Origin of the sequence: Acetobacterium paludosum (genome assembly GCF_008086595.1) — a bacterium.
Lineage (GTDB): Bacteria > Bacillota > Clostridia > Eubacteriales > Eubacteriaceae > Acetobacterium > Acetobacterium paludosum.
The window spans coordinates 57672-173014 of sequence record NZ_RXYA01000002.1 but is presented as its reverse complement, the minus strand read 5'-3'; the positions used below and the strand labels follow the sequence as shown (position 1 = coordinate 173014).

Here is a 115343-nt window from a genome sequence, read left to right as displayed (position 1 = left end):
TAAACCTCGATGTCCGGGGCGTTGGTGTATTCATAGCCTGAAGTCGGAAGCCATTCAGTGACAATCCGCTGTTCCAATTCTTGAATAGACAGGCTTGTTCCACTGCCAGAGAAAATTGCCCAGGTAGAAGCCGAAACAGTGTATTCCTCTAAAATATCGTCGAGGCCTTTGGTACTGGCAACAGCTATAAATACTTACAGTCCGCGGTGTTGTTGCAGGTACTGACGCCCAGCAGACTCATTAGGCAAACATTCGCTGAAAAAGATACGTTGAGCAACAGGCAACGGCAGCAATTTGATTATAATCGACCTCTTCGTTAAGGTGTTCTTCAATATAATTTATTGCATTATTTAATCTTTTAATCCACTCCATTTATTCAGCTCATTGTTACAATTATACTATTCTAAAATAATAGGTCCTCTCTTTTCATGCACAAATTAGCGAGTTGCCTGTTAATGCAAAGCACATAATTATTCGATGATATAAGCACTGATGATCTCCCTGTAAATAATTGGTATAGTCCAATACGTCAGTTTCTCTTTTCAGACTTAGCCTCCTAGAGTAGTTTTTGTTTATATAATATGATAAAATATACAACTAAGCAAGTAGGGCACTGCACGACTTTATTTATGAATCCAATCAGGGTGAAAATCTGTATTTTGTAACAGATGTGAAAGAAGCACAGATAAAACTCGGCTAAAATCAAATCAATGTAAAAATCGATCAGAGTTACGCTTGCAAATAACATCTAATATGTTTATGAGGAGAGCTGAAAGTAATAGAAAGATCATTAGAAAATGCATTCAGGATGAAAAAATGATTAAACAAGACTTGAAAATAAAGGGAATTCCTGCTATTTTATGGGGAGAAAATTCTAGGAACATATTTATTGCGGTACATGGAAATATGTCAAACAAAGCGGATGAGGTAATTGTAATTCTGGCAGAGAAACTAACAAAAGCCGGTTACCAGGTACTTAGCTTTGATTTGCCAGAGCATGGAGAACGGAAAAAAGATCCAACCCCATGCAAGGTTCAAAATTGCGTCAAAGACCTTTCAAGTATAATGGCATATGCAAAAACAAATTGGAACAATATCAGTTTGTTTGCATGTAGCATGGGTGCATATTTTAGCTTGCTGACCTACAAAGATGAGGATTTAAAGCAGAGTATATTCCTTTCGCCGGTTGTTGATATGGAAAGAATGATAAGTAACATGATGACGTGGTTTAATGTAAGTGAGGAGCAGTTAGAAACAAAAAAGGAAATCACCACACCGATTGGACAGATATTATATTGGGATTATTATTGCTATGTGAAAGAACATCCGATTAGGTCATGGCCTAAATCGACCGTAATTCTTTACGGTTCGGATGATGAATTGTGCGAATTTGACTTCGTTTCTAACTTTGCACACAAATTTAATTGCGATCTGACGGTAATGGAGCATGGAGAACATTATTTTTATACTGAAGAACAATTAAATTTCTTCAGTCAATGGATAGAAAAGCGGATAAGTGTTTAAGTCAAATGCTGTTTTAATAAAATAGTGCAGGGGTTAGATATAGAAAAAATGCAAATCCAAGCTTTGATAGTAACTTTGAAAGTTATTTATAATCGGCTTTTGATGAATAGATCAAATCGGTAGGGATGCCTTGATAATGTCAAACGGATGAGTGAGAAGAACTTGGCTTTAATACGAAAAGTTAGTGCAAATTCAATTGCTTTTATGTATAATTAACATTAAGACTGTTCGGATACAAAAAAATAGTTTGATTCTTCAATGAGCCGCTGGCTGATGATTAGCCAGAGGCTTTTTTTGACGATTCACCAGATAGAAAATTGCAAGGTGAGTTTTATTATAAAGAAAATTCTGTTGAGATAAAACCTAACATGTAAATGATTACACATAAGATTGTTAAACGTCAATTAAGAGCGAAGCTTAGGTCAGCATCGCAATTACCTATTTTAGTATTTTAAGGAGAGAGAAATGAAAAGAAAATTAAAAGTGGCGTGTCTGGTGTTGAGTATGTTTATTTTGCTGACGGGTTGTTCGACAGCGTCAAAGTCGGTGCTGGATCCGAAAAATCCGGTGTCAATAACCCTTTGGCATTATTATGTCGGTGACAATAAGATTGCTTTGGAAACGGCTGTGGATCAGTTCAACAAAGGTGAGGGTTCCGAAAAAGGGGTTGTCGTTACGGCAGTGGCTAAAGGCAGTATTTTAGAATTGGAGAAAGCAGTAACCGATTCGGCCAAGGGTATTATCAATGCTGAACCCATGCCAGATATGTTCTCAACCTATCCGGATAAAGGACTTGAGATTGATCAGCTGGGCAAGCTTTGTGATTTAAATGATTATTTTTCGAAAGATGAACAGAAACTCTACATTACAGCTTTCCTGAATGATGGCAAGTATGACGGCGATCGTTTGTTGAGCATTCCCATTGTGAAAAGTACCGAGCTGCTTTATGTCAATGCAACAGCCTGGAATGAATTTGCCGCAGCTACCGGTGTTAATGAAAAAAACCTGACCACCTGGGAAGGGGTCTACGCAGCCGCACGTGCCTACTACCAATGGACCGATGCACAAACCCCGGATACAGCCTGGGATGGTAAAAGCTTAATGGGTATTGATTCGGTTGCTAATTATATTATCATTGGTAATAAACAATTGGGGGTTGAGGTCATTGATGGAAAGAATGAAAAGGCGGTGTTAAATCATGCCGACTTGAGAAAGCTATTTGATATCTATTATGGCGGAATGAGCCTTGGCTATTTAAATGCAGTTGGTAAGTTTCGTTCAGATGATATTAAAGCCAGCGATTTAATTGCCTATGTGGGTTCGTCATCAGGCGCCGCATATTTTCCCACCTGGATTGAAAAAGATAATACCCAATCTCCTATTGAATTTACGGCTCTGGCATATCCTTGTTTTGCTGGTGGCACCCCCACCGCTATTGTTCAGGGAGCAGGTATGAGTGTGACCAAGTCCACACCTGAGAAGCAGGAGGGTGCGGCGCTCTTTCTAAAATGGTTTACCGCCGAGGAACAGAACATTCCCTTTGCCATGACAACCGGCTATTTACCGGTAGAAACAGGAGCTTACGGGAATGCGGACTATAACGCATCATTGAAGTCTCTAAGTTCCGGTGACCAGGCAGAAAAAAATGTGGCGGCAGTTTATGATATTGCTTTAAATCAGATTATGGATTCCAATACTTATGCATCCACACCGTTTAACGGCAGTTATAATGTTCGGTCAATCTTAGAAACATCTCTCACAACGATGGCAGAATCTGGACGTCAAAGTGCCGTAGCATTAAAGGAACAAGGTATGACCGAAGATGAAATAGTGACAGCCTTGGATATGAATGCTCGTTTTGATGAGTGGCTTTCCAGTATTCGCAGTCAGCTTGATACATTAGGAATTTCATATTCTGAGGAATAATCTACGATGTTAGGAAAAATGTATGAAAAAAACATGGACACTTCGAAGACAGTTAAATATTTTATTGGCATTGATTGTCATTTTTCAAAGTATCGCATTAATTTTTGCTTTGTGGTTTTCCCAGGTGTATTTTATGTTGGATGCGGAAGCGGTTCGTTTGCTTAGCAATACAACGGAAACCCGGGCCCAGACCTTCGATTTATCTGTTGGTGCAATGATTGGCAACATGGCAAATGAGACCGAAAACTTGAATTCAGAATTGGTTCAATTAGCACAGCAGAACCAGAAATCGCCAGAAGATCTATATCTCGACGACGATAGTTACAATCAGGCTGCTTTGGTGGCAAGTGCTACACTGGTATCAATTTTGAAGCAAAATCATGTCACTGGGGCATACTTTATTTTGAATGGATCAAATGCCAACAAAGCCGATACAGTTGCGCATTCCGCAGTTTACATAAGAAATTCGACTCCGGATGTGAGTGCGTCTACAAATTATTCGCTGGAAATCGGCCCGACTGCCGTATCCAAAGAATATCATATGCCAACCAGCATTCGCTGGAATCTGGATATGCGCTCCGATAAAGAAGAAAATTACTTTGATTTTTATGAAAAGCCAATCTGGGCGAGTACCCAGTTTAAGGGCTCAGAAATGGAGCGTTTTGGTTATTGGTCCACACCAAAGGATATATTAAATGACAATCAGCAGGTTGTTTGTTATACCATGCCGGTTTTAGATGAGAATGGTAACGGATACGGTGTCATCGGTATCGAAATTGCCATGCCTTATTTTTCTCAGCATTATTTGCCAGATTCGGATTTGCTTTATCACAACAGTTTTTATGTGATTTCCGAAATGCATGACAATGCCCTGGACTTAGGCTGGTTTATTCCCAGTGGTGTCCTGGCAAAAACCTATTTAAAAAGTGGTGAGCCATTGCAATTGAAGGCGGTAAAAGAGGGCGGAATATTTGAAACCACATTGGATGAATTGGGAACCATGTACAGTTCGGTGCAAAAGCTGAAGGTTTACAGCGAGAATTCACCTTTTGTGGATGAAAACTGGACATTGTCCTGTTTCGTACCCAGTGATGTTTTGACAGAAAACTCGGTGTCTGTGCGAGAGAAAGTGTTTTACAGTATTGCTCTTACCACGGTGCTGGCATTTACTGCTGTTTTTGTATTAGTCTATTTTTTCACCCGCAAGATTTCCAGATTGTCAAAATATGTTCGAAATCTTTCACCCTATGATGAAATTCATTTTTTGCCAACAGGTATGCGTGAGATTGATGATTTAACGTCTGCGGTTCAATTGCTGAATCAGAGCCTGATGAATGTTTCCAAGACCACGTCGAAAATATTGGAATTGAGTTTGTTACCCATTGGCGGATATGAGGTTCTTGATAACAACAAACATGTCATTCTGACGGATTTTTTATACAAGCTGCTTCATATTGATCAGGGAAGTCTGATTTCTAAGGATGACTGGGTTCTGTTTTATAATAAACTGACTCAATATCCGATAGATGATCACGATGATATTTATGAGTATTATGATGAATACGCTGGAAAACAGCTATGGCTGCGTATCTTGGAGGCTAAACAGCCAACCGGTTCGGTTGGTGTTATTTTGGATGTCACCGCTGATATTGAAGAAAATCGTCGCTTGGCCAATGAATTGGATTATGATGCATTAACGCATTTATTCAGTAACACGGCTTTAAAACGTGAGGCAAATCGAAAAATAAAAGAGGAACCGGATAAAATCGGGGCCATGATTTTTATAGATTTGGATAATTTGAAATACATCAACGATAATTTTGGACACGATATGGGGGATCGCCTCATCATCCGGGCCAGTGAAATATTTCGCTATTTTGAACAATTTAAAGGAATTGTTTCGCGAATTTCAGGAGATGAATTTGCCGTTTATTTACATGGCTATGAGGATCAGGATGAGCTTCGAAAAATTATTGAAAAGCTCTATCCTTATAGTAAATCCTTTAGTTTCATTAGACCGAATGGTACCAGTAACCGCATCCGCTTTTCGTCTGGAGTCGCATGGTATCCCGAGGATGCAGACAACGTCATCGATCTATTAAAGCTTTCCGATTTTGCAATGTATGAGGCAAAGAATAAGGAAAAAGGACGATTGTTTGAATTTAATCGGGATTATTATCAACAGATGTCGTATCTGTTGGAAAATCGTGAAGTCATCAATCGTTTATTGGATGAACAGTTGATTCGTTTTGCTTTTCAGCCGATTGTGGATTTGAAAACTGGTGAAATCATTGCCTATGAAGCATTAATGCGTTCGTTACTGAATGACTTTAAAAATCCCATGGAAATTTTAACGGTTGCTGCTGCCCAGTCAAAATCTGCACAGTTGGAACGAATGATTATTTTAATGGCATATCAGACTGTTGAAGAAAATTCCCAGGAGATTGGTGATCGCAAAATATTTATAAATAGTATCCCCAGCCAAAGACTGAGTGAAGAAGATCATTTGATGCTTGAAAGACATTACCGTCACATTTTTAAAAATATTGTGATTGAGGTTACCGAAGAAGAAAATAATAATTCAAATAATATGAATGAAAAAATCAAATTTATTCGGAAAAGTGGCATCCAAATTGCAGTAGATGATTTTGGCAGCGGTTATTCCAATGAACTGCGGATTCTTTCATTGCTGCCGGATATTATTAAAATTGATATGGAACTGATTCAAGGGATTCACAGCAATAGTGACAAACAAAATATAGTCGCCAATTTGGTTGAATTCTGTCATAATAAAGGCATTAAAGTCGTGGCGGAAGGCATTGAAGAGACAATGGATTTGGTCAAAATCATCGAGATGGATATTGATTATGCACAAGGTTATTACCTTGGACGTCCAACTTTTTCATTTGCAAAAGAGGATGAACGATTAAAAAAAGAAATTCTCGATTTGCACAAAAAATAGAAGACCGTTTATTTGTTGTAGAAGGCAATTTATGAGAAAGAGCATTAGCAGTTGCTCCTTCTCATTTTTTTGGTGGAATAAATTATAATTGATAGATTATCTGAAAATATATTTTGGAGAAGGTTGGAAATTGAAGGGTTATGGGTATAAAATTAACAAAGTCGTTTAATAATGATGATTATGGATATTAAATGGAACAATCAAATAATCCTGTTTATGGTTTTGGCGTCGTATTTTTTGTTCTGATACTTCATCCCTTTTTTGATAAGAACTGGTATATAATTTTAATTTTAAGCATGGTTGTTGGCGGTGGATTTGAGTTCCTAAGCAGTTGTTTTCAGCAGTATGCAACCGGAACGGTTTCCTGGCAATATCAGCAGATGCCATTAAATTTATATGGCAGAACCAGCCTGGTGCTTTCATTTTATTGGGGCGTTTTAGGGCTTTCCTGGGTAAAAATAATTGATCCATTGGTATCAACGGCGATAAAAAAAACCCCTCTAAAAATCGAAGTGATCGTCACTTCGATTCTCAGCATTTTTATGATTTTTGATATGATAATTTCCTTTCTGGCAGTGAAACGCTGGGATGAACGAATAAACAATATCCCGGCAAATAGTAGGGTAGAAGAATTTTTAGACAATACCTATCCGAATAGTGTTTTAGAAAAAATCTATCCAGATATTACTCTTGTATCCCATTCATAGAGAGACGATACGATGCTCAGAAAAATGTTTCGGTGATTATCAGAGATAATAACACAGAGATTATTTTAGACAACCACCGGTTCCGTTGAAAAAAGGAGGCAGATGATGTCCGAATTAACTGGCATTAATAATCAAATTAGGAGGGATCTCGAATGAAACTGAAATTATGGCAGAAAAACTTATTGTCCATGCTTATAATTGTTGTCGGTGGCTTGACACTCTTTTTAGTAGCATTTTTATTCGCAGCCCTCGTCATGCGGGTTTGGGATATGATCATTTTTTCATTGGTGAATAAGGATAGTGATAATTTTGGCAGAATTCTTTCGATCAATGATATAATCTATTTAATTATTATTCTTTTGGTTTCATGGTTGGTTTTCAAATCGAAGTTGAATGATTTGGTTAAAGCAACTTTTTTAACCATGCCCTTGATGGTTGTTCTTATGGAGGTTGGGATTTTGTTTAACCAGCAGTCTGAGTGGGTGGTTTTGTTAATCGGCTCTGTGATTGTTGCTGCCAGTCTTTATTATTTATATAAAACAAAACGACCATGGCTGTATTATTGCGCAATTTTATTTGTTACAGCTGTTGTGCTTTTCATCAGTCTTTCAGGGATGGAAATATAGTAATGCTAAAAAAAGGAGACTTACGTATGAATGAAATAACAAAGAAATCAACGCCTTCTGTTGACGAATGGTTAAAAGAAGCAAAAAATGATTCGGCTGCTTTACAGGAAGGAATGTATTTGGTTCACAATGGTACTGTCCGCCAAACGCCAAAGGCCAAGGTTCGTCAAGGCTTGGATGACGGTTCCAGCGTAACAGGAATGGAATTTTTTTATGATGCCCTAAAGGTTGATGTCGCCATTGCTGAAACAAAAAAAATGGACGGCATTTTCCATGTCAGGGTTTGGCTTAACGAAGGGTATCTGAAGGTAGGTGAAGATATTATGTATGTTCTCATTGGTGGTGATATCCGACCGCATGTCATCGATGCGTTACAATTCCTGGTTGAAACGATTAAAACAACATGTGTAACTGAAATCGAAAAAAAGTAACATTAACCCGATATTTTAAAGCTACATCAGACAAAAGATGGAAGACTTGAAGTCGAAGCGGTCAAAATGATTACTTATATTTAAAATACCTAGTTTATACGAATCGGGGAGTAAGGATAACAAATTCTTCAGTCCTGATTACTGCGTCTTAATAATCGCATAAAAACGGCAATGTTAGCGTAATCAAAGAATAAATATTAACCGGTAAAGTAAAGCTTGAAATTATTGAAAACTGGTGATATAATTGATTTTACAATAATTATACGCATATAAATTGTATGGCGGTATAATATCTTATAGGAGGAAATGTTTATGCTAACTAAAAGACAGAATTTATTGGAAACGATTAAAGGCGGCAATCCTGACCGCTTTGTCAATCAGTATGAGGCTTTTGTGTGTACTGATGCAATTTACGGTATGATAATGGGAGATCCGATTTCAGGCCAGGGTGAGTTCCCGATGCCTGGTGGCCAGCCGGCAAAAAATGGTTGGGGAATTACCTTTGCGTGGCCGGAAGGAACTCCTGGAGCATTTCCATTGCATGATGCCGAACACAAAGTGCTTAAGGATATCACAAAATGGCGAGAATTTGTAAAAGCGCCCAAGACAGATTTTCCGCCGGAAGCATGGGCACCATTTATGCCGGCAATTGAAGCAATCGATCGTAACGAAGTTTTTGCAACCGCATTTGTTGCCCCTGGTGTCTTTGAACAATGCCATCATTTAATGGGCATGGAAGATTGTCTGATGGGCTTCTATGAAGAACCGGAAGAAATGCATGCGCTTATCGACTATATCGTCGAATATGAATTGCGATATGCAGCAGAACTGGTCAAATATTATAAACCTGACTGTATCTTCCATCATGACGATTGGGGCAGCTCTTTGAATTCGTTCATGGCACCAGAGATGTTTGAAGAATTTATTGTCCCTGCTTACAAAAAAATATATGGTTTCTATAAAGCCAACGGCGTCGAGCTGATTGTTCATCATAGCGATTCTTACGCTGCGAATTTGGTACCGCTGATGATTGAAATGGGAATCGATATCTGGCAAGGCTGTATTTCGTCAAATAATGTTCCGGAACTCATTAAAAAGTTTGGCGGACAGATTTCTTTTATGGGAGATATCGATAACTCACTGATTGATAACGAGGCTTGGACTCAAGAAAGTGTTGGCGCAGAAGTGCGAAAGGCTGTAAAACGATGCGGAAAACATTATTATATTCCGTGTATTACACAAGGCGGACCAGGCAGCGTATACCCTGGTGTTTACGAAGCGATTACAACAGAACTTAATCAAATAAACAAGGAATTGCTTTAATTATCCAATGTTGAAAAACGTTGGTCTAAAGAAATAACTCATTCATATGAACGTATAGCCGGAGTAAAATCTCCGGCTATTTTAACGAACAGGCACCGTTTCAACCGTCATGTTTTAACTGGACATCTCCAAATTCCAAAAATTCTGTGAAATATTTTAGCGCATAAAAGTGTAAGTGTTGAACATATCATTAGTGTTATCACAGTTGCATTTATTTTTTTGTGCATTAAATCCTGTTCCTGGTGGCAATCAAATGATACAATATTTCATAAAGTGATGGATATAGGGACATTTCGGGATCAGTGAAAAGGCCAGTCTCACTTTGATAATTTTTATAAAAGAAAAAAAGGCTGTGCAAAGCCATTGGAAACAGAGGAGTTTAATGGGAGTATTATTTTTTGTAAGCATTGGAATCATCGGGATGATTGTTTTTAGTCTGGTCTCCAGCAGAAGAGCCAGAATCATCTTTCGGCAACGTTTAATGAATGAATTTGGAAAAGCACCAACCAGTTTTAATCCCGATATTTGGGGAAGCGTTTCCGATTATTGGGATCGAAAACTCAAATACGAAAAGATCGATGTCGCCATCGATGAACTGACTTGGAGCGATTTGGATATGGACGATGTCTTTAAACGTCTGGACACCTGTTTAACCTCGGTTGGTGATGAGGTGTTGTATGCAACGCTTCATGAGCCAAAATGGCGGGATGAACCACTTAAAGAACGCGAAAAGCTCATCAATTTTTTCGCTGAGAATCCCAAAGAACGGCTGGAAATTCAAATGATTCTGTCAAAATTGGGCAAAGCAAGTTACAATGATGTTTCGTCACTTATTTTCGAAAGTCAAATAAAAGCCCTTAAGAATCCGAGCGCCTATACGATCCTGGCCATTATTCCTTTTCTTTGCCTTGGAATCTGTCTGTTTAATCTATCAATTGGTCTGCTGTGTCTGATTCTTTCAGTCATTGTTAATGGGGTGGTCTATTACTATTTTAAAAAGGAAATAGCCAAAAACCTCTTGACCATTCATTATTTATCAGCCATGCTCCGATGCTGCAACAGACTTTTGCCGTATCAGACAACGGATGGACTCAGTGGTTTAATTGAGAAAATTCGAGAAGATAATATACACTTTAAAGCCCTTGCCGGTAAACTCTCAGGAGTCATGATGGGAGGCACATCTGATATTGATATACTGCTGGACTATTTAAAAATTATAACCCTCTACGACTTCAGAACTTATAATAAAGCCATTGCCCTGGTGTCAAAAAACAAAGAAGCTTTTCATCGTATCTATCAGAATATCGGAGAACTGGATCTTTCGATCACTTTGGCATCATTTCGAAAAAGTCTTCCCGGTACGGTTAATCCGTCTTTTACCGCGGAATTTGAAGTGGTTGTTGCCGATCTATATCACCCCTTATTGAAAACACCCATAGCGAATGATATTGAACTTCTGAAGAACAGCCTTGTTACCGGGTCAAACGCTTCTGGAAAATCAACCTTTGTCAAGGCCTTGGCAGTCAACAGTATTTTTGCCCAAACCATTTACACCTGTACAGCCAGCAGTTTTTCGCTTTCCCATTGTCTGCCGATTACCGCTATGGCAGTGAAGGATGACATTCTTGCCGGGGACAGTTATTTTATGGCTGAAATTAAATCTTTAAAACGAACCATCGATCAGGTAAGCAGCGTTCCCTGTCTTTGTTTTATTGACGAAATATTAAAAGGTACTAATACCATCGAGCGAATTGCCGCTTCCGCTGCGATTCTGGATTATTTAGACCGGGAAAATTGTCTTTGTCTGATAGCCACACACGATATTGAGCTCACCAGTATTTTGGCAAAAAGTTATGATAATTATCATTTCCAGGAGACGATTACGGATGAAACGATTCTGTTTGATTACAAGTTACATACTGGCCCGGCTCATACAAAAAATGCCATTGCGTTATTAAACTATTTAGAATTTGATCCGGAAATCATTGAGAACGCCAATACCCTGGTGGATACATTTATAGAAACCGAAAAATGGCCGTTGATTTCATAAGGAAGCTTCTTAATCGCAAAACGACCGGCCAGATTGCAGTTGAGGATTGGCACGGTCATTTAAGTAAGTAAATAAACGGACCTTCTTTTTAACGATTGAAAAATTGCTCGGCTTTTTCCACCCATTCTTCAGGATGATAAGCGCTGATTTCTGAATGACGATAACCCGGCAATTCGATTAATTGACATTTTTCAACATAGCTTTCGAATAGCAACCCGGACTGTTTAATGCACTTCATTTCCTTGCTGCCGTACCAGTAGATGGTATCGGCCTGGCTGTCTTTTAAGCTGTCTTTCAGTTGATAACGATAGTAGGTTTCAAAAACTCGATTCATGGTCGCAATTTTAACAGCCGGGAGATCCCTCAAATATAACGCTGTAATTTCATCGGGTAAATGCATTTGTTTGGGAAGCTTCGTTAGCGCCCACTGATTGAATTTTTTTGAAAACAGCCATTTGCCAAAATGTTTATAGACAAAGAGACTGTATCTCAAAAGACCGGGTTGGGGAATGCACAGGCCGCTTTCGATAATTGCCTTCTCGGCAAGGTCCGCTCGTCTGGATAAGAGCTCAATGGCAATCTGTCCGCCTAGAGAAACCCCACTGAGGGCAAAAAGTTTGCCACCACAGTTATGATCAATATAATCCAGTAACCGATCCGCAGCTTTTTCGGTCGAGATATAGGGGACCTCGGATTCTTCACCGTGTCCGTCTATTACCGGTAAGATCACATGGTATTTATTTTGCAATAATCTGGCTTCTTGTAAATAAAGCCAATAGGACCAACCCGCACCGTGAATGAGCATGATCGATGGTAATTTTTTATCCCCATATTCGTAGAATTTCATAATAGTCATTCCTCTCTGTCTTTTTTAAATAAAAAGTTCATCCAGCATATTTTCGATCATCCGAAGGATCATTTTCGCAACCCCGGCTGCCACCAGGATGTCTTTATTTTGGATCGTAAGATTCATGATCTGAATCCAGTTAATGACTGCATCCAGATCATAATTCTCTTTTTTTTCACGCGCGTGGAGTAAATTTAGCTCCATTTCCGCTTTGACATCTGTCATTCTACGAAAACAATCATGGGGAAGTCTTGTATATAAGTTCTGTAGATCTTCTCTGGTGATGAAACGATAGACATTATCCTCATCTTTCAAAAACATACGACTGTATAATGTGCCTAAATCATTTCGTTCAAGATATCCCTTTGATTGAATGATTTTTTCAAGCTGCTGATTTGTTCTTTTCTGGTATGCGTCAGCAAGTTCATAAACGAGCATTTCCTTTGAGCTGAAAAAATTGTAAAAGGTACCTTGGGCAATTCCCACTTTTTTTGTAAGTTCTTGAATACTCATTCGTTTTAAACCATTCTGTTTGATCAGTTCCAATCCAACCAGCATCAGTTGATTTCTTATTTCTTGTCGCTTTTCGTTTGAATATATTTTTGGCACGCATCTACCTCCGAATAATATGAATATATTTATTATATATTCATATTATTTAGTATAGTCCAGAAGTTTCCTTTTGTCAAGCCAGCCTATAGATCGACTTTGAGCCAGTTATGCAACTACCTGGGCTTGGATACAAATGGTATCACTTGGTGTTCTAAATTTAATCGGCTCTGCTTAGAAACAGATTAAATAGCTAGAATTTTTTTCATATGGATAACCTTGGAAAAACCTGAATTAGAAGTGAATAAGCTGGTATCTTCAACGTCTACAACAGCGAAACCAACTCTTTCATATAGCTTTTGTGCGTTAGGATTTGTATCAACGACCTCAAGGAAAACACATTTTCGATTAATTGATCTTGCAAAATCAATCGTGGCATTTAATAGCTGTGTTCCAACCCCCATACCACGGGCGTTGCTTGATACAACGATGGGATCAATGTGTACTTCGTGCTCGATTCGATTGTTGTGGAGCAGACGATAAATACCATAGGCAAGAAAACGCCAGGTAGCACCAAAAAGACCGAAAACTTTTGAAAGTGAAGAGAATTTGAAATTGACAAAAAGGCCATCGCCGGTTTCAAGACCAATAAATCCAAAAAGGCTGTTCTCACTCAATGCATAGAGTCCTTTTTTATAATTAATACACTCCCGTAGTACCGCCACCGCCTGGGTTTCGTTTTTAGCAAACAACCATAATGTGCTGAACTTTTTTTCAAAAGCGCTATAAAAGAGTTTTGCCACCTCGGTTTTTTGATCTTCGTTAATTGATTTTGTGATTTCAATATTAAATTTTGCCATAAGAAAATACTCCTTTTAATTTAATAGCATATCAGATGATTGCGAAACGGACTGCAAAGTGAATAACCCTTTGATAAGTGCCGATCACATCGCTTCCCGATAAAAGACAAGATATTATTTTATTTCTGAAAACCCGGATAAAACGGTATTTAACAATAAATCAGTCGCATCATTTTTGGCTAGATTTCCAGCTTGAATATCCTGCCATGTCATAAATAATAAGCTGTAGATTACGTTTAGTATCCATCTACTAGGGTAATCCTTTTTAAGACAACCATTATGTTGCCAAGTTTCAATGGCATCTAGAATCGGACGTTTCAGATGGGTTTCACCAGCTATGATGGTCGGGTTTTCATCAATAGAAGCTGCCGTGCCGAGAAAATAGATTTTATTGCCAAGTGGTATGAGGGCATCAAAGAGTCGTTTAAGAGAAGCCTTCATGTCATCGGGATCAATGATGAGCGAAGCAAAAGTTTCCTCGACTAGATGAATGGCATTTAGTGCTAGTTCATCCAGAAGGGCTTCCCGGGAGACAAAGTGACGATGCAATGTGGCAATGCCGATTTTCGAATAATCGGCAATCGCTTGCAACGTTGCTGTTGGTTTTAAAGCTAACAATTCAGTAGCCGAATTTAAAATGGCTTGGTGTTTGATGTCTTTCATGGTTAAAGTTGTATTCATAAGGCCTCCAAAGATATACTCATATCAAATGATAGAATATACTATCATTTGATATGAGTATATCTTTTTTATGTCGGATAGTCAATAGTCTTAAGAAAAAATGGGGGAAATAAAGGTGCCAGGGAAACCTTGCCGATATTAAAGCCGAGAATATTGATACCATTGGCGGCTGGATTTTATGTTCAGCTTGAGGGATATCCGCAAATTAATGATCAATTTATTTTTGAAGACTATGAATTTACGGTTTTGAATTGCGACCAGAGAAGAGTCATAAAAGTACGGATTAAGAAAATAAAAAAAATATTGACAGGCTAGTGAACACTAGCTATACTATAGCTAGTGTTCACTAGCCTGTTTTTGTTAAGGAGATAAGATGACAAAACGAAATACCAGAGAAATAATTTTAGAAGAAGCACTGAATCTATTTTCTGTAAAAGGATATGAAAGTGTAACAGTCAAAGAAATTGCCCATGCAGTGGGAATTAAAGACAGTTCACTTTATAAACATTTTGGGAGCAAGCAGGCAATTTATGATACATTGCTGGAGTGGATGAATCAGAAATTTGAAGAAACAGTGACATTCTACCGATTGCCCCAGGGAGAAATAGAGAATGTCGCCCGTGAGTATGGCCGGAATGATCTAATCTGGCTTAAAAAAGCCTGTGAGGCAGTGTTCTTATTTTTTTTGAAAGATCCCCAGGCATCAAATTTTCGCAAAATGTTAACCATTGAGCAGTACAAAAATGATGATGCAGCCAAAACCTTAGGCAATTGGTTTTTCGATGATGCGATCAAGTTTCAGACCGATTTGTTTAGTGAAATGATACGACAGGGAACTTTCAGGGAAGGGCCGCCAAGTATTATTGCCTTACAGTTTTATGGCCCTTTCTATACACTGTTATGTCAATATGATAATATGCCGGAAAAAGAAGCTGAAGCACTCGGAATTCTTAAGGCCCATATTGAGCAATTTGCTTCAATTTATCAAATTAGAAAAGAGGAAAACTAATGAATTTAAATATAATGATGGATCAGGGAATGACCCAGATCATGAAAACAGCCGGCCGATTCTATATGAGCAACGCCAAGGGACGGGCATTTTTGAAGTGCATATTGCCGGAGATGGCAAAAAGCACGGCGATCCGAAAACAGCAGGAGAAAAAAGGCCTGCATGTGCCGCCGTTTCTGATCGCCAGTATTGCCTCACAATGCAATTTGCGCTGTGCCGGATGCTATGCCCGGGCCGGCGGAGGATGTGGCAGCACCATTGGCAAAGCTGATCTGGACACCCTCCAATGGGGGAAAATATTTGATCAGGCTTCCGAGCTGGGGACCGCCTTCATTCTGCTGGCCGGAGGAGAACCCTTTTTACGCAGAGATATTTTAGAACTGGCCGGTGAGTACCCGAACCTGATTTTTCCGGTTTTTACCAATGGCACCATGCTGAACGATGATGCGGTTGAATTTCTCGATCAGCATCGCAACCTCATTCCCATTCTCAGTATTGAAGGCAATGCTGAAGAAACAGATTCCCGCCGCGGGAGTGGTACCTATGATCAGATTGAATCGGCAATGGCAGCTTTAAAAAAGCGTCATATTTTGTTTGGGGTATCCATCACGGTTACAAAAGAGAATTTGAAACTGGTGACGGAGTATAAGTTTTTATCATCGCTTGAAAACAAAGGTTGTGGCGTGGCCCTGTATGTGGAGTATGTACCGGCTGAAGCAGGAACTGAACATCTGGTACTGGATATCGGGGAGATTAAGCTACTTCAGAAAATTTGTTGTGAACGCAAAAAATCCTTTCGACGAATGGTGATTTTGTCATTTCCCGGTGACGAGGAGGAAATGGGCGGATGTCTAGCATCTGGACGGGGATTTTTTCATATTAATCCTTACGGCGATGCCGAGCCCTGCCCCTTTTCACCTCATGCCAAACAGAATCTGACAAGTGATTCCATTGAAGATGTTCTGCGGTCCCAGTATTTTGCCGATCTCAGGGAGATTGCCGCCATCGCCGGAAACCATGGGGGGTGCACCTTGTTTGATCAGAAAGAGCAAGTGGAAAGACTGATGGCTTAATACCTGTTGCTTGATGTGTGCAGAACCAGAAACTTACCGTGAATAGAGAAAAAATGGAAGTGATGAAAATAAGTGAAGCTGTTGTATGCTGGCGCTGGAAGAAAAGTTTGACGAAAAAAACATCGAATTTGGCGCCGACCTGGAAGAAGTCGCAATTACCACAGATGAAAGTCTCATGGAAATTGTCTGGAACAATCTGTTGACCAATGCCATCAAGTTTACAAAAAAAGATGGTTTGGTAAAGATAGAGTTGAGAAAAGAGGAGGGCCAGGCCATTGTCAAAGTCAGCGATACCGGATGTGGCATGAGTGAAGAAACCTGCCATCGCATCTTCGACCGCTTCTATCAGGGCGATACTTTCCATGCAGAAGAAGGAAACGGCCTGGGACTGGTGCAGGTTAAACGGGTGGTTGATCTGGTGGATGGAACCATATCAGCCGAAAGTGATCCTGAGAAGGGCACGACATTTACGGTGATTTTAAAATTATAAAAGAATAACAACGCCCTGATAAATCTCTCGCATGAACGATGTGGGGGATTACCTTATATTCTTTATAAAAAAATATCCGGAAAAGCACGGAGCAGGTGAATCCGATGATTGAAAGCAATTACGATGCGATTTATGAAGCCTGTGAAAAGGCCTGTCAGCTAGCAGATACGATGAAAATGCTTTAATTCTATCCACAGAAGGTTCATGGTCTGCAAAAAATTAACTTACCATAATAGTTTTCCCGATTGAATGTATCCGGTAACCGAAGGTTATGGCATTACCGTGATGCAGACGGCTCATGTTTAAAAATCAGCTATAATAATGGTGGCAATTCTGCCACTTATTTCAGCTGGTTTTGTTTAATGAATTGAAGATACCATAACCAGCGATTACACACCAAAATATTTGGTGCTTTTTTGCGAAAAATTATGAAAAATTTCACTTTAACACAATATTAATGTATTAAAATTATAGCATTTATTCGTTTTTGATGTTAAACTTAAGTGGTCAAAATTTCAAACGAATTACAGGAGAAAAACGGATGGATCAGAATAAAAGCCTTTTTAAAAAGAAACTTGCACTATTCATTTCAATAGCGGTATCCTTTTTTCTCCTGACGGTTTTTTTGCTGATCATTGGGATGTTCTTGAATAACATAAAACAGCAGGAAACATTGAAAACCACCGATAATTTCATGGATTTTAAAAGTCAGGTGGAACAGTTGATTTTCACAAACAAAACGCTGGTTCAAGGTTTTGAGGCTTATATCCAAGTGAATCCAGGACTGGATGAAGAGCAGGCCTATACATATCTTAATAATCTCTTATCTCAAAACGAAAATCAAATCAGGAACATTGGGGTATGTCAGGATACGACCATCATCTGGAATTATCCAAAGGAAGGAAATACAGCAGCAATCGGAGTTGACTTATCCAAGTCTGAGAGTCAGAAAGATTTGGTCCTTAAGGTTAAAAATGAACTGGTACCGATCGTCCAGGGACCGGTTGATCTGATTCAGGGGGGAACTGGTTTTATTATCCGTCTTCCCATCGTCAGAAAGGATACCGGTTATTGGGGACAGATCAGTATCGTGCTGAAAGGGGATAAAATCATTGAAGACATTAATGCCTATGCAGAAGATGCCGGATTAAATGTCGCTATCTTTAATGATCAAAATAAAACGGTGCCATTTTATGGCTCCATGAGTGCGGTTGGAGAATCACCGCTAACCTTTGATATCGATCCGACCTTTGTTGACTGGAAGGTTGCCGTATCACCCAGAGATGGGTGGGAAAATAATCAGTTCATTTTTTGGAGTGCCATTTTGCTATCAGTGTTAATCGCCGCCGGGGCGGGTCTATTAACACATAGAGCTGTAAAAACAAATGATCAATTGCGCATTCTGTCCAGCCATGATTCCCTGACCGGTCTTTTCAACCGGCATTATTTAAATGAATATCAGACCATGGTTTTGGCAGCAGCCAAGAGAAATAATCGGCAGGTCGGGTTTATTAGTATGGACTTAAATCATTTCAAAAAAATCAATGACACCTATGGCCACAACGTTGGTGATCTGGTTCTTGTTGAAACAGCCCGGGTTTTAATCGAAAGCACTCGGATAGAAGAGGCCGTTTTTCGACTGGGCGGCGATGAATTTCTCATTATCATGCCGGATATAGAAGACAGAACTGTACTCCAGCATGCTCGGGAACGACTTTCAAACAGTTTTGAAAATGAATTTCACCTAGCCAATTACCCGGTCAAAATAGCTGTAAGCATCGGCACGGCATTATTCCCGGAAGATGGTGATAATATTGATGCATTGCTTCAAATTGCTGATGAACAGATGTATACAGATAAAAAGGAACAGAAAATGGAACAAGCAAGAAATCAATCAGATAATACCGGTTGAAAGACTGCGTATAGCTCAGTATGTAATTATCTCAATATGAAGCGGGCATCCCAGACGATTACTGAAATCTTAGAAGTAGTCCGCTATTATCCAGTTCTCAATTTCACACCGAATTTTCGGTGTTTTTTTTTGCAAAAAAAATAAAAGTGTTCACTTTAACACAATCTTAACAAAATATTAACGTTGCGGAATAGTTGAAGCGTAATATGTGGTTATCAAAAGAAATAAAAAAAAAGACAAGAAGGTCATTAAACTATAATTTACAAATTAAAGGAGAGCATGATGAAAGTACAAGGAAAAAATATTGTCGTTACCGGAGGCGGAAATGGTGTTGGAAGAGAGTTGGTTTTACAGCTGCTGAACAAGGGCGCGATGGTAGTGGCAGTAGATATTAACCCGGATGCTCTGGAGGAAACGGTAGGAATTGCCGGAAAAAATCCAAAACTGTTTACCGAAGTGGTCGATATTTCGAATAAAGAGGCGGTTTTTGCTTTTGTTAAGAATGCCATAGAAAAGTACGGAATAATCGACGGCATTATTAACAATGCCGGTATCATTCAGCCTTTTGTTCATCTGAATGAATTGGAAATGGATCGCATTGAACGCGTAATGAATATTAATTTCTACGGAACCTTATATATGGTCAAAGCATTTTTGCCCTATTTGCTGAAACGACCGGAGGCACATATTGTCAATGTTTCAAGTATGGGCGGGTTCTTACCAGTACCGGGGCAAAGTGTCTACGGAGCATCCAAAGCGGCGGTAAAATTACTGACCGAAGGATTGTCTTCAGAATTAAGAGACACAAATGTCAACGTATCGGTGGTCATTCCCGGTGGTATTGCGACGGATATTAAGAAGAACTCAAATATCTCAAATAAAGTGTCAGCCGAGAACAGCAATACTAATATGTTACTAACACCTGAAAAAGCGGCAGAACTGATCATCAAATCGATGGAAAAGAAAAAACTCCGTGCTTATATTGGAAAAGATTGCAATGTCATGAATATATTATACAAAATCAGTTCAGTTTTTGCCATGGGTATGATCAATAAGGTCATGGCAGCCAATGAACATTAATAATCAAATGATGATAAAAAAATCAGATATAATTTAACAAAATAAAGCTTTAGCTAAAAGAAAGGTATAAAATGAAAAATATATGTGTAATTACCGGCGGCGGCAGTGGTATGGGACTTGCCACTGCCAGGTTAATGGGAAAAGATCACGACATTATCATATGTGGAAGAACGGTAAAGAAATTAGATACTGCCGTTTTGGAGTTACAGCAACAAGGTTTTAGACAGGTGGATGAAATTGCGAGTTTATTTGCCTACTGCGCCAGTGCCAGAGCGGGCTATCTGACTGGTGTTGACATCTTGTGTGATGGCGGACTTGTCGCATCCGGTGTTAATCCAATGAAAAAATATAACTGGAATTGTCAATATTAGTTTTAAATATTCATGGCTTTTTCAATCTGATCCAGCTCAATTTGTGTTACTCTCGCTTGTTACATCCTAAGAAGTTCCCTGCAATTGTGGTGGAGGTGGCAGCACGTTAAGAGCGAGTCAAACCGACAAGCGCTTCAAAGTGGTTGTTATTTTGAGTGCGTTTATATGAATATTATGGTAAAATGCATAGTCATCCAAACTCTACATTCAAATATACTTTAAGCAGTCTTCTTGCTATCTGATATGTCGGTGGTTTGTTAATATGACACTTAAAATGTAGACACTTTATATAATAATTTGAAAGGTGGTAAAGCTTATTCGTCATAAATAGCGAAAAGCTTATTTTTATAGCGTATGACAGCAAAAAAGATGTTAAGAAAAGCCCGTATTATGATGTGGGCATCAAAGATTCTATTTCGATTAAAGCCCTTAAAGCGAACATCGGAACGAAGTTTTCGCAAAGTGAAAACTTCTCAGGGCGTGGTCAAGGTGATCGAATACGGATTTCAGGATAAAACACCTGCTCCACTGTATGTAGATATGCACGGCGGCGGATTTGTCCTGATGATTGCCCAAGTGGACGATGATATGAACCTATATTTTCGCGAAAAAACCGGGGTTAAAATAATAAGTATCGACTATCCTAAAGCACCTGACTTCCCATATCCCGCCGCGGTTGAAGCGGTGCATGAAGTTGTTCAATATTATTTTAATCACGCTGAAGCGTTTGGCATCGACTCAACCCGGATTGGAATCGGAGGACATAGCGCCGGTGCAAATCTGGCAACGGTTGAATGTATGATAGCAAAGGAACGAAGCGATATGACGTATATTTTCCAGATGCTGGATTATCCGCCATTGGATTTAGACGTATCTGCTTATGCTAAACCTCAGCCTGAAAAATGTATCCCACCAGAACAAGCTACAATCTTTGATACCTCCTATGCAAAGCCGGAGCAAAGAGCGCATCCACATGTTTCTCCGGTGTATGCAACTCAGGAACAGCTTATTGGACTTCCGCCGGCATTACTGATTGTAGCGGGATTTGATTCCCTACATGACGAGGGAGTAAAATATGCGACACTTTTAGAACAAGCTGGTGTTTCAGTGGAAAAGGTTGAGTTCGAAAATATGGCGCATGGTTTTACCTATAACAAAGGAGAAGATACAGTTAGAGCCCTTGCTATCATTGCTGATTTTATAAACAGGCATATTGTAAACGAGTCAATCAGCTGAAAATGTCTGTCTGAAATCAAAGTATCATGTGGATCGGTTATAATAAACTAGCCATTTTTTTCTAAAACACTAAAAAAGATATTTAAGTATAGGTTAGTTTAATCTTTTCATTATGTAAAAAATAAACAGTACTGGTCGCTGATAAGCGCTAGTGCTGTTTATTTTTTGTGACATCCTAAAATTGACAATTTATCATATAAAAAATATATGCTTTCTTCTACTTGCTTTTATCACCGTTGATTTATTACAGAGTTTTGAAACAGAAATCTATATTCAGGCTTTAATTAAAGTTTTGGCGGAAGTTGAACTTGAATTTAATGTGTCAAAGAAGATTAGCTTTAAGACCCCAAGAGATTCTTTGTTAAATGAATAATGGTCTAGACGGACATAAAATCCTACAAATCTTTATTATAAAGGCAGTGTTACGGTAAAGACACTTCCGGAACCGGGTGAGCTTTCAACATGGAGGGATCCGTTGCATAGAGTAATGATACGTTTAACAATGCAAAGGCCAAGGCCCAGACCTTTTGTCGCATAAGTCGGATTGGATTGGTAATATTTGTTGAAAATCTGATCCATTTCCGATTGGGTTATCCCGATTCCGGTATCGCAAATACTTACATGAACATACCCCTTTTCAACTTTGGAACTAATGGAGATTTCACCATGATCTGGTGTGTATTTGATGGCATTGCTTAAAAGATTAAGCCAAAGATGCTGCAATAAAGCAGTATCGCCGGTGTAGGTAATGGGCGTCAGTTCAAGAGAAAGATCCAATTGCTTTGCTTCCCATTTTGAAGTGAGAATGATCACACATTGCCGAATTTGTTCATCAAGGGAATAAGGCGTTTTATTGACGATGATCTGCTGCGATTCGATCTTTGAAAGTAGCAACTGGCTTTGGGTCAGGTCGGCTAGTCGGGCACTTTCTTTGGCGATGATCGTTAAATATTGTTGCTCACGTTCGGGAGTGAGATTGTCTTCAAGCAGGAGGTTGGCAAATCCATTGATGGACGATAAAGGTGTCTTGAATTCATGCGAAAAGTCATTGATAAAGTCGTTGCGTAAAGTTTGAACCCCCATAAGTTCTTTGCTCATTAGATTGAAATTCTGATAGACTTCCTTTAAAGGACCGCCTCGATTTTCAGATAGCATGACATTAAATTCTCCATTTGCAATTTTTGCAATGGCATTGGCCAGATTAGCAGTATAGCGGTAAAACAGTTTTGAAAAGAGAAAATAGAGACTGCCCATCAGAATTTCCATGGGAACAATCATGCCAAGGGCTGTAATGGGATGATAGTTTGGATTGTGATAAACCCAAACATTGGCAATATAGTCCACGAAGGCAGCAATGCAAACTGAGCCGGCGATAATCAACAGGCATGGAATGACTAACCAAAGGGTGATATGCTGAGAAGTGTTCCTTTTTGTTTTGGATTCATTATTCATAAATAACTCCTTTGTAGCCCAGCCCTTTAATGGTAATAATCTGGAATTCATTAAATTCGGTAACTTGATTTCGTAGGCGGCTGATATGGGTTTTAACAGTATCTTCACTGCTTTCTGAGTCAAAACCCCAGATATCATCCAGAAGCTGATTCTTTGTAAAGATCACTCCGGGATAAGAAAGAAATTTAAAAAGCAATTCAAATTCTTTTTTGTTAAGTTCTATTTGTCGGTCTCCTTTAAAAAAGGTATAGCCGGATTGGTCGATAACGATATCGGCAATTCGGATTATTTTTTCATTGGCGATATTGGCTCGGCGCAGCAACGCGTCAATGCGCCAGCGGAGCTCATCATAATTAACCGGTTTTGTTAGATAATCATCAGTACCAAATGAAAAACCAGTTTGTTTATCTTCGATGGATTGTTTCGCAGTAAGAATCAGCACGGGAAGTCGATAGTTGTCTTGTCGCAGCGTTTTCAAGAGTTCAAATCCGTCCATCGCAGGCATCATAATATCGGTAATCAACAAATCAATCGGTTGAGTTTCAATAATGGTTAGGGCTTCTTCGCCGTTATTGGCGCAAAGAATAGTATAAAATGGGGTAAGTCGTTCAGTCATCAGTAATTGAATATTCATATCGTCTTCTGTAATAAGAATAGTTGCCATAAAATCTCCTGAAAAATGCATTCTTATTGAAGTGCATTCATTTTCTCCTGTGGATAAATTTAGATTTTTACATTATACCTTATTAAAGTAACACTTATGTAAACTGTTTAAGCAAAAGTACTTTATAATAGCAATATTTTGAAAGATAAAAACAAGATTTTAAACGTATTCAAAAAAAGTGAATTTTACATTGATGTTACCTATCGAGGTTATACTATGCTCTGTGAAGGGGCAGATGAAAATAGTCCGGATTAGACAAACCAAAAAGTTGAACACTGAATAAGGAGGCATAGAAAGAAAGGTCGAACCCGGTTGTTTTCACAAGACCTGATTCATTTAATGAAAAAGGAGGAACAAAGTGGAACGATTTACTGAAAGTATTGTAAAACATAAAAAAGGCATTGTGCTGATAGCTCTTATACTGACACTGATTTCTGCCCTGTGCTTTTTTCAGGTAGGTATCAATTATAACATGACGGATTATCTGCCGGCGGATGCCAATTCTACCATTGCACTTAATACATTGAAAAACGAATTTGGTGAGGCTATCCCCAATTGTAATGTATTAATGGAAAATGTGAGCATTGAAGAGGGTATGACGCTTAAATCCCAGATTGAAGGGATCGACGGGGTGGAAAAAGTTAATTGGCTGGATGACGTAGTGGATATCCATGTGCCATTGGAAACCCAGGATCAGGCAATGGTTGATGATTATTATAAAGATGGGGATGTCCTCTTTTCGGTTGCCATTGCAGATGGAAAGGAACAGGCAGTCACCGATCAGATTCAGTCGCTGTTGGGAGACAAGGTGATGATGTCGGGGCCTGCTGTTGAACAGGCTGATGCTCAACGGATGGCGTCGTCTCAATCCATCAAGGCAATTTGCTTGTTGGGACCGCTGATCATATTAATTCTGATACTTGCCACAACCAGTTGGATTGAACCCTTTATTTATCTAACGGTTATGGGTGCCGCTGTTTTATTGAATCTCGGAACGGAAATTTTTCGGGGAGAAATATCATATGTCACTTTGGCTGTTGTACCGATTCTTCAGATGGCAGTTTCACTGGACTATGCGGTGATTCTTTCAACGAGTTTTGCAGCGCGAAGAAAAACCGAAGAAAATGATACCAAAGCTATGAAACTGGCCATGAAAGATTCGACTGCGACAATCGTGGCCAGTGCGTTCACCGCCATCTTTGGATTTATGGCATTGATAGCTATGAATTTTAAAATTGGCCCAGATATGGGAATCAGTCTGGTAAAAGGAGTGACGTTGAGTCTGGTATTTTGTTTGACATTTTTACCGGCTATGATTCTGCTTTTAAATAAGTGGATTGATAAGACTAGACACAAATCTTTTCTCCCGAGCTTTAAAAAGGTTGGAAAACTGGCGGTTAAAAGGCATATCCCCATTTTTTTGATTATTGCCATTGTTTCGTTTTTTTGTTACATGGGACAAAGTGAAAATCAATTCATTTATGGAAGTGGTGATACCTCAGGTCATTCCATTGCAACACAGACAATTGACGAAAAATTTGGAGTTGATAATGTTCTTGTACTGCTTGTTCCTAAGGGTGACAGTACAAAAGAAATGCTGCTTGCAGATGACATTAAAAAAATGGATTATGTAAGCAAAGTGACTTCTTATACCACGGAGATTGGAAATAAAATTCCGGAAACAGTGGTGCCAGATATCGTTACCGACAATTTTTATTCGGACAATTATGCTCGGATGTTTATTTATTCAGATTTACCTGATGAGAGTAGTGAATCGTTTGATCTGGTCAAAAATATACGTGAGGATGCGGCTACTTATTACGGCGATAAAACCTTGTCCTGTGGGCAGAGCGCTAATCTCTATGATATGAAGAATACGGTGGAAAGTGATAATAAAGTAGTCAGTGTTTTGACGATCCTTTCAATTTTTATCATACTTGCGGTGATGTTCCGGTCCTGGTTAATTCCTATTTTGTTGATTCTGACCATAAAATGTGCTATTTGGATTAACATGGCGGTACCTTACTTTACCGGCAGCAGTCTAATTTATATTGGATTTCTGGTGGTGAGTGCTTTACAGATGGGTGCCACGATTGATTATGCAATTCTGCTGACGGATCATTACATGAAAAATCGCAAGCAGATGTCTGCTAAAAAGGCAATGGAGAAATCAGTGACGGATGTCATTCCGGCAATTTTGGTTTCTGCAGCCATTCTTGCATTCGCAGGTTTTTCACTAGCTCTGGTATCAACCAATGCGATGGTTTCGGCTCTTGGTGTTCTCATCGGAAGAGGGGCTCTGATACCATTGGTTCTGGTGAGTTTGTTCTTGCCGGCATTGTTGTTGATTTCTGATAAACTGATTCCTTTGACCACTTGGAAATCAGACTTTTATCAGAGTGGTGAAAAAGATAACAGACAAGATGGACAGTTGAAAAAAAAGGAAAAAAAAGAGCGAATACCGGTTTTATCGGGAGAAACGATGTTGGTGAATATAGGAGATGATGTTGATGATTCGGTATCATGGATAACTGGAGGAAATAATAATGAATAAAAAGAAAATTGTTAAAGGAATCACCATAGGGGTGATAACGGTTGGAATGGCTCTGTCATTTGTAACTGGTGTTTTTGCTGCTTCAGATGCAGACTATTCAAAAAATGAAAATGTATATGTGGCATTGGATTATGAAGGAAAAATGATAAATTCGTATGTTGTCAATACCTTTACAGTTACAAAAGAAGGGGAAATAACAGATTATGGTGATTATGCAGCGGTTAAAAATCTTACCAATCTGGATGCTATTAAAAATGACGAGGACGAACATAGCTTTAATGCAGAAAATGGAAAATACTTTTATCAAGGTGAACTTAACAATGCACAATTGCCCTGGAAATTTGAAATTTCCTATACCCTGGATGGTAAGAGCGTGAAGCAGGATGAATTGACAGGAGCTGATGGAAATCTGAAAATGCATATAAAAGAACAGAAAAACCCAGCTCAAATTAATGATGTTTTTTACAATAACTATCGGCTTCAGATTGGGATAAACCTTGATACGGAGAAATGTAAGAATATCGAAGCAAATGGGGCGATACTGTCGGATGCCGGTTCTGATGAGAACCTGACTTTTGTGGTGATGCCTGGAACAGATGCGGACTATGAAGTGACAACTGAAGTTAAAAATTTTGAGATGGATGATGTGACTATCAATGCAGTACCAACTACTGATGTGCCGGTATCCTATGTATCTTCTCAAAACACACATATGGGAAAAGTTTCGTTTGCATTATCTGCTGATGGTGTGAAAATACCAAAAGAAACAAAAGTGGCAGAAGCAGTGACAACAAAACCAGGAATAGTTGAAAAGCTACTCAATTTGATTCGAAAAAATTAGGAAAGGATGTCAAAAATGAGGATTAACTTAATAAGAGCAACGATTCATCAGTATAAATGCATTGAAACCGAGCAGACTTTTGAGATTGAAAAAGATATCACCTTATTGATGGGGAAAAATGAAGCAGGTAAGACCAGTGTCCTGGAGGCTCTGGCAAAATCCAACTATTTTGATAGTTGTGATTCTAAATATGCTTATAATCCGACTTTCGACTATCCGCGAAGTAACAAAAGAAACCTTGACAAGACCGTTGGAAGCCCATTAGCGGTAACCCTCCATTATCACGTTTCGGCGGAATTACAAGAAGAAATAAAACTCGAAATGCTTCTGCCGGTTGAGGGAATAGGATTTTCAAGAATCACGAATTATCTTGGAAAACATCAGATCATCGATAATGCTTTTGAATACCAGCCATTAGCTTTTTGGGAGGCCTACGCCTCTCAAGTGGATGGGAATATCCTGAAATATCGAAAAAAGCTGGCAAATATCAGACATGCTGAAGGCTTTCAGGATTTCATGAAAATAGTATTACCTGATGCGTCAGTTGAGGAGATTACCTCACTGGAAAATATTGAAAGGTTTTTTGAAAACCCTCATGAATGGGACAATCCGATTAATGAATATGTATTTAGAAGGTATTTACAACCAGATATTCCCAAATTTATGTATTATGGGGATTATCATCTATTGCCTTCCAGAGTTTCCTTGAACCGTCTTTTAAAAGAAGAAAATCTGACTGAAGCGGAAAAAACAGCAAAGATGTTTTTGAAACTGGCAGACATTGATCTGGATGAGGTGTTGCATGCTCAAGATTTTGAAACATATAAAACAGAAATAGAAATTACACAAGCGAATATGACAAAAGAATTATTAAAATATTGGCGAACTAACCAGAATTTACGTATTGAGTTTGAAATTATCCGAGAAGAAATAGATCATGAAAATATTAACAAAAAGAAAAAGTTCCTTGGGTTTATAGGACGAAAAAATGCGGAGATATCGCCGTCCTTTGAGACCTTTCTGGAAATTCGGGTTCAAAATCTGAAAAAGATGGTATCACTTCCTCTGGAAAATCGGAGTCGGGGATTTAACTGGTTTTTCTCATTCTGGGTTTGGTTTAGTGCCATTGAAAAGGATAATAGCGCTAGTCCCTATATATTCTTGTTAGATGAGCCGGGCTTGAATCTCCATTCCATTGCTCAAAAAGATCTGATGCGACTCATTGGAAAACTTTCTTCAAATTATCAAATCATGATCACTGCCCATTCTCCTTTTCTGATGGAAGAAAAACTGGATAAAGTGCGATGTGTTGTGGATAAAGAATGTGGAACCTGTATAACAACCTTAGATGATGAGGATGATGAAGAAACCCTGTTTCCAGTCAGGTATCTGATGGTAAACGAACAAAACTGAATATTTAAAAAAAAAGTGGTGGATGCTCAAATAAAAAGCATGCCATCGCATTGCAAGTGAAACAGCAACAGTTATCAAAGATATGATCAATCAATTTACTTAAGTAACTTCGAATTATTCTTGAACTATCTAGGTTTGTGAATAATTCCAGGTTGCTTTTTTATATCAGACAAATGGGATGAGTTGTCGGATTGGTGAAATTATTTTTCATCCAGTTCTTAATTTTGAACCGAATAGTAGCTGCCTTTATTTGCAAAAAATGAGAATTGATCCAGTAAAGTTAATAGTTTCATGAGTTGAAACAAGATTTGGAATAATGCAGTATTTTAAAAAAATCATATAGACTGTCAATTTAACATTAGCTTAATAAAATATTAACGTTAAGGAATAGTTGAAGCGTAATATATGGTTATCAAAAGAAATAAAAAAGAATAAAGACAAGAATGGCTTTAAACTATAATTTGCATATTAAAGGAGAAAATGATGAAAGCATTAGGAAAAAATAGTGTAGTAACCGGTGGTGCCATGGGCATGATCAATAAGGTAATGGAAGCCAATGAACATTAATAACTAGAGATTATAAAAATTATAATATTTTTAATTTGAATAAATTATCAAAGAAACTTTACAAAAGATCAACACTTATGTATAATAAACGTGTATATACACTAAAAATAAGGATGATCATATGATAACAGAAAATGAAAATAAAAAATCGTCAGTTTGTAACTGTCTCAACATGCGGCGCGCATCTCAGGCGATAACAGAAATCTACGACCATTATCTGGTGCCCAGTCAAATTAGCATCAGCCAGTTTTCAATTTTGAAGCACATTCATGCAATGGAGCCAGTGAGTGTCAGTGCGTTGGCCGCAGAAATCCGATTGGACCGCACCACATTGGTCCGCAATTTAAAACCCCTTGAACACTTAGACTTGATTCATGATATTGCCCAACCAGGCACCCGGAACCGACAACTCTGTTTAACGATAAAGGGCAAAGAAAAAATGGAACAGGCGCATGTGTATTGGAATCAGGCCCAGGCTCAGATTGAAGCACAGCTGGGGCAGGAAGACAGCCAAATTCTACAAGACTTGTTATTAAAAATTGAGGTCATGGTGCCTTGATTTTTGGATATATCGTGTAAGTACACTAATAAATGATGAAAGAGAGAATGTGTGTAAAATGAAGCGGTTTAAGTCAAACCAACATTTCATGTGAGTTTTCTAATCCCATGGGAATGATTAAAAGCAAGGATGGTAACAATGAATAAGCAAACTGAAATTGAAAAAGATCTGGCCCAACTGCCCATTCTGGAATATGTTTTTTTCAAACCGGAAGAGATTATTTTCGCTAAAGAAGTTCGGGATCTTTGTGAAGGAAATGGCTGCGGCATGTATAATACAAACTGGGCCTGTCCGCCGGCAGTGGGAAGCATAGAAACTTGCAGGGAAAAATGTCAAGCTTATGATAAAGCCATGCTCTTTACCACAGCCACCGAAATGGCCAGCAGTTTTGACATGAAAGGTTGGATGGATGCAAGAGTGGAGCATGAGGCATTAACCGATCAGGTTGCGGATGTTTTTCGCAGATACGACAAAAATGCCTTGATTCTATCGACTGAAGGGTGTACGGTGTGCAAAAAATGTGCCTACCCCGATGCTCCTTGCCGCTTCCCGGAGTGTATGTATCCGGCTACTGAAGGTTACGGTATCATGGTGATGCAAATGGCGCCGGCCTTAAATATCAGCTACAATAATGGTGCCAATACTGTCACTTATTTCAGCATGGTGCTGTTTAATGAATAGTCGATACTCAATGTTGAGCTCTTACGATGTCATTTACGAGGCATTGTTGCCAAAATTGACTCAGTGTAATTTGCGGGAAAGTGCTGCCCATTTTGGCCTCGACACTAATTCCAAAGGGGATATTATCATCGAGTTTCTAAAACGAAATTATCTCATTAGTAATGCAGGGGTGACACCGGTTGATGGGAAACCGGTTAATATCAATAATCGGTCCATCCTGATCCATTATGTTTTATCTCAAGGCATTGGTGATCCGGTTTATTCATTTAAACCCCTTTTTCGGATGACGACTGTTTTTTCAAGCGGAGATACCGGGAAAACCAGCATGATGGATGCTCCCTTGATTAAAACATTTGGAAATGACGTCAATAAATTAGCAGAAACCATTGTAAAATTAGGTGGAAAATCTGAGCGTTCCAGAGAACCCAATAGCCGGTGCTGGCTATTGGAAGTGCTGCCCAAAATACCGGTTAAGATTATCTTTCGGGAAGCCGATGAAGATTTCCCAGTTGAGATTCAAACCCAATTTGATGAAAGTGCTCCGGAATTTCTGGAGTTTGAATGTCTGGCATTTTTATGCGGCTGTCTCGTCAGAGCATTGATTAAAACTGCCGAATATGGGACAGTGGATGGCTGGGAGTAGCAACCGGCCGTCGAGTTTTTAATCGCACACCGAATTTTCGGTGTTTTTTTTTCCCAAAAACATGAAAACCAGCACGTTACATTAGCTTAACAAAATATTAACGTTGAGGAATAGTTGAAGCGTATTATAAGGCTATCAAAAGAAATTAAGAAGATAGCAAGGCAAAAATCCTATGAGAAACAAACGATTCATAAGATAAGAAGGAGAAAATGATGAACGTACAAGGAAAAAATATATTTGCACTTGACTTAGAGTTGACTCCAAGTGGTAAAATAAAAAAAGCTCGTATAAAAAAAATTATTTGCAAGAAAACAGGACGTTCACAGTGCCTGCCATTCATCGGTTATCCCAGAAGCCTGAACGCAATCAGCTGTGTGAACAATGCCATATTATAAGAGCTTCTAAACCTTCGATTTGTCGAGTAATGGCACTCGCCTATTTCATCGCATTCTCCCATTTTTTCTTTAATTTTATCATATTGTATTGTAAAGTGGAGCGGAGTCATATAAAATAAACAAGTTCCGGTAAAATTACGGGATAATTTTTGGCCGCACTATTTTTATTGAAGAAAAGATGGAGTTAAAAATGATGATATTAGACACTAGGATTCAGATCGTTACCATATGTTTTTTTATAATTGTATATTCTGATCATATCAGGAATAAAAAATTACCGCTTTTATCGAATTATTTTTTTTCAATGATGCTTTTTTTTACAGCAGGAAATTTATTTTTTGACCTTGTTAAAGTTTATACCATCATATATATGGACGTGGTTTCACCGCTGATCAATCGATTATGCAATCAGCTTTTTTATGCAACGCTAATCATGATTGTGGCATTTTTGTTCTGGTATGTTGAAATTCTAGGGCATAATCAGAAACGAATGGAATGGAAAAAGTTGACATTTAGTCTTTTGTTGCTTCTTTTCCCGATGTATATGATCGTGTTTGGTGAACTGAATTATTATATCGAGGATAATCACGTCTATGCTTATGGATCAATGACTGATGCCTTCTCGTTAACTGTTCTGATTTATGGCATCATGATTATTATCGACACTTTTTTATATAAGGATACAATTGGTAAAGATAACCGTTTTGCCATTCGACTTGGTGTCATGGTTTTGATTGGAGGCGTGGTCGTTCAATTCTTCAATCATGGACTGCTCACGTTAGGGGTGACCATTACGCTCATGATTCTATTTATTTACTTATCGCTTGAAAACCCTAAGGAATATGTGGATGAAGATACGGGAACTTTCAACAAAAGAGCATTTCATCTGATGATGGAAGAAAAAAAAGAAGCAGACAGATCGCTGATCCTTGTGAGTGTAGTAGTTGATGATTTGAACAAAATTCAAACCATGGTGGGACATGACCGCACTAATCATGTGCTAAAAATCATTGGCGATCAGATGAATGAAGTATTTCAGCTTGAGGAGCATTTTCATGGAAAAATGATGAAACAGGTATATGAATTCAGCATGCAACACAAGCGAAAAAAGATTAGAAACACCTTTTTATCAAGTGCTTATCATACCCGAAGCAATGTGATGACTTTTTTAGTCGAGCAACCTCTGGAATCCATCCAGGATCAATTGAACCAGCTCTCAATGTTTATCAAAGAACCGATCACCTGTTCACAATACACCATAGCAATAAAAGCACATATAGATGTTATTTTAACAGATGTATACAAAGAACAGTCTAGCTGTGACGAAGTGTATGAAATGATGAATTATATGGCAAACCATAATGAAGCACGGTCAGATACCAATGTTCATTTTCTGGATGAGGAGATCATCAGTCAAAAGATGCGTTACACGACTATTGAAAATATCCTTCGGGATGCTATTGCAAACCAGGGCTTTGATATGGTATATCAGCCGATTTATCATTCAAAGACAGGGGATTTTCTTTCGGCAGAAGCACTGGTACGCTTAACCGATACCACCACTGTCGGTTTTGTCTCACCGGAAGAGTTTATTCCCATTGCTGAGAAAAAAGGTATGATAATGGAGTTGGGTCAGATCGTATTTGAAAAAGTTTGTGCTTTTGCCCGTAAAAAGTGCCTTCAGGAAATAGGGATTGAATATATTGAAGTTAATTTATCCGGTATTCAGTGTATGCATCCGGATCTACCCAGTCAGTTGCAGAAGATTATGCAGAAATATGAAATAACACCGGGTTTTATCAATTTGGAAATTACAGAAACTGCATTTGTGGAGTCAGGAGAAATGCTCCAGGTAAATATGCATGAACTTAGGGATATGGGTTGCAGCTTTTCAATGGACGATTTTGGAACTGGCTACTCCAACCTGTCCCGGATGGCAGAAGTGACATATGATCTGGTAAAACTCGATAAAAGTTTAATTTGGCCTTGTTTCTCAGAAGAAAGCGGGAAAGCCAATGCAATTTTAGAAAGTGTGATTCGGTTGCTGCATCAATTGAATGTCAAAATTGTAGCAGAGGGTGTGGAAACAGAAGAAATGGCGATCTACCTGAATGAACACGGGGTAACCTGCTTGCAGGGATATTATTATTCAAAACCCATTGGTGAAGAGGCGTATTATAATTTTCTTCTCAACGATCAGAGGGGGAGATTATCATTAACTTAAGATCAAGATTTTCTGATGACCAATTGTGCTATAATACACTAAATGAAAATACTTGTTGAAACAATATTAAGGAGAAAGTTATGGCAAAAGCAATAATCGCAAGTGGCGTTTGTGGTTTTACAACCGAGGTAAAGGCAGAAAGTTCTGGTCAGGGCATTGTTACCCTGGAAATTTTGACCGATTGTCCCGCTTTTCAGAAATTAAATGATGCTTTAAAAGAAGTTGATGGGATGGCTTGTGTCTTTGGCAAGATCGGTGAAGGACCTATCTATGAAGCCTGCCGTGTTAATTGCAGGCATGCTGCCTGTCCCGTTCCCATGGGAATAACCAAAGCAGTGGAAGTAGCCGCCGGTTTAGCTTTGCCCAGGGATGTAAGCGTGATATTAACAAAATAATATGAGCCAGTTATTTACCATCAAACTGAAGTTTGTAAATAGAGGAGAACGAGAGAATCATGCTTAAGCAAATCAGGTATTTTCAATCCGTGGTTCGTAATCAAAGTTTTACCGAGGCTGCCGAAGAATGCTTTATTTCTCAGTCGGCTATTTCTCAGCAGATCCAGGCATTAGAAAATGAGTTGGGGGTGCAACTCATTGTTCGCGAAAAACGGAAGTTTTTTCTGACGCCAGCAGGTGAACATTTTTACCAGAAAAGTTCGGTGATCCTTTCTGAATTTGAAGCACTGTGCCGAGAAACGATGCGAATCGGTCATAATGAACAGGCAGAACTTCGAATTGGATATTTGAAAAGTTATGGTGGTAATGAGATCCAATTGGCGGTGATTGATTTTTCGGCAAAATATCTGGATGTCGCGGTTCAGATTATAACCGGAAACCATGAGGATTTATATGATCATCTCCGTTTAGGCAAGTTAGACCTGGTGTTGAACGATCAACGACGGGCTTTTTCGGATGAGTATGTGAATCTGTTATTGACTGAAAGTTGTTGTCACATTGAGATTGCCAGCAGAAATCCAATCGCTGATTTTGAGTGGGTGACGACGGAGCAGCTTCGGAAAATCTCGTGTATATTAGTCGCGTCACAAAATCAGTGGGAAACCGAACAAACTTACTATCGCGATATTGTCGGATTCAAAGGAGATTTTTTGTTTTTTGATAATTTAGAAGAAGCGCGACTGATGGTTGTTGGTGGAAAAGGCTTTATGCCAATAGAGGGTGGAGAAAGGCCGAGTCAGTTTGGGACAACCATTTCCCGGGTCCCTCTTTATAAGCGAGGTTCACCAGTACACCGAAGGTATTGTGCATTCTGGAAGGTCAATAATTCAGTTAGTAAGCTTAAAGAATTCTCAGAAATACTTAAATCTAAATTCAATAAAGGAAACTGAAAAAGACTGCGTTCATGGTTATGGAGGCAGTCTTTTTATAGTTTTAGCATAAGATTATCTTATGGAATAGGGCTGATAATAAAATTGTACTTTAGAAGGGAACGGATTAAAATAAGGATCAGATGATGCGTTTAAGTGAGTATTTGTGTGGCAGTTTAGTACGATCATTAAATTGATGATTTGATAAATTTAGCTTTAAATAAGGAGGAAAAATGAAAGTATTGGCAATTAGTGCAAGTCCCCGCGTCGGAGGAAATTCAGACGTGCTTTGTGATCAGTTCTTAAAGGGTGCAAAAGAAGCCGGGCATGATACCGAGAAAATTCAAATTAGAAATCAGAAGATTAACCCGTGTCTTGCTTGTTATGCTTGTCTTAAGAATGGTGTCTGTGCAATAGATGATGATATGGAAGAAATTCAGCAGAAAATGATCCATGCAGAGATTATTGTGCTATCGGTTCCGGTATATTTTTATTCGATGAATGCACAGATGAAAATGGTGATTGATCGCTGTATCACCCATTACAAAGAAATGAAGAACAAGCAGTTTTATTTTGTGGTTACCGCAGCAGATCCCAATCGGAACGCGGTTGATGAGACAATCGCAGGGTTTCGCGGATTCCTGTGTTGTTTACCGGAAGCTTTGGAAATGGAGATTATCTATGGAACCGGGGCCTGGGACAAAGGGGATGTATTTAAGCATCCGGCTTTTGAGCAGGCTTATGAAATTGGAAATAAATTGTGAAAGAGCAGGATTATACGGAAGTAATATTGGTTTATGGAAGGAGAGATTAAAATGCAAGATGTAATACTTTGGACAGGTGCCGGGCAAATCGGAATGGCGATTGCCAGAAGAGTCGGTTATGGCAAGAAAATAATTGTGGGCGATAAAAACATCAAAAATGCGGATGAAATAGCAAAAATAATGAACGAAGCCGGATTTGATGTGGTATCAGTTGAGACCGATATTTCGTCCCGAGAATCGATTTTGAATTTGATTGCAGAAGGACAGAAACATGGTGAAATTACAGCACTGATCAATTCGGCCGGGGTATCACCGAGTCAGGCATCGATTGAAGTTATTTTGAAGGTCGATTTGTATGGAACGGCGGTATTACTTGAAGAAGTGGGAAAAGTCATAGCGCCCGGCGGTGTCGGCGTAACAATTTCCAGTCAGTCGGGACATCGAATGCCTCAACTTGGAGCAGAAATGGATGAGTTATTAGCAATAACACCAACAGAAGCGTTGCTTGATTTGGATGTGCTGCAGCCTCAGAATATCAAGGATACCTTGCACGCTTATCAAATGGCCAAGCGTTGCAATGAAAAGCGGGTGATGTTTGAAGCGATTCGCTGGGGAGAAAAGAAAGCCCGGATTAATTCGATTTCGCCGGGAATTATTGTAACGCCTTTAGCTATCGATGAATTCAATGGACCAAGAGGCGATTTTTACAAAAACATGTTTGCTAAGTGCCCAGCTGGACGTCCAGGCACAGCCGATGAAGTTGCGAATCTGGCAGAATTGCTGATGACTGAGCGGGGCGCCTTTATCACCGGATCGGATTTCTTGATCGATGGCGGAGCGACAGCATCCTACTTTTATGGGCCACTCAGACCGGAATAATCGTTTAAATAACTTACGGCTATTTTTTATTTTAGTCTAAATGGTTATGAAACGTTAATTTTATAATATTTGTTTTAAATGCCTGTGGAGGTGTACTGCTGAAATAGATTTAATTTAGAAATAAATCAATTTAAACCTTGACTTAGAGTCCACTCCAAGTGCTAAAATGAAAAAAAAGGAGGTGCTTTCACATAAAACAAATTTTAAATAAAAAGCACAGCGACAACGTAAAAACAGCAGTTGTTTATATGACAAAAAATATTAGTACTGAGGGACTTCTGGCTATTTATGAAGCACTGGATCATAAAGCCACCGGAAAAGTAGCGGTGAAAATATCTTCTGGTGAACCAGGAGGCCATTATTTTCTGTCACCAAAACTCATCCAACCATTGGTGCAGGCTGTAAACGGCACAATTATCGAATGTAATACTGCTTATGGTGGCAAACGTGCAGATACAGAGTCCCATCGCAAGGTAGTGGAAGAACACGGCTTTACAGCAATTGCGCCGGTCGACATTATGGATGCAGAAGGTTATATGAGTATTCCGATTGTTGGCGGAAAACATTTACAAGAAGATCTGGTGGGCGCAAGTTTTAAAAATTATGATTTTGTCGTTAATTTGGCGCATTTTAAAGGGCATGCCATGGGAGGCTTTGGCGGTGTCATCAAAAACATGTCCATCGGTATCGCATCTTCAATGGGAAAAAGCCTGATTCATAGTGCGGGCACAGAGACCACCGGTTTTGGCATTGATACGCCACAAGATGATTTTCTGGAATCGATGGCTGAAGCGGCAAAAGGTGTTGCAGACTATATGGGAGCAAATATTGTATATATCAATGTAATGAATAATCTGTCAGTGGACTGTGATTGTGATGCCCACCCAGCAAAACCAGAAATGGATGATATCGGAATTCTTGCGTCTCTTGATCCGGTCGCACTGGATCAGGCATGTGTGGATCTTGTCTATGCCGCAGATGGGAAAGCCTTAATTGAAAGAATGGAATCCAGACATGCTATTCATACTTTGGAGCATGGCGATTCCATCGGCCTTGGGACCAGAAATTATGAGCTGATTTCAATGTGAATGAGGTTAAAACGCATAAGCAAAAATTTCGATGAGAACGCTGATGCAGCTGGTATTGAGTTAATAACAGCTGAAGTGGCATCGATTGATGCAAAGCTTGACAGGAAGGAAATGTCAGAGGTGTTTGGCGGTTCCCCGGTCAAGAAATAAAATAGTACATCCTAAATTGCCTTTTCGAAAGAAAATTTTGAGCAGCATTGGATAAAAAGGGGGGGGGGAAGTCTACTCTGCCCTTCTTTATTTTATTTAAAAAAAGGCCAGATTGGTAAAATGGTAGACTTGGAGTTCACTCTAAATGTTAAGCTCAATTTATAAAATGTGTCAAATATAACCGATCAAGGCGGAAAGGATTATCTTTCGGAAGGAAGTTATATCAACTCTGTCATCGGTAAACTTAGCGAAGTGTTTGAAGAGGAAAGGCGAGAAATAAAATTGGAGAAAACAGCATTATTAAAGATCAAAAGAGTTGAGAGGGGTCAACATTTATTTACGAACAATGATTTGTTCAAGTTATTTATCCCCCTGGTCATTGAGCAATTTTTGGAATATATGGTGGGACTGACCGCTTCCATTCTGGTTGCTCATGTTGGCGAAGCAGCGGTATCTGGGGTTTCCCTGGTGGAATTTGTCATGGCACTGCTCATTAGTATCTTTGCGGCATTGGCAACAGGCGGCGCAGTCGTTGCCGGACAATATATGGGAAATAAACAGATGAAAGAGGCCAATGAAGCGTCGAACCAGCTGATTTGGTTTGTCGGGGTTACCTCCGCTATCATTATGGTTTTGATTTATTTATTTCGAACAGCCATACTGCATGTTTTATTCGGAGCAATCTCTGACGAAGTCTATAGTCATGCCAGTACTTATTTATTAATTGTTGCCGCTTCTATTCCTTTTCTGGGGTTGTATAACGCGACAGCGGCAGTATTTCGAACCATGGGCAATTCCAAATTACCGATGAAAGTGATGCTGGTCATGAATGTTATAAATGTGGCAATGACTACAGTGTTGATTTTTGGGTTCCATATGGGAACAGCAGGCGTTGCCATCCCGACTTTGTTATGCCGTATGGGCGCAGCCATCATCATTCTTGCACTGGTGATGAACAAAAATAACTGTTTGTATTTGAAAAGATCAATCCGCTTCAAATTTGATGGAACCATGATCAAACAGATTCTGAAAATTGGGGTACCCTCAGGTTTTGAAAACGGCATGTTCTATTTTGGGCGGCTCATTATCTTAAGTCTGGTTTCCACCTTTGGCACGGCTGCCATTGCGGCAAACTCGGTGGGTGGAACCATTGTCATGTTTGAGGTGCTGCCTGGCATGGCAGTTGGCCTTGGCTTGACCGTTGTCATATCACGCTGTGTTGGTTTGGGTGATTATGAACAGGCAAAATATTATACCAAGAAAATTATGGGCACGCTTTATGTGGCTCAGATCATCAGTTCGGCCATTGTTCTGGCCTTACTGCCATTGATTCTTAATATTTATTCACTTTCGACGGAAGCCACCCTGTGGACAACCCAGATTGTCTGGGGGCATGCGATTGTGATGATTCTGATCTGGCCGCTGGCTTACTCATTACCGGTAACCTTTCGGGCATCCGGAGATGCGAAGTTTCCCATGATCATCAGTATCGTATCCATGATCTTCTGCAGAATATTTTTAGCCTATATCTTTAGTATTAATTTCAATATGGGAATGATTGGGACCTGGGCAGCCATGTTTGTTGACTGGATTTTCAAAGCCGTCGTTTTTGTCTGGCGGTATTTTTCCGAAAAATGGACAAATTATAAGGTGATCTAGTTATTAGACTGGTATTCACGATGAAGGACCTAGGCTTAAAGTAAACTTAATTATTGAACATGGCTATTGACTTGGAGTTGACTCCATATGATAAGGTAAATAAAACAAATATTGAATAATAAAGAAAAAGGAGAATACCGATATGGAACAGAAAAAACTGGGATTTGGCTTTATGCGCTTACCGGTAACTAATCAGGAAGATTCAACAAGCATTGATACGGAGCAACTGAATAAAATGGTGGATACCTTTTTAGAAAGAGGGTTTACCTACTTTGATACAGCCTATATGTATCATAACTTTAAGAGTGAAATTGCTTTAAGAGAAGCCCTGGTTAAACGACACCCGAGAGATTCTTTTACGGTTGCCACCAAGATGCCAACTATGTTTTTAAAAGCAAAAGAAGATCAGGAACGAATTTTTAACGAACAGCTGGAAAAATGCGGCGTAGATTATTTTGACTATTATCTCCTTCATAATCTTAATGTTTCCCATTATGAAACAGCAAAAAATATGGACAGTTTTGGATTTATCCAGAAGAAAAAAGAGGCGGGGAAAATCAGAAACATCGGCTTCTCTTATCACGATAATGCGGATTTGCTTGATGAAATTTTGACCGCGCATCCGGAAGTGGATTTTGTACAGCTGCAGATTAACTATATGGATTGGAATAATGAGAGCATCCAGTCCGGGAAATGTTATGACATTGCCACAAAGCATGGTAAACCGGTTATAGTGATGGAACCCATTAAAGGTGGCACTCTTGCAGCGGTTCCAGACAAAGCAGCGGAAGTCTTAAAAGCCTATCATCCGGGAATGTCTATTTCTTCCTGGGCAATTCGTTATGCAGCCAGTCTGGAAAATGTGAAGATCGTATTAAGCGGTATGTCAAATATGGATCAGTTACTGGATAACACCGGATATATGCAGGAGTTCAAACCTTTTGTTAAAGAAGAATATGATATCATCAATAATATCATGAAGATCATTAATGAATCAATCGCCATTCCATGTACAGCTTGTCAGTATTGTGTGGAGGGGTGTCCGATGAATATACCTATTCCCAAATACTTTGCTTTATATAATGCTGAGAAGCAGTGTAAAAAGCAAGTGTTTTCAACACAAGGTGTCTATTATGGAAATTATACCAAAACGCATGGAAAAGCGTCAGACTGTATTGAATGCAAGAAGTGTGAAGAAAGCTGTCCGCAACATATCGAAATTACAAAATGGTTAAAAGAAGTAGCCAGCACATTTGAATGACATGATTTCAGTTAATGATCAGAACCAATTTGGAGGAAAATAAAGATGACCATTACCGAAGTAAGTAAAAAATATGATATTTCTCAGGATACTTTGCGTTATTATGAGCGAATTGGATTAATTCCTGCTGTCAACCGAACTAAAGGTGGCAATAGAGACTATACCGAAGAATCCTGCGGATGGATTGAACTGGCAAAATGCATGCGCTCCGCGGGGATTCCGATCGAAGCCCTGATTGAATACTGTGCTCTCACCCAGCAGGGTGAAGAGACCATCACGGCCCGAAAAGAACTTTTGGTTGAAGAACGTCGAAAACTTTTGGAAAAAATGGAAGATATGCAAAAAACCATGGACAAGCTCAATTACAAAATAGACCGATATGAAAAGGCGGAAATCACCGGCGTTTTGTCCTGGGATAAATAAACCAATGTTTGACCGGATCAAATGAGTGTATACAAAATTGCATTCCTTAAAAGGATGGGGATTTTTATAAAAATTAATGATTTCTATTGACTTAAAGTTCACTTGATATGATAGAATAAATTAAATTAGTCATGTACAAAATAAAAAACAGCGAAAACCGATGGCGAACATGTTTCATTGGGCATAAGAAAACTTCAATTGTTTAATACTGATTAACGCTGTTTAAATTTAAAATTAAGGAGATTGAAAGATGTTGTATCGAAAATTCGGAAAAACAAATGAAGAAGTTTCTGTTTTAGGATTTGGTTGCATGCGGTTGCCGGTTATTGACGGGGTTCAAACAAATATCGATGAGGTGAAAGCAATTGAAATGATCAGATACGCCATTGATAACGGCGTGAATTATATTGATACGGCGTATCCTTATCATGGAACCGGTTTTGATAAAGGGGGAGAGAGTGAACCTTTAGTTGCCAAGGCATTAAAAGATGGCTACCGAGAACGGGTTAAACTGGCAACGAAACTTCCGGCATGGTTGGTTCAGACCAGAGCTGATATGGATCGATTATTGGATGAGCAGCTGAAACGTTTGGATACCGATGTCATCGATTTCTACCTGATGCATGGACTGAACAGCGGCTCCTGGCAAAATCTGGTAAAACTGAATGTCGGTGAATTCTTGGATCAGGCAATAAAAGACGGAAAAATCAAACATGCAGGTTTTTCTTTTCATGATGACTTTGATTTATTTGTCGAAATTGTCGATGCTTATGACTGGTCTTTTTGCCAAATCCAATACAATTATCTGGATGAAAATTACCAGGCCGGTACAAAAGGCTTAGAATATGCGGCCAACAAGGGAATGGGGGTTACTATTATGGAACCCATCAGAGGCGGTGCGTTGGTTGACAAATTACCCAAAGAAGTTTTAGAAGCCTGGAACGAAGCCCCAATCAAAAGAACCCCGGCTCAGTGGGCGCTCAGGTGGGTCATGAATCATCCCGAGGTGTCAGTGGTCCTGAGTGGTATGACTGAGATGGCCCAGGTGGTTGAAAATATCAATACCGCCAATGAAGGTGCCGCCAATTCCTTAACGAACGAAGAAATCGCGTTAGTGGATTTTGCCAAGAAAACAATAAAAGAAAAAATGAAAGTCAACTGTACTGGCTGCCGATATTGTATGCCTTGTCCAAACGGGGTCGACATACCGGGACATTTTTCACTTTATAACAATGCCTTTCTATTTGATTCGCTCCCACGAGCCAAAGGTCAATATGCGATGATGTTTCCTCAAGATGCAAAGGCGTCGAATTGCGTTGAGTGCGGACAATGTGAAGAACATTGTCCCCAAAATATTGCTATTATCCAGGAATTAAAAAATGTCAGAGCCGCCTTAGAATAAAAATGCTGCTTAAAAAATAAGGTACGGATATTTTTTAAAGAAATGAATAATTGTAGTTGACTTGGAGCAGACTCTAAGAAGTAGTCTATTAATAACGATTAAAATTATCCAATTGAACTTATAAAAAAGGAGTAAACAAAATGAAAGTACTTTTAATTAATGGCAGTCCCAATGCGAAGGGATGTACGTATACCGCATTAACAGAGGTGGAAAAAACCTTGAATCAAGAAAACATCGAAACAGAAATCATTCATGTGGGACATAAGGATATTAGAGGGTGTATCGGATGCCATAAATGTCGAACACTTGGAAAATGTGTTTTTGATGATATTGTCAATGAAACGGCAGTAAAATTTGCTAAATGTGATGGCATCATCTTTGGTTCATCCGTTTATTATGCGTCAGCCAATGGGACAATGATCTCTTTTCTCGACCGCTTGTTCTATAGCGCCAGTTACGATATGACTATGAAAGTCGGAGCGGCCGTGGTATCGGCGAGAAGAGCCGGGACCACGGCAACCTTTGACGAGCTGAATAAATATTTTACAATATCCAATATGCCCATTGTATCCAGTCAATACTGGAACATGGTCCATGGTTTTACACCCGAAGACGTCTATCAGGACAAAGAAGGCTGCCAGATTATGCGGACATTAGGTAAAAATATGGCCTTTATGATTAAGAGTATCCAGCTGGGCAAAGAAAAATATGGTTTGCCGGAAAAAGAGGAAGAACATATATTTACTAACTTTATCCGATAAAAGCGGTCAGTTAGTCACAAAGAGAAGGCGAACTAAACGTTTAAACGGTAATTATTGATGTATTTAAAATCTCCGAACCTTAAATGGTCGGAGATTTTTTTAAGAAAAGAATAAATAGCTATTGACTTGGAGTGAACTTCAAGTGGTAAAGTATAAGATAATATCAATGAGATAAAACAAGTTAAACCAGAGGTGAAAATGGAAACACAGGAAATATTAAAAAAAGTAAAAACGGGAGAGATCTCGGTGGAGGAAGCAGAGCTTATTTTTCGCCGACAGCCTTTTGAAGAAATGGGTTATGCCAAACTAGATATGCACCGAAAGATACGGTCCGGCTTTGCCGAGGTAATCTTCTGCAGCGGCAAAGCAGATACCCATTTGCTGAATATATTTGGAAAGCTTTATGAAGAAGATGGCGAGGTGATGGGAACCCGGGCCACCAGGCATCAGTATGAAGTGATTAAAGAAGTCTATCCGGAAGTTGTGTACGACGAAATATCCCGGATTATTAAAATCGAAAAAACCGGCAAGAAACGGGTGGGAAAAATTGCCATCTGTTCGGCGGGGACCGCGGATATCCCAGTGGCGGAAGAGGCCGCCCAGACGGCCGAGTATTTTGGCTCCTACGTAGAACGGCTTTACGATGTGGGCGTCAGCGGAATTCACCGGATTCTTTCTCAGCTGGATGTGCTCCAGAGTGCTAACTGCGTGATTGCGGTAGCAGGGATGGAAGGGGCTCTGGCCAGTGTCATTGGCGGGCTGGTGGACAAACCGGTCATCGGGGTGCCCACCTCGATCGGATATGGGGCTAGCCTGGGTGGCATTTCAGCGCTGCTGACGATGATCAATTCCTGTGCCAACGGCATTTCGGTGGTTAACATCGACAATGGTTATGGGGCAGGCTACACGGCCACCCAGATTAACCGATTGGGGGTGCGAACATGAGTCAAACCTTATATTTGGAATGTTATTCCGGCATCAGCGGCGACATGACCGTGGCGGCTCTCCTGGATCTGGGAGCCGATCAGTCGGTGCTGGAGACGGCGCTCAAAAGTTTGCCTGTCACAGGTTTTGATATTGTCATCAGTCGGGTGAAAAAGGCGGGACTGGATGTCTGCGATTTTCACGTCAAGCTCGATTGCGACAACCATGACCATGACATGGCCTATCTTCATGAAAATCATCACCATCATCACGGCGATGAACATGGTCATTCTCATGCATCGGAACCTGGAGAGCATGAACATCAAGAAAAAAAGACCCATTCGCACGATCATCGGGGACTTCTGGATATCGTTGCCATCATCAATCAGGCGGCGATCACGGATCATGCCAAAGCGCTGGCCATTCGGATCTTTTCAATTATTGCCGATGCCGAAACAAAAGCCCACGGGGTTCCAAGCGAGCAGGTACATTTCCATGAGGTGGGAGCGGTGGACTCGATTGTAGATATTGTAGCGGTAGCGGTCTGCCTGGACAATCTGGACATCCACGAGGTGATTGTGCCGGAAGTATATGAAGGCCGGGGGTTTGTACGTTGTCAGCATGGAATCATCCCGATTCCCGTCCCGGCAGTAACTCATATTGCTGCCAGACATGGTTTAAATCTGCATCTTACCAGTACCGAAGGGGAGCTGATTACTCCAACCGGAGCGGCCATTGTGGCCGCCATTAAAACCGGGGACCAGTTGCCAAAGCAGTTTGCGATTGAAAAAACCGGCATGGGCGCGGGTAAACGAACCTACGACCGGCCCAGTCTATTGCGGGTCATGCTGATCACCGACAAAACGAAAAATAGTGGTGGCATTTTCAAACTGGAAAGCAACATTGATGACTGCAGCGGTGAAATCCTGGGTTTTGTTATGGAGCGGCTGTTTGCGGCCGGAGCCAGAGATGTCCATTACACGCCGGTATATATGAAGAAAAACCGGCCCGGCTATTTGCTCAATGTGATCTGTAAAAAAGATGCCATTGCTGAGCTGGAACAGATTATTTTTGAAGAGACCACCACCATCGGGATCAGACGTATTCAGATGGAAAGTACCGGTTTACGGCGAACCGTCAAAAGAATTCTAACCAGTCTGGGGGAAGCTCAGGTAAAAGTCTGTGAGCTGGAATCGGGAAAACGGATTTATCCCGAATACGCCAGTGTGGCGGAACTCTGTCAAAAACACCAGATGGCGTATCAGGACGCCTACCACATCATCAAAAAAGAGTGTGAAGCAGCCGAAGGAATCTCGCAGCGCACATTGGTTGAGCTCAATCGGTTTGAGCTGCCGTTAACCTCATGATCGAAAATTTTATAATATAAACTGGCATTTGCACCTTATTTTATTGACAAAAGCTATTTAAGCTCGCTGAACGATCAGGAAGTGGGGATTTTTAATGTGACCTTTGAACCGGGATGCCGCAACAACTGGCACATCCATCATGGAAGCGGCCAGATCCTGATCTGTGTCGGCGGCCATGGCCGGAACTAGGAGTCTGGAAAAGAAGCGTAAAATAAAAATAAAACATAAAACATGAAGTTGGGAAGGTGAAAACATGAACAATAAGAAGATTTTAGTAGCATATTTTTCAGCAAGTGGTGTAACCGGTAATGTTGCAAAGACACTTGCTCAGGCAGCACAGGCGGATATTTTTGAAATAAAACCAAAAGTACCCTACACAGGGGCAGATTTAGACTGGATGAATAAAAAAGCACGCAGTACCATCGAGATGCAAGATAAAATGTCCAGACCGGCTATTGCGGAGAAATTATCGAATATGGATGATTATGACGTGATATTTGTAGGCTTTCCAATCTGGTGGCACGTTGCGCCAACCATTATCAATACATTCCTGGAGGAATATGATTTTGCAGGAAAGACCATTGTTCTTTTTGCAACATCAGGTAGCAGTGGCTTTGGAAAGACCGTCGCTAATCTCAAAGGCAGCTGTGCTGATTCAACAAATATCAGCGAAGGTAAGCTTCTTAATGGTAGAATTTCAAAAGAAGAACTGACTGCCTGGGTAGAGAGCTTTTAGAAAAATTTCAGAAGCGTAAAAAAAGTCAAAGTCTTGAAGAATGAATATTAAAAGAAAACCCCGCTAATATCACCAGGATTTGGTGATATTAGCGGGGCTAAAAATTTCATTGTAGAATCAAGTTGAATTAGTTAATAATAGTTTAACATGATCAGTAGAAAAACTCAATCGATGATTTAAGATGCATGAAAAAAATAAAAAGATGAGAATCTGCTTTAAAGAAGGAGGAATACAATGGTTATAAATGATTTTCTATCACACTTGAACCGTGGTGAAACGGTTATGGGCGGTTCTGAAGTGCATCGAATGATGCATGAATTATCCCAAGAGGCATTGAAAGTGACTGCTGAAATCAATGGTTCCTACCATACCCCGGAAGAAATTCGGGTCTTGTTTTCCCGCTTAATAGGCAAACCGGTTGATGAAACCTTTGCTATGTTTCCACCTTTTTATACCGATTGCGGAAAAAACATCCAGGTGGGGAAAAATGTTTTTATCAATTCCGGATGCCAGCTTCAGGATCAGGGCGGGATTAGCATCGGTGATGGTGCTCTGATCGGACATAATGTGGTGCTGGCCACCCTAAATCATGACATTGATCCGGACAGACGCAGCGATATGCATCCGGCTTCCATTATCATCGGCAAAAACGTTTGGATTGGGGCCAACGTGACGGTTGTTCCGGGCGTCGCCATTGGCGCTGGTGCGGTTATTGCCGCCGGTGCAGTTGTCACCAAAAATGTGCCACCAAATGTCATTGTCGGTGGTGTGCCGGCAAAAATCATCAATAGAATTGAACCTGATCAGAAATAAATTGCGAAATCGCAAAGCAAAATTGGAGGTAAAACAGGATATCCTGACATTTTTACATCATTATAATTGACCACAAATTTTGAGAGCAGTCTCTTGATTTGTATTTTTTTTATGAGCGTAAAAAAAATTCAATATTTTACTTGACCTGAAGTTGAGATAAGGGTTTATAGTGGATTCATCGATAAAAATATTGATTGATAGGAGAAAAAAATGAAAGTAACCGTAATAACAGGAAGTCCTCATAAAAAAGGAACCACGGCTTTGTTGGCCGATAAAATGATTGAAGGGGCTCAAGAAGCAGGACATGAGGTGTTCCGATTTGATGCCGCTTTTGAAAATGTCAAACCATGTCTGGCTTGTGAGTATTGTTCAAGCCATGATGGAGAATGTGTGCACAAGGATTCCATGAGTGACTTTAGTCACCAATTGGTGGAAGCAGAACTGATTGTATTTGTGACCCCGCTTTACTATTTTGGCATGTCAGCCCAGATCAAAGCGGTGATTGACCGATTCCATGCCAGCAATGCAAAAATTGCCGGGAGTAAAAAGGCGATGCTTTTAGCGGCGTCCTATGGTCCAGACGATTGGACGATGACGGCCCTGGAAAAAATGTATGAATCGATGCTGCGTTTTCTAAACTGGGAAGATGCCGGAAAGTTGCTGGCAACTGGATGTCCAGTACGAGAAGTGCTTGAACAAACCGATTTTCCCCAAAAAGCCTACGAAATGGGTAAAGCATTAAAATAAAGTTTAGGAGATGAAATTATGCCAGTAATCACATTAGAAGCAGGAAAATTGAATGCTGATCAAAAAAGACAATTGGTTAAGGAATTCACCAATACAGCATCAAAAGTGATGAATGTACCGGAGCAGGCTTTCATTGTACTGTTGAAAGAAAATGAATTAGACAATATCGGATTTGGCGGAGCACTTCTGTCCGATCAACAAGCATAGAAAGAAGAGGAGACACGATTATGCAAAACTTTGATTTTTACAATCCCACTCATATTATATTTGGTAAGGACAGACTTGCTAGTATTAATGAGAATATTCCTGTAAATGCAACAGTCTTAATCACCTATGGTGGTGGAAGTGCCAAGAGAAGCGGTTTGATCGACAAAATCAAGATGGCACTTGGCAATCGAAAGATTTATGAATTTGGCGGGATCGAGCCAAATCCAAAATACGAAACGATAGTGAAAGCGGTTGAAGTTGTTAAGAATGAGCAAGTTGATTTTTTACTGGCTGTCGGTGGCGGGTCAGTTATCGATGGCACGAAGTTTATTGCGGCAGCATCGAAGTTTGATGGCGATTCCCGAGAAATACTAAAAGGTGGATATACTCCGCTTCCCGTGGAAGAAGTCGTTCCATTTGGCACCGTGCTAACGTTGCCTGCCACAGGGTCTGAAATGAATCCCACCGCTGTCATAAGTTATGAACATGCTAAATACTTCTTCTCCAGTCCATTGCTTTTCCCGAAGTTTTCAGTTGTCGATCCGACGATTACGTTTACCCTGCCTCAAAAACAGGTTGCCAACGGAGTGATCGATGCATTTATCCACGTTACCGAGCAGTATCTAACTTTTCCCGTTGATGGCAGAGTGCAGGATCGCATGGCTGAGGGAATATTGCAGACATTGATTGAAATCGGGGGAACCTCCGTATCTGAACCTGAAAACTATGATGCCCGTGCAAACCATGTGTGGAGTGCTACGATGGCGTTAAATGGTCTGATTGGCTGCGGTGTGCCACAGGATTGGTCAACCCATTTTATTGGTCATGAGTTGACGGCGATGTTCGGGATCGATCATGGGCAGACTTTAGCGATTATCCTGCCTTCGTTACTGGTGGTAAGACGCGAACAAAAACGAGCAAAACTGTTGCAGTATGCAGAACGGGTGTGGCATATTGATACGGGAAGCGAAGAAGAGAAAATTGATCAGGCAATTCAGAAAACACGGGGATTTTTTGAAAGTCTTGGTGTAAAGACGCATTTGTCTGAGTATGGTATTGGAGCTGATAAAATACCAGCGATTGTGGAACAACTAAAGGCGCATGGCATGACGGCTATCTCAGAAACCGGTGACCTGACGCTGGAGATTAGCCAGAAGATTCTTGAAAGTTCAATGTAAGGTCTGAAAAAGTTATATACTTCAATAATAGTATATTTTTAAAATAAAATATCTTTACATAAGTCAGAACCAGAGCGAGAGAAAGGAGCGATTACTGATGACGATTAAAGAAGCAGCCGAAATAACAGGGATTAGTATTGATAACTTACGGTATTATGAACGATTTGGCTTATTTCCTGAAGTGCCAAGAACCGCCTCTGGGATGAGAGATTATGATGAGATGTCATTAAACTGGATTGATTTTGCGATGCGTTTTAAAAGAGGCGGGATGTCATTAGAAGCGATTCGCGAATATATTCAATTGGCTTTACAGGGAGAATCCACGAAGCCAGCCAGAAAAGAGATTTTACTGGACGCAAAAAAAGATCAGGAAAAAAAGATGGCTGAAATTCAGGAGAGCCTGGATGTCATTAACTATAAATTGGATACTTATGAGCAAAAATGCGAACCAGTCACGATCGAGATGGTAAATGCCTGGAAAGAGAATCAACGCTTATTAAAAGATGAAACAGGCCCTGAAGCTATTTAAAATTGAATAACGAGTCAAGAAAGAAAACTAATTGTTATAAAAAAAAAATCGCTTACAAAAATTTAGAATGTCAGCTATAATAAAAGTATTGAAATTTTTAGCGCGTATAATTGTTCAGCGTGAGATCATTTATTTGGTCTCACGCTTATTTTTTGCCTAAAATTCAAAAAAAAACGAAATGAGGAAATGAACAATGGAATTTTACATGAAACTACCGCGTAACAAAAAAGAATTTACGCTTTTTATGGCGGTAATATCCGTGCTATCAGTGAATATTATCGCCCCGCTGATTACCTGCTTTGAAGTGGGCTTTCGAATGGCTGTATGGGCGGAGGCCATCAAAATAATTCCCTTTATTTGGATGGCTGTCATCGCCCTGGTGCTAATAACCTATAAACCAGCCGGCTGGATGACCGGAAAAATCATCGAAAAGGATGACAGCTTTGCGGCCCATATTGTGGTGAATATTTTATGCAATGTCTTTTTGATGTCAATCTTTCTGACCGTTATCGGCACTTGGATTGGCAACAGACAGGTGAGCATGGAGCCGATTCAGATGTTTTTTTATAGATGGCCGCGAAATTTTGCGATATCATTTGCCGTTGAGGCGTTGATTGCCCAGCCCATTGCCAGACTGGTGATGGTAAAACTGCATCAGCTGAATGATGGCAGATTAGAAACCGAAAACATAAGGACGCCAAATTGAGTAATTGTCAAGCCGCTGTCTTTTAAAATAGTTGCTGATCGTCGTTGGAGTGTTTGCGTTGTCCGGCTCATGGCGATTAGCAGGGCAAGATCAAGTTTATCTTCTTGGTTATAAAGCATCGGCACACCGTTATATCGAATTTTTGTCGGAGATCAAATAACTGGTCATGGACATCGAACCCAAGGTGCGAGAATCATTAAATATCGTAATGTTGTCATCATCACCGGCAGCACCCAGTACATATAAAAGGGGATAAAAGTGATCCGGAGTGAAGAAGGCCAGCTTTGATGATTCCCCGGCGGAGTGGTAATTGATGACATCCTGATAGCGATGGTTTAAAATGCACTCTTTAATATAGGCATCAAACTCGTCAGCCCATGAATAACCTCCGCTGAGTTCCCAATTCACCCGGGACAGATTGTGGACGATGTTACCGCTGCCGAAAATGAGAACACCCTGATCTCGCAGTGACTGGAGTTCCTGTCCGATCTGATAATGGGTTGCGGCCGCGGCGCTGAGATCAATACTAAGCTGAAAGACGGGAATTTCGGCGGTCGGATACATGCGATGCAGCACCGACCAGGTACCATGGTCAAGTCCCCAGGTATTGTCAACCGTAACGGCTCGGGTGATCAGATTTTTTGTGAGATGAGCCAGCTCGGGAGCACCGGGAGCGTCATAGACAACCTTGTAAAGTTCGTCCGGAAAGCCATACATGTCATAGATCGTTTCGGGTTTATCCGAATCGTTTACTTTGGTACCTTCTGTGTACCAATGGGCCGAAATCGACAGAATTGCTTTGGGAGTTGGTATTTTTGCAGCGATTGCTTCCCAGCCGCGGGTAAATTCATTGTTTTCAATGGCATTCATCGGCGAACCATGGCCGACAAACAGGACCGGCATTTTTTCATTCATGTTCGTTCACTCCTCTATTTTTAAGTGATTTCAATTGGTTGTTACCAGGATTGTATCACTAACTAGTGATATCATCAACGATCACCAAATGCCTTTAAGTTTTACCTCAGCATAATCACTCACCAGCTTGAATAAGATAACTCAAGCTGGTAGTTTAAATCAGAAAAGCATTCAGATTTCTTTCTGAAAAGCTGGGTTCAGAGATGCGTTAGGGGTTTGATCAATTCCGTTTTTTGCGGCTGAAATTGTTGCTTTTTCTTTAGTTGAAATATTATCGGTCAGGGCAATCAGCGCCGGAATGGCTACCGGAAGCAGAACGAAGGCCAGCAGGAATAAGCCGATGACCACGCAAATGGCCAGCTCCATCAGGACGATGATGTTGGATGGATACAGGGTTGCAAAGGTTCCGGCCAGGATCAGGCCGGCCGACATCACCACGCCCCCGATGTTTCTGGCGGCAAGCACGATGGCTTGTTTGGGCGGCAGATCCGGATCTTCCCGATAGCGGTCCATCAGGAAGATGCTGTAATCAACCCCCAGGGCGGCAATCATCACGAAGGAAAAAAAAGGTACATTCCAGGATAATCCTTCCGATGCACTGCTAAACAGAAATTTCGCAATAAACGCCGTTGCGGACAAGGCGGTATAGTAGGCAAGTAAAAGGGAACCGACAATAAAGGCCGGAATCCGAAATGATATTGTCACGCCGATCAGCAGGATAAAGATGGCCATCAAAACGATGATCTGGGTAAAAATGATATCATGGGTGGCAACATTCTTCATATCGTAGGAATTCGATATGGCACCGGTAAAATAGTGGGTGACGGTCAGCTTTTCGGTGGCTGACTGAAAATCTTTGATGACGGTCTGGTTGTCTCGGGTTCCCTTTTCAAAGGAAATGGGAATGATCAGAGTGGTATTATCGGCTGATAATAACTGATCCTTTGCCTCCGGAGTACTGAATGAATCGATGAGATTGGTGATCTGAAGTTGTGCCCGATCGGCATTGAGCTCATTGATGCCGGTCTCGATGGCATTCATATCATTGTCGGAAAGTTGATTTTCATCATTGAAAACCAGCAGCATGGATTCTCCCTGGGAGGTCCCCATTTTATTCAGCATTTCCGTGGTCACGGCGGATGATCCGTCAGGCCTTTTTGGAACTGATCCAGGAAAAAGATGTGGAAAAAATAACGGTGACGGATATTATCACCCGGGCTGATATCAACCGTGGGACTTTTTATGCCCACTATCAGGATATTCCCGAGGAGATCAAAAAAACACCAGAATTCATTATCCATTTGCATTTTATGGCCGGCGGCATCATCAATTTGTACCAGGTCTGGCTCCGGGGCGGACTCAATAGTTCGATTCAGGATATTACTTATGAAATCTGGCGGATTCTTTCGATTTATCCGGAATGTTCGTAAGTCGTAATTGAGAATAATAATCCCGATTTTGTATTCGCTTTAGGAGCACTCCTGTTGTGATGTGATGATTTGCAGGATGTAAAAGAAGCTCTGGACAATGGCGACATGGCCATTTTACTGAGATTGTGAGACTCCGACAAAAGTTTTTATAGCATTTCCAGTCTAAATTGTAAATGATTACTTCTGGGGTGGTGTTAAAAGTTCTAAAAAGGTGTATAATACAATAAAGACATATAATAAGCGGAGGTGTATTTATGAATATGTTACAGTTAGAACGAATGAAAAATGACAACGGTTTTATCGCGGCACTTGATCAAAGCGGTGGCAGCACACCTAAAGCACTTGCAATTTATGGAATCCCCAAAGAAGCCTATGCTGATGACACGGAGATGTTTCAATTGGTTCACGACATGCGATCAAGGATTATGGAAAGCCCGGTTTTTACCAAAGAAAGAATTCTTGCTGCGATCCTGTTTGAAAAAACAATGGATTCAAAAGTGGATGGAAAATACAGCGCAGATTATCTTTGGGTAACGAAAGGAATCTTACCCATTTTAAAAGTGGACAAGGGGTTACTTGATTTAGAGAATGGTGTTCAATTAATGAAACCGATTCCAAATCTTGATGATTTGCTGAGTCGCGCTAAAGAACGTCATATATTTGGTACTAAAATGCGTTCGGTTATAAAAGAAGCGAATAAAATCGGCATAAAAGCAATTATTGATCAACAGTTTGAAATTGGCAAAGCCATTGCAGCGGCCGGTTTTGTTCCTATTTTAGAGCCGGAAATCGATATTCATATGGCTGATAAAGCAGCGGCGGAAGAAATTCTTAAACAAGAAATTCTAGAACATCTGAAAACATTGGATGCTAACTGTCTGGTGATGTTTAAACTTACCCTACCGGAAGTTGATAATTTCTATGAAGAGATCATGAAGCAGCCAAACGTGGTAAGAACGGTTGCACTATCGGGAGGATATTCCAGAAAAGAATCGAATGAAAAACTGGCAAGGAATCCTAAACTGATTGCAAGCTTCTCACGAGCATTAACCGAAGGGCTAAATGTTAACCAAAGTGAAGAAGAATTCAACAACATGCTGGATGAATCGATTCAATCGATTTATGATGCATCAATTAAATAAAAAAGTAGGATTGCTAGTTTAACATAACCGTGTCTGCTCGTTCAGCGCAAAAAGGCTGATCAGCCTTTTTACGGTGATTTTTGCGGTGATAGAGTAATTTACAAGGACTGAGCCCTGTACAATACAGCACTCAGTCCTTGCTGGTTGCTTTTTTTATTTTCGGTCTTCTTTGCCAGAAAGGTTGCATTTAAAATCAAAATGAGATAATATTATACATATTTAATATTGGAAGATAACAAAGTTTAAAGTTTGAATTTGCAAAAGAACGGAGAATAAATATGATCGATTTAAAAAAATTAGCATTGGCAATGGGCGAACTGGAAGATGAAAAAGTGGTGAAAATTTTACAGGAATTCGTATCTTCCAATCCCACGGAACAGGAAGCCATGGAAGTATTGGAAGTCTGTCAGGCAGCCATGAGTACGGTGGGTGAGAATTATGAAAAAGGTGAATATTTTGTTGCTGACCTGATTTTTGCCGGTAATTTATTAACATATGTAATCGATTTATTGAAGCCGGTCATGTGCAGTTATCAAACTGAAGTTAAAGGAAAAATTTTAATCGGGACAGTGCATGGTGATTTGCATGATATCGGAAAAAATATTTTTATCGGCCTGGCAAAGACCGTTGGCTTTGAACTCTATGATCTGGGTATTGACGTTTCGATTGAGACCTTTGTCGAAAAGGCCCAGAAGATTCAACCGGATATTATCGGTTTAAGCGGCATCCTGACTGCGGCGATCGATTCCATGAAAAAAACGGTGGATGGGATGAAGGAGGCTGGCATCAAATCTAAAATCGTTATCGGAGGAATACCGGTTACGAAAAAAGCCTGTGCTTATATCGGTGCCGATGCCTTTACCAATAATGCTGCTGAAGGGGTCAAAATCTGTCAGGAATGGATCTGCAACGACAATTAGCTGCGATAATATTTTGAAAAGTTAGATTAATTCGAATATCCGGAAATAGCTATGATCATTGCGCGCATATTTTAAAATGGCTGGTTGATATTGGAAAATGAGAAAGAATGAGAAAAGGAGGAGGAGATATGATCTTGAATGAAAAGAAAAAACTGCTGCTGATTGTCGGGGTTGTTGTGCTGGTGACTCTGGCTTTAATGCTGTGGTCGCCCAAACAGCCCGGGATAATGACTGTTAAGCCAAACATTGCAACAACCGAAGATCCGGATAATCCAACTCTGAATGACACGGTTACAACCATCAGCCTGACCTTCACCGAAAAGATTGATCCGACAACCATTGCCGATGCGGTTAAACTTTATCGGATCGACGGTAACGGAAATACGGTAGAAGAACCGGGCGTCATCAAAATAGATGCGGCTGATCCCAAGGTCATTGATATCAACAATAAAGCAATGACTGCCTTGACCCAGGGGGAAGAATATCAAATTTCCATCAGCCGTGATTTGAAAGCCAAATCCGGTTCAAGTCTGGCCAGTAATTTTGTCGGCTATTTTGCCACAAATTATCAATTGAACCTCGCTGGAAATAAAGATCTGAATAACGAGCGAACCCAAATTGTTGTGATCAGTGATATCCATCTGGGGATCGATGATCGGTATACCGAGACTCTGGCAAACAGACAGCCTCTGGTTGATTATCTTAATCAGGTGAAGGCCTCACCAAATGTGAAAGAACTGGTGATTGCCGGGGATTTCCTTGATTTCTGGATGCTTCCCATGGATTATATCATGCCGGATTCCCAGTCTGCATTTTATGATGCAGTGGCGGCAAACAATCAAACCGTGGTTGACGCTATCAATGCGATCATTCAGGGCGGTGAGATCAAAGTCACCTATATCCCGGGGAACCATGATCTGCTGGCAACCGATGCCGATATTGCACGGATTTTCCCCGGCATCAACCAGGCCCGGGACAGCATGCTGGGGCTGGGTTCCTACGTCACCGGAACCAATTCAGAAATTGTCATTGAACATGGCCACCGGTATGATTTGTACTCGGCCCCGGACCCCATTTCAAACCGGGAAATTACCCAAAATGGCACCTCGATTCTGCCGCCGGCTTACTTCTATGCCCGGATCGGATCATCGGCAGTTGCTGAAGGATATCCCAAAACTACCAACACCTTCCCAGATTTAAAGGTGGATAAAGACGATGCCAACCAGCTGAATATTTATCGCTATGCTCAGGTCTGGAAAGCCTTGCTGTCCGCCATACCAATTAAAGAAAGCTACGCCGATCCCGTCATCAAAACAAATGTTGACGGGTATACTCAGACCTATGCCGTTGATGATCTGCTGCCCCACCAGAATGATGATGGCACCCTGTCGATGAATCTGTATAAAGACATCCAGAGCACTTGGGATGAACGCCAGTCCATCAACGGGGTGAAGGTGAATATTCCGGTTGCGGATGCGGTTGCCAAATCAGCGGACAGTGCCTTTATTGATTCCCAGGCTCAGACCCAGATTTTTGATACGGACCCAACCAAACGCATTGTGGTCTTCGGACACACCCATCATGCCCGGATCGCCCCGATGACGAATCTGGCCGGTCAGAAAACCATCTATGCCAACAGCGGTACCTGGATTGATCATGCCCCCGGGAATCCCTCGATGACCTTTGTGGTGATTTCGCCTCAAAAGGCCGATTCCGCCATTGAAACCGTGAATCTCTATCAGTATGCGAAGGACCAAACCATTACCCAGTGGGCGGATGGACAGGCAATCACCAATCCCTAAGCGGATGCAAAAAAAAGCAACCCTCAAGGACTGAGTTCTGTATCGTACAGAGCTCGGTCCTTGAGGGTTGCTTTTTTTTATTGGGGATGTATTATTTGATGATGCTATCTCCAAAATCATTCATTGTCCATAAATAACTGGCTAACTGAAGCATATCAAATGCGGTTGTTTTTCTTTTGCCTTGTCTTTTTTTGTCTGCTGCAGCTGCTTTTATTTTTTGATGATTGGTACTTATTTTTTTCTGAAGTGAACGGACGCCTTTTTCAATGACAAGCGACTGGGATTGACTGTTCCTAGATAAATTTTTCATTATCGTTCTCCTTTGATATTTCTTGCAGCCACAACGCTGTGAATGCAACATCACTTTTATTTGAGTGAATCAGGAATTGTTTGATGACTCGAATCGTTTCAAAAATTCCCGGTGCAGTGCTGAAGTGATTTAATATTTAAAGAATAACCGATCAATGTGAACACAATGTCAACAGAATGTGAAAATTAAGAAAATTAAGGAAATGGAGTGTTTCAATTGAAAAAGAATCTGAGCAGGTATCGTTGCCTCATTCAGTAGGTTGTCATATTCAAAAGTTTTATTTCTCATGGAGATTGATTTACTCTGGACTCCATCAATAAGAAATATAAAAAATTGACATAATGTATCGATACAGGTATGATGTATATAATCTATACTGTATACATACTATACTCAGCAATTGATAAATGGCTATAACAATATAAGGGAGTTTGATGATGAGAGATTATACATTGGTGGCTAATACCATGGAAAGAATTATTTATAAGTATATGGAAACAGAAAAAAAGTGCAGAGACTATGGAACTGGTAATATGCTAAGTCAGGTTGAAATCCATACGATTGAAGCAATCGGGGATAACGATGGAATTAATATTACTGCACTTGCATTAAGTAAGAGGAAAACAAAAGGAGCAGTATCTCAGATGATTTACAAGTTGGTAGAAAAAGGTCTGGTAGAGAAAAAAGTTTCTAAAACATCAGATGCTGAAGTCTCTTTGATTCTCACGCCAATGGGAAAAAAAGCTTATGATGGACACAGAAAATTTCATAAACAAGCAAATGATGAGGTCTTCATAACACTAAGAGAAATGTCGGAGGAATCATATCAGGATTTAACAGGGTTGCTGACGGTATTTGAAAAATTTCTTGATCAACGCATTTTAGCAAAATAAATTATATAGTATAAGAGGTGAGCATAATGACAGAAAAAAAGAAATGGATCATCGGTATTATCGCCATTATTGCATCGATAGCAATTGTTTACGGTGGCGTCAATATAATCATAAATAAAGATAAAGATTACATCGACAAGATAGTCGAAAAATATAGTCCTCAAGGCGCAGCGGTGGCGATAATTGAAAACGGTAAGATTGCCGAAGTAAGAAATTATGGCTATGCAAATGTTGAAAGCAAAATTCAGGTTGGAAATGAAACCAAGTTCAAAATCGCTTCGATCTCCAAAACCACAACCGCCTATGCAGTGATGCAATTAGTTGACGCGGGAAAACTCGATCTGGATGCGCCGGTCAGCACCTATTTGACAAAATGGACCTTGCCGGATACCCAGTTTGATGAAAACAAGGTCACCCTCCGAACCTTGATGTCCCACACAAGCGGCATCACCGGCAGTGACGAGAGCGGCTATAACTATCCGCTGCCGGCCATAGAAGATGTGCTGAGGGATCGGAATATCAGGCTTCAAAGAGAACCCGGCGAGGTTTTTGAATATTCTGAATTTGCTGGATTTGGAATCTGCCAGTTAATTATTGAAGAAGTAACTGGTGAAAAATTCGAAGACTATATGAAAAACACTGTTTTTAAAAACCTCGGCATGAATGATACAAACTACGATAATGAATCCAGTGACGGTTCATTGGCGGTACCCTATGCGGGAATAAACAAGCCAATTGCCATCACCCCAATTGTCATGAATGGCGGCGGCGGAGTGACGACGACCGCCGGAGATTTGGCAAAATTTACAATCGCACTGATTAACTACTATCAAAACGGAAACAGGGAAATGTTTCAACCGCAAAAAAATACCGAGAGTGCCGGGGGAGAATACGCATTGGGCATCATCCCCAGGACACTCATAGACGGCAAAACCGTCTATGAGCATAATGGGACATTAACCGGATGGAATGCCCAGCTGGTCATGGAACCAACGAGTCAGAACGGGATCGTTATTTTGACAAACTCCGATAAAGCGTATTATCTGACCTATGAATTGATGGAAAAATGGGGCAAAAATGTCCTGGGGGAAAAGGTTGTTGATACGTTTATGCTTCAAATAACCAAGATGATCACTTACGTTACAACCGGACTGCTTGTGATACTCCTGATTTTTGGAGGTGCTTTCCTTCTGCAATTAAAAAAGGGCAAACTCGTGCTCGCTGAGAAAGCAAAACGCAATAAAAGATATTTGATATCTGGCATTGGCAGTCTGCTTTTAATGGCTTTATATTTTTCAATGCTTTATACGGAAGTCCCCTTTGAACTGGCATACAATATGAGGGATTATTACTTATTTACCTTTTTCCCGCCTAGTTTTGTCTGGATAAATGTGATACTCATTCTATTTGCTGTTTTACTGATATTGAGAAGCGGGTACGAAAGGGTAACTAAAAACAAATAATTCAGTTTGAATTAATAGAGCACCATCATTCATATAGTTACATGATTGGCATCGTTGACATACTGCTTATAATTTCAGGATTAACCATGCCGAAGATCATGGCAATATGTGCGGTTACAAGAAAGCCTGAAATAAGAATAAAATGGATCTTCATTTTTTCTTCTTTCGTTTTACCTTTAAATAGGATGCCAAGTTCCATTAGGGCAATTGGAAGAAGAAATATTACGCCCAACAAATAAAATCCGACTGCGACAACATCGACCCAGGTATGCCATTGACCGGTCGTGGTTATGGGAATAACGGCGGCAATAAATAAGTAAATAAAAATTCCTGTAAAATACAGTCCGGCAAAGATGCCAACGGCTTTGTTGAAGGTCCTTAATCTTCCCGTTTGTAGCCGATTAAAGATGATAAAGAATTCTGAAATCGTCAGTGTTTCTGCGCAAATTACCGGAATCGCCATGAAGATTAATAAATTCCATGGTTGGTTGCTTGTCAATAATGACATGTAATGGGTCATATCCATAGTGTTTTTCCTCCTAAAATTTAATTTCTTTGCCTATAATACAGATTAATTATGTAGGAATTATGGAGATTCTTAACTTTATTGAAAATTTAGAAAGATTTTCAAACAGACGGTGATAAGTGAACTTAAATAGTAATAAATATTTGTTGATATAACAATAAAAATACTATAAAATACAAAAAAAGTATTAATTCTTTGTTGACGCTTAAATGTTTGATTCTACCCCTAATTAAATCCAAATAAGGAGAAATCATTATGAATGATGAAGAAAAAGTAACGGGAAAAATTGAATCAGTTCCAGGCAATGACGAATTGCCAAAAGACGAATTGCCAGCAGAAGAAATGAATTCAAAAAATCAAAAAACAAGAGAAAAAAGTTTGGCGAAAGAAATACCCCCTCATCCAAAAGGTAAAAAGAAATTAATAATCATTTTAGGAATCGCTGGTGGCATATTACTTCTTGCCGTCCTGGCTTTTTTCCTTGTCAATCAGTTTACCACGTCAAATTCGAATCAGAATTCAGATGATAAAACAATTGAGAATACCACGGATAAAGAAGAATTAAAAAAGTTGTATGATGAACTCATTAGTTCCTATGTCGCATCAGGAAAATCCGAAGCTGAAATACTTGCATTATTGGAAAAAGCGGCTGAAAAAACAGGGGATCAAAGCTACATTACCGAAAAAGAAAATTATGTTGCTAAGAATCCAAGCTACAATCTGGCTCCCGGAGCCTATCAGGGAACACAGAGTTTGGAAATTATTAAAGGTAATGCTACTGATAAACTATTCTATACAGTGGATGGCAACGTCCCGGAAAAAAACTCGACGGAATATACAAGTCCCATTAGTCTCCCCATCGGCGAAACGACGGTTAAAGTGATTGAAGTCAATTCCAAAGATGTGTCCAGCTCGGTATTAGCAGGCAAATACATCCTTACCAGCCCAGACAGCAACCTCACCGCTGAAGAATTGATCAACAGATTATCTGGAGTCTGGTACAAAGAAGACACCGGCAGCGCACTGCAAATAGCCCAAACGACCTTCCGTGAATACATACCAAAGCCCCTATCTACAGCCGGTGGAGATTTCGTTGTTGTGAGTACAACTGAAAATGGCGGAACCATAAAAATAAGTAATTTTACGGTTGATGGCAATAATCAGGGGGATATGCTCGTCGACGTTGACCTTGGAGCGCAAGGTGATAATAAATTCAGTTTCCGATATGAAGGCAGAGACTGGCGGGAATTTACTGCAGCCGAATATCTCGGCGGCAACCAATATCGTTTGCCCTTCGCATTTGCCGGATCCGATATTATGACAATGAACTAGTTTTGAAATTACTGCCCCAAAATAATAATAGCCATGCAAATAATAGTCGATTAGTCTAAAAATTTAAAACTGTTTAAAAAGTCTTCCTGTGGGTATTTATTATCATTGTGGAGGCTTTTTTAGAAATCAAACTGACGCTGGACTAAAGTGCTAGTTGTTAGTTCAGTATAAAAAAACTACGTGTATAGTTAAAATATTTTAGCTTAGAAAGGAATGGACTAATGAAGAATACAAATAAAAACGAACAAGAGCATACACAAGTTGGCATGCGTTTGTCCACAAAATTACTTGCATTCACTACCTTGATTCTGGTCGCTGTCGTACTCATATTAGGGTTGATCGCTATCACTATCAGTTCGGCTGCTTTGACGAATGAATCAAATAAACAGGATGAGGCTTTTGTCAGCGAAGGTGCCGGTCATATTGGTGCTGTAATCTCTGGTAATCTTGGAAAACTCGATGAAATTGGTCTCCGGGCGCGAACAGCCACCATGGATTGGGATACCCAAGTTTCCTCCATATCGGTAGATGTGGCTCGTTTGGGTTACCAGGATATTGCAGTTATGGATATGAATGGCCATGGCAAATATATCATTGGCGGAGGGGAATTTAAATCAGAAGGTGAATACTGGTACAAGGACGGTTTTGCTGGAAAATCATCCATTTCCGACGTTGTCATCAGCAAAGTCACCAATGAACCCTCTGTTTTTGAAGTGTCTCCAATTAAGAATAATGGGCAGGTAGTCGGCCTCCTGGTCGGTCGTCGGGATCCCACCTTCTTATTGGATATCACCAATGGCATGGGTGACGGGGTTAGAAAATACGGGATGGTCATTAATGAAGACGGCGCTGTCATGGCCCATCCCAACGATCAGCTGATTCTGAATCGAACGAATATATTTGATGAAATTGAAGCCAATGGTCCCTTAAAAGAGTTCGGGTTGGCGATAAAGAAATTGGGCGTGGGACAAACCGGAAGTATTGCCTATAATTATCTGGGAGAAAATAAAATTGCGTATACTGCCCCCATTCCCGGATCGAATTGGACCCTTATTGTCGTCAAATTTGAGAGCGATGTGCTAGCTCCCATCAATAATTTGAGAAATATCATTCTGATTACATCCTTAGTAATCCTATTAATTGGCGGTCTAGCCACCTATATTCTGGCCAAAAAAATCACAAAGCCGGTCATTTCTTTAAATCACATGATCAAGGAAATGACTCAGGGACATCTGGGTGTACGGTTGAACATTGAATCTAAGGACGAGGTCGGTGAAATGACCATCTCCATGAACCAACTAGCGGATGACTTGCAAAATGTAGTCATCGGCACCATGAACCAGATTTCAAATGGTGACGTCTCTGCAAATATTGAATTAAGGGATCCCCAGGATGAAATCGCACCGGCTCTCAAACGTACCATCGAAACCATCAGGGGGTTGATTACCGAAACTACTCTGTTGTCCCAATCGGCAATCAATGGACAATGGGAAACAAGAGGAGATGCCAACGCCTTTGATGGTGGTTTTAAAGAAATTATTGAGGGCGTCAATGCCACCCTGGATACGGTTGTAGATAAAATGTTATGGTACGAAGCCATCATTGACGGTATTCCTTTCCCTGTCCATGTAACCGATAATAATATGAAATGGACCTTTATGAATAAGTCCTTTGAAGCTCTGATGATTACCAACGGCGTCATTAAAGACCGAAAATCTGCCTGTGGCATGGATTGCTATAATGCCGGCGCCAATATCTGTCAGACCGAAGGTTGTGGAATCCGTCGGTTGGTTGATAAAAACCTGCCTGACAGTTATTTTGAATGGGTTGGAAGAAACAATAAACAGGATACGGCATACCTTAAAAATAAAAAAGGTGAAAATATTGGTTTTGTGGAAATCGTAACCGATTTAACTCCGATTATCAGAGTCAGTGACTATACCAAAACGGAAGTCACCCGACTGGCTAATAACCTGATTTATTTAAGCGAAGGAAATCTGGACTTTGACCTAAATATCGGTGCCGCCGATGAATATACCAGTGAAGTCAATGCTGAGTTTAACGAAATAAACAATAGTTTAATTACGGTAAAAGCAACCATCAGTGAGGTACTTAATGAGGGCGTCATGGTTACCCGTTCGGTTAATGATGGAAATCTTAAAGCCCGGACAGAACTCAGCAAATTAAATGGAGCCTGGAAATCATTGGCTGGTGGCATGAATTCCATTATTGAAGAAATCACCAAGCCGCTGAGTGAAGTTATGATTGTTATGGATGCGATGTCAAATGGCAACCTTCAGGAACGGATCACTGGGAATTATAAAGGGGATATCGATGGTCTCAAACAATCCGTGAACAACACTGCCAGTCGTCTGGATATGGTTGTCAGTGAAATTACAGATAAAATTGAGCAATTATCCCAGGGTAATCTGGATATCGAAAATGCCCGGGAATTCCGGGGCGATTTTGTCACTATCTCCAATGCCATTAACGTGATTATTGCTTCGCTAAACGATGTCATGGGCGATATCAATGTGGCGGCAGAACAAGTTGCCTCCGGCGCCGGCCAAGTATCCGCGGGAAGTCAATCGCTGGCTCAAGGTTCCACCGAACAGGCAAGCGCAGTTCAGGAATTAACTGCTTCCATTACCGAAATAGCAAACCAAACCAAGAATAATGCCATTGATGCCAATAAAGCCAGAGAATTAGCAGACAACGTAAAAGATCATGCTGCTAAAGGCAATGCACAGATGTCAAAAATGCAGGGTTCTATGGTAGCCATCAACCAATCATCCAATGACATTTCAAAAATCATCAAAGTCATTGATGATATTGCTTTCCAGACCAATATTCTGGCCCTTAATGCCGCTGTGGAAGCTGCCCGGGCCGGTCAACACGGCAAAGGTTTTGCCGTAGTTGCCGCGGAAGTCAGAAGCCTGGCTGTCCGAAGTGCAGAAGCCGCCAAGGAAACCACGGTCTTAATTGAAGGCTCCATCGATAATGTTCAGGAAGGAACAAAAATTGCGAATAATACAGCCGCGGCTCTGGAAGACATTGTGGAAGGCATTGAACAGGTTACCACCCTTGTCGGAAACATTGCCATTGCTTCCAATGAACAGGCATCCGGCATCGCCCAGATTGACACTGGGGTAGAACAGGTAGCTCATGTGGTCCAACAGAACTCGGCAACTGCCGAACAGAGTGCTGCAGCCAGTGAAGAACTTTCTGGGCAGGCTGAGCTGCTTAAACAACAGGTTGACACCTTTAAGCTCAGAACCAAAACAAAATCAAACACCCGGGCGGCCAAACCCCACCAGGAATCATTAAAAAGACAGTCAGAACCGACTATTGATTTAGGCGATCGGGACCTGGACAAATATTAAAGGCATCCTTTCTTACAAAAAAGGCGTCGTAAAAGCGTCTTTTTGTAAGACAATCGTTTTGCAAACGGTACGCTTTTGATTTTGATTGTGAGATAAGAAGTCCCAGGTACCAAACACATCTAACTTTATTTATTTCCAGCGTTTATCTTCGGTTTAATAAGGTATATTAATATTAGATTGATTTAAGATTGATCGAATATTTAAAAATCGAGGAGGATTACAATGACAAAAATTGGGATAATATTAGGCAGCACCCGACCGGGTCGGAATGGGGAAGCGGTGGCAAAATGGGTTAATGGACTGGCCCAGAAACGAACCGATGCCACCTTTGAGTTAGTGGATGTGGCGGATTACAATCTGCCCCTTCTAGATGAGCCGAATCCGGCGATGATGCAGCAGTATACCAAAGAACATACTAAAGTCTGGTCAAAGAAAATCAGTGAATTTGACGGATTTATCTTTGTCACAGCTGAATATAACCACAGCATTCCCGGGGCCTTAAAAAATGCCATTGATTATTTGAATGTGGAATGGCAAAACAAAGCCGTGGGATTTGTCGCTTACGGCAGTGCCGGTGGGACCCGGTCAGTTGAAGCGCTTCGACTGGTGGCCGCGGAACTCCATATGGCCGATGTTCGGGCCCAAGTGATGCTCAATCTTTTTACTGATTTCCAAAACATGAACGTGTTCACACCAGACCCACGCAACGAAAGTGCTCTGAATGACGTGTTTGATCAGGTCATTGCCTGGAGTGGGGCGCTAAAGACTTTACGCGTTTAAGTGCTAAGCATTTTTAGAAAGCGCAACCGACTGGTCAATTGACAACGTTCTGGCCGGTTGAAAGTAAAATGACCATAAAAAACCAGAATCCAAGACTAACAACTTGGATTCTGGTTTTTTTGTTGCTTATTAATCTTTCCCTGACAACAATTTAGTGATACAATATTTCCATTAAATACGATTACATCGACTTGACTGAGGGGATAATCAATGAAATCAAACTATGAATTTTTAGGCGATCACTTTCCGGCACTGGCGATGATGGGAAGTCTGGCCGAAGACTACCTGTATACCGACGGGAACTCCTGTATTATCAAGCTGGGTCTCTTCGGGGAAACCATCGTCAATTTCATGATGGAGCTTGACAATGTCGAGCCTCCGTTAATGGAAAACACCCATGCCAACCGGATCAAAGTTTTAAAAAAAGAAGGTTTGATTGCTCCGGGAATTGACGACATTTTTTACGCCCTGCGTAAAGCCCGAAGCAAGGCCGTTCATCAAGGCTACGATTCCTATGATGATGCGGTGATTCTGCTGGAAATGGCCTACAACCTGGGCGTCTGGTTTATGCAGGTCTACGGCGACTATGCTTATGAATCTGTGTTCCCCCCGCCCAGTTGACGTCCATGAGTTAAACTGGCTTACGTTTAATGAAACAGTGTCGCTTTTATAGATGCAGCAAAGGCATGGTACTTCTTATTAAATTGAGAATGTTGGTAAAGAATAACTTGCTCATTTCTTTACTGCTCGCAGTATTCCATTCAAAGTAGGGAAAGAGTTAAACCGGGTCTGGCGAGTTCATTATGAATAGTTTCAAAGACAGAAAGTTTTATGCCATTGATGCAGGCACGACAGGGATAAAGAATTGTCTGCATATCTGGATCGGTCAGTTCATCTAGTATCGGCCATTTATATCTTTATCCTGTGCTAGTTGTCAAGCTTCAACAACGGTATTACGTGAGCTATCAGTACTGGTAGCAATATTGGTGTTACTATAATCCTGATTTTTCAGCCGGATTATTTCTAGATAATTTACCATAATTATCGACTTCCATAATTTGTTAGGGTGCCAAAAGCAAATTAGACAATGTTTTCATACAATATACAGACTTGTAACTTACTTTTTAATCAATATACTGTTTGCTTAATGTTTCCGTTGAGTTTTGACACCTTAACTATAATTGTATTTACACAATTACTCGTGAATAAAATAATTATAATGCTACTGCACTGGCTTCGAAAAAGGGTGCACTATTCAAGCGGAATATTCAGTTATTTCAATCGTCATATTGTAACTAAGTAGTAGAATTTCAAAGAAAGGAATGTAATGAAATGCTTATGCCAAGAAAAAAATCTTGGTGATAAACATATTATACGAGGTGATAGAAGATGAATGAAGATTCAGTGATAGAAGAAAAAACAAAATTAGATGCGATTCTTGAGGCTAAAGAAAAAACGACAAACCAATGCCAAAGCAATAAAATTTTAATAAAAAAAATTCTTGAAAACAGTGGAGTAATTATTACGGTACTTACTACTTTAGCATTCATATGTTTATATGGATTTCAATCAGGTAAATTGTTATATTTAGGACTGCCAAATACAATGATTCAAATTGATTTGATGTCATATTGTTATATTATTACCTATTTAATGCTTATACTTACAAGCTTTGTAAGCTGTTATTCGATGTATAAAGCTGATCAAATTTTGGATATACACCGTTTTCGTTTTGATAGATTCGTTATCATGTTGTTCGGGTTAATGTTCTTTATTCAAGCTTTAGGTTACTATACATTACAGACAATGATAAGCATTACTTTTGTAGCGATACTCATAGAATTTGTTTTAAAAAAGAAAAATAATCTAAAAAAACCAGACATAGAAGAAAAAATACCTGAAAATAAATACAAGGACACTGTAGCATATTATTCATATAAATTTCTTGAAGTCAGTTATAATAAACTCATCGTAATTGTTATAATAATGGCGGTATGTGCATCTATATCGACTGGAATAGGTTATTTTAGAACAACAAATCAATCAACATATCAAATTTTAGAAGAAAATGGATTAATAAAAGCTATAGTCGTTGATTATAGTGATACAGCAATTGTATTTAATGCTGAAATCATTGATAAGCAATTGTTTTTACATAATGATAAATATATGTTAATTTCAAAAGAAAATCTTCCATTAACTTACACAGAATTCAATAATGTAGTTATAACTCGCTAACGTTCGAGTCGAGGGGACGGTTTCTATGAAATTCAAACATCATTATCTGACAGTAACTGGTTCATTTAGCTTAAGAATAATATTATAGACTACTTGTGTTAAATATCTATTTTGAACATGAATTTTCATTGATAATTGATTGCTTTAGAAGTGGAGAAATCTAAACTCAAAAATAAAAAATAGGCGCATGACCGTGCCAGATACCACTTAACTTTAATGACTTTTTAGCTGGTTTTATTGAGAATTCACGACGTATCCATGCTATAAAACATGTGCATAAAGATTAATTTAATCGAGATATGACGTCCTGCTAATGTATTGACGAAGCTATGGAAAAATTTGATAAACAAGCTTCTGAAATATAATAAGATAATGGGTTATACGTTAAAGCACTTATACTAAATACTGCAAAATGTTTTTGTTGAATCTAAAAAGTTCTATGAAAAATGTTTGAAATTATCAAAGAATGAAGGAGAAATCTTATTATGAAAACGCGTGAGGCGATAAATAAAATATATGAAGATCAAGAGGATTTTGTTATTATTGGTTTAACAGGAAGAACAGGTTCTGGTTGCACAACAGTTGCAGATATTTTAGAGGAGCCCAAATTCGAAAAATTAAAATTAAGAACTCCAAAGAACTATGATTTTAAGGATAGCGAGGAGATAAAATATTCAATATTGTATAAATATGTAAATGAGCCCAAAAACAAATGGCAACCATTTCAAGTTATTTCAATCAGTAATATTATTGCATCCTACATATTTGAAAAAGGATACGAAGAGTTTCTAAATTATTTAGCTAGTACTTTAAAAAAAACTGATGCTGAAGAAAAGATAATAGAGAGTCTTTCTGCTTTAAAAACAGAAATAAATCAAATAAAGGAAGATCTTGATTCTATTGATTATGAGAAAATAGTTGATTGTAAATTATACAATACATTCATAGATGGAATTCCACCAATAGCTTCAAGACTGAAAAAAATTCTAGCAGTTCATATTATAAGAGATAATGAAAAGGATGCTCAATTATACACATATGTATTTCAGAAAATAGGCAATAATATTAGAGCATCAGGCGATCCTTTTGAATCTGAATTTAAACCAAAAAAAATATTTGCTTTGGCAGAACGGACAAATACTTTAATAAAAGAAATTCGGAAAATTAATAAAACGAAGAACAAACATACCCTAATTTGTATTGATGCGATAAGAAATCCTTTCGAAGCAACATTTTTCAAAGAACGTTATAGTGCTTTTTATTTAATTTCTGTAAACACAGATGATGTATCAAGGAGAAAAAGATTATCTAAATTAGGTGCCGACGAAATTCTAAGTCTGGATAAAACGGAATATCCCAAAAAGCTAGAACGTGAAGAAATATTTTACAAGCAAAATATTTTAGCATGTCTAGAAATATCAGATATTCATATTTATAATCCGGATCGTAAAAATTTCAATTATTATTTTTTAACAAGACAATTATTGAAATATGTTATTTTAATGCGTCATCCTGGCTTAGTTACACCTTCTCATATAGAGAGATGCATGCAAATTGCTTACAATGTAAAATTAAATTCGGGATGTCTTTCTAGACAAGTTGGTGCAGTTGTAACAGGCGATGACTATTCTATAAAATCAGTTGGTTGGAATGAGGTTCCAAAGGGACAAGTATCATGCAACTTAAGGGATATTAAACAGTATTTAGAAAATAAAGACAAAGAATCGTACAGCAATTACGAAATAACAGATTGTGAGTTTTCTGATACAATTGAAAAAGTATACGATAAAATTGAATATCAAGAACTAAATGGACGTAATCATCCATATTGTTTTAAAGATATATACAATGGTATGAAGTGTCAAAAGAACCAAGTTTATACAAGGGCACTTCATGCAGAAGAGAATGCCTTTCTACAAATATCAAAATATGGTGGTATAGGTGTAAAAGGTAGTTTCTTATTCACAACTGCGAGTCCATGCGAATTATGTGCAAAAAAGGCGTATCAATTAGGTATCAAGAGAATTTATTATATCGACCCCTATCCAGGAATCTCTCAAAGCCATGTATTAAAGTTTGGTAGTATCGATAATCCTGAGATGCATTTATTTTATGGAGCAATAGGTAATGCATATATTGCTTTATACACATCTAAAATTTCATTTAAAGATGAGTTGGAGATGTTAATTGGAGTAAATCCAAAAGAAATAATAGAAAGAAACAATAGAAAAAGAATAAGAAAAAGAACTCTAAAAAAATGATGGTGTCTGGCTCACTTAACCAGAGTTCTGGTGTCAAGCTTACTTAACTTATCAGCTGGTTTTATTGAAAAATCACGGACGCTTCTAGTATTTATAATTTTTCTTGAAATTTGTATTTCCCTTATTGATAGCAACAGCGTTATTGATTAAAAGATTTGCAGCGAAGACTGCGCTGTGACAGGACAAGGGGCGTATCGACCGTCACACAAAATAGTATACTAAATATTTCTGTCAAAAAAGACTCTGCAACATACCTGAAAGGACATGAATCATTGAAAAAGAATGAATTTCTAACTGCCAATTCCGTTCAGAACTTTATGCATTGGTTGGAAACGAAGATGGATCAAGCAAATTCATTTTCTCATGGCTATACGATGAAGAGGCCCATTATGCAATGGAAGTGTAATTCCATTTATTCAGCTTATGAAAATTATTGCTGGTCATTCAGCTATAACGATCCCACCAACGGAAAAATCGTTAACGGTAATACATTTGATAGAAGTGCGTTAGCATTATCAAGTTTGTCTCATGGATTAAGAAGAAGCATTCAGGATTCCGACTCTGAAGCCTGTCAAAAACATTGCTGTTCGATTTTCCAGTGGGGCGGTGTACTGCGTAGTAATGATAAACGAGTCGAAGGACTTGGAAATGGTATCTGTCACTATTTAAAGAAAATTAAAAACTGCGTAGCTGAGGATCGGTCATCCGATGACTATTATCAACGTGAGATGATTATGAATTCTGGATTTACAAAAATCTATTCTTTATGTATTGATGATTTTATTATATACGATGGTCGAGTCGGTGCCGCTTTAGGGCTTCTAGTAAATAAGTTCTGTGAAGACTATTCATTGGAAGCGGTTCCGGTTGAACTGGCATTTGCCTGGGGAAAAGGAAAAGAAAGCACCTATAAACGCAGTTCTGAGAACCGGCGTAATCCAGGCAGTGACAGATATACTTTTCCTGAATTGAATAATAATCCCAAACGACACATTGAAAACAATATCCGGGCGAACTGGCTACTGAGAGAAATCACTGATCAAACAGAATCCAAATTCAATAAAATGGATAGAGATTTGCAAATGCGAGCAATTGAGGCGGCTTTATTTATGATCGGTTATCAGGTCAATGGTTGATTACACTGACAGTGCCTGCCTTAAATAACTTGTTTGTGAAAGTGAATCAGTAAAAAATAAAAGGGAGCTGAACCATGAACTTATCAGAAAGACTCTTATACCAGACCGAAGATGGTCAGTCAAAGATTGAAGTCACTATGAAATGCAATACCATCTGGTAACCGCCAATTTGTTGGAATACTGCAAAACGTCACGAAAAGAATCAATAGTACCCAAAAAGGGCTTTTCGGTACCTACCTCAACTTAACATAAATCAAATAAAGTCATATTTTAAAATTGGATGGTGAAAGATAACATAGCACAAATTAATAAACAAATAAAGGAGTATTAAATGTCTGTAGAAAGTTATATTAAAGAAAACGCCTCATGTTTGTGTGACAAGGTTTATGTTGCGCCTGAAATTCCAGAAAAAATGTTGAACAATGCTATTTCAGGTATAGCACCTGGTGTTAATCATGAGTATGTATTAGCTATTGCTGATACATCAATTTTTGGTAGTGCAAAAGAAGGTTGCTTATTTTTGGGTGATTCGGTTCATGTACGTGGCATGTTGGAAAAACCACAAAGCTTTAAATTTGAAAACATAACATCAGCAGAGTACAAAAGCATAAGAAAAGTAAAGGATAATGGGAAAGTTGATATCAAGGAAGAAGTGATATTACATCAAGTTGATGATATTGAGACTTCATTGACTTCTTGTCTGACGAATATAAGTTTCAAAGAGTTTGCAAAATTGATTAATGGTATTCTTGAAGCGAGTGGTGAGGAAAATAAATTTGAAACCACATCCCAGACAATGCCTCTGGAATCAATGGAGAATGAGATTAAGAAAGCGTACTTGAAAATTATTTGCAATTTTGCTTGTTCTGACGATGACATAATTGATTCACAAGAATATGCTGAAATACTTTCATTGATTGTCAGAATTGAACTTGATTCTTTGGATCGGCTTGAACTCCGAAATTATATGTATCAAACGGATAATAGAGAAGATAGTGATGACTTAGTAAGGTATTTAGAAGAAAATGTACCGGAAGGTAGCTTTGAGATAATAAAAAAATCATTGCTAAAAGATATGATTTACTTGTTCAGAATAAAAAACGAGTATGAATGCTGGCCGCAAAATAAGTTTTTTACGACATTGCAACAGCAGTTTAAGGTTAATGATGAACAGATTGATCTGATGATGCTGGCAATAAAAAATGATGAAGAAATTCTAGCACAGCGTAAAAATGATTCGGAAATAACAAAGTCGATGAAAGAGATAGCAGCAAAAGCAGGTGCAGTAGGGGTGCCTTTGGCAGCTATTTATTTTTCCGGATCGGTAGTTGGTATGAGTGCAGCAGGTATTACGTCAGGCTTGGCGACGCTTGGTATGGGTGGCCTATTAGGTCTCTCCGGAATGGTGACAGGAATAGGCGTCGTTGTTATTGTTGGTGTTGGCGCATACAAGGGGATAAAAACAATAACGGGACTTAGTGATCTGGAGAACAATAAACAACGTGAATTAATGCTGCAGGCAATCATCAAAAACGCCCAAAAATCTCTGAATTATTTAATTGAAGATGTTAATGAAATTTCTACGCAGCTAATGAAAGAAATTAAAAATGGCACTGAATCCACCATGAAAATTGAAAAAATATCAGCAATGCTCGGGATGTTAAGTAAAGGAGCCCAAACAACAACAGAAAAGATTACGCATGCAGAAATTGAATCAATCATTGCCCAATTACCACCTAAACTTGATGCTGTTCGTTTAAAAGAATTAACGAAAGAAGCAACAAAGGAAAAATTAAAGACATTCGTTTTAGCCTGTTATATTGAAACTGAAACAATTGTTGATGATGGTGGGGTCCGAATAATTTATTTATTAAGTGGTAAACTACCTTTGAATACCTATGAGCAGTTATATTCAGTTCTTGAAAATATTGGCTATTTGGATGTCTCTTCAGCAGCGTTTGCTTCTATAAAAGGAACAGCTAAAAATCTATTTAAAGACTTAATTAATTAATTCACAGCGGTGTATAAAAAGATCTATTGCGAGTATTGAGAGGGGTATTCAATGTCTGACAAACGAATTGATGAAGAGTTTATAAATAATGCAGGAAAGGTGCTATTAGTCCAAAAGCATCAAAAAACTGATGTAAATAACCAACTTTCACAAATTAATATTTCCTTGGAACACTTATCGGAACTGAATTCAAATAATCTTGAAAATTTGGATGTCATACTAATGGAAGCGGAGCTCTTATGCCAGCAACAAAATATTGAGCCCCTAGCTTTCACAATGGAAGACTTTGAATTTGGTTTTGAATTAACGGCATTATCTGCGAAAGAAAAGTCTAGTATCCAAGTAGATCAGTTAGAAATGCTTGAAACAGTGGCAGTTGATGACAATTGTGAATGGGAAGAATATCTTAATAATATTGAAGTCTACGCAGAAAAAAATGATATCGACTTATCTCGAGATCCATTTGAAAATTTAATGACTGGTTCAGAGCGTACACAGCTTAGCGAACGGATACAATCTGACTACATGATGAAAAAAGCAGCATGTGATAAATATGATTACATGATTGCCGCCTTTTGTGGCGCAGGTGCTGGGTTGATCGACAGTTTTTTTGTTGGTATGCCTGATGCGAGTAAATTAGGGACATGGTCAGATAAGCAAACTGACGGTTTAGTTCAAAAGTTTTCAAAAATGGTTTGGAATGCTGACAAAAAAAATGGTATGCCAAACTTAAAAAAAGAACCTGATGGGATAGCAAGTGCAATTGGATACCTTGAACGTCGGTTTAAAGTGAATTATGATGCGAGGTATGCTAGTGATTTAGAAATGGGTGAAAATATTCTAAATATGAACACCAAAAATCATCATTTAAAATCCCTTGGACATCAACCAGATTTAATCGGATTGTTTTTTTCAATTCTCGACCAATTTACTGGGAAAGCAAGCTTTATATCGGATGGTCAAATTATTAGGTTTGAACCGAAGGGAAATGGTTTTGAACTAAAAGGCGGGAACTTTTTAGCCAAGCTGTTTTCTGGATTTTGCAACTGGATTGGTCATATTATGTCTGATGTTGCAGGTTCGAGTGGTACTCGCGGACATGAAAATGGTGGTAAAGGGATGGGCGTTGGTATTCCCTTCTTTGAGATGTTTCAATTTTGCAACTTTGGTTCTTTTAATGTAGAGGGAGAACAAAAAAATCTGGCTGAGTTGATGGCAAAGGTTTTTGAGAAAGGGTATGATATGCGCCATGGCATTGCGATGGCGATACCGGTTGCAATCAATGAGCTTTTCATCCGTTTGTTATGGGCAATTAAAAGTCGCTTTTATCATGAAAGAACTTGGCAAGAGTCGCTTCCTTTTGGGAGTAATCCTGAACTTAGACGAATGCTACTTGTGGGACATGGAACATTGTGTCTAGTTGACGGTGCCGATGCTGCAAAACGTTCGGGCGGTGTAATGTTAGCGTTTGTGCTTCATCTTAATATGATTGCATGGTCTCGGTTCGCTTTTGCTGGTCTGAAAGAAGTTCGTACTTTATATAAAGAAAATTGTTTAGATATGGAATCAATGGAGAAAGATCTTGAACTGGAATGGAATGAAATTTATGGATATATGTATTAATAATTGTTGTTCCAGGGGCAAGGAAAATTAACTTTAAGTTGGCGGTGCCAGGCACACTTAACTTATTGACTTAACTTATCGGGGTCGACTCTTCCCGTTAACACATGAGACTGAGGTTTTGCGCACCATCTTCTAACGGTGCCGGCCTCAACTTAACTTACTATGCGCGGCGGGAAAGATAACGATAAAAAAGGAGATGCAAATGAAACCTTGTCAAAAATGGGATCAGCTGATTGAACAAACAGCTTTAGAGCTGACGGGAGCAACCCGGGACTATCAGCCGGAATGGGATGCCGTCCGATATTTTATCGGTGAGCTGATGTTTGCCATGCGCGGTGAGAACAAGAACGGCGACTCACTGTTGACCCTCAAGCTGCCGATCGGCGATGGTGAAATTCTCCGCTCCCATTATCCGGATATTATTCCCGGCTATCATATGAATAAACAGCATTGGAATTCGCTTCTGCTTGCCGGCGATGTCCCGGAACCGGTTTTGATTGAATATTTCACACCAATGATACTGCCGGTATTCAATTGGATACCGGCAGTGCACACATTGATACTGGCAACGATTCACAAATCAATACTGGCTATTTAAGGAATGATACCGCTGCAATATAATGTATATAAGGGAATAAATATCCCTTAATACATTAAAAAGGAGGACATGAATATGTCCCGAAAAATCGCAGTGAAGCTCATTATGGAATTACGTGCCAATGGGCTTTCGCAATCATCAATCGCACGTAGCAGACACATGTCAAAAACTTCTGTTAATGAAGTTTTTCGTATTGCTGAAGAACAGCATCTTTCCTATGATGATATTAAAGACCAATCTTCAGGAGAAGCTTATCATCTCTTTTTTCCGTATAAACATGCTGAAGAAACCGTTTATACGCTACCGGATTATGACTATGTTCATAATGAGTTGACCAAAGTGGGTGTCACCCTCAAAATTCTCTGGCAAGAGTATCGTGATAAATGCAGTGCAACGTCACATCTTGGCGTTGGTTATACTAAATTTTGTAATGGCTACCGTGATGAAGTGGAGCGTAAAAAGCTAACCAATCATCTGACGCATAAGCCCGGTGTGATTGCCGAAGTTGACTGGAGTGGTAAAACCCAAAAGCTGATTGATCAGATTACTGGTGATGAAATAAAAGTTTATCTCTTTGTTGGTACCTTACCTTACAGTCAATATACATATGTTGAACCTTGTTTAGATATGAAACAAAATACATGGCTCAATTGTCATGTGCATATGTTTGAATATTTTGGTGGGTCAACAGTTCGTACAATTTGTGATAATCTCAAAGTGGGTGTTGTTTCTCATCCAAAGGAAGGTGAGATCATTCTCACTGAAGCCTATGAAGCTTTGGGTGATCATTATTGTACGGCTATTATGCCCGCACCGGTAAGAAAACCAAAAGCAAAGGCTTCTGTTGAAGGAAGTGTTGGTAAAATTGCCACTGCGGTGATTGCTAAACTCAGAAATAATGTCTATTACAGGCTTACCGATTTGAAAGTCGATGTTCTGGCTGCACTAAAAGCATTTAATAACAGGCCTTTCCAGAAACGGCAAGGCAGTCGCACTGAAATTTATGACACCATTGAGCACGCCTGTTTGAGGCCATTACCAGTCCATCCCTATGAGGCAGTTACCTGGTTTTACAACAAGAAAATCTATTCGGATTGTCATATCATTTTTGAAAAGAATCATTACTCTTGTCCTTATCAATTTGTGGGCAAACAAGCCGATTTACGTGTCGGTGATTCATTCATCGAGATTTATTGTCACAATGAACGAATTGCCAGTCATCATCGTTTTCCATACTATGCCATTGACCTATGGTCGACCCATGATGAAGATTTGCCTGAAAGTTTTAAGCAGGCAGAATGGAATCAGGAACGTTTTATTAAAGAAGCCCAGGAAATGGGTGATTCCACTTTGGAGGTAATTCATCGGATTTTCGAAAATACCCGTCTTCCGGAAAGAGCTTATAATCCGTCGTTGTCTGTACTGAAACTGGCTAAAAAATATACGTCGTTACGTCTTGAAAATGCCTGCGAAATGGCACTCAAAACGCATCGTTCTCCAAGGTATAAACACATCAAGCCGATATTAGTCTCTGGTGAAGATATCCTTTATGCCAAAGACCGAGATGCAGCTCATAAAGCTGAAACAGCCAGTACTACGGGTTTTATACGCGGTGCATCTTACTATGGAGGTTACGACAATGATTAATGATGAAACCCGACGTAAACTCCGTGAAATTCAACTGGAGGAAATGATTCAGGTGATTGACCAACAGGCAAAAGATAATATTTTTGCAACCCTGTCTTTTGATGAGCGTATGAAACTCATCATTGATTATATCTATCAGGAAAAGCACAACAAGCGTGTCACAAGCCTCATAAAGCGCGCAAGATTTAGAATCCCAAATGCCGCCGTACAGGATATTTTCTTTGCTGAGAGACATCTTGACAAAGATCTGATTCTGGAAATTGCTTCCTGCACTTTTATCAGCAACAATCAGAATATTGTTATTCGAGGGTTCACTGGTTCTGGAAAATCATACATGGCCTGTTCTATTGGTAAAGAAGCCTGTAAACAGGGGATTCGCACACGGTATATTCGCTTGCCGGACCTTCTAATGGAATACACTGAAGCAAAGATCCAGCCAGATGGGCAAAGTAAAGAACTCAAAAAATATACGAACTATCCCTTATTGATCCTTGATGAATGGCTAATTACGGATCTTTCTGATGATGAACTCCATTTTCTGTTTGAACTGATCGAACGCCGTTACGACAATGGAGCTACCATTTTCTGTACCCAGTATAAGATCGAGGACTGGCATGCTCGCCTCGGTGGCGGTGTTCTAGCTGATTCTATTATGGACCGCATTATACATGGTGCCCACATTGTAAGCTCTGGCAGTATAAATATGCGCGATTATTGAATATCAGTATCAATTTATGAACCAATGGTATCATTTCAAGTACTGCCAGTATCATTAGTGTGTACTGGCGGTACCCTTTGTGTGAAATAATCATTTGATCGACTGTATCCAATTGGCTTATCAGACCGTGTTTATGAAACTGACGAAAAAGAAGCAGCGGGAAATTGCGGAAAGCAGTCCTGCGTGATCGTGCCAGGTACACTTAACTTATGATCGAAAGTCATAAAAAGATGAGTGGTAAAAAGGCAGCAGGAGTAGACCAATTAACCAAAATTGAGTACGAGCAAGATTTAGAATCGAACATTGAGTCACTTTTGGAACGGCTGAAAAAGCAGGCATATAAATCACAAATTTTGGTGCGCACTCGGTGCCAGACTCAACTGATTGTGGTATGATCGATACCTCGCAAAACTTAGCGAAAATAATCATTATAAAAGGAGTTCACATAGGAGATGATGAAATGACTAATAAACCGCCGTATACGATAACGGAAAAATCTGCCGATTACCTAGCCAAAATAGTAGAAACCGTAACGAAACTGGAATACGCCACAGATTTCAATCGGAATATTCGTCTACATCGATTAAATCGAGTTCGGACAATTTACTCATCCCTCGCTATCGAAGGTAACTCCCTCTCGCTCGGGGAAGTAACTGCTGTCATTGAAGGCAAGATAATTGCAGGAAAGAAAACGGAGATAAAAGAAGTAACAAATGCATACGAAGCCTATGACAAAATTATAAACGTCAACACCCCTATGATGTAAAAGACTTTTTGAAGGCCCACGAGTTAATGACACAGGGCTTGGTTGAGGAATCAGGAAAGTTTCGAAGAGGCGATGTCGGCGTGTTCGACGGCGATGTGCCTGTACATATCGGCGCAAGACCACAATTCGTACCTGTCCTTATCAAAGATTTGTTTGAATGGGCTAAGAAGTCTGATCTACATCCCGTGCTAAAAAGTGCAATTCTTCACTATGAAATTGAAACCATCCATCCGTTTTCAGACGGAAATGGACGCATGGGACGGCTATGGCAGACCCTCGTGCTTGCAAAATGGAATACAATTTTTGCTTGGATTCCAATGGAATCTGTTATGTTTGAGAAGCGTCCGCAATACTATGATGCAATCGAAGCGGCAAGAAAATCTAATGATTCCGGCGTGTTTATCGAATTCACGCTATCCGCTGTTTTAGATACGGTGAGTCTGATATAAAAGAGATACGTGATTTACGCAACAAAACAGGTGAGGTTTTTCACGAATATAAAACTAGGCTAGACAGAGAACATAAAAACGTTACTGGATTTACGTCAAGAGAATGGTTTGTAGAAGAACGAGTTAACTATTATAGCAAGAACATTGATGAAATGAGTTTTACACTCCAAGTTTGCTTTGAGGCTGATAGACTGAGTATGCAGGCTGAATTAGCAGAAATTGCGGTACGAATGAGGTTGAACTATCTGGATCCTATGCTTGAAGATCTTTTTTATCAGCTTAAGTATAATTACGATAATAGCTTTAGCATTTCGATTGATGATAATATTAAAGAAATTTTTAAACCAATTAACTCAAATGCAAAGAAAATTATTGGTGATGGGAAAGATCTTATTTTTATAGACAAGAACCCAAAAAAACTTTTAAAGTATATTTCTGACAAGTCTAACCGATTAGAAGAACAACTTAACTCAACAGCTGGCAGTAATTTAATTAAGCAAGCTTTATCTGAACGATATGAGCAGCAGGAAGTCCTAATAATGCCCGATGATGGACTGCAAGGGCAACGAATATTTATCCCAGTAATTGAATTAGAGTAAGAACGCAGACCGGTGCCTGCCCCTTAGCTTATTTCACTTAACTTATTGAGATAACCCGGACATTTATATTAACGTGTAACTAAGATGCAAGGAGGAATAAAAGTATGACTATTGGAGAAAAAATTAAGGAAGCTAGAAAGAGTGCGGGACTTACACAGGAGCAGATGGCTGAGAAACTGATGGTATCAAGCCAAGTAATTACAAAATGGGAAGCTGATCAAGAAATTCCAGATGTTGATAATTTAAAGGCAATTTCGAGCTTCTTTAATGTAAGTATTGATCATCTGTTTGATAATGAACAGGATATCGATACATCAATTACTAGAGAAAAGATTGACATATCAAAGTATAAAAAGAATGCGAAAGAGCAGATTATTACTGAAAAATATCCAGAGGCTGAGATATGGTTGTTAATTGCCGAACAAAAGCTTACAAAGGGTGAGAAAATAATTGATAATGTATTAGGATTTATATTTAACGCACCCTTTGGGATGCCGGGATTAGCTAATGGGCTTAAAAATAGTAATAAATCTTTCTATTTGGTAAATAAAGATAATAAACAGTATTTTGTTATGATAACAAATGAGTTTATCGAAAGTCGTGAAATGACAAAGCCTCTGACAGAAAAGAAGTTTGAAATTGATGATATGAAATTTATCAAGTGTAACTATCGGGTGAAAAATAAAAATAGGTAATGATCGATATCAGTTTCGTCAACAGATAAAATCGCATTCAGTTTTTCCTTGTTTTATCTGGTTCATCCGGAGGATCATGAAAAATGGCTTAGACGGTATAGAGGGTTTTTCATTTAGTGCTGTCACCCTTGGACAGCAGACAGAGAATATCCCTAAAGACAAGAGCTCCAATGAGACCGATGCCTGGCGCAATTTAAAATAAAAGAAAAGGAGATGCAAATGAAACCTTGTGAAAAATGGGATCAGCTGATTGAACAAACAGCTTTAGAGCTGCCGGGAACAACCCGGGACTATCAGCCGGAATGGGATGCCGTCCGATATTTTATCGGCGAGTTGATGTTTGCCATGCGCGGTGAGAACAAGAACGGCGACTCACTTTAGAGAATGGCGCTGCCAGGCACACTTAACTTAAACCTGGTTTTCAATTTTGATAAATTGCAGCCGACCAATACCGTTTGATGCTCACCGTTTTTCACATTATGCGAAGGCGCAGGAGAAAAAATGCAACTATAAATGAATAGGGAGACATCGATGGGAAATACCGATAGTTTGTGGATAAAACTTTTGAGAAGTACTGGAATGGTTTTAGATGATGATAACATTGCGCTATTGCAGAATAATTTTATGCTTAAGTTAATAAAAAAGGATCATTTCTTTTTACAGGAAGGTGAGAAATCCAGAGAAATCGGGTTTGTCATGAAGGGTCTTTTTCGATCTTATTACATCGATAAGAGGGGGAATGATATCACAAAGTATTTCTATGCGGAAGGTGGTACGCTCTTTTCTTATGTGGCATACCTGTCTCAAACGGAATCGACCTATTGTATTCAGGCTTTGGAAGACAGTGAGCTTCTGGTTATGAAAATTGAAGATTTTGAGAGAATCGTAGATGGTAACTATGAGCTGCTTTTATTTTACAAAAAAATGATTGATAACGTCCTTGTTGCAAAAGAGGAACACGCAAACAGTTTTAAATTATTAAATAGTTCCGATCGCTATAAACAATTCCTTACAAAATATCCGGACTTGGAAAAGCGTCTGAAACAGTGTCAGCTAGCATCCTATTTAGGAATCACCCCGGTGTCACTCAGCCGTATACGAAAAAAATCAAATCTTATCAAATGATAATGCGGATAAGCTTCAGATGACTTATGATGATGCCTAAGTTTATTAATGGAGGTTGACAGAAATGAAAGATGGACGTGTTGTTTTGATTACGGGATGTTCGACCGGTATTGGACGGGAACTTTGTGAGGTCTTATTTAATGCTGGACATAAGGTGGTTGCAACAGCTAGAAATGCTGACAGCTTAAAGGATTTGTCGGCATCGTTGAAGCTGTCCCTGGATGTGACGAACGAGGAGTCGATTCATGAAGCAATAAATGAAGTGATTTCACGATTTCACAAAATTGATATACTTGTCAATAATGCGGGCTACTCAATGAGAGGTGCACTGGAAGAGATCGACGTAAATCTTGCCAGAGATATGTTTGATGTGAATGTTTTTGGGATCATTCAGATGGTTCAGGCAGTGGTGCCGAAAATGCGCAAGCAAAAATCCGGTAAAATCATAAACATCGGATCGATTTCGGGGAAATTTGCTCAACCGATTAACGGAGCCTACTGTGCATCAAAATTTGCAGTAGAAGCTTTAAGTGATGCATTGCGATTAGAATTGCACAGCAATAATATTCAGGTTACCGTTATTGAACCGGGACCAATGAATACATATTTCTTTAAGACGTTGGACAACAATTCGAATGCTCTGTCATCCGATACAAATTCATGTTATGCTCGTTTTTATGAATCAGATGCAAGTAATAGGAAGAAACAAAAATTAGCCGAATCGAAAAAAGCTGCAAAAACCATCAGTGATATCATTTTGAAAAGCAGGCTGAATGCCCGATATCAGGTTGCGGTTCCTTTTTCATACAACATGATTACACATTTTCCTGATTCCCTAAAAGAATACATTTTGAAAAATAGGTAGAAGTGGTGGGCAACGAGAACGCCTTCAGCTTTTATGAGCGCTTTGGCTTTTATCCCAGAAAAACACAACTGGAACAGATTAAATAGTTTGCCGGAAAATTAATAGTTGAGGGGCGGAAGTGATGAAACAAATTAACTCAATTACTGAAATCGATGCTTTTAAAAAGGAAAATGACATGTTGTTGGTTTACTTTGGCAGCAATACCTGCAGTGTCTGTCGCGATCTGCTGCCCAAAATTGAACAGATGCTCGGCAACTATCCCAGCATTTCTGCGGTTAAAGTGGATATACAAAAATCGCCTGCTCTTTCCGCAAGTTTTAGTGTTTTTACGGTACCGGCAGTCATCCTGTTTATTCAGGAAAAGGAAACCCTGCGGGAAGCGGGGATAATGAGCCTGAGGCATCTCGAAGAACAAATTTCAAGATACGTTGAACTTTTTTTTAAAAGGTAACTGATTTAAAGGAGGCAATATCATGACAAGAATAGGAATGATCGGCGGCTTCGGACCAGAATCAACCCTGGATTATTATCGACTGCGTCCAACTGGCTTATCAGACCGTGTTTATGAAACTGACAAAAAAGAAACAGCGGGAAATTGCACAAAGCAGTCCCGCTGCAAGGCTACACTTAATCTAAGATCGTCCGGTTGGTTGACAACCTGATAATAAAATTTAGGAGGTTGATGATGGCATTTGAAGAAAGAAGTTTCAGATCATTTAACGAAAAGGATACAATCCAGGCTTGGATATACAAGCCGATTCGCAAACCCCGGGGAATTGTCCAGATTGTCCACGGTTTTGGCGAACATTCGAGACGTTATCTGCATATGATTCTGAAGATGAACGAGGCAGGGTTTGTGGTTGCCGCCGATGATCATGTCGGACATGGTAAAACCGCCGCTGAATCGGGAAATTGGAGTGATTGGGGAAATAAAGGTTACATGACGATGGCCGAAGATGAACACAGTCTGCGCCAATTGGTTCAGGCCGAATATCCGGAGCTGCCTTATTTTATGTACGGTCACAGCATGGGCTCGATGATTGCCCGATCCTATGCCGCCACCTATGGTGAGGGCATGGACGGGTTGCTGATCTGCGGAACCTCGTCGGTTTTTCCAAAGACCGGAGAGCTGGCTGCGGCACTACAAAAGTGTATCGACGAGGGCAAAGGTGAAGAAATCGATCCCAGTTATTTAGAGGTTCTTTTTGAATGGATGACGAACCGCATCGCTAATCCCCTGACTCCCAATGATTGGATATCTGGCGATCCGGATATCGTCGCTGATCATGCCAATGATCCCTTCAACAATTTTACCAGCCCGCCGAATATTCGTTCAACCTACGATTTTATCATGATGATAGATAGCATTATCGGTACCCAGTGGGCAGAGAAAGTTCCGGCTGTGATTCCGGTTTATAATATTGCCGGCGATCAGGATCCAGTCGGCCTTTACGGAGAAGGTGTCTATGCGGTTTCAAGCTGGCTGGCGGAAACTGGAAATCAGGTCAAAACCAAGCTTTATACCGGGTATCGTCATGAAATCCACAATTATCGGGATATTCGTGACGAGGTCGAAGACGGAATGATCGACTTCATCAATGAGATCATTGCGGTTAAGGGAAACTGATTTAAAGAGAAGAAGTAATAAGGTTAACATAGGGTCGTTTTGATCGTCATTGCCAGAAGCGCTTTCACAACCTGTGACAAACGAAACGACCCTAACAAGCTTACATCAAAGAATTAGGCGATGATAAATATTTGAATAATTACACTATTCTGTTGTAAAATTAAATACCGTCACAATAGTAAAAGATTGCGAATTAAGATGATAAATGTGTAACAACGACGGACAGGAATTTGAATTGCTGATTATTTATATTATTATGGGAGGTAGTTTAATTGAGAAATTATACTATTGTTGATTGGTTTGGTTATAATCTTTCTCCACGAGAAAGAATGAATGTTATCAAATCTGCAGGATTTACTGGTGTAATTTTGCTTTGGACAGATCAGTTTGATAGTGACTACAAAGACTTTCCACGGTATGCTATGGAAGCTGGGTTATATGTTGAAAATGCTCATGCACCTTACATTGAGGCAAATACTTTGTGGGAAGATAATTCAATCGGACATGAATATGCAAAAAAGCTTATCACATGTATAGAGGATTGTGATACTTATGAAATACCAACTTTAGTTATGCATCCCACAAATGGTAAAACTCCTTTACCTGTATCAAATACTGGAATAGAGCGACTAAAACGAATTATAGACAGGGCGGAAAGCTTGAACATCAATATAGCTTTGGAAAATATGGAAAGTCCTCAATATCTAGAATTTATATTTAGTAAAATTCAATCAAATAGGCTTGGATTTTGTTTTGACAGTGGACATCATAATTTATATTCTCCAGACCTAGACTTACTCAGTTTATATGGTACTAAACTTATGGCTTTACACCTGCACGATAACAACAGTAAAGAGGATATGCATGCACTTCCGTTTTCGGGAAACATTGATTGGAATAAACTTTCAGACAAATTGAAGTCAGTTGATTATAAAGGTGCCGTAGCTTTTGAAACGAGAAACACAGGATTTGAATATATTCAAAGTGAAGATGAATTTTTAAGCATTGCAATAGCTAAGGCAAAAGCTGTTTTATAGTTATTAGTTTGCCAGAAAAAATTAACCAAATCTCTGTTATGTTAAGGTACGCAATCTTCAGATATTGTGTCCATGCTTATAATGCCGTTTTTTTGGAGGACCGTTGGATCAGGCTGGATGCAAGAGGAAATAAGCCAGGTGTGCATGCACAATTTTCATTGAAAAAACTGGTTCTTGCTTTTTCGAATCGACCGGAATATGATGAATACTACTGGCTAGGTATTTATGGCAATCCTCACCGGGATACCATGCTGATACTTAAAAAGGCTGGCAGTTTAAAGGATGTTCTTGATCACCTGCCAGAGTTGCTCAATGAAAAACCGGATGTTTCGGTTTAGACTGATCAACAAATACTATAATATTAAAATACATAAGAAAGAAGAGGTAACATTATGTATTTAGAAGAATATCAGGCCGGTCTACATGAATCACAATCGGATTTCAGTTCGTTTATTCCGGCAATGATTAACAAACAGTGGGAGTGGAAAACAACCCAGATTAATGTTCTTCTGGAGCAGGCTAATCTTGAACTGGGGAGATTGGGTAGTTACTCTGAGTTGGTTCCAAACATCGATTTATACATTAAAATGCATCTTCAGGTTGAAACAAACAAGTCAAATCGTATCGAAGGAACGCAAACGACCATTGAAGAAGAACTCATGCCGATCAGGGATTTAGATCCTGAAAAACGTGACGATGCCAGAGAAGTTCATAATTATATAAGAGCTCTTAAACATGGGGTGGATCGCATTATGCAGGATGATTTTCCGTTGAGCTCGCGGCTGATACGAGAAATACATAATGAATTGATGCAGGGTGTACGCGGTGAGCATAAAACCCCGGGAGAATATCGCACCAGTCAAAATTGGATCGGAGGCAGCATGCCGTCCAATGCATGAGAAAGGAATTTTAGATGAGATCACAGGATATTCAAGAAATCGTATCTATGCTATGAAAAAATATCTTGATGTTTTTCGTGTTTGATTTTTTTGAATGAATAAAACCTTTTAATTTTTCAAAAGAGTCATAATCAATTTCAAATCAAAAACGTCACGAAATAAACCATAGTTCCAAAAAGGCCAAAAATTGGAACTATAAAAATCCATAGTTCCAAAAAAGCTAAAAATTGGAGCTATAAAAATCCATCGTTTTAAAAAAGCCAAAAACTGAAACTCAGAGCAGCTGAAATACGCTTTTACCAGTCATCAGAAAGCCGCCATCAAGTTATTATCAAAACGAGGTAAGCTTATGTCATCAAATTTTGAATACCTAAAAAAAACTGCCCTTTATCGTCAAGCAGGGGAATCTGGCCGTGCATACCGAAAAATCCGTATCCAAAAGTGATGCGTACAGAAGGTTGCCTAAGAGACTATCGTCCCATTCAATGCCGGACCTACCCCTTTGAACCCCACATCGAAAATGGTGAATTCTCAATTGTGATTGAAAAAGAGCAGATTCATGGCTGTGTACTGATTGAACGAATGCCGGAGTGGCGCCAGGCATTTATCGATGGTGTTTATAATGGTTGGCTTGAACTGATGAAGATCCCAATCATTAAATATAACATTGAATATTTTTCAAAAGAGCGAATTGCAGCAAATAACATTATGAAACAATACTTCAAATAGCTATGATAATCTGATTTCCCCAGAGCCTATTGCGAAAGTAAAATCAAATCTTAAAATTTAAAGGAGAACATTATGAACCTAGCATGGGTAACCCTAACTGTAAAAAATATGGACGAATCCTTAAACTTCTATACCGAGGTGGTGGGACTTACCCTGGCGAGCCGCCGACCAGCTGGCCCCCAGATGGAGCTGGCTTTTTTAGGCGATGGCGAAACCAAGCTGGAGCTGGTCTGCAACCAGGCCGTGACTGAATTTGATATGGGACAGAGCATCTCTCTGGGCTTTGCCGTGGCTTCGGTTGATGAGACCATGGCGGCTTTGCAGAAAAAAGGCATTGCCATTCACAGCGGTCCCTTTCAGCCCGCCCCATATATCCACTTTTTCTTTATCACCGATCCCAATGGCCTAAAAATCCAGCTGATTGAACACCTTTCCTAAAAGCCCCGGGTCGAGTAGACAAAGCCTCGCGGCTCCAACCCCTCACAGAACCTTAATTTCCTTTGCACAAAGTAGGTGTTCAGTGTGATTGAGAGTCCGGTGCTGGCCTATTTAATTATTGAAAATTCTGTATTGAAAGAAATTATTCCATGAAAAAATTAATTGATCCTCAAAAAAGTTCAGAAACCGTTTCTAAAATTTTACAGAAAACATACGATGCTGAAAAAAAAGCTACGGTAAACATTCAAAAAAGTGCCAAGTCTTTATCAGATAAAACTAAAAATGACAGTTATTTACGCAAGTTGAAAAAATATAATCCTATTTTCCCTGAATTTTATAGCAGCACTGATTTCAATATTCCCAACATAATTATGATTGTTGATGATGCTGTGAGACGTGATGTTGATGTCTGTGAGGGTTCAGTTCGATGGCTTGGCAAAGAAAATGATATTGAAATTCTCTATCTTTATGATACCGCAATTGAAATGAGTGGAATACAGTTCATACTTATGGTTACATGCGATGCCGTCTATTGTGTTGATAGTTTTGACAGCAATCAATTTATAAAAGCTGATTATATTTTTGCGAGAGCACAAGAAGAAAGATTAGCTGAGTTGAAGCATATTGTTTTTTCATTAGGGGCAAAGAGTTGTTCGATCGAAATAAGTGAATCGAATACGGAAACAAATTTAAAAAATAAAGAAAATAAATTAAGTGAAGAGGTTAGTTTAGCAAAGCAAGAAGTTTCTACAGCTGAAAAATTCGAACAAAATATGTCTAAAAAGGAAAGTAATCATCGAAGAGGAAAGACAGAAATGCAATTTGAGGGAAGTAATATACCTAAAAGGCCTGTACTTAAATTGTTTGCTCATGATGGAAATATTAATAGACTTATCGAAATGAGATTTGAAAATGGCAATGCTATCAAATCGGAAATTTTAGAATTAGCAGGTTCGTCACTGACGACAATGTCTGAAAAAGTAGCATATGCTATGGATATGGCCATTAAGAAAACGGGGGTCAAAGGTAAGGCTAAAGGCAGTTCTGAAATAAGTTCCCAGGTAGCAAAAGAGAGTCATAACAAATTGATTTTCAGAATTGAATTTTAAAATGAAAAAGCAAAGTCGTATCTACGTACTGAAACTTTTGGACCTGGTGCCAGGCACCACTTAGCATAAACTTATATGCATTGAGAGTTGCGGCATCATTGAGCGTCGGGCACATGGGGATGGAGAATCGTGAGCTTTTATAAAATGAAAACAGCCTATCGCTGAAGTTTGTTGATAAATGAGGACTACTTAACTTGAAGGTTATGGAAATATAAGAAATGAAACAGATAAATCAGAATTTTTTGTTATGGGGTAAAAGATATGGCAAGAGGAATTATTATTTTTGGATCAGCAGGTTCAGGAAAAACAACATTGGGGAAAATGGTCGCTGATAAGCTTGGCTTTCCATATTTCGACATAGATAATTATATATGGAGAAAAGATACTGATAAACCTTTCACAGTTATGTATACTCGTGAAAAGAAGATTAATAGATTAATGACAGATATATCGAAAAGAAGTTATTTTGTGATGGCTGGCTCAATGGATAGTTTTAATGCACCATTTGTGCCATTGTTCGATTTGGCAGCACATATTACAGCATCTGCCGAAACAAGAATTGTTCGGATTCATAAAAGAGAATATGAAATATTTGGAGAAAGAATCGTCAAAGGCGGAGATATGTATGAAGAACATTGTTGTTTTCTTGATAACTCAGCTAGATATGATTCGGATGGTTCTCCGTGTAAGAAGACACATGAGCAGTGGGTTAATTCATTACCTTGTAAAGTACTACGGTTGAGTGGAGAGGAGGACTTAAATAAGAATGTTGATATAATAGTTCAAGAATATTTAAAAAAAGTTTAAAAAAAGAGATTTTAATTCTGATGATGCATGGCTCACTTAACTTAATGACCTAATAACCAGCAGATATGGAAGGAGAAGGAAAATGAAACCTTGTAAAAAATGGGACGAACTGATTGAAAAAACGGTTGAATCGATGCCGGGAACAGCCCGGGATTATAAATCGGAATGGGATGCCATCCGGTACTTTGTCGGCGATGTGATGTTTGCCATGCGTGCTGAAAACAAAGAACGGGACGCGCTGTTGACCGTCAAGCTGCCCATTGGCGATGGTGAAATCCTCCGTTTGCGCTATCCGGATATTATTCCCGGATATTACATGAACAAACAACACTGGAATTCGATCATCCTGGACGGCGATGTGCCCGAGCAGGTGCTGGTCGACTGCATCCAACTGGCTCATCACACCGTATTCGTCAAACTGACAAAAAAGAAGCAGCGTGAAATTGAGGCAAGTATTCACGTTCCTGAAGGCAACATTGTGGAACTTCAGAACTGGAGAACCCGTTAATCGATATGGTTAGGTTATCGGGTAGGGTTTTAAACCCAAACCCAATTTTCGGATTACTCCATGGGCTTGTTGGAGATAGTGAAGATATGATAGTCAAAACGTCCCGGTGGAATGAAAGTTGTTTGTAAAGGTATGAAAACAGGAAATAAAGGGGGTGATTGCTTGAATTCAGGAGTATGGATTGCGATATATATGCCAATATTTTTAGTAATCTTAGTTGTTTTACCACAACAGTTTAATATGCAAAGAATAATAAATAATAAATTTAAGAAGAAGAAGGGGTTAATAATTATGGCTAATGAAGCAATTGAAAAGTGTATAGGAAAGAAGTGCAAAATTTCTACAGGCTCATATGGAACAAACTTAGTGGGGAAAATAATTAATATAAATGAAAATTGGATAGAGGTTGAAACAAAAAAAGGCGTTCAATTTATTAATGCTGAATTTGTACAACGTATTTATATTTTTCAAAGTTAAAAAAACGATTGTGTACTGGCTCAACTTAAATGTTAATATTGTTTTTTATGTTGAGCGCCAAATGGCAGTGTAATAAATAACCAAAAGGAGGAAAATGATGAATGTAATTATTTTTTTAGCAGCAGGATTTGAAGAAGTAGAAGCTTTAACCGTTGTCGATTATTTAAGAAGAGTCAAGCAAATTACGGTTCATATGATTAGTATCGGAGATACCCTTCAGGTTTCAGGAAGCCATCATATCGAAGTAAAAGCCGACAAGCAAATCGATGAGCTGTCAAAAATTGACTCCTACGAGGCCGTTATTATTCCCGGCGGAATGCCGGGAGCAGCGAATCTAAGAGATGATCAGCGGGTCGTAAAAATCGTCAGAGAAATGAATGAAGCAGGGAAATTAGTGGCAGCGATCTGTGCCGGGCCCATCGTCTTAGAAAAAGCGAAGATCATTGATGGAAAAAAAGTGACCTCTTACCCCGGATTTGAAAAAGATCTGCCCAATTCAATCTATCAAGAGGATGCGGTGGTAAAAGATGGTAACATTATCACATCGCGTGGACCTGGAAAAGCGGTGGATTTTGCCCTTGAAATTGTGACCGTTTTAGCTGGTGAGAAAGAGGCCGAGAGTTTGAGAAAAAATATCCTCTATGACAAGAAGGTATGCATGGAATAGCAAACAGGGTAGCAAGCATCTGTCTGTTGAAATTGATTGTGTAGAGTTGGCGTGAACACATCAAAAATTTGGTAAATAAAGATAATAAACAGTATTTTGTTATGGTAACAAATGAGTTTATTGAAAGTCGTGAAATGACAAAGCCTCTGACAGAAAAGAAGTTTGAAATTGGTGATATGAAATTTATCAAGTGTAACTATCGGGTGAAAAATAAAAAAAGGTAATGATCGATATCAGTTTCGTCAACAGATACGCATTCAGTTTTTCCATGGTTTTACTACGTTTGTGCGGGCTGGAAGGCGCAATCCGGGGAATTCGCTGGCATTATTTAGATGACAACCTGAAAAAAGAATTGAAATCTTTTTATGAAACCAGTCGATAATAACAATACCTTATAAATTCAAAAAACCTCGGTGATATCAAAATATTTCATTAGATTAACACCTCTGGCGGAAATGGAAAGGATACAATCCAGGCTTGGATATACAAGCCGATTCGCAAACCCCGGGGAATTGTCCAGATTGTCCACGGTTTTGGCGAACATTCGCGACGTTATCTGCATATGATTCTGAAGCTGAACGAGGCCGGTTTTGTGGTTGCCGCCGATGATCATGTCGGACATGGCAAAACCGCCGCTGAATCGGGAAATTGGAGTGATTGGGGAAATAAAGGTTACATGACGATGGCCGAAGATGAACACAGCATGCGCTAAATGGTTCAGGCCGAATATCCGGAGCTGCCTTATTTTATGTACGGTCACAGCATGGGCTCGATGATTGCCCGATCCTATGCCGCCGCCTACGGTGAGGGCATGGACGGGTTGCTGATCTGCGGAACCGCATCGCTAATCCCCTGACTCCCAATGATTGGATATCTGGCGATCCGGATATCGTCGCTGATCATGCCAATGATCCCTTCAACAATTTCACAAGCCCGCCGAATATCCGTTCAACCTACGATTTTATCATGATGATAGATAGCATTATCGGTACCCAGTGGGCAGAGAAAGTTCCGGCTGTGATTCCGGTTTATAATATTGCCGGCGATCAGGATCCAGTCGGTCTTTACGGAGAAGGTGTCTATGCGGTTTCAAGTTGGCTGGCGGAAACCGGAAATCAGGTTAAAACCAAGATTTATTCGGGGTATCGTCATGAAAGCCACAATTATCGGGATATTCGTGACGAGGTCGAAGACGGAATGATCGACTTCATCAATGAGATCATTGCGGTTAAGGGAAACTGATTTAAAGCGAAAAAGTAATAAGGTTAACATAGGGTCGTTTTGATCGTCATTGCCAGAAGGCCTTTCACAACCTGTGACAAACGAAACGACCCTAACAAACTTACATCAAAGAATTAGGCTATAATAAATATTTGAATAATTACACGATTCTGTTGTAAAATTAAATACAGTCACAATAGTAAAATAAAGCGAACAGGTTAATAGGGGTTATATGCAGGATGTTCTTGAACACATACCGGATAGCCTCACTGAAAAACCTGATGTTTCTTTTCGGAATATGGAGGGATAAGATGTTTTTTAATCCACAAAAATCCAAGTGGAGAGCATTATTGAGTACTGCCGGAACCACTAGTCTCATGAATTCAAAGGGTCTATCTAAAGCATTTCGTCTTTAGCTAAAGATATTCCAAAGATAATTATAGCGATATAATAGTACAAACGGAGGAAATTTATGAAAACGCCCATTCTGGAAACACCGAGATTAATATTCAGACCCTTTTCACATGATGATGCAGAAGATGTGTTCCACGGCTGGGAAAATGATCCTGATGTGGCACGGTACATGTTCTGGACCAGCCATAATGATATCAATCTAACAAAAGCTTGGCTGTCCTTTGAAACAGAGAAAATCCTTGCTGATGACTGGTTCAGATGGGGTTTGGTGGAAAAAGAAACCGATCGTCTAATCGGCACCGGTCTGATATATTATGAGAAAGAATTTAAAATGTTTGAAGTTGGCTATAATTTAGGCAAGCAGTTTTGGGGAAAAGGATTTGCCACTGAAGCCATGAGCGAAATTTTAAGATTTGCAAGAGAGAACCTAAAGCTAAAAGAAATTGTGGGGAGATATGCAACAGAAAATCCGAGGTCGGAACATGTCATGGAGAAGCTGGGATTCAAATATTTCGAAGACTGCAACTATCCCTGCAATAACGGAGCGATTATGCTGGAGGGAAAAGTCCTTCGGTTAACATTCTGGGATGAGGGGATGAAGATTGGATAAAGTTCACTTATTCCGGCTCACATAATTTACTTTTTAGTGTGTTATCATTTGAAAGGAGAACGAAAATGACTGAAAATAATCTGATTGAGAATACTGAGCTGACAAGCCTGCCAAACATTGGCAAAGAAATGGATAGGCAGCTTCGTGCCGTTGGGATCAATACCCCTGCGGAACTGGCTGCGTCGGGAAGCCGGGAAGCCTGGCTGAGAATCCGCGCCATTGATGCATCGGCCTGTTATAATCGACTGTGTGGGTTGGAAGGCGCCATCCAGGGCATTCGCTGGCATTATCTGGATGACAGTCTGAAAAAAGAACTGAAAGATTTTTATGAAGCCAATCGCTAGCACCTTTCCAAGGGTTAAAAACAGATCGTTAAAACAGCTTAGTGCCTGACGTTAACTTATAAACTGAATGAATCGATTAAGAAATTTATCAAAAGACCTTCAATTCATCCTCCATAGGTGGGGGATGAATTGTCAAAGCTCCCACTTCAAAATTGGTCGCGGTTTTAAGTGGTGGGAGTATATCATAAGAATGGAGAATCTATGGAATCTCAGTATAACAAGAAAAAACAGTTCATTGTAAATACGATTTATGTTTTTCTGATCATAGCAATAGTATATGTCATTCTAAAATATGCTATTACATTGATTAGCCCTTTTATTTTTGCATTCATCATTGGGTATCTGCTGAAAAATCCAGCAAAATATGTTTCTTCAATGCTCAAAGTACCACGTAAACTGGTATCATTTTCACTTGTTTTAGTCTTTTATTGTACGGTGGGTGTTATTGTCGTATTGATTAGTGTTAAACTCACAACAACAGCTTCAACTATTATTTCAGTACTGCCTATGATCTATGCAAATCAATTTAGCCCATTTCTTTTTTCAGTATTTGATGGCATCGAGAAAGTAGTATTCCGCTTGGATCCAGCGCTGGTAGAAGTTTTAAATGACGGATTTGATCAGTTTATAAACTCACTTGGCGTGAATATTACAAAGATATCATTATCATTTGTAGGCACTATGTCGGGTATCGCATCATCATTGCCAGCCTTTTTAATCAAAATTTTACTGATGGTTATCTCGACATTCTTTTTTGCAATGGACTTTGATGTATTAATGGGATTTGTGTCAAGACAGTTTTCACAACGCGTAAATGAAATTACTCATATGATTAGGCAGTACGTGGTGAACACCCTTTTTGTGGTGATTCGATCATATGCTTTGATTATGTCGATTACATTTGTAGAGCTATCGATCGGTCTTTCTATTGTGGGTATTCCAAATGCAATTCTCATTGCATTCATTATTGCGATATTTGATATATTGCCCGTGCTTGGTACCGGTGCAATAATGATTCCGTGGATAATAATTACGTTTTTAAAAGGTGATTTTCAAATCGCTATTGGGTTACTTGTCGTGTATGTTTTCGTAACAATCATTCGAAATATTCTAGAACCAAAGATAGTTGGCGGTCAATTAGGAATACACCCTGTCGTGGCATTAATGAGTATGTTTATCGGTGTTAATCTTCTTGGTATTATTGGATTATTTGGTTTTCCAATTACTCTTTCTTTACTAAAATATTTGAATGATACGGATACTTTTAAACTATTCAAGTAATCTGTTTGGACTTAAGAGAGTTGTTTAAGTTGACGTGAAATTTAGGTATTAATTGATTATTTGCAGACTTCAAGGGTATATACAATAGATAAGTGGCTAACTGTAAGCTTTAATGAAAGCACTTAAATTTATCGCCAAGAAAGCCGCATCTTTTGGATGGTATGGGTGGAGTGGGGAATCAACAAAGGTTTTAAACGAATTGTTAGCCAGTGTAGGGTTTGAAATAATGAATGAAGGATTTAGAAATCTCTGGAATCCAGACGAAGAACAACAGCAGGATGCCATTGAATTCGGAAAAAATTGCTCGGAGCTAATGGGAAAAATGGTTATGCGTGAAGTCGGCTCAGAAAAAATATCTCAAAATAATGATTACGAGGAGGAATGAATGGCTAAAACATTATGCAAACGCGTTAAAGAAGATTACTTAAAAGAAAATTTAAAGGAATATATAACGATGGTAAAAGAACCCAAATACATTTGTAAAAAATGTGGGCGGGTTGCTGAAAAGGAAGAAATGCTGTGTAAGCCTAAAAAAATGGAATAGAGAATTAAAAAAAGCCTATCCCAATGCGGACAGGCTTTTTTAGGGTAAAAAACTATTTAGCTTTCATTTATTTCCTCTTTATGTCCTTATTTCAATTAAATTTGTCAAAAAAGTGAATATAGAGAATACCCGTGGCGTGAAAAGTGTAATTAGACATGGTCATTTTTTCATAGAAAGCGTATAATGATAAGCAAATACAAAAATAAAACAATAAAATTTATTCGGGAGCTGACCCGATTTTTTATGATGTTGAAACGCACACTTAACTTCAAAAATACGGTTAAGAAGGGAACTCCGATGTTTCAAAAATTTCTATTGGAAACGGATGCGATTGATTTTCGTCATCCGGAAATGATAAAAAAATCGCTCTAGTTGTTCACACGAAACTGGTCAAAATGGGTTTTTTGGTCAAATAATTTTGACATAAATTAAGTGTCGGGAAGGTGAATGAATGGGACATATTACAAGTAAAAATGCCTACAAGAATTTAGAAGAAAGAATTAACTGGTTTACTCAGGGTGCTCCGCCGACGGAGAGCCTGTATAAAATATTACAGGTTTTGTATACCGACCAGGAGGCCAAATGGGTTGCCTTGCTGCCGGTTCGTCCATTTACCGCTAAAAAAGCAGCCCAAATCTGGCATATCAATGAAGCCAAAGCGGAAACCTTTTTAGAGCATTTGTGCGAGAAGGCATTACTGGTGGATTCCTTTTATAACGGAAAACGTGAATTTGTAATGCCGCCACCCATGGCCGGTTTTATTGAATTTGCTTTAATGCGGACAAGAGGCGATATTGATCAGAAGTATTTAAGTGAGTTGTACTATCAGTACATGAATGTCGAAGAAGATTTTGTCAAAGATCTTTTTTTTGCCACCGAAACATTTTTGGGACGCGTCTATGTTCAGGAACCGGTTCTGACAAATGATCATACGATTCATATTCTGGATTATGAAAGAGCCAGCCAGATGATCGCGGAAGCATCGCATATCGGACTGGGAACCTGTTATTGCCGGCATAAAATGTTGCATGTCGGACATCCCTGTCAGATCGATGCGCCTTTGGATGTATGTCTGACCCTCGGAAACGTGGCCCGGTCCCTAGCAGAAAATGGTCAGCATGCCAGGTTAATTGACAAAAACGAAGCGATGGCGGTATTGGAACGTTCTTATGCAGCGAATTTGGTGCAAATTGGGGAAAATGTCCGGGAAAATCCGGCATTTATCTGTAATTGCTGCGGTTGCTGCTGTGAAGCCCTACAAGCTGCAAGAAAGTTCAGCCCCATGCAGCCAGTAGCGACAACGAATTATATCCCGGTTATCACCGATGCGTGTATCGGGTGCGGTAAATGCGAAAAGGTCTGTCCGGTACTGGCTATTTCCATGAAAAATAAGCAGGCGGGCCAGGGCGTCGCTGCGGTGGATCATCAGATATGTCTGGGATGTGGGGTCTGTGTCAGAAATTGTCCGACACATGCGATTCATTTGGAACGACGAGAAATCGAAGTGATCACCCCCGTGAACAGCACCCATCGGTTTGTCCTGCAGGCAATTGAAAAAGGGACGCTTCAGAACCTTGTCTTTGATAATCAGGCCTTTGCCAATCATCGTGCGATGGCCGCGGTATTTGGCGTTATTCTTAAATTACCTCCGCTCAAACAGATTTTGGCTAGTAAACAGTTCAAATCCATTTATCTGGATAAACTGTTGTCTGCCTCCAAGTGATGCTTGGTTTGCCAGCGAATTATAACTGCCAATTCTGTTTAGCATATTCCCTATAATTGCTTTAGCTTATTGTTTTTCATGAACACATTTAAGTGAGGCAATCAACAGTTCCGGCGTTATTTAATGCTGTATTTGAATTTTAAATAAAATACCTCGATATTGTCCCATTAAGGACATACCGAGGTGAAGCATTAAAATCGATATTCACTTATATCTTGCCACACTTTCCATTCCTTTCTCTTATTTTGCAACAGGCATAAGCCCATCCTTGGTAAAAAACAATCAATATCTTATTCTATTCATTGGACTGCTTTCTCACTATATTTTCCACAAAGCCAATTTGATCTATTTCCATCCAATTTTCATATCTTTCTACTGCAAGAGAAATAGCCCCTTGTTGATCCAATACTATTTTTTTAATTTTCATTTTCAATCCTCCATGATTGCAATTAATCGGATGGATGACGCAGAACCTTCTTTTAATGGCATTGCCACTTTGTCAGATATCCTTAAACGACTTTCATCTCAGCTTCTTTCAAGACTTCAACACACCTGTTTTTACCACGTACCAAAGATAAAAGAAGCGCTACTAATGCACAACCGGCTGACACGATACATACTATACCCATTGCCTGACTAAAGGCCGCCTGTTGGAGCGCTGCTCCTTCAAGTCCCGTTGTCGCAAAGATGGTCGTTGCATGATCGATATTGTATGACAACAAAGCTGCCGATGTAGCCTCGCCCAGAACCATACCGATATTACGCATTGTCCCCAGGGTGGCTCCGGCAACCCCTCGGCTGGAAGCCGGTACACTTCCCATCACGGCGCTGTTGTTGGGTGTATGAAACAGCCCTGCTCCGATCCCGGTGACAGCAAAGACAATCAACAGCAATACCGTTGGCGTGTCTGTATGAAATGTACTAAAAGCAATAACCGCGATTCCCAAAATTCCCAGTCCCGCACAACTGATGAAACGGCTATCATACTTATCCGAGATTGAACCGCTGATGGGTGCCATAATCATCATTGCCAATGACATTGGGAGCATCATCAATCCCGAAAACGAAACAGATAGCATCCGCTGTTGTTGCAGATAATAAGGTGAAATAAAAACCAGCATGAATTCACACATATAAAAAAAGATGGCTGCGAAATTTGCCGTGGTAAATACTCTGTTTTTAAAAAGATTTAAATCAAGAATGGGATGGTCACTTTTCATTTCATAAAGAATAAATGCTCCCAGTGCCACGATGCCGGTAATTAGCGAACCAAAAATCAAAATTGGATTAACTGTTGATTTGCTGAGCATATCCAGTGGCAATAAAATCAGCACCAAAGCCAGTATAATCAGCACGCTTCCAATCGGGTCAAACTTTGATCCTGATTTCGGTTGATCTTTTTGAATGTTTCGCATTGCTAAGACCGTTCCTATGATCCCAATCGGAATATTGATAAAAAAGATACTGCTCCATCCCAACCAATCGGTCATGATCCCACCGATGGAAGGTCCGGCACAGGTGGCAACAGCAACGGCAATGGCTGTTACACTCAATGCTTTCCCGCGATTCTCAGGTGATACTGCATTAATAACAATGGCGCTGCCCGTTGACATCAGCATGGAACCGCACAATGCCTGAATGATTCGGAAAATTATTAACATCCCGATATTTGCTGATAGACCACACAATAGTGAACTGACAGTGAAACCGGCAAAACCAATGACATAGATTTTCTTTAAACCATACAGATCTGAAACCCGGCCAAAGGTCAGCTGAGTTGCGCAAAGTGTGAGCAAATAGGCAACGACGACCCACTGCACAATCGCTATGGTGGTATTGAATCCAGACTGGATTAAGGGCAATGCGACATTTGTCGCATTGATATCAAAACAAGTCATAAAGGTACCGAGAGCTACAGTCGCAACGGTTAAGCGGCTATTTTTTTTAATAAGATTCATATTCATCCTTCTTTCGTCATAACATGAGTAATTACTCACATTATAAATACCTTTGTTTTATTTGTCAACAATAATATGAGCAATTGCTCGTATTATTTGACAAAAACACCCCTTTACTTTAAAATAGGGTTAAAGGAGCTGATGATATGGCTGAAAGTAAATCCGTGCGTAAACCACAGCAAAAAAGAAGCATCGAAACAAAAGAGAAGATCCTAAGCGCCGCTTACACACTTTTTTGTGAAAAAGGCTATTTCAGTACCACCACCAATGAAATTGCCAAGGTTGCCAAAGTTTCAATTGGCAGTCTTTACGCTTATTATAAAGATAAAGACACCATCCTGCTTGATATCTTAGAACGATACAACAATTCATTTCTTAAAGTTCATGATGACTTATCCGCAGAAATTGAGATTTATAAAAACGATCCTAAAAAATGGATTCGTCTACTCATTGAGAACCTGATTGAAGTGCACCAATCGTCAAAAGCACTGAATCGCGAAATGGAAATTCTCTGTTTCACAATGCCAGCAGTTGCCGCGGTCATGGTCAAACAGCGGGAAAAAACCTGGCAAACGACCCTCAATAGTTTTCATTTGTCCAGTGAATATATCACTGCGAAGGATCCCGAAGCAGCTGCGATCATCGCTTTCAGTTTAATCAGTTCGATTGTCGATCAGATTGTTTTTTACAAAAATGAAATTGAAGTGGAACGTATTTTACAAACCGGTATTGACGCGGTTTATCACTTGTTAATGGGCTGAATCTGTTATCGGGTAAGAGGCTGACTATTCTAATGCCGTTTTTTGAATTCTTTTATTTTTTCGCCAGATTTTCCAGCCACTTCAAAAAACAGAAAAGACGACCCGAGTCTCGTAGAACTCGAATCGTCTCTCTTCTTTCTCTTCTCTCTGTTTCTTTACCCGCAATCTCAATAAGTTAAGTTGAGTAAGTTTCCCTGGCTCACTTTACTTTGTTTCTATTTAAAATCTTTCGTTTCAGGCAATTAAATGATACAATAATGCCATTCAAATCGAAAGCATTATTGCGTACTACCGAAACCTAAAGTATTAGGAAGCGGTGGCCTTATTCATTTGACGAGATCAAAAAGGGAGAGCAACATGTTCCTAACGGAGATTATCAGACTATTTTTAGTCTTGATGTGATACCAAATTAGCGTAATCAAGGAATTGCTGCACAGTTAAGCAATCATTTTTTTACTCAAAGAGGATTGCAGTTGTGGGACGATTCCGTCGCAACGCTCTACATCTGTGCTACCTGTTTCGCATCAAAACCATCCTTTTCAAAATTGAAATTCAGTATCTTAAGTTGACCGGTTGCCTGCTCCGTAACTTATTTCTGGTCTTATTAAGATATCACGAGCATTTCCTGAAAAAAAATTAAAGCATAAGTCTTGGGATCGTTCTGTTTGTCCGATGACAAGTTGTTAGTGTGGGAGATTACAATCGTCAACTTACTTGTCTGCCCGCTATTATTCCTTACAAACACAAAAATACGGTTAAGAAGGGAAAGTCGATGTTTCAAAAATTTATATTGGAAACGGATGCGATTGATTTTGGGCATCCGAAAATGATACAAAAATCGCTCCAGCTATTCACACCAAAGATGTCGGATGTTGAAAAGGCAATAATTGCCTATGAATTTGTCAGAGATGAAATTCCTCATTCCTTTGACTGCAATGCCAAGGTCATTACGGCGAGAGCATCGGATGTACTCATCCACCAAACGGGAATTTGCCAGGCCAAAGCAAATTTGCTGGCAGCACTTCTTCGGTCTCAGAATATCCCAACGGGTTTCTGTTTTCAGCACATCACCCTTGCCGATGATGATTCTCTGGGATATTGTGTCCATGCTTATAATGCCGTTTTTTTGGAAGACCATTGGATCAGGCTGGATGCAAGAGGAAATAAGCCAGGTGTGCATGCACAATTTTCATTGAAAAAACCGGTTCTTGCTTTTTCGAATCGACCGGAATATGATGAATACCACTGGCCGGGTATTTATGCCAATCCTCACCGGGATACCATGCTGAAGCTAAAAAAGGCTGGCTGTTTGCAGGATGTTCTTGATCACCTGCCAGAGTCGCTCAATGAAAAACCGGATGTTTCGGTTTAGTCTGATCAATCTATTTTTTAGGTAAATTATTACTTCAATAAAAGGAGAAAATCATGTATATCCTTTTATTGAAGTAAATCAATCCCTTGGAGGGGGTTGAATAGGCAATATCTGCCCATATCGTATATTTGGACAAATACTATGATCGGGGTCCCTAATAAAAAAAATCCGGCTGCTTGGGTTCTTTGAACAGGGTGTTCAATCGGATTGATGCATCATGTACCGGGCCGAGTTTGATGGTTCTGGCATGCAGGGGGCATTTTTTGATGCAGGCGCAACAGGTGATGCATTTTTCTTGATCAATCTGGCGGCTGTTTTCCTTGGAAATCGCTCCCACTGGACAGACTTCAGCACAGATCTGGCATTGATTGCAGTCACTGCCAACGGCGATAAAATCGACATTCCAGAGCTTGGTTGCGCCGCGAAAGGGGAATTCACCAGGTACATTCAGCTTCCCAATTTCATCGACAGATAAAATTGCAGCCAGTTTTTCATTGATTTTGCAGCCAAATGCTTCCGCTTGACTCAAATCTTGAATATTTGGACGACCGGCGGCAATGGGTATTTCAACACTGGAAAAGGAATGCTCGCCGATAAAAGCCCCTGAGGCAATGGGGAGGCATCCGTCAGCAACGAGAATTTCTGTAAGTTCAAGTAAGGCATCGTCATAGACACGGTTACCGTACACAATAATGCAGACCACGGGAGTTTTTTTGGCTTTAATGGATTGGAGCCATTCCCGGATCACCTCCGGCACCCTTCCCATATAAACAGGTACCCCAATAATCAGCAATTCGTCTTTTCCGGTATGCAATGGTTTTAACCGAGACTCCGGTTTGGTCAGATCAATCCGTTCCACTTCAATTGCATCAATGCCCTGTGCAACGCCTTCAACCACTGCTTTTGTGGTTCCTGTTGGCGAAAAATAAACCAGTTTTGTTGACTTTATTTTCATTTGAAAACCTCCATTATTCTATTTTCTAGAATAGCATATTACAGATGTTATAATATTACCAGAAGTGTATTTATACTGGTATAAATTATAACAGAAAGAGGCATTACCCTATGGACAGTGAGCAGCAACGATATAAGGAACTTGGTGATTTTCTAAAAAACCGGAGAGCAAAAATACTGCCTGCTCAGGTTGGTCTCTCATCAGGCCAGCGACGGCGAACTCCTGGTTTGCGAAGGGAGGAAGTCGCTCAAATGGCTGGGATCAGTCTGACCTGGTATACCTGGCTTGAACAGGGCAGACCAATTCATGTTTCCACCCCGGTGGTGGAAAGTCTTTCCAGGGTATTGCAGCTTGACCGGGAAGAATGTCATCATCTTTACCGGCTGGCAAACCAGCCCCTGCCTGCCGATATTCCAGTGTCCCGGGAAACAGTGAGCCCAGCGCTTCAGCATGTGCTGGACAATCTGACATACTGCCCATCGCTTATCACTGATCAGCGATGGAACGTGATTGCCTGGAACAAGGCATCATGTGCAATTTTTGGTGACTTCGATGCTATGAGCGATCGGGATCGGAATATAGTCTGGGCGATGTTCACCGACGGCAAATATAAGGAGCTGTTTGTTGACTGGGATCGACATGCCAAGGGAATGGTGGGCCGATTTCGTTCAACCAGCGGAAAAAACATTGATGATTTCTGGTTTGTTCAGTTTATTGATGAGCTGAAAACAAGGAGTCCGGAGTTTGATTTATGGTGGTCGCTCCATGAAATCCAGAACAACGGCGAGCTGTACAAACAGCTGAACCACCCCCAGGTCGGACAGCTGGATTTTGAAATCAGCAATTTTGATGTCTCCGATCATTCAAATTTGAAAATGGTAGTCCATGTCCCGATGCCGGGAACCGATACAGCCGAAAAAATGAAGCTTTTGATATCGACGGCATGTTGAAACAAACACCGGGATGGCTCTGCGTTTAAAATTACTGGTATTGAAAGCGTGCCGTTACCCGGTATGAGGATCACATACCAGAATCTCCTGGTATTGCAGAGGGTTAAAAAGAACTGGAAGGGGAACTCAGCAACCACGAGTTATTATATCTTTTGGTTATGACTGGATTTTCCAGCATAGGGAAATTGGGGTTCACTTAAAACAAATGCAAAGGTTTCCCGGTTCACACTTCCCAAGGTGGCAGAGCCGTCGTAGAGCTCCAGCAGAAAGGTTGCCATCTCAGCGCTGGTATGGTAACGGCCAAAGGTCTGATTGTAATCATAGTTGGTGACATCATTGGCAACCTGTCCGAATTCGGTTTGAGTTGCTGCCGGGGCCAGAACTTTTGCCTGGAGCCTGGCCCCGTTTTCTTTAAGTTCCCGGGACAACCCTTCGGTGAAACTGCTCACATAGAATTTTGCGGCGCAGTAGGTAACCGCCCCTGGGACAATGGTATAAGCCTCCGGCGGATGAAACATTGATCAGCTGAGTGCCATCAACGTTACAGTAGTCCCGGACATATAAGGATGAAAAAATAGTCAAGGCCTCCACATTCAGATGAAGCATGGTCTCGATTTTTTTCAGATCTTGATCAGCAACCCCAGCGTAATTGCCAAATCCGGCATTGTTGATCCAGACTTCAATAAAATTGGTTTTAAGTTCGTCATATACCTGATAGACATTGACTAATTGAGAAAGATCAGCAGCTTTCACCAAAATGTTCAATTGGGGATGGTCCTTCAGAATTTCACTTTTCAACGCTTCCAGTCGTTCTAATCTTCTGGCAATTAAAATCAGATGCTTACCGCGTTCGGCAAAAGCCTTGGCCATGGCCCAACCGATCCCTGAACTTGCGCCGGTAATGACAATATATTTTCTTTTTTCCATTTGAAAACCTCCTAGTTTTTGTTATGATAGTATCGTACAATCTCGAGTTGACTCGAGGTCAAGTGAATTTTAATAATAAATTAAAAAAATGTTGAAATAAGGGGGATTAAGCGGATGACCTATACAATCGGGGAGTTTTCACGTCTGATCAATCTCAGTATCCACACCTTGCGCTATTATGAACTGGAAGAACTGATCGCGCCACGGAGGCTGGAGAACGGAAGGCGGTGCTACTCAGAAAATGATTTGACCTGGATTCAGTTTATCAGGCGATTGAAGGATACTGGCATGCCAATCAAGGAGATTCAGAAATATGCAAAAATGCGGGCGATCGGGGATCCTACGCTAGAAGGGCGCATGGAACTGCTCATCCAGCATCGGCAGGTATTGCATCAGGAAATAAAACAGCTGGAGGAACATCTTGAAAACCTGGATGATAAAATTGACTACTATAAAAATGTCATTGTTAAAAGGCAGGAGCAAAACTGATAAGGCGCTGAGTAGCCAGATGGCCGCAAAATATATTTCATAGAAAGCAGAAAATCAAATGATAAAACAGTATATCTTTATGTATTTGATATCATGGCGGATTGGGAAGCGGGTTATTTATGTACTGAATTGAATTCGGGAAGGTATTTTCGGTTCAAACATTGGATGCCTGGTTTAACCTTTACACTAGCCATGATATGAAATATTTTTACGAATTGCTGGATTCCATTGAAGACAATAAATAGATCGAGTTTGGCGGGAAACATCCACACGGACAAAAAATCGATGAAAGGAACGAAAAGATGGATCCGTATTTAATGAAATTTATGGCGAAGTATACTGATTTTAATAAAGAAACATTACAGGAAATAATGGGGCATATGGTGGTTGAAACCTATGAAAAAGGGACAATACTGCTTAGACAAGGGGACATATCCAGTAAGTGCTATCTGGTTTTGAATGGGTGTGTCAGACAATACAGCTATGGGGTGGAAGGCAAAGAAATTACAAATGATTTTTTTACCGAGGAACAATCCGTTACACTATTCAAAAGTTATAAGTTAAGACTGCCATCTGATTATTCGCTATCCTGTGTCGAAAAAACAACCTTGCTAATTGGCGATGCCGATTTGGAAGAAAAGATGTATGAAGAATATCCAGTGCTCCAAAATATCACAAGATCGATGTTAGAGTTGAATTTGGGGGAAACCCAGGATGCCAGTGCGCGGTTTATGTCGAAAACCCCAGAGGAACGTTACCGCAGCTTGGTAGAACAAAGACCGGGATTGATCAACCGGGTGCCGCAACATCAATTAGCTAGCTATCTTGGAATAACGCCAGAATCCTTGAGTAGAATTAAGAAGCGGTTATCCCAAGACAGTAGTGGTTAGAATTCAGATGCTTTTTTGGGTCTCTTGCCGCCCTTTAGCAATAGCCAGATTCCAAAACCCAATTCACCCGCAGTCATCGGTAGGCTTAAGATCTTTTCGATTAGCGTTGTTGTGGTTTCATATTGCGGCAGAAACAAATACATCGAATGAATCAGAACGTAACTTAAAGCTGCAATGACTAAAAGGATACCCAGGAATTTGGGGATAAAGTCTGACTTTAAAATCAAATAAGCAATGATTAATAAATGGAGACCAAAAACAATCAAGCCCAGAGACCAGATGCTATTAAATGCACTGAGATATAACATGACTTGAGCACTCAATTGATCGGCTGGCAGGGATATTGAATAATTATCGCCACTGAGTATAAGCGATACCAGCACTAAATTGGAAATGGCAATGCCTAAAATCATTGCATAGATTAGTCGAAACCAGCCACCCAGTAACGACAGATGAGCGTCAATCTGCTTCATGAAAATAGTTAAGGCCCATGCAATAATAATATCGAAGACCAGAATCAGGAACCAACTGAATATTTCCGCCCGAAAGAGGGGGGTATTTTGTTGGATCTGGCTCACGGTTGCTGCCGCATTCCCTGTGATAACCAGACTTGAGTGAATAAATCCATAGGCAAAACCGGCACATAGTGCAATCATAATCATCGCCACCCCAACGATGACAGCCGCTTTTCTTGGTGATATTCTTTCTGTTTCACACACTAATATAATTACCTCCTGTTTGTTTGTAATTATGTTAGCATGGCGGATATGGTATTTCATTGACTTAAGTTAAGAACGAATAATATTTTAAAAGTTACAAACCAATAGTTCGGTGTTAACGTTTTTTAGGCATTGAAAAATTGTGTCGCTGGAGCCAGGTACCACTTAACTTAACTCCATGGTTTTCTACACCGCCGGACTGGTGCGGGACGGTTCATCAGGAATCGGTATGGGTTGATAAGGTGGCGAAAGATTTGCTGCTGAAGACTGCGCTGCGACAGGTCGAAGGGCGTATCATCGGTCATATTAAATAGGGTGCTAAATATTTCTGTCAAAAAATACTCTGCAACATACCTGAAAGGATGAGAAATGATGAATCGAATTAATATTATTTGTATGGGCGTCAGCGACATGGCAAGATCCATTTGTTTTTATCGCGATGGTCTTGGTTTTGAAACTGATGAAATGGCTGATAATCCGACCGTTATATTTTTTAATACCACTGGGACTAAATTTGAACTATATCCGCTGATACTGTTGGCCGAGGATATCAATCCTAATAATCCACCGCCATTGAGCAATGGTTTTGCAGGAATCACATTAGCTATTAATGTAAAGGAGAAAAAAGAAGTCGATGAGACCATAAAGATGGCCAAAGCCGCCGGGGCAACGATAGTAAAAGAACCAACCAATGTATTCTGGGGTGGATATCATGCCTATTTTTCTGATCCGGATGGCTATTACTGGGAAGTTGCATGGGGGCCTGATTTTCAATACGATGAACAGAATATGCTTATTTTTTAAAATCTAAAACCAGCACATCTTAAAGACAAGGCAGCGAAGGGAAGCCTGGCTCAGGATCCGAGCCATTGATGCATCGACCTGTTATAATCGGCTGGGAATTTATGTTCTGGTTAAAGGAAATAAAAGACACTGACGGTGCCAGGTTCTAGGCACACTTAATATAAATCAGAATTTTTTGTTATGGGGTAAAAGATATGGCAAGAGGAATTATTATTTTTGGATCAGCAGGTTCAGGAAAAACAACATTGGGGAAAATGGTCGCTGATAAGCTTGGCTTTCCATATTTCGACATAGATAATTATATATGGAGAAAAGATACTGATAAACCTTTCACAGTTATGTATACTCGTGAAAAGAAGATTAATAGATTAATGACAGATATATCGAAAAGAAGTTATTTTGTGATGGCTGGCTCAATGGATAGTTTTAATGCACCATTTGTTCCATTGTTCGATTTGGCAGCACATATTACAGCATCTGCCGAAACAAGAATTGTTCGGATTCATAAAAGAGAATATGAAATATTTGGAGAAAGAATCGTCAAAGGCGGAGATATGTATGAAGAACATTGTTGTTTTCTTGATAACTCAGCTAGATATGATTCGGATGGTTCTCCGTGTAAGAAGACACATGAGCAGTGGGCTAATTCATTACCTTGTAAAGTACTACGGTTGAATGGAGAGGAGGACTTAAATAAGAATGTTGATATCATAGTTCAAGAATATTTGAAAAAAGTTTGAAAAAAGATTTAAACTCTGATGGTGCCTGGCTCTCTTAACTTAATGATCTGATAACCTGCAAATATGGAAGGAGAAAAAAATGAAACCTTGTAAAAAATGGGACGAACTGATTGAAAAAACGGTTGAATCGATGCCAGGAACAACCCGGGATTATAAATCCGAATGGGATGCCATCCGATACTTTGTCGGCGATGTGATGTTTGCCATGCGTGGTGAAAACAAAGAAAGGGACGCTCTGCTGACCGTCAAGCTGCCCATTGGCGATGGTGAAATCCTCCGTTTGCACTATCCGGATATTATTCCCGGATATTACATGAACAAACAACACTGGAATTCGATCATCTTGAACGGCGATGTGCCCGAGCAGGTGCTGGTCGACTGCATCCAACTGGCTCATCACACCGTATTCGTCAAATTGACAAAAAAGAAACAGTGTGAAATTGAGGCAAGCATTCACGTTCCTGGAGAATAATGAAGAGGACTCTCCCTCGAAATAAAAATAACGAAGGAGAACTAAAATAGCCTTGGTGTCTGCCCCTTAACTTATTGACTTAACTTAATCAATATAGCAAATTAATTCGAATGAGAGGTAGAATTGTGAAGTGGCTTTTTAATAAATTACCTGAATATGAAGATTTTGATCCGGCTAGGGAAGGCTATAAAGGAATTAATGAAACTAGTCGTATAAAGACAGTCACGATGGAAATATTAGTTGCGATTCTCGTTGTAATATTAGTTGGATTTATTATAAAATTAATTATTGGGGTTAACTATAAATTTGTTATTTGGGATAACTACATGTGGATTGTTGTTTTGATTGGAATCATTCCAATTCATGAATTGTAGCATGTGGTACTTTTCCCAGAAAAATTTACTTCACCTAATATAAGCATTGGATATTATGGCGGTTCATTTTATGTAGATTACGCAAATGATATAAAAAAAACTAGATGCTTAATCATTAGATTATTCCCATTCGTGGTATTGACTTTTTTACCAATCATCTGTATTTTGATATTCAACTCATATATTGAAATACTGACGAAAATATCTCTAATAAATGGAATGCTCTCTTGCAGAGATATCTTTTCCTTTTTTGTTATTCTCAAGCAAATACCAAAAGGTGCTTCTATCAGAAATAAGGGTGATGTTACATATTGGCGGTGAGTAGTTTAACAGAAGGAGAGTATTATTAAAAAGTATTTATCTAAGCGATTGCTGTTTATCATACCGGGAGTGGTGGCATATATACTAAATAAATATGCTCAGAATCATCCGGATTGGGCAGAACAATACAGTAGGACAGGTTATCCGGTGTTGTCTAATGCCGTGGGATTTTTACCTTCGCTAGTAAAATTTTCTGTTGGTGAATGGCTGGTGGTATTGGTTTTGTTGTTATTGCTATTATATATTGGTTATTATGTGCGTAAGGTGATCATCAGTAAAGGGACACGAAGGATGGAAGTTTATCGTGGTGTGATGGGAATCGTCGCGATGGGTAGCATGTTATATTTTTGTTTTACTGTTTTGAGTGGATTAAACTATCATCGGGATTCTTTTTTGTCTTATACCGAATATCATGAGGAACAATACAGTGTGGCGGAACTGGCGGAATTGTGTCAGTCACTTGCCGATGACATGAAACCGGTAAGAGAGGAACTGGGAGAGGATAATGACCTTTTGGTCCAAGCTCCAGATGATTTTGATTATTATACACAACACGCAGTGTTGTCGCTGCAAATGTTGTCAAAGCAGTATCCTGTTATGGCGAGGTCTTTGTATTCCACCCCAAAACCAGTGGTGATGTCAAAACTGATGTCTCGGGCAGGGATAGAAGGCATTTTTTGCCCTTTTACGTTGGAATCTAATATCAATGTTGACATGCCCGTTTTCATGATACCTGCCGCTATGACTCATGAACTGGCACATCAGTGCGGTTTTATGCAAGAGGATGAGGCGGGTTTTATATCCTTTCTGGCATGCATGCAGCAGGATGAACCAATGATACGTTACAGTGGACTTTTTTTGGCGTTTGATCATTCCATATCGGCGCTGGAGAAAGTTGATCCGGATAAGGCATTGGAAATAGAGTCCAGTCTGTCACAGAAGGTGCAGCATGACATGGTACAGAATGAGCAGTATTGGGGCAAGTATGATGGTATTATTTCAAATGTTTCAACTCGTGTCAATGATGCCTATCTGAAGGCGAATAACCAGACAGACGGTGTGAGTAGCTATGATAAAATGGTAAATCTGTTACTGGCAGAGCAGCGCTATAATCTTTTGCGAACGTCCGTAAGTTTGAGTAAAATGAATTAGACAAGAGAAATTATAATTGAAAAAATGTGATGTAAGAATAAACACACTATTTAGTAGCATCAATTCAGAAATTGGAGAGGAAATTATTTGAAAAATAAAGTGAGAAGTGGTTGTGACTTGGTCCTCGGTATTTTATTTATTGTCACAGAAATCTGGGGGTATTATACAGATATCAGCTATATGGGCGAATACTGCTTTATATCGGGAATGTTGGTGGGGATATTTTTCTTAATTTCCTTTTGCCATTACATAATGACAAAAAAAGAATTATCCGTTTTGTGGTATTTTAATTGTATGCTGGCAATTTTAATTATTTTGATTGTGACCCTGGCGATTGGTTTAAATGTGGAAGGTGCTTTTATATTTATCCATATTGTTAATCCGATTGTGTTATTTGTATATTGGGGTGTCTTTTGCAATCATTGCGAAATTAAGAATCCATTACAGATTGCCACAGTTGTTGTTTTCCCAATCTGTTACTTTGTCTTGGCATTTGTTTTATGGAAAATTGTGGGTAAGTGCCCGTTTCCGGCAAGCCTGATTTTAGTCGATAATTCGTTGGGAATGGTGCTGCTAAGCGTAGGTTGTGTTGTTGTTCTATTTCTTGTGTTGGGTTATGGGCTACATTTTCTAAACAAACTTGTATATAATAAATTATCAAGCCCCGGTGCCAGGCACCGTTGAATTATATGTGAAAGGTCTTGCCAGCGGTAAGAATGATAGGGAAAAAATAGTGAAAATAGAAATTTGGTCAGATTATGGTTGTCCTTTTTGTTATATTGGAGAAAGAAAGCTTGCCTTAGCCCTTGAGCAAACAGGTATGACTGCAGACGTTGAGATCGTTTTTAATTCGTTTGAATTAGACCCGAACGCAAAAAAGAGTGTTGATGAGAACATTAATCAACTGCTTGCCAAGAAGTATGGGATGAGCATGGATCAAGCCATAGCGGCCAATAATAATATTATCAATGTGGCGAAAGAAGTGGATCTGGTTTTCAATTTTGACAAATTACAGTCGACCAATACTTTTGATGCCCATCGGTTGTCACATTATGCCAAGGATCAGGGTAAGCAGAAGACCTATACCGAAGCTGTGATGAAAAGCTATTTTACCAATTCATTGAACATTTCAGATTTTGAAGTGTTAACGTCAATTGCCGTAGAAGTGGGATTAGATCGAGTTGAAGCATTACGCATTTTAGAATCATCAGCTTTCGCAGAAGCGGTTCGACAAGATGAGGCTAATGCCTATTCACGCCAGATAAATGGCGTGCCATATTTCTTGTTTAATGGAAAAGAGACAATAAATGGCGCACAAACAATTGATACTTTTGTGGCAATGATTGAAGGGTTAAAATAATTTATTGAATCATTCCCCCAGCGAAAATGACCGAAAAAATGCAAATTGGTGGTTTTGTGTGGTATCGGTGGGATGGGAAAAAGCACCCTGCTGTTAAATCCGGAGTATGGCAAAATGTTGTTAAAATATGCTTTAATTTGAGAGGTAACAATGAAAGATTATACCATTCGTAAAATAAAACAAACAGAAATATCACTTCTTGGTTATTTTTTATACGAGGCCATTTTTCAGCGTGACGAACAGAATCGCTTGCCACGGGAGGTGATCAATCAGCCCGAACTCATGGTATATATCGAAGATTTCGGCCGGAAAGATGATCAGTGCCTGGTCGCCGAATGCGATGGTAAAATCGTTGGTGCGGTCTGGACCCGAATACTGGCAGAAAAAATTAGCGGATTTGGAAATGTGGATGATCAAACACCGGAATTTGCCATCTCTCTGGTTCAGGAATACCGCAATAGAGGCATTGGTACCGAACTGATGAAGCAGATGCTCAAGCGATTGAAAATAGCAGGATATCGGCGGGCGTCGCTGGCCGTGCAGAAAGACAATTATGCTCTGAAAATGTATCAGACGGTAGGCTTTAGGGTGATTGATGAATTAGAACAGGAATATCTGATGATTTGTCAATTAGCGGATGACCCGATTTAAAGATATGTTAACCCAACCCTGAAATATGAAAGCGAGGTAAAAATGGAAGCGGATGCATTTTATCAAAACAATGCCAAGTTCTATGATATTCTGGATCGGACCTACTTCAGAAAGCCGGCCACAAGTCCCCGTAATGCGGTCATTTCCGCATTAGGAAATGAATCCTTAACCGTTTTGGATTTATGTACCGGAACTGGGTCTAATGCCATCGCCATTGCCAGGGCAAAAAGAAAGGTCAGCCTTGTCGGTATTGATATTTCTGGGGCAATGTTAGAAAGAGCCGCCATTAAACTAAAACAAGCGGGGGTAACTACGGTTGAACTGATGCAGATGGATGCTGCCAATCTGCAATTTTCTGACGGCCAATTTGATGTCGTCTTGATTTCGCTGGTATTGCATGAGATCAGTTCGGAGTTGGCGGGACAAATGATTGCCGAGGCTAGAAGAGTGTTGAAAACCGACGGAAAACTAGTGATCCTGGAATGGGAGGAACCGGTGAACCGGCTTCAAAAAATTGCCTTTTATCTGGTTAAAAAAACCGAACCCAAAGGCTTTGAGGACTTTTTAAAATGTGATCCGGATCAATATTTCGCCCGATATGGTTTTCAGATAACTCAAACAATCCATTGTGATTACAGTAAAGTAATGATCTTAGCAAAAACTGATTACAATTTTGAACAGATCCGGCCAAGATGAAAATGACTCACTTTTTGACAAGCATTGAAGATAATTATCCGAAAAATATGCAAAGCTGACTTTAATGGATATTGGGTTTGCTGATTAGCAAAAGCAAAGGAGAAAAATGATGAATAGATTCGCCGTAATTGACACGGAGACAACTTGGGATGATGCGGTTATGTCCGTTGGGCTCGTCATAGCCGATTCGGTGACCTTCGAGTTGGTCGACAAACAAGATATTACATACTCACGCCATACTCACGCCGTTCAAGGATCACGGCGGTATGTACACTATTAGAATTGAAGCCGGATCGGCTGACGGTAAGAATTTAATGATTCAAGAATTTTTGAGGTGATGAATGATTAGAAAAATCGAACAGAAGGATTTAAAAGAAGCGGTCAATTTGGTTAATACCGTTTTTAATGAATTTGTAGCAGGTGGTTATTCCCTGGAAGGACAAAAGACTTTCAGGGATTATTTAGAATTTAAATTAGAAGAACTATCTCAGGATTTAAATAACGGTCATAAAAAAATGTGGGGATTTTATGAAAACGAAAAGATTGTTGGCGTGATCGGGACGCGTGATCGTTTCCACATTTCACTGATGTTTGTTGCCAAAGACCATCAAAAGAGAAAGATTGCCACAAAACTTTTTACAACGGTTGTGAATTCCTTAAAAGAAAAAGAAAACAGCGAGAGTTTTGAGATGACTGTGAATTCTTCTCCCTATGCAGTAAAGATTTACGAACACCTTGGCTTTAAGGCAACTGACAACGAGCAGATTAATAATGGTATCCGTTTTACGCCGATGAAAATGATTGTGAAATAATAATGTTGAAATAATGATTAAATTAATTTAGAATATGGAAGGGGAAAATAATATGAGTATCAGTAACGAAATCTTAACTTGCATCCATGAGCGGCGGAGTACTCGCCGATTTACCGACCAACAAGTATCAACTGACCAGTTGGAGGCAATCCTTGATGCTGCGATATGGGCACCTAGCGGTGGTAACAATCAAAGCTGGCTATTTACGGCGATTCGAAAAAAAGATATCCTTCTTCATTTAAATGGGCTTGTTCGTGAGGGCTTTCAGCATTGGATTCCGGATGATGATTATCCAGGGAAACTGAGGATAAAAGAACAGTCACAAAAGGAAACCTATAACTTTTATTACCAGGCGCCAACGCTGATCATTGCATCCAATCGGCCAAATTACGAAAATGCCATGGCAGACTGTTCACTGGCCATGGAAAATATTTTTCTTGCGGCTCACTCTTTGGAGTTGGGAAGTTGTTATATCAATCAACTTCATTGGCTGCGGGATGATCAGGATGTCCGGTCATATCTGTTTGAACTGGGAATCCCAATGGAAGATACGATCTGCTCTGCTGCGGCGATCGGTTATAAAGGTGCAGAATTGCCGGTGCCTATTCGCAAAGAAAAAACGATAAATATTATTGGATAATGGGTTAGAGAAAGCGTCAGTTATCCGGAATTTTCGGATAACTACTTCAGAAGGGAAAAGCTACAATACCAAGCATTATAACTTATTTGTCTGTGAAATACAAGCTAACCGATCGTTTGTACCCCTGTTGTGGGGTCGTTTCGTTTGGCTGGTATAGGATTACTTATCAAAAAAAGAAATAAGGAGATTCAGATGATTAAACCGCTGAAAATAACAGATTTAAAAAAAGAATTATATAAGCTTGATCCGAAACAACTTGTAGAAATCATCGCCAATCTATATAAAAACGATGAAAAGGCGAAAGATATTTTGTGTGTTAGATTTATGGGAGAAGCGTATAAAAACGAATTACTAACAAAGTACAAAATAAAAATGCATGATATCTTTTTTTCTCGATTTACACAAACAATACCCTCTTTGAAATCGGCCAAGGCATTAATCACGGATATCAAAAATATCGGCGATGATGAGATGGGTCTTGAATTGATGCTTTACTATGTCGAGTGTGGAAATGAATTTACTAATGCCTATGGTGATATTGATGGCCCATTTTACTATAGTCTTACTGGTATGTATGCACAATTCGTAAACAAATTGAATGCCAAAAGTATGGTAACCTATTTAAAATATCAGGAAAGAATCAATGATTTAATCGCAAGCTCTTCTCATATCGGTTGGGGATATGGTGATTATCTAGCGGAGAAGTCACTTGAAATTGAATGGTTAGAAGAAGTATAAATTCAAGGCGTAAATTCTATATATTGTTTGAACTGGAAATTTCAAAGGAATATACGATCTACTCTGCCGCGACGATTATAACTGACGGTGGCTGGCGCAATTAAACTTAAGGAGAAAATGATGAATAGATTCGCCGTAATTGACACGGAGACAACTTGGGATGATGCGGTTATGTCCGTTGGGCTTGTCATAGCCGATTCGGTGACCTTCGAGTTGGTCGATAAACGATATTACATACTCACGCCGTTCAAGGATCACGGCGGGATGTACACTTACGCCCTATATGCCAACGGCATCAAGCCTGACCTTGAGTGTTCACGGAAAAAGGCAATGGCTGAATTGCGGCATTTTCTTTCAGAGCATGAGACCACTGCGATGTTTGCTTACAACGCTGCGTTTGACTACCGTCATCTGCCAGAATTAAGCCATCTTACCTGGTATGACATTATGAAGGTGGCAGCATATCGACAGCATAATCCCAGAATACCTGATTGTGCCGAATGCTATGGCACCGGCAGATTGAAGCGCGGTTACGGCGTGGAGAGCGTATACCGGATGTTAAGTGCGGAGTTGGCATACTGCGAGTTGCACAATGCGCTGACTGATGCGATGGACGAGTTGATGATTATGAAGTTACTTGACCACGAAATCGGTAAATACGCGATGGCGAGGATCTGAGTATGAACATATTAAATAAGGTATCATTCAACGATTAGCGGAGTGAGAAACCTGGGTCTGAGACTAACTTATACACCGGGAGATTATCATTATTAGAATTGAAGCCTCTTTTCATTATGACCGAGGCACTCTGGAAAGTTGATTTGTTTTAAAATCCACTCATCCGGCAGCGACTGTATTTCAGAAAACAGGATAGTTTGAAAATCCATTGCGGTTTTTTCATCCCAGGCGGTCGTTCTGGAAGCGGTCAGTCG

General features: G+C 39.6%; 132 protein-coding genes and 1 pseudogene (2 of these 133 cut by a window edge). 114 read left to right on the top strand and 19 right to left on the bottom strand.

What is annotated here, in order from left to right:
• Together FZC41_RS17835 and FZC41_RS17830 are read right to left on the bottom strand one after the other, a co-directional pair.
• A protein-coding gene (locus FZC41_RS17835) for a GyrI-like domain-containing protein (RefSeq protein WP_420797210.1) crosses the window boundary here: on the bottom strand, positions 1–155 show its 5' portion. It extends 61 nt beyond the left edge of the window; only the first 155 of its 216 coding nucleotides appear in the window; its start codon is at positions 153–155; the stop codon falls past the left edge of the window.
• An 85-nt stretch (positions 156–240) separates the two neighbouring features.
• Complete coding sequence (locus FZC41_RS17830; RefSeq protein ID WP_420797209.1) at positions 241–372, bottom strand: hypothetical protein; 132 nt, start codon at positions 370–372, stop codon at positions 241–243.
• A 241-nt stretch (positions 373–613) separates the two neighbouring features.
• Here FZC41_RS17830 and FZC41_RS17825 point away from each other — a divergent pair, with 241 nt between their 5' ends.
• The 9 genes from FZC41_RS17825 (at position 614) to FZC41_RS02895 (ending at position 11549) form a co-directional block, all read left to right on the top strand.
• On the top strand, positions 614–700 hold the full coding sequence (locus FZC41_RS17825; protein WP_148566035.1) for a hypothetical protein: 87 nt from the start codon (positions 614–616) through the stop codon (positions 698–700).
• Between the two features lie 116 nt (positions 701–816).
• The gene (locus FZC41_RS02930; protein ID WP_148565886.1) at positions 817–1524 is read left to right on the top strand and encodes an alpha/beta hydrolase; all 708 of its coding nucleotides are present in this window, start codon (positions 817–819) and stop codon (positions 1522–1524) included.
• A gap of 465 nt (positions 1525–1989) precedes the next feature.
• Positions 1990–3450, top strand: coding sequence for an extracellular solute-binding protein (locus tag FZC41_RS02925; protein ID WP_148565885.1), 1461 nt, complete (start codon positions 1990–1992; stop codon positions 3448–3450).
• A gap of 22 nt (positions 3451–3472) precedes the next feature.
• A complete protein-coding gene (locus FZC41_RS02920) occupies positions 3473–6412 on the top strand; it encodes a bifunctional diguanylate cyclase/phosphodiesterase (RefSeq protein WP_148565884.1) in 2940 nt (979 codons plus the stop codon).
• Positions 6413–6603: 191 nt separating this feature from the next.
• A complete protein-coding gene (locus FZC41_RS02915; protein ID WP_148565883.1) occupies positions 6604–7119 on the top strand; it encodes a putative ABC transporter permease in 516 nt (171 codons plus the stop codon).
• Positions 7120–7271: 152 nt separating this feature from the next.
• Positions 7272–7745 carry a hypothetical protein gene (locus FZC41_RS02910; protein WP_148565882.1) on the top strand — a complete coding sequence of 158 codons (474 nt, stop codon included), beginning with the start codon at positions 7272–7274 and terminating at the stop codon, positions 7743–7745.
• Positions 7746–7771: 26 nt separating this feature from the next.
• Positions 7772–8176, top strand: coding sequence for a molybdenum cofactor biosynthesis protein MoaE (locus tag FZC41_RS02905; RefSeq protein WP_148565881.1), 405 nt, complete (start codon positions 7772–7774; stop codon positions 8174–8176).
• A gap of 312 nt (positions 8177–8488) precedes the next feature.
• Positions 8489–9499, top strand: a complete 1011-nt coding sequence (locus tag FZC41_RS02900; RefSeq protein WP_148565880.1) for a uroporphyrinogen decarboxylase family protein — start codon at positions 8489–8491, stop codon at positions 9497–9499.
• A gap of 382 nt (positions 9500–9881) precedes the next feature.
• Positions 9882–11549 (top strand): MutS-related protein, encoded by a 1668-nt coding sequence (locus tag FZC41_RS02895; protein WP_148565879.1) that lies wholly within the window; start codon positions 9882–9884, stop codon positions 11547–11549.
• An 88-nt stretch (positions 11550–11637) separates the two neighbouring features.
• Here FZC41_RS02895 and FZC41_RS02890 read toward each other — a convergent pair whose 3' ends face one another.
• The 4 genes from FZC41_RS02890 to FZC41_RS02875 form a co-directional block, all read right to left on the bottom strand.
• Complete coding sequence (locus FZC41_RS02890) at positions 11638–12396, bottom strand: alpha/beta fold hydrolase (protein WP_148565878.1); 759 nt, start codon at positions 12394–12396, stop codon at positions 11638–11640.
• A 24-nt stretch (positions 12397–12420) separates the two neighbouring features.
• Positions 12421–13005, bottom strand: a complete 585-nt coding sequence (locus FZC41_RS02885; protein ID WP_148565877.1) for a TetR/AcrR family transcriptional regulator — start codon at positions 13003–13005, stop codon at positions 12421–12423.
• A gap of 185 nt (positions 13006–13190) precedes the next feature.
• Positions 13191–13805: a GNAT family N-acetyltransferase gene (locus FZC41_RS02880; protein WP_148565876.1), complete on the bottom strand. Its 615-nt coding sequence runs from the start codon at positions 13803–13805 to the stop codon at positions 13191–13193.
• 114 nt (positions 13806–13919) lie between these two features.
• Positions 13920–14486, bottom strand: a complete 567-nt coding sequence (locus FZC41_RS02875) for a TetR/AcrR family transcriptional regulator (RefSeq protein ID WP_148565875.1) — start codon at positions 14484–14486, stop codon at positions 13920–13922.
• Positions 14487–14615: 129 nt separating this feature from the next.
• Between FZC41_RS02875 and FZC41_RS02870 the strand changes: the two genes are divergently transcribed.
• The 8 genes from FZC41_RS02870 (at position 14616) to FZC41_RS02830 (ending at position 21657) form a co-directional block, all read left to right on the top strand.
• Positions 14616–14801, top strand: coding sequence for a transporter associated domain-containing protein (locus FZC41_RS02870; RefSeq protein WP_170253827.1), 186 nt, complete (start codon positions 14616–14618; stop codon positions 14799–14801).
• 58 nt (positions 14802–14859) lie between these two features.
• Positions 14860–15495, top strand: coding sequence for a TetR/AcrR family transcriptional regulator (locus FZC41_RS02865; RefSeq protein WP_148565873.1), 636 nt, complete (start codon positions 14860–14862; stop codon positions 15493–15495).
• The gene (locus FZC41_RS02860) at positions 15495–16568 is read left to right on the top strand and encodes a radical SAM/SPASM domain-containing protein (RefSeq protein WP_148565872.1); all 1074 of its coding nucleotides are present in this window, start codon (positions 15495–15497) and stop codon (positions 16566–16568) included. Before FZC41_RS02865 ends, FZC41_RS02860 begins: the two co-directional genes overlap by 1 nt.
• An 85-nt stretch (positions 16569–16653) precedes the next feature.
• Complete coding sequence (locus tag FZC41_RS02855) at positions 16654–17058, top strand: sensor histidine kinase (RefSeq protein WP_148565871.1); 405 nt, start codon at positions 16654–16656, stop codon at positions 17056–17058.
• Positions 17059–17599: 541 nt separating this feature from the next.
• Positions 17600–18970: a diguanylate cyclase domain-containing protein gene (locus FZC41_RS02850; RefSeq protein ID WP_170253826.1), complete on the top strand. Its 1371-nt coding sequence runs from the start codon at positions 17600–17602 to the stop codon at positions 18968–18970.
• A 279-nt stretch (positions 18971–19249) separates the two neighbouring features.
• Positions 19250–20050: an SDR family NAD(P)-dependent oxidoreductase gene (locus FZC41_RS02845; RefSeq protein ID WP_243136644.1), complete on the top strand. Its 801-nt coding sequence runs from the start codon at positions 19250–19252 to the stop codon at positions 20048–20050.
• Positions 20051–20121: 71 nt separating this feature from the next.
• Positions 20122–20421 (top strand): SDR family NAD(P)-dependent oxidoreductase, encoded by a 300-nt coding sequence (locus FZC41_RS02840; RefSeq protein ID WP_148565869.1) that lies wholly within the window; start codon positions 20122–20124, stop codon positions 20419–20421.
• A 462-nt stretch (positions 20422–20883) separates the two neighbouring features.
• A complete protein-coding gene (locus tag FZC41_RS02830; protein ID WP_170253825.1) occupies positions 20884–21657 on the top strand; it encodes an alpha/beta hydrolase in 774 nt (257 codons plus the stop codon).
• A 408-nt stretch (positions 21658–22065) separates the two neighbouring features.
• Here FZC41_RS02830 and FZC41_RS02825 read toward each other — a convergent pair whose 3' ends face one another.
• Positions 22066–23109, bottom strand: a complete 1044-nt coding sequence (locus FZC41_RS02825) for a sensor histidine kinase (RefSeq protein ID WP_170253824.1) — start codon at positions 23107–23109, stop codon at positions 22066–22068.
• Positions 23102–23773: a response regulator transcription factor gene (locus tag FZC41_RS02820; RefSeq protein WP_148565866.1), complete on the bottom strand. Its 672-nt coding sequence runs from the start codon at positions 23771–23773 to the stop codon at positions 23102–23104. Before FZC41_RS02820 ends, FZC41_RS02825 begins: the two co-directional genes overlap by 8 nt.
• Positions 23774–24131: 358 nt before the next feature.
• On the opposite strand from FZC41_RS02820, the gene FZC41_RS02815 reads away from it, so the two are divergent.
• From FZC41_RS02815 to FZC41_RS02680, 28 genes are all read left to right on the top strand, one after another.
• Entirely contained in the window at positions 24132–26327 is a 2196-nt protein-coding gene (locus FZC41_RS02815; RefSeq protein WP_148565865.1) for an efflux RND transporter permease subunit, read from the top strand.
• Positions 26320–27168 (top strand): hypothetical protein, encoded by an 849-nt coding sequence (locus tag FZC41_RS02810; RefSeq protein ID WP_148565864.1) that lies wholly within the window; start codon positions 26320–26322, stop codon positions 27166–27168. The genes FZC41_RS02815 and FZC41_RS02810 overlap by 8 nt, the downstream gene beginning before the upstream one ends.
• Positions 27169–27183: 15 nt before the next feature.
• Positions 27184–28581 carry an AAA family ATPase gene (locus FZC41_RS02805; RefSeq protein WP_170253823.1) on the top strand — a complete coding sequence of 466 codons (1398 nt, stop codon included), beginning with the start codon at positions 27184–27186 and terminating at the stop codon, positions 28579–28581.
• Positions 28582–29269: 688 nt separating this feature from the next.
• Positions 29270–29707, top strand: coding sequence for a MarR family winged helix-turn-helix transcriptional regulator (locus FZC41_RS02800; RefSeq protein WP_148565862.1), 438 nt, complete (start codon positions 29270–29272; stop codon positions 29705–29707).
• Between the two features lie 138 nt (positions 29708–29845).
• Positions 29846–30388 (top strand): DUF2284 domain-containing protein, encoded by a 543-nt coding sequence (locus tag FZC41_RS02795; protein ID WP_148565861.1) that lies wholly within the window; start codon positions 29846–29848, stop codon positions 30386–30388.
• Positions 30381–31031: a DUF3786 domain-containing protein gene (locus FZC41_RS02790; RefSeq protein ID WP_170253822.1), complete on the top strand. Its 651-nt coding sequence runs from the start codon at positions 30381–30383 to the stop codon at positions 31029–31031. The genes FZC41_RS02795 and FZC41_RS02790 overlap by 8 nt, the downstream gene beginning before the upstream one ends.
• A 209-nt stretch (positions 31032–31240) precedes the next feature.
• The gene (locus FZC41_RS17500) at positions 31241–31426 is read left to right on the top strand and encodes a hypothetical protein (RefSeq protein ID WP_186855134.1); all 186 of its coding nucleotides are present in this window, start codon (positions 31241–31243) and stop codon (positions 31424–31426) included.
• 190 nt (positions 31427–31616) lie between these two features.
• Entirely contained in the window at positions 31617–33650 is a 2034-nt protein-coding gene (locus FZC41_RS02780; protein ID WP_186855133.1) for an EAL domain-containing protein, read from the top strand.
• Positions 33651–33730: 80 nt separating this feature from the next.
• On the top strand, positions 33731–34045 hold the full coding sequence (locus FZC41_RS02775) for a DUF6951 family protein (protein WP_148565858.1): 315 nt from the start codon (positions 33731–33733) through the stop codon (positions 34043–34045).
• Positions 34046–34104: 59 nt separating this feature from the next.
• Complete coding sequence (locus tag FZC41_RS02770) at positions 34105–34995, top strand: LysR family transcriptional regulator (protein ID WP_207725026.1); 891 nt, start codon at positions 34105–34107, stop codon at positions 34993–34995.
• A 212-nt stretch (positions 34996–35207) separates the two neighbouring features.
• Positions 35208–35738: a flavodoxin family protein gene (locus FZC41_RS02765; protein WP_148565856.1), complete on the top strand. Its 531-nt coding sequence runs from the start codon at positions 35208–35210 to the stop codon at positions 35736–35738.
• A 51-nt stretch (positions 35739–35789) separates the two neighbouring features.
• A complete protein-coding gene (locus FZC41_RS02760; RefSeq protein WP_148565855.1) occupies positions 35790–36617 on the top strand; it encodes an SDR family oxidoreductase in 828 nt (275 codons plus the stop codon).
• Positions 36618–36865: 248 nt separating this feature from the next.
• A complete protein-coding gene (locus FZC41_RS02755; RefSeq protein WP_148565854.1) occupies positions 36866–37705 on the top strand; it encodes a DUF362 domain-containing protein in 840 nt (279 codons plus the stop codon).
• Positions 37706–37855 (top strand): hypothetical protein, encoded by a 150-nt coding sequence (locus FZC41_RS17200; protein WP_170253820.1) that lies wholly within the window; start codon positions 37706–37708, stop codon positions 37853–37855.
• 282 nt (positions 37856–38137) lie between these two features.
• Positions 38138–39514: an MATE family efflux transporter gene (locus tag FZC41_RS02750; RefSeq protein WP_205737052.1), complete on the top strand. Its 1377-nt coding sequence runs from the start codon at positions 38138–38140 to the stop codon at positions 39512–39514.
• Between the two features lie 142 nt (positions 39515–39656).
• Positions 39657–40775, top strand: a complete 1119-nt coding sequence (locus FZC41_RS02745; RefSeq protein WP_148565853.1) for an aldo/keto reductase — start codon at positions 39657–39659, stop codon at positions 40773–40775.
• Between the two features lie 45 nt (positions 40776–40820).
• Positions 40821–41198, top strand: a complete 378-nt coding sequence (locus FZC41_RS02740) for a MerR family transcriptional regulator (RefSeq protein ID WP_148565852.1) — start codon at positions 40821–40823, stop codon at positions 41196–41198.
• 250 nt (positions 41199–41448) lie between these two features.
• Positions 41449–42600 (top strand): aldo/keto reductase, encoded by a 1152-nt coding sequence (locus FZC41_RS02735; protein WP_148565851.1) that lies wholly within the window; start codon positions 41449–41451, stop codon positions 42598–42600.
• A gap of 140 nt (positions 42601–42740) precedes the next feature.
• Positions 42741–43361, top strand: a complete 621-nt coding sequence (locus FZC41_RS02730) for a flavodoxin family protein (RefSeq protein WP_148565850.1) — start codon at positions 42741–42743, stop codon at positions 43359–43361.
• Positions 43362–43559: 198 nt separating this feature from the next.
• Entirely contained in the window at positions 43560–44306 is a 747-nt protein-coding gene (gene larB / locus FZC41_RS02725; RefSeq protein ID WP_148565849.1) for a nickel pincer cofactor biosynthesis protein LarB, read from the top strand.
• Complete coding sequence (larC, locus tag FZC41_RS02720; protein WP_148565848.1) at positions 44303–45652, top strand: nickel pincer cofactor biosynthesis protein LarC; 1350 nt, start codon at positions 44303–44305, stop codon at positions 45650–45652. The genes larB and larC overlap by 4 nt, the downstream gene beginning before the upstream one ends.
• A 253-nt stretch (positions 45653–45905) precedes the next feature.
• Complete coding sequence (locus FZC41_RS02710) at positions 45906–46388, top strand: flavodoxin (RefSeq protein WP_148565847.1); 483 nt, start codon at positions 45906–45908, stop codon at positions 46386–46388.
• Positions 46389–46622: 234 nt separating this feature from the next.
• Positions 46623–47201 carry a DapH/DapD/GlmU-related protein gene (locus FZC41_RS02705; RefSeq protein WP_148565846.1) on the top strand — a complete coding sequence of 193 codons (579 nt, stop codon included), beginning with the start codon at positions 46623–46625 and terminating at the stop codon, positions 47199–47201.
• Between the two features lie 210 nt (positions 47202–47411).
• A complete protein-coding gene (locus tag FZC41_RS02700) occupies positions 47412–47948 on the top strand; it encodes a flavodoxin family protein (protein WP_148565845.1) in 537 nt (178 codons plus the stop codon).
• A gap of 18 nt (positions 47949–47966) precedes the next feature.
• Positions 47967–48155, top strand: coding sequence for a 4-oxalocrotonate tautomerase DmpI (dmpI, locus tag FZC41_RS02695; protein ID WP_148565844.1), 189 nt, complete (start codon positions 47967–47969; stop codon positions 48153–48155).
• Between the two features lie 20 nt (positions 48156–48175).
• Complete coding sequence (locus FZC41_RS02690) at positions 48176–49333, top strand: iron-containing alcohol dehydrogenase (protein ID WP_148565843.1); 1158 nt, start codon at positions 48176–48178, stop codon at positions 49331–49333.
• Positions 49334–49430: 97 nt separating this feature from the next.
• Positions 49431–49862: a MerR family transcriptional regulator gene (locus FZC41_RS02685; RefSeq protein ID WP_148565842.1), complete on the top strand. Its 432-nt coding sequence runs from the start codon at positions 49431–49433 to the stop codon at positions 49860–49862.
• Between the two features lie 193 nt (positions 49863–50055).
• Complete coding sequence (locus FZC41_RS02680; RefSeq protein ID WP_148565841.1) at positions 50056–50568, top strand: hypothetical protein; 513 nt, start codon at positions 50056–50058, stop codon at positions 50566–50568.
• 129 nt (positions 50569–50697) lie between these two features.
• Here the strand turns inward: FZC41_RS02680 and ygiD are convergent, their stop codons facing one another.
• Positions 50698–51483 (bottom strand): 4,5-DOPA-extradiol-dioxygenase, encoded by a 786-nt coding sequence (gene ygiD, locus FZC41_RS02675; RefSeq protein ID WP_148565840.1) that lies wholly within the window; start codon positions 51481–51483, stop codon positions 50698–50700.
• Between the two features lie 171 nt (positions 51484–51654).
• Entirely contained in the window at positions 51655–52617 is a 963-nt protein-coding gene (locus FZC41_RS02670) for an MMPL family transporter (RefSeq protein WP_243136643.1), read from the bottom strand.
• Between the two features lie 5 nt (positions 52618–52622).
• Between FZC41_RS02670 and FZC41_RS02665 the strand changes: the two genes are divergently transcribed.
• From FZC41_RS02665 to FZC41_RS02650, 4 genes are all read left to right on the top strand, one after another.
• Positions 52623–52913, top strand: a complete 291-nt coding sequence (locus tag FZC41_RS02665; RefSeq protein WP_148565839.1) for a TetR/AcrR family transcriptional regulator — start codon at positions 52623–52625, stop codon at positions 52911–52913.
• Between the two features lie 254 nt (positions 52914–53167).
• Positions 53168–54055 (top strand): fructose bisphosphate aldolase, encoded by an 888-nt coding sequence (locus tag FZC41_RS02660; RefSeq protein ID WP_148565838.1) that lies wholly within the window; start codon positions 53168–53170, stop codon positions 54053–54055.
• A gap of 278 nt (positions 54056–54333) precedes the next feature.
• Positions 54334–54975 (top strand): cobalamin B12-binding domain-containing protein, encoded by a 642-nt coding sequence (locus FZC41_RS02655; RefSeq protein ID WP_148565837.1) that lies wholly within the window; start codon positions 54334–54336, stop codon positions 54973–54975.
• Between the two features lie 128 nt (positions 54976–55103).
• A complete protein-coding gene (locus FZC41_RS02650; protein WP_170253819.1) occupies positions 55104–56777 on the top strand; it encodes a metallophosphoesterase in 1674 nt (557 codons plus the stop codon).
• A gap of 91 nt (positions 56778–56868) precedes the next feature.
• On the opposite strand, the gene FZC41_RS02645 is transcribed toward FZC41_RS02650, so the two are convergent.
• Entirely contained in the window at positions 56869–57087 is a 219-nt protein-coding gene (locus FZC41_RS02645; protein WP_148565835.1) for a hypothetical protein, read from the bottom strand.
• Between the two features lie 467 nt (positions 57088–57554).
• On the opposite strand from FZC41_RS02645, the gene FZC41_RS02640 reads away from it, so the two are divergent.
• Together FZC41_RS02640 and FZC41_RS02635 are read left to right on the top strand one after the other, a co-directional pair.
• A complete protein-coding gene (locus FZC41_RS02640) occupies positions 57555–57980 on the top strand; it encodes a MarR family winged helix-turn-helix transcriptional regulator (protein WP_170253818.1) in 426 nt (141 codons plus the stop codon).
• 26 nt (positions 57981–58006) lie between these two features.
• Positions 58007–59443, top strand: a complete 1437-nt coding sequence (locus tag FZC41_RS02635; protein WP_148565833.1) for a serine hydrolase domain-containing protein — start codon at positions 58007–58009, stop codon at positions 59441–59443.
• 37 nt (positions 59444–59480) lie between these two features.
• Here FZC41_RS02635 and FZC41_RS02630 read toward each other — a convergent pair whose 3' ends face one another.
• Positions 59481–59969 carry a DUF6803 family protein gene (locus tag FZC41_RS02630; RefSeq protein ID WP_148565832.1) on the bottom strand — a complete coding sequence of 163 codons (489 nt, stop codon included), beginning with the start codon at positions 59967–59969 and terminating at the stop codon, positions 59481–59483.
• Between the two features lie 255 nt (positions 59970–60224).
• On the opposite strand from FZC41_RS02630, the gene FZC41_RS02625 reads away from it, so the two are divergent.
• The 43 genes and pseudogenes from FZC41_RS02625 (at position 60225) to FZC41_RS02435 (ending at position 96630) form a co-directional block, all read left to right on the top strand.
• The gene (locus tag FZC41_RS02625) at positions 60225–61301 is read left to right on the top strand and encodes a chitobiase/beta-hexosaminidase C-terminal domain-containing protein (protein WP_148565831.1); all 1077 of its coding nucleotides are present in this window, start codon (positions 60225–60227) and stop codon (positions 61299–61301) included.
• A 221-nt stretch (positions 61302–61522) separates the two neighbouring features.
• A complete protein-coding gene (locus FZC41_RS02620) occupies positions 61523–64684 on the top strand; it encodes a methyl-accepting chemotaxis protein (protein WP_148565830.1) in 3162 nt (1053 codons plus the stop codon).
• Between the two features lie 222 nt (positions 64685–64906).
• On the top strand, positions 64907–65464 hold the full coding sequence (locus FZC41_RS02615) for an NADPH-dependent FMN reductase (RefSeq protein ID WP_148565829.1): 558 nt from the start codon (positions 64907–64909) through the stop codon (positions 65462–65464).
• Between the two features lie 210 nt (positions 65465–65674).
• Positions 65675–66085 carry a hypothetical protein gene (locus FZC41_RS02610; RefSeq protein ID WP_148565828.1) on the top strand — a complete coding sequence of 137 codons (411 nt, stop codon included), beginning with the start codon at positions 65675–65677 and terminating at the stop codon, positions 66083–66085.
• A gap of 768 nt (positions 66086–66853) precedes the next feature.
• Entirely contained in the window at positions 66854–67702 is an 849-nt protein-coding gene (locus FZC41_RS02605) for a hypothetical protein (protein WP_148565827.1), read from the top strand.
• Between the two features lie 485 nt (positions 67703–68187).
• A complete protein-coding gene (locus FZC41_RS02600) occupies positions 68188–69963 on the top strand; it encodes a dCMP deaminase (protein WP_148565826.1) in 1776 nt (591 codons plus the stop codon).
• A gap of 272 nt (positions 69964–70235) precedes the next feature.
• Complete coding sequence (locus tag FZC41_RS02595) at positions 70236–71099, top strand: hypothetical protein (protein ID WP_148565825.1); 864 nt, start codon at positions 70236–70238, stop codon at positions 71097–71099.
• A gap of 331 nt (positions 71100–71430) precedes the next feature.
• Positions 71431–73110, top strand: a complete 1680-nt coding sequence (locus FZC41_RS02590; RefSeq protein ID WP_148565824.1) for a hypothetical protein — start codon at positions 71431–71433, stop codon at positions 73108–73110.
• A 51-nt stretch (positions 73111–73161) separates the two neighbouring features.
• On the top strand, positions 73162–74733 hold the full coding sequence (locus tag FZC41_RS02585; RefSeq protein WP_148565823.1) for a hypothetical protein: 1572 nt from the start codon (positions 73162–73164) through the stop codon (positions 74731–74733).
• A gap of 202 nt (positions 74734–74935) precedes the next feature.
• The gene (locus FZC41_RS02580) at positions 74936–75331 is read left to right on the top strand and encodes an MmcQ/YjbR family DNA-binding protein (protein ID WP_148565822.1); all 396 of its coding nucleotides are present in this window, start codon (positions 74936–74938) and stop codon (positions 75329–75331) included.
• Between the two features lie 75 nt (positions 75332–75406).
• Positions 75407–76978, top strand: coding sequence for an IS21 family transposase (gene istA / locus FZC41_RS02575; protein WP_148565821.1), 1572 nt, complete (start codon positions 75407–75409; stop codon positions 76976–76978).
• Positions 76971–77696, top strand: coding sequence for an ATP-binding protein (locus FZC41_RS02570; RefSeq protein ID WP_148565820.1), 726 nt, complete (start codon positions 76971–76973; stop codon positions 77694–77696). The genes istA and FZC41_RS02570 overlap by 8 nt, the downstream gene beginning before the upstream one ends.
• A gap of 460 nt (positions 77697–78156) precedes the next feature.
• Positions 78157–78462: a Fic family protein gene (locus FZC41_RS17495; protein ID WP_205737051.1), complete on the top strand. Its 306-nt coding sequence runs from the start codon at positions 78157–78159 to the stop codon at positions 78460–78462.
• 26 nt (positions 78463–78488) lie between these two features.
• Positions 78489–78911: a Fic family protein gene (locus FZC41_RS17490; RefSeq protein WP_205737050.1), complete on the top strand. Its 423-nt coding sequence runs from the start codon at positions 78489–78491 to the stop codon at positions 78909–78911.
• A gap of 197 nt (positions 78912–79108) precedes the next feature.
• Positions 79109–79510, top strand: a complete 402-nt coding sequence (locus tag FZC41_RS02560; RefSeq protein ID WP_148565819.1) for a hypothetical protein — start codon at positions 79109–79111, stop codon at positions 79508–79510.
• A 104-nt stretch (positions 79511–79614) separates the two neighbouring features.
• On the top strand, positions 79615–80205 hold the full coding sequence (locus FZC41_RS02555) for a helix-turn-helix domain-containing protein (protein WP_148565818.1): 591 nt from the start codon (positions 79615–79617) through the stop codon (positions 80203–80205).
• Between the two features lie 76 nt (positions 80206–80281).
• Complete coding sequence (locus tag FZC41_RS17700; protein ID WP_279235166.1) at positions 80282–80407, top strand: hypothetical protein; 126 nt, start codon at positions 80282–80284, stop codon at positions 80405–80407.
• A gap of 17 nt (positions 80408–80424) precedes the next feature.
• Complete coding sequence (locus tag FZC41_RS02550; RefSeq protein WP_186855132.1) at positions 80425–80586, top strand: MmcQ/YjbR family DNA-binding protein; 162 nt, start codon at positions 80425–80427, stop codon at positions 80584–80586.
• A 150-nt stretch (positions 80587–80736) separates the two neighbouring features.
• A complete protein-coding gene (locus FZC41_RS02545) occupies positions 80737–81330 on the top strand; it encodes a Crp/Fnr family transcriptional regulator (RefSeq protein WP_243136642.1) in 594 nt (197 codons plus the stop codon).
• A gap of 64 nt (positions 81331–81394) precedes the next feature.
• Complete coding sequence (locus FZC41_RS02540; protein WP_148565816.1) at positions 81395–82195, top strand: SDR family oxidoreductase; 801 nt, start codon at positions 81395–81397, stop codon at positions 82193–82195.
• A 121-nt stretch (positions 82196–82316) separates the two neighbouring features.
• Positions 82317–82646, top strand: coding sequence for a thioredoxin family protein (locus FZC41_RS02535; protein WP_148565815.1), 330 nt, complete (start codon positions 82317–82319; stop codon positions 82644–82646).
• 22 nt (positions 82647–82668) lie between these two features.
• Positions 82669–82857: a hypothetical protein gene (locus FZC41_RS02530; protein WP_148565814.1), complete on the top strand. Its 189-nt coding sequence runs from the start codon at positions 82669–82671 to the stop codon at positions 82855–82857.
• Positions 82858–82877: 20 nt separating this feature from the next.
• Positions 82878–83822 (top strand): alpha/beta fold hydrolase, encoded by a 945-nt coding sequence (locus FZC41_RS02525; RefSeq protein WP_338000850.1) that lies wholly within the window; start codon positions 82878–82880, stop codon positions 83820–83822.
• 272 nt (positions 83823–84094) lie between these two features.
• Positions 84095–84859, top strand: a complete 765-nt coding sequence (locus FZC41_RS02520) for a sugar phosphate isomerase/epimerase family protein (protein WP_148565812.1) — start codon at positions 84095–84097, stop codon at positions 84857–84859.
• Between the two features lie 140 nt (positions 84860–84999).
• Entirely contained in the window at positions 85000–85197 is a 198-nt protein-coding gene (locus FZC41_RS02515) for a hypothetical protein (RefSeq protein ID WP_148565811.1), read from the top strand.
• 54 nt (positions 85198–85251) lie between these two features.
• A complete protein-coding gene (locus FZC41_RS02510) occupies positions 85252–85758 on the top strand; it encodes a Fic family protein (protein ID WP_148565810.1) in 507 nt (168 codons plus the stop codon).
• 444 nt (positions 85759–86202) lie between these two features.
• A complete protein-coding gene (locus FZC41_RS02505) occupies positions 86203–86487 on the top strand; it encodes a hypothetical protein (protein WP_148565809.1) in 285 nt (94 codons plus the stop codon).
• Between the two features lie 72 nt (positions 86488–86559).
• Entirely contained in the window at positions 86560–86925 is a 366-nt protein-coding gene (locus FZC41_RS02500) for a VOC family protein (protein WP_148565808.1), read from the top strand.
• A 149-nt stretch (positions 86926–87074) separates the two neighbouring features.
• The gene (locus FZC41_RS02495; RefSeq protein ID WP_148565807.1) at positions 87075–88034 is read left to right on the top strand and encodes a hypothetical protein; all 960 of its coding nucleotides are present in this window, start codon (positions 87075–87077) and stop codon (positions 88032–88034) included.
• Between the two features lie 261 nt (positions 88035–88295).
• A complete protein-coding gene (locus FZC41_RS02490) occupies positions 88296–88841 on the top strand; it encodes an AAA family ATPase (protein ID WP_148565806.1) in 546 nt (181 codons plus the stop codon).
• A gap of 82 nt (positions 88842–88923) precedes the next feature.
• Positions 88924–89349 carry an MmcQ/YjbR family DNA-binding protein gene (locus FZC41_RS02485; protein ID WP_148565805.1) on the top strand — a complete coding sequence of 142 codons (426 nt, stop codon included), beginning with the start codon at positions 88924–88926 and terminating at the stop codon, positions 89347–89349.
• Positions 89350–89460: 111 nt separating this feature from the next.
• Complete coding sequence (locus FZC41_RS17605; protein WP_243136641.1) at positions 89461–89826, top strand: hypothetical protein; 366 nt, start codon at positions 89461–89463, stop codon at positions 89824–89826.
• A 94-nt stretch (positions 89827–89920) separates the two neighbouring features.
• A complete protein-coding gene (locus FZC41_RS02475; RefSeq protein WP_148565804.1) occupies positions 89921–90493 on the top strand; it encodes a DJ-1 family glyoxalase III in 573 nt (190 codons plus the stop codon).
• A 223-nt stretch (positions 90494–90716) separates the two neighbouring features.
• A complete protein-coding gene (locus tag FZC41_RS17790; RefSeq protein WP_243167656.1) occupies positions 90717–90875 on the top strand; it encodes a TfoX/Sxy family DNA transformation protein in 159 nt (52 codons plus the stop codon).
• Positions 90876–90929: 54 nt separating this feature from the next.
• Positions 90930–91349: pseudogene (locus FZC41_RS17785) on the top strand (alpha/beta hydrolase).
• A gap of 110 nt (positions 91350–91459) precedes the next feature.
• Positions 91460–91735: an alpha/beta fold hydrolase gene (locus FZC41_RS17780; protein ID WP_338000849.1), complete on the top strand. Its 276-nt coding sequence runs from the start codon at positions 91460–91462 to the stop codon at positions 91733–91735.
• Between the two features lie 451 nt (positions 91736–92186).
• Entirely contained in the window at positions 92187–92738 is a 552-nt protein-coding gene (locus FZC41_RS02460) for a GNAT family N-acetyltransferase (RefSeq protein ID WP_148565803.1), read from the top strand.
• A gap of 65 nt (positions 92739–92803) precedes the next feature.
• On the top strand, positions 92804–93082 hold the full coding sequence (locus tag FZC41_RS02455; RefSeq protein ID WP_148565802.1) for a TfoX/Sxy family protein: 279 nt from the start codon (positions 92804–92806) through the stop codon (positions 93080–93082).
• A 201-nt stretch (positions 93083–93283) separates the two neighbouring features.
• Positions 93284–94363, top strand: a complete 1080-nt coding sequence (ytvI, locus tag FZC41_RS02450; protein WP_148565801.1) for a sporulation integral membrane protein YtvI — start codon at positions 93284–93286, stop codon at positions 94361–94363.
• Positions 94364–94475: 112 nt separating this feature from the next.
• A complete protein-coding gene (locus FZC41_RS02445; RefSeq protein ID WP_148565800.1) occupies positions 94476–94748 on the top strand; it encodes a hypothetical protein in 273 nt (90 codons plus the stop codon).
• Positions 94749–94907 (top strand): hypothetical protein, encoded by a 159-nt coding sequence (locus FZC41_RS17195; RefSeq protein ID WP_170253814.1) that lies wholly within the window; start codon positions 94749–94751, stop codon positions 94905–94907.
• A gap of 183 nt (positions 94908–95090) precedes the next feature.
• On the top strand, positions 95091–95279 hold the full coding sequence (locus FZC41_RS02440) for a hypothetical protein (RefSeq protein WP_148565799.1): 189 nt from the start codon (positions 95091–95093) through the stop codon (positions 95277–95279).
• A 79-nt stretch (positions 95280–95358) separates the two neighbouring features.
• A complete protein-coding gene (locus FZC41_RS02435) occupies positions 95359–96630 on the top strand; it encodes a 4Fe-4S dicluster domain-containing protein (RefSeq protein ID WP_148565798.1) in 1272 nt (423 codons plus the stop codon).
• A gap of 295 nt (positions 96631–96925) precedes the next feature.
• Here the strand turns inward: FZC41_RS02435 and FZC41_RS17695 are convergent, their stop codons facing one another.
• Complete coding sequence (locus FZC41_RS17695) at positions 96926–97057, bottom strand: hypothetical protein (protein ID WP_279235165.1); 132 nt, start codon at positions 97055–97057, stop codon at positions 96926–96928.
• An 82-nt stretch (positions 97058–97139) separates the two neighbouring features.
• The gene (locus FZC41_RS02430; RefSeq protein WP_148565797.1) at positions 97140–98588 is read right to left on the bottom strand and encodes an MFS transporter; all 1449 of its coding nucleotides are present in this window, start codon (positions 98586–98588) and stop codon (positions 97140–97142) included.
• A gap of 146 nt (positions 98589–98734) precedes the next feature.
• Here FZC41_RS02430 and FZC41_RS02425 point away from each other — a divergent pair, with 146 nt between their 5' ends.
• Positions 98735–99349: a TetR/AcrR family transcriptional regulator gene (locus tag FZC41_RS02425; RefSeq protein ID WP_148565796.1), complete on the top strand. Its 615-nt coding sequence runs from the start codon at positions 98735–98737 to the stop codon at positions 99347–99349.
• A gap of 772 nt (positions 99350–100121) precedes the next feature.
• The gene (locus FZC41_RS02420) at positions 100122–100721 is read left to right on the top strand and encodes a transglutaminase-like domain-containing protein (protein WP_148565795.1); all 600 of its coding nucleotides are present in this window, start codon (positions 100122–100124) and stop codon (positions 100719–100721) included.
• 154 nt (positions 100722–100875) lie between these two features.
• Here FZC41_RS02420 and FZC41_RS02415 read toward each other — a convergent pair whose 3' ends face one another.
• Entirely contained in the window at positions 100876–101676 is an 801-nt protein-coding gene (locus FZC41_RS02415) for an EFR1 family ferrodoxin (RefSeq protein WP_148565794.1), read from the bottom strand.
• A 110-nt stretch (positions 101677–101786) separates the two neighbouring features.
• On the opposite strand from FZC41_RS02415, the gene FZC41_RS02410 reads away from it, so the two are divergent.
• On the top strand, positions 101787–102626 hold the full coding sequence (locus FZC41_RS02410) for a helix-turn-helix transcriptional regulator (RefSeq protein WP_148565793.1): 840 nt from the start codon (positions 101787–101789) through the stop codon (positions 102624–102626).
• Between the two features lie 143 nt (positions 102627–102769).
• On the opposite strand, the gene FZC41_RS17775 is transcribed toward FZC41_RS02410, so the two are convergent.
• Positions 102770–103075: a hypothetical protein gene (locus FZC41_RS17775; protein WP_338000848.1), complete on the bottom strand. Its 306-nt coding sequence runs from the start codon at positions 103073–103075 to the stop codon at positions 102770–102772.
• The gene (locus FZC41_RS02405; protein ID WP_338000847.1) at positions 103038–103553 is read right to left on the bottom strand and encodes an SDR family NAD(P)-dependent oxidoreductase; all 516 of its coding nucleotides are present in this window, start codon (positions 103551–103553) and stop codon (positions 103038–103040) included. Before FZC41_RS02405 ends, FZC41_RS17775 begins: the two co-directional genes overlap by 38 nt.
• Before the next feature lie 114 nt (positions 103554–103667).
• Between FZC41_RS02405 and FZC41_RS02400 the strand changes: the two genes are divergently transcribed.
• A complete protein-coding gene (locus FZC41_RS02400) occupies positions 103668–104042 on the top strand; it encodes a MerR family transcriptional regulator (RefSeq protein WP_148565792.1) in 375 nt (124 codons plus the stop codon).
• A gap of 302 nt (positions 104043–104344) precedes the next feature.
• Positions 104345–104932 carry a Crp/Fnr family transcriptional regulator gene (locus tag FZC41_RS02390; RefSeq protein WP_148565791.1) on the top strand — a complete coding sequence of 196 codons (588 nt, stop codon included), beginning with the start codon at positions 104345–104347 and terminating at the stop codon, positions 104930–104932.
• On the opposite strand, the gene FZC41_RS02385 is transcribed toward FZC41_RS02390, so the two are convergent.
• Positions 104929–105651 carry a DUF4386 domain-containing protein gene (locus FZC41_RS02385; protein WP_205737049.1) on the bottom strand — a complete coding sequence of 241 codons (723 nt, stop codon included), beginning with the start codon at positions 105649–105651 and terminating at the stop codon, positions 104929–104931. The two genes, FZC41_RS02390 and FZC41_RS02385, sit on opposite strands and share 4 nt — an antisense overlap.
• Before the next feature lie 140 nt (positions 105652–105791).
• On the opposite strand from FZC41_RS02385, the gene FZC41_RS17190 reads away from it, so the two are divergent.
• The 15 genes from FZC41_RS17190 (at position 105792) to FZC41_RS02310 (ending at position 115089) form a co-directional block, all read left to right on the top strand.
• The gene (locus FZC41_RS17190; RefSeq protein ID WP_170253813.1) at positions 105792–105965 is read left to right on the top strand and encodes a hypothetical protein; all 174 of its coding nucleotides are present in this window, start codon (positions 105792–105794) and stop codon (positions 105963–105965) included.
• Positions 105966–106020: 55 nt separating this feature from the next.
• The gene (locus FZC41_RS02380) at positions 106021–106455 is read left to right on the top strand and encodes a VOC family protein (protein ID WP_476559219.1); all 435 of its coding nucleotides are present in this window, start codon (positions 106021–106023) and stop codon (positions 106453–106455) included.
• Positions 106456–106649: 194 nt separating this feature from the next.
• A complete protein-coding gene (locus FZC41_RS02375; protein ID WP_148565790.1) occupies positions 106650–107195 on the top strand; it encodes an AAA family ATPase in 546 nt (181 codons plus the stop codon).
• Positions 107196–107274: 79 nt separating this feature from the next.
• Positions 107275–107667 carry an MmcQ/YjbR family DNA-binding protein gene (locus tag FZC41_RS02370; protein ID WP_148565789.1) on the top strand — a complete coding sequence of 131 codons (393 nt, stop codon included), beginning with the start codon at positions 107275–107277 and terminating at the stop codon, positions 107665–107667.
• Between the two features lie 125 nt (positions 107668–107792).
• Positions 107793–108041, top strand: a complete 249-nt coding sequence (locus FZC41_RS02365; protein ID WP_148565788.1) for a hypothetical protein — start codon at positions 107793–107795, stop codon at positions 108039–108041.
• A 3-nt stretch (positions 108042–108044) separates the two neighbouring features.
• Positions 108045–108362 (top strand): DUF3267 domain-containing protein, encoded by a 318-nt coding sequence (locus FZC41_RS17820; protein WP_148565787.1) that lies wholly within the window; start codon positions 108045–108047, stop codon positions 108360–108362.
• Positions 108363–108434: 72 nt separating this feature from the next.
• On the top strand, positions 108435–109514 hold the full coding sequence (locus FZC41_RS02355) for a DUF3810 domain-containing protein (protein WP_243136640.1): 1080 nt from the start codon (positions 108435–108437) through the stop codon (positions 109512–109514).
• A gap of 87 nt (positions 109515–109601) precedes the next feature.
• Positions 109602–110198 (top strand): hypothetical protein, encoded by a 597-nt coding sequence (locus tag FZC41_RS02350; RefSeq protein ID WP_148565786.1) that lies wholly within the window; start codon positions 109602–109604, stop codon positions 110196–110198.
• 49 nt (positions 110199–110247) lie between these two features.
• Positions 110248–110874, top strand: coding sequence for a DsbA family oxidoreductase (locus FZC41_RS02345; RefSeq protein ID WP_243136639.1), 627 nt, complete (start codon positions 110248–110250; stop codon positions 110872–110874).
• A 150-nt stretch (positions 110875–111024) separates the two neighbouring features.
• Positions 111025–111525 (top strand): GNAT family N-acetyltransferase, encoded by a 501-nt coding sequence (locus FZC41_RS02340; protein ID WP_148565785.1) that lies wholly within the window; start codon positions 111025–111027, stop codon positions 111523–111525.
• Between the two features lie 42 nt (positions 111526–111567).
• Positions 111568–112221, top strand: a complete 654-nt coding sequence (locus FZC41_RS02335) for a class I SAM-dependent methyltransferase (protein WP_148565784.1) — start codon at positions 111568–111570, stop codon at positions 112219–112221.
• A gap of 341 nt (positions 112222–112562) precedes the next feature.
• Positions 112563–113033, top strand: coding sequence for a GNAT family N-acetyltransferase (locus FZC41_RS02330; RefSeq protein ID WP_148565783.1), 471 nt, complete (start codon positions 112563–112565; stop codon positions 113031–113033).
• A gap of 52 nt (positions 113034–113085) precedes the next feature.
• Positions 113086–113673 (top strand): nitroreductase family protein, encoded by a 588-nt coding sequence (locus tag FZC41_RS02325; RefSeq protein WP_148565782.1) that lies wholly within the window; start codon positions 113086–113088, stop codon positions 113671–113673.
• Between the two features lie 192 nt (positions 113674–113865).
• Positions 113866–114411 (top strand): DUF6155 family protein, encoded by a 546-nt coding sequence (locus FZC41_RS02315; RefSeq protein ID WP_148565781.1) that lies wholly within the window; start codon positions 113866–113868, stop codon positions 114409–114411.
• A gap of 120 nt (positions 114412–114531) precedes the next feature.
• A complete protein-coding gene (locus FZC41_RS02310; RefSeq protein ID WP_148565780.1) occupies positions 114532–115089 on the top strand; it encodes a 3'-5' exonuclease family protein in 558 nt (185 codons plus the stop codon).
• Positions 115090–115181: 92 nt separating this feature from the next.
• On the opposite strand, the gene FZC41_RS02305 is transcribed toward FZC41_RS02310, so the two are convergent.
• Positions 115182–115343 carry the 3' end of a GIY-YIG nuclease family protein gene (locus tag FZC41_RS02305; protein WP_148565779.1) on the bottom strand. It continues 837 nt past the right edge of the window, so 162 of the gene's 999 nt are visible here — the last part of the coding sequence; the start codon falls outside the window, past its right edge; the stop codon is at positions 115182–115184.

Coding starts and splice junctions, on each gene's coding strand:
- FZC41_RS17830 (WP_420797209.1), bottom strand. CDS start 372: ATGGAGTGGATTAAAAGATTAAATAATGCAATAAATTATATTGAAGAA.
- FZC41_RS02930 (WP_148565886.1), top strand. CDS start 817: ATGATTAAACAAGACTTGAAAATAAAGGGAATTCCTGCTATTTTATGG.
- FZC41_RS02925 (WP_148565885.1), top strand. CDS start 1,990: ATGAAAAGAAAATTAAAAGTGGCGTGTCTGGTGTTGAGTATGTTTATT.
- FZC41_RS02920 (WP_148565884.1), top strand. CDS start 3,473: ATGAAAAAAACATGGACACTTCGAAGACAGTTAAATATTTTATTGGCA.
- FZC41_RS02915 (WP_148565883.1), top strand. CDS start 6,604: ATGGAACAATCAAATAATCCTGTTTATGGTTTTGGCGTCGTATTTTTT.
- FZC41_RS02910 (WP_148565882.1), top strand. CDS start 7,272: ATGAAACTGAAATTATGGCAGAAAAACTTATTGTCCATGCTTATAATT.
- FZC41_RS02905 (WP_148565881.1), top strand. CDS start 7,772: ATGAATGAAATAACAAAGAAATCAACGCCTTCTGTTGACGAATGGTTA.
- FZC41_RS02900 (WP_148565880.1), top strand. CDS start 8,489: ATGCTAACTAAAAGACAGAATTTATTGGAAACGATTAAAGGCGGCAAT.
- FZC41_RS02895 (WP_148565879.1), top strand. CDS start 9,882: ATGGGAGTATTATTTTTTGTAAGCATTGGAATCATCGGGATGATTGTT.
- FZC41_RS02890 (WP_148565878.1), bottom strand. CDS start 12,396: ATGAAATTCTACGAATATGGGGATAAAAAATTACCATCGATCATGCTC.
- FZC41_RS02880 (WP_148565876.1), bottom strand. CDS start 13,805: ATGGCAAAATTTAATATTGAAATCACAAAATCAATTAACGAAGATCAA.
- FZC41_RS02875 (WP_148565875.1), bottom strand. CDS start 14,486: ATGAATACAACTTTAACCATGAAAGACATCAAACACCAAGCCATTTTA.
- FZC41_RS02865 (WP_148565873.1), top strand. CDS start 14,860: ATGACAAAACGAAATACCAGAGAAATAATTTTAGAAGAAGCACTGAAT.
- FZC41_RS02860 (WP_148565872.1), top strand. CDS start 15,495: ATGAATTTAAATATAATGATGGATCAGGGAATGACCCAGATCATGAAA.
- FZC41_RS02855 (WP_148565871.1), top strand. CDS start 16,654: ATGCTGGCGCTGGAAGAAAAGTTTGACGAAAAAAACATCGAATTTGGC.
- FZC41_RS02850 (WP_170253826.1), top strand. CDS start 17,600: ATGGATCAGAATAAAAGCCTTTTTAAAAAGAAACTTGCACTATTCATT.
- FZC41_RS02845 (WP_243136644.1), top strand. CDS start 19,250: ATGATGAAAGTACAAGGAAAAAATATTGTCGTTACCGGAGGCGGAAAT.
- FZC41_RS02840 (WP_148565869.1), top strand. CDS start 20,122: ATGAAAAATATATGTGTAATTACCGGCGGCGGCAGTGGTATGGGACTT.
- FZC41_RS02825 (WP_170253824.1), bottom strand. CDS start 23,109: ATGAATAATGAATCCAAAACAAAAAGGAACACTTCTCAGCATATCACC.
- FZC41_RS02820 (WP_148565866.1), bottom strand. CDS start 23,773: ATGGCAACTATTCTTATTACAGAAGACGATATGAATATTCAATTACTG.
- FZC41_RS02810 (WP_148565864.1), top strand. CDS start 26,320: ATGAATAAAAAGAAAATTGTTAAAGGAATCACCATAGGGGTGATAACG.
- FZC41_RS02805 (WP_170253823.1), top strand. CDS start 27,184: ATGAGGATTAACTTAATAAGAGCAACGATTCATCAGTATAAATGCATT.
- FZC41_RS02800 (WP_148565862.1), top strand. CDS start 29,270: ATGATAACAGAAAATGAAAATAAAAAATCGTCAGTTTGTAACTGTCTC.
- FZC41_RS02795 (WP_148565861.1), top strand. CDS start 29,846: ATGAATAAGCAAACTGAAATTGAAAAAGATCTGGCCCAACTGCCCATT.
- FZC41_RS02790 (WP_170253822.1), top strand. CDS start 30,381: ATGAATAGTCGATACTCAATGTTGAGCTCTTACGATGTCATTTACGAG.
- FZC41_RS17500 (WP_186855134.1), top strand. CDS start 31,241: ATGATGAACGTACAAGGAAAAAATATATTTGCACTTGACTTAGAGTTG.
- FZC41_RS02780 (WP_186855133.1), top strand. CDS start 31,617: ATGATGATATTAGACACTAGGATTCAGATCGTTACCATATGTTTTTTT.
- FZC41_RS02775 (WP_148565858.1), top strand. CDS start 33,731: ATGGCAAAAGCAATAATCGCAAGTGGCGTTTGTGGTTTTACAACCGAG.
- FZC41_RS02770 (WP_207725026.1), top strand. CDS start 34,105: ATGCTTAAGCAAATCAGGTATTTTCAATCCGTGGTTCGTAATCAAAGT.
- FZC41_RS02765 (WP_148565856.1), top strand. CDS start 35,208: ATGAAAGTATTGGCAATTAGTGCAAGTCCCCGCGTCGGAGGAAATTCA.
- FZC41_RS02760 (WP_148565855.1), top strand. CDS start 35,790: ATGCAAGATGTAATACTTTGGACAGGTGCCGGGCAAATCGGAATGGCG.
- FZC41_RS02755 (WP_148565854.1), top strand. CDS start 36,866: ATGACAAAAAATATTAGTACTGAGGGACTTCTGGCTATTTATGAAGCA.
- FZC41_RS17200 (WP_170253820.1), top strand. CDS start 37,706: ATGAGGTTAAAACGCATAAGCAAAAATTTCGATGAGAACGCTGATGCA.
- FZC41_RS02745 (WP_148565853.1), top strand. CDS start 39,657: ATGGAACAGAAAAAACTGGGATTTGGCTTTATGCGCTTACCGGTAACT.
- FZC41_RS02740 (WP_148565852.1), top strand. CDS start 40,821: ATGACCATTACCGAAGTAAGTAAAAAATATGATATTTCTCAGGATACT.
- FZC41_RS02735 (WP_148565851.1), top strand. CDS start 41,449: ATGTTGTATCGAAAATTCGGAAAAACAAATGAAGAAGTTTCTGTTTTA.
- FZC41_RS02730 (WP_148565850.1), top strand. CDS start 42,741: ATGAAAGTACTTTTAATTAATGGCAGTCCCAATGCGAAGGGATGTACG.
- larB (WP_148565849.1), top strand. CDS start 43,560: ATGGAAACACAGGAAATATTAAAAAAAGTAAAAACGGGAGAGATCTCG.
- larC (WP_148565848.1), top strand. CDS start 44,303: ATGAGTCAAACCTTATATTTGGAATGTTATTCCGGCATCAGCGGCGAC.
- FZC41_RS02710 (WP_148565847.1), top strand. CDS start 45,906: ATGAACAATAAGAAGATTTTAGTAGCATATTTTTCAGCAAGTGGTGTA.
- FZC41_RS02705 (WP_148565846.1), top strand. CDS start 46,623: ATGGTTATAAATGATTTTCTATCACACTTGAACCGTGGTGAAACGGTT.
- FZC41_RS02700 (WP_148565845.1), top strand. CDS start 47,412: ATGAAAGTAACCGTAATAACAGGAAGTCCTCATAAAAAAGGAACCACG.
- dmpI (WP_148565844.1), top strand. CDS start 47,967: ATGCCAGTAATCACATTAGAAGCAGGAAAATTGAATGCTGATCAAAAA.
- FZC41_RS02690 (WP_148565843.1), top strand. CDS start 48,176: ATGCAAAACTTTGATTTTTACAATCCCACTCATATTATATTTGGTAAG.
- FZC41_RS02685 (WP_148565842.1), top strand. CDS start 49,431: ATGACGATTAAAGAAGCAGCCGAAATAACAGGGATTAGTATTGATAAC.
- FZC41_RS02680 (WP_148565841.1), top strand. CDS start 50,056: ATGGAATTTTACATGAAACTACCGCGTAACAAAAAAGAATTTACGCTT.
- ygiD (WP_148565840.1), bottom strand. CDS start 51,483: ATGAATGAAAAAATGCCGGTCCTGTTTGTCGGCCATGGTTCGCCGATG.
- FZC41_RS02665 (WP_148565839.1), top strand. CDS start 52,623: ATGATCCGTCAGGCCTTTTTGGAACTGATCCAGGAAAAAGATGTGGAA.
- FZC41_RS02660 (WP_148565838.1), top strand. CDS start 53,168: ATGAATATGTTACAGTTAGAACGAATGAAAAATGACAACGGTTTTATC.
- FZC41_RS02655 (WP_148565837.1), top strand. CDS start 54,334: ATGATCGATTTAAAAAAATTAGCATTGGCAATGGGCGAACTGGAAGAT.
- FZC41_RS02650 (WP_170253819.1), top strand. CDS start 55,104: ATGATCTTGAATGAAAAGAAAAAACTGCTGCTGATTGTCGGGGTTGTT.
- FZC41_RS02645 (WP_148565835.1), bottom strand. CDS start 57,087: ATGAAAAATTTATCTAGGAACAGTCAATCCCAGTCGCTTGTCATTGAA.
- FZC41_RS02640 (WP_170253818.1), top strand. CDS start 57,555: ATGGAAAGAATTATTTATAAGTATATGGAAACAGAAAAAAAGTGCAGA.
- FZC41_RS02635 (WP_148565833.1), top strand. CDS start 58,007: ATGACAGAAAAAAAGAAATGGATCATCGGTATTATCGCCATTATTGCA.
- FZC41_RS02630 (WP_148565832.1), bottom strand. CDS start 59,969: ATGGATATGACCCATTACATGTCATTATTGACAAGCAACCAACCATGG.
- FZC41_RS02625 (WP_148565831.1), top strand. CDS start 60,225: ATGAATGATGAAGAAAAAGTAACGGGAAAAATTGAATCAGTTCCAGGC.
- FZC41_RS02620 (WP_148565830.1), top strand. CDS start 61,523: ATGAAGAATACAAATAAAAACGAACAAGAGCATACACAAGTTGGCATG.
- FZC41_RS02615 (WP_148565829.1), top strand. CDS start 64,907: ATGACAAAAATTGGGATAATATTAGGCAGCACCCGACCGGGTCGGAAT.
- FZC41_RS02610 (WP_148565828.1), top strand. CDS start 65,675: ATGAAATCAAACTATGAATTTTTAGGCGATCACTTTCCGGCACTGGCG.
- FZC41_RS02605 (WP_148565827.1), top strand. CDS start 66,854: ATGAATGAAGATTCAGTGATAGAAGAAAAAACAAAATTAGATGCGATT.
- FZC41_RS02600 (WP_148565826.1), top strand. CDS start 68,188: ATGAAAACGCGTGAGGCGATAAATAAAATATATGAAGATCAAGAGGAT.
- FZC41_RS02590 (WP_148565824.1), top strand. CDS start 71,431: ATGTCTGTAGAAAGTTATATTAAAGAAAACGCCTCATGTTTGTGTGAC.
- FZC41_RS02585 (WP_148565823.1), top strand. CDS start 73,162: ATGTCTGACAAACGAATTGATGAAGAGTTTATAAATAATGCAGGAAAG.
- FZC41_RS02580 (WP_148565822.1), top strand. CDS start 74,936: ATGAAACCTTGTCAAAAATGGGATCAGCTGATTGAACAAACAGCTTTA.
- istA (WP_148565821.1), top strand. CDS start 75,407: ATGTCCCGAAAAATCGCAGTGAAGCTCATTATGGAATTACGTGCCAAT.
- FZC41_RS02570 (WP_148565820.1), top strand. CDS start 76,971: ATGATTAATGATGAAACCCGACGTAAACTCCGTGAAATTCAACTGGAG.
- FZC41_RS17495 (WP_205737051.1), top strand. CDS start 78,157: ATGACTAATAAACCGCCGTATACGATAACGGAAAAATCTGCCGATTAC.
- FZC41_RS17490 (WP_205737050.1), top strand. CDS start 78,489: ATGACACAGGGCTTGGTTGAGGAATCAGGAAAGTTTCGAAGAGGCGAT.
- FZC41_RS02560 (WP_148565819.1), top strand. CDS start 79,109: ATGCAGGCTGAATTAGCAGAAATTGCGGTACGAATGAGGTTGAACTAT.
- FZC41_RS02555 (WP_148565818.1), top strand. CDS start 79,615: ATGACTATTGGAGAAAAAATTAAGGAAGCTAGAAAGAGTGCGGGACTT.
- FZC41_RS17700 (WP_279235166.1), top strand. CDS start 80,282: ATGAAAAATGGCTTAGACGGTATAGAGGGTTTTTCATTTAGTGCTGTC.
- FZC41_RS02550 (WP_186855132.1), top strand. CDS start 80,425: ATGAAACCTTGTGAAAAATGGGATCAGCTGATTGAACAAACAGCTTTA.
- FZC41_RS02545 (WP_243136642.1), top strand. CDS start 80,737: ATGGGAAATACCGATAGTTTGTGGATAAAACTTTTGAGAAGTACTGGA.
- FZC41_RS02540 (WP_148565816.1), top strand. CDS start 81,395: ATGAAAGATGGACGTGTTGTTTTGATTACGGGATGTTCGACCGGTATT.
- FZC41_RS02535 (WP_148565815.1), top strand. CDS start 82,317: ATGAAACAAATTAACTCAATTACTGAAATCGATGCTTTTAAAAAGGAA.
- FZC41_RS02530 (WP_148565814.1), top strand. CDS start 82,669: ATGACAAGAATAGGAATGATCGGCGGCTTCGGACCAGAATCAACCCTG.
- FZC41_RS02525 (WP_338000850.1), top strand. CDS start 82,878: ATGATGGCATTTGAAGAAAGAAGTTTCAGATCATTTAACGAAAAGGAT.
- FZC41_RS02510 (WP_148565810.1), top strand. CDS start 85,252: ATGTATTTAGAAGAATATCAGGCCGGTCTACATGAATCACAATCGGAT.
- FZC41_RS02505 (WP_148565809.1), top strand. CDS start 86,203: ATGCGTACAGAAGGTTGCCTAAGAGACTATCGTCCCATTCAATGCCGG.
- FZC41_RS02500 (WP_148565808.1), top strand. CDS start 86,560: ATGAACCTAGCATGGGTAACCCTAACTGTAAAAAATATGGACGAATCC.
- FZC41_RS02495 (WP_148565807.1), top strand. CDS start 87,075: ATGAAAAAATTAATTGATCCTCAAAAAAGTTCAGAAACCGTTTCTAAA.
- FZC41_RS02490 (WP_148565806.1), top strand. CDS start 88,296: ATGGCAAGAGGAATTATTATTTTTGGATCAGCAGGTTCAGGAAAAACA.
- FZC41_RS02485 (WP_148565805.1), top strand. CDS start 88,924: ATGAAACCTTGTAAAAAATGGGACGAACTGATTGAAAAAACGGTTGAA.
- FZC41_RS17605 (WP_243136641.1), top strand. CDS start 89,461: ATGAAAGTTGTTTGTAAAGGTATGAAAACAGGAAATAAAGGGGGTGAT.
- FZC41_RS02475 (WP_148565804.1), top strand. CDS start 89,921: ATGATGAATGTAATTATTTTTTTAGCAGCAGGATTTGAAGAAGTAGAA.
- FZC41_RS17790 (WP_243167656.1), top strand. CDS start 90,717: ATGATCGATATCAGTTTCGTCAACAGATACGCATTCAGTTTTTCCATG.
- FZC41_RS17780 (WP_338000849.1), top strand. CDS start 91,460: ATGATGATAGATAGCATTATCGGTACCCAGTGGGCAGAGAAAGTTCCG.
- FZC41_RS02460 (WP_148565803.1), top strand. CDS start 92,187: ATGAAAACGCCCATTCTGGAAACACCGAGATTAATATTCAGACCCTTT.
- FZC41_RS02455 (WP_148565802.1), top strand. CDS start 92,804: ATGACTGAAAATAATCTGATTGAGAATACTGAGCTGACAAGCCTGCCA.
- ytvI (WP_148565801.1), top strand. CDS start 93,284: ATGGAATCTCAGTATAACAAGAAAAAACAGTTCATTGTAAATACGATT.
- FZC41_RS02445 (WP_148565800.1), top strand. CDS start 94,476: ATGAAAGCACTTAAATTTATCGCCAAGAAAGCCGCATCTTTTGGATGG.
- FZC41_RS17195 (WP_170253814.1), top strand. CDS start 94,749: ATGGCTAAAACATTATGCAAACGCGTTAAAGAAGATTACTTAAAAGAA.
- FZC41_RS02440 (WP_148565799.1), top strand. CDS start 95,091: ATGATAAGCAAATACAAAAATAAAACAATAAAATTTATTCGGGAGCTG.
- FZC41_RS02435 (WP_148565798.1), top strand. CDS start 95,359: ATGGGACATATTACAAGTAAAAATGCCTACAAGAATTTAGAAGAAAGA.
- FZC41_RS17695 (WP_279235165.1), bottom strand. CDS start 97,057: ATGAAAATTAAAAAAATAGTATTGGATCAACAAGGGGCTATTTCTCTT.
- FZC41_RS02430 (WP_148565797.1), bottom strand. CDS start 98,588: ATGAATCTTATTAAAAAAAATAGCCGCTTAACCGTTGCGACTGTAGCT.
- FZC41_RS02425 (WP_148565796.1), top strand. CDS start 98,735: ATGGCTGAAAGTAAATCCGTGCGTAAACCACAGCAAAAAAGAAGCATC.
- FZC41_RS02420 (WP_148565795.1), top strand. CDS start 100,122: ATGTTTCAAAAATTTATATTGGAAACGGATGCGATTGATTTTGGGCAT.
- FZC41_RS02415 (WP_148565794.1), bottom strand. CDS start 101,676: ATGAAAATAAAGTCAACAAAACTGGTTTATTTTTCGCCAACAGGAACC.
- FZC41_RS02410 (WP_148565793.1), top strand. CDS start 101,787: ATGGACAGTGAGCAGCAACGATATAAGGAACTTGGTGATTTTCTAAAA.
- FZC41_RS02405 (WP_338000847.1), bottom strand. CDS start 103,553: ATGGAAAAAAGAAAATATATTGTCATTACCGGCGCAAGTTCAGGGATC.
- FZC41_RS02400 (WP_148565792.1), top strand. CDS start 103,668: ATGACCTATACAATCGGGGAGTTTTCACGTCTGATCAATCTCAGTATC.
- FZC41_RS02390 (WP_148565791.1), top strand. CDS start 104,345: ATGGATCCGTATTTAATGAAATTTATGGCGAAGTATACTGATTTTAAT.
- FZC41_RS02380 (WP_476559219.1), top strand. CDS start 106,021: ATGATGAATCGAATTAATATTATTTGTATGGGCGTCAGCGACATGGCA.
- FZC41_RS02375 (WP_148565790.1), top strand. CDS start 106,650: ATGGCAAGAGGAATTATTATTTTTGGATCAGCAGGTTCAGGAAAAACA.
- FZC41_RS02370 (WP_148565789.1), top strand. CDS start 107,275: ATGAAACCTTGTAAAAAATGGGACGAACTGATTGAAAAAACGGTTGAA.
- FZC41_RS02340 (WP_148565785.1), top strand. CDS start 111,025: ATGAAAGATTATACCATTCGTAAAATAAAACAAACAGAAATATCACTT.
- FZC41_RS02335 (WP_148565784.1), top strand. CDS start 111,568: ATGGAAGCGGATGCATTTTATCAAAACAATGCCAAGTTCTATGATATT.
- FZC41_RS02330 (WP_148565783.1), top strand. CDS start 112,563: ATGATTAGAAAAATCGAACAGAAGGATTTAAAAGAAGCGGTCAATTTG.
- FZC41_RS02325 (WP_148565782.1), top strand. CDS start 113,086: ATGAGTATCAGTAACGAAATCTTAACTTGCATCCATGAGCGGCGGAGT.
- FZC41_RS02315 (WP_148565781.1), top strand. CDS start 113,866: ATGATTAAACCGCTGAAAATAACAGATTTAAAAAAAGAATTATATAAG.
- FZC41_RS02310 (WP_148565780.1), top strand. CDS start 114,532: ATGAATAGATTCGCCGTAATTGACACGGAGACAACTTGGGATGATGCG.